At 44.8% G+C, this 91,291-nt stretch carries 92 protein-coding genes and 1 other annotated feature (1 of these 93 running past the window's edge); of the genes, 3 read left to right on the forward strand and 89 right to left on the reverse strand.

All coding sequences use genetic code 11. The annotated features are described in order from the left end of the window. From CVD23_RS02385 to CVD23_RS02620, 48 genes are all read right to left on the reverse strand, one after another. A protein-coding gene (locus CVD23_RS02385) for a flagellar hook protein FlgE (protein WP_101665076.1) crosses the window boundary here: on the reverse strand, positions 1 to 298 show its 5' end (the start). The gene continues 884 nt to the left of window position 1, outside the view; only the first 298 of its 1,182 coding nucleotides appear in the window; its start codon is at positions 296 to 298; its stop codon lies off the left edge, out of view. A 75-nt stretch (positions 299 to 373) separates the two neighbouring features. Continuing rightward, on the reverse strand, positions 374 to 760 hold the full coding sequence (locus CVD23_RS02390; RefSeq protein WP_101665077.1) for a TIGR02530 family flagellar biosynthesis protein: 387 nt from the start codon (positions 758 to 760) through the stop codon (positions 374 to 376). A gap of 12 nt (positions 761 to 772) precedes the next feature. Beyond that, positions 773 to 1,414: a flagellar hook assembly protein FlgD gene (gene flgD, locus CVD23_RS02395; protein ID WP_101576624.1), complete on the reverse strand. Its 642-nt coding sequence runs from the start codon at positions 1,412 to 1,414 to the stop codon at positions 773 to 775. A gap of 10 nt (positions 1,415 to 1,424) precedes the next feature. Next, on the reverse strand, positions 1,425 to 2,789 hold the full coding sequence (locus CVD23_RS02400) for a flagellar hook-length control protein FliK (RefSeq protein ID WP_101665078.1): 1,365 nt from the start codon (positions 2,787 to 2,789) through the stop codon (positions 1,425 to 1,427). Positions 2,790 to 2,808: 19 nt separating this feature from the next. Beyond that, positions 2,809 to 3,414, reverse strand: a complete 606-nt coding sequence (locus tag CVD23_RS02405) for a MotE family protein (protein WP_101665079.1) — start codon at positions 3,412 to 3,414, stop codon at positions 2,809 to 2,811. An 8-nt stretch (positions 3,415 to 3,422) separates the two neighbouring features. Then, complete coding sequence (fliJ, locus tag CVD23_RS02410) at positions 3,423 to 3,866, reverse strand: flagellar export protein FliJ (RefSeq protein ID WP_101576621.1); 444 nt, start codon at positions 3,864 to 3,866, stop codon at positions 3,423 to 3,425. A 4-nt stretch (positions 3,867 to 3,870) separates the two neighbouring features. After that, positions 3,871 to 5,190, reverse strand: coding sequence for a flagellar protein export ATPase FliI (gene fliI / locus CVD23_RS02415; protein ID WP_101665080.1), 1,320 nt, complete (start codon positions 5,188 to 5,190; stop codon positions 3,871 to 3,873). After that, complete coding sequence (gene fliH / locus CVD23_RS02420) at positions 5,190 to 5,957, reverse strand: flagellar assembly protein FliH (RefSeq protein WP_257987885.1); 768 nt, start codon at positions 5,955 to 5,957, stop codon at positions 5,190 to 5,192. The genes fliI and fliH overlap by 1 nt, the downstream gene beginning before the upstream one ends. Next, the gene (gene fliG / locus CVD23_RS02425) at positions 5,941 to 6,957 is read right to left on the reverse strand and encodes a flagellar motor switch protein FliG (RefSeq protein WP_101576618.1); all 1,017 of its coding nucleotides are present in this window, start codon (positions 6,955 to 6,957) and stop codon (positions 5,941 to 5,943) included. The genes fliH and fliG overlap by 17 nt, the downstream gene beginning before the upstream one ends. Positions 6,958 to 6,968: 11 nt before the next feature. Further along, positions 6,969 to 8,561 (reverse strand): flagellar basal-body MS-ring/collar protein FliF, encoded by a 1,593-nt coding sequence (gene fliF, locus CVD23_RS02430; protein WP_101665082.1) that lies wholly within the window; start codon positions 8,559 to 8,561, stop codon positions 6,969 to 6,971. Between the two features lie 78 nt (positions 8,562 to 8,639). After that, positions 8,640 to 8,945, reverse strand: coding sequence for a flagellar hook-basal body complex protein FliE (gene fliE / locus CVD23_RS02435; RefSeq protein ID WP_101576616.1), 306 nt, complete (start codon positions 8,943 to 8,945; stop codon positions 8,640 to 8,642). Positions 8,946 to 8,957: 12 nt separating this feature from the next. Then, a complete protein-coding gene (flgC, locus tag CVD23_RS02440) occupies positions 8,958 to 9,416 on the reverse strand; it encodes a flagellar basal body rod protein FlgC (protein WP_101576615.1) in 459 nt (152 codons plus the stop codon). A 2-nt stretch (positions 9,417 to 9,418) separates the two neighbouring features. Further along, complete coding sequence (gene flgB / locus CVD23_RS02445; RefSeq protein ID WP_101576614.1) at positions 9,419 to 9,814, reverse strand: flagellar basal body rod protein FlgB; 396 nt, start codon at positions 9,812 to 9,814, stop codon at positions 9,419 to 9,421. A gap of 446 nt (positions 9,815 to 10,260) precedes the next feature. Further along, the gene (gene codY, locus CVD23_RS02450; RefSeq protein ID WP_101576613.1) at positions 10,261 to 11,040 is read right to left on the reverse strand and encodes a GTP-sensing pleiotropic transcriptional regulator CodY; all 780 of its coding nucleotides are present in this window, start codon (positions 11,038 to 11,040) and stop codon (positions 10,261 to 10,263) included. 133 nt (positions 11,041 to 11,173) lie between these two features. Then, on the reverse strand, positions 11,174 to 12,580 hold the full coding sequence (hslU, locus tag CVD23_RS02455; protein ID WP_101665083.1) for an HslU--HslV peptidase ATPase subunit: 1,407 nt from the start codon (positions 12,578 to 12,580) through the stop codon (positions 11,174 to 11,176). Positions 12,581 to 12,599: 19 nt separating this feature from the next. Next, a complete protein-coding gene (gene hslV, locus CVD23_RS02460) occupies positions 12,600 to 13,142 on the reverse strand; it encodes an ATP-dependent protease subunit HslV (protein WP_101576611.1) in 543 nt (180 codons plus the stop codon). Between the two features lie 23 nt (positions 13,143 to 13,165). Further along, a complete protein-coding gene (xerC, locus tag CVD23_RS02465; protein WP_101665084.1) occupies positions 13,166 to 14,068 on the reverse strand; it encodes a tyrosine recombinase XerC in 903 nt (300 codons plus the stop codon). A 62-nt stretch (positions 14,069 to 14,130) separates the two neighbouring features. After that, positions 14,131 to 15,435: an FADH(2)-oxidizing methylenetetrahydrofolate--tRNA-(uracil(54)-C(5))-methyltransferase TrmFO gene (gene trmFO, locus CVD23_RS02470; RefSeq protein ID WP_101665085.1), complete on the reverse strand. Its 1,305-nt coding sequence runs from the start codon at positions 15,433 to 15,435 to the stop codon at positions 14,131 to 14,133. 235 nt (positions 15,436 to 15,670) lie between these two features. Then, the gene (topA, locus tag CVD23_RS02475) at positions 15,671 to 17,746 is read right to left on the reverse strand and encodes a type I DNA topoisomerase (RefSeq protein ID WP_101665086.1); all 2,076 of its coding nucleotides are present in this window, start codon (positions 17,744 to 17,746) and stop codon (positions 15,671 to 15,673) included. Positions 17,747 to 18,026: 280 nt separating this feature from the next. Next, complete coding sequence (gene dprA / locus CVD23_RS02480) at positions 18,027 to 18,899, reverse strand: DNA-processing protein DprA (protein ID WP_101665087.1); 873 nt, start codon at positions 18,897 to 18,899, stop codon at positions 18,027 to 18,029. A gap of 141 nt (positions 18,900 to 19,040) precedes the next feature. Further along, positions 19,041 to 19,943 (reverse strand): succinate--CoA ligase subunit alpha, encoded by a 903-nt coding sequence (gene sucD / locus CVD23_RS02485; protein WP_101665088.1) that lies wholly within the window; start codon positions 19,941 to 19,943, stop codon positions 19,041 to 19,043. Positions 19,944 to 19,965: 22 nt separating this feature from the next. After that, positions 19,966 to 21,123, reverse strand: a complete 1,158-nt coding sequence (sucC, locus tag CVD23_RS02490; protein ID WP_101665089.1) for an ADP-forming succinate--CoA ligase subunit beta — start codon at positions 21,121 to 21,123, stop codon at positions 19,966 to 19,968. A 266-nt stretch (positions 21,124 to 21,389) separates the two neighbouring features. Next, entirely contained in the window at positions 21,390 to 21,671 is a 282-nt protein-coding gene (locus CVD23_RS02495; RefSeq protein WP_101576604.1) for an EscU/YscU/HrcU family type III secretion system export apparatus switch protein, read from the reverse strand. Next, the gene (locus CVD23_RS02500; protein ID WP_101665090.1) at positions 21,668 to 23,584 is read right to left on the reverse strand and encodes a hypothetical protein; all 1,917 of its coding nucleotides are present in this window, start codon (positions 23,582 to 23,584) and stop codon (positions 21,668 to 21,670) included. The genes CVD23_RS02495 and CVD23_RS02500 overlap by 4 nt, the downstream gene beginning before the upstream one ends. An 18-nt stretch (positions 23,585 to 23,602) precedes the next feature. Then, positions 23,603 to 24,370, reverse strand: coding sequence for a ribonuclease HII (locus CVD23_RS02505; protein ID WP_101665091.1), 768 nt, complete (start codon positions 24,368 to 24,370; stop codon positions 23,603 to 23,605). 133 nt (positions 24,371 to 24,503) lie between these two features. Further along, positions 24,504 to 25,397, reverse strand: coding sequence for a ribosome biogenesis GTPase YlqF (gene ylqF / locus CVD23_RS02510; protein WP_101665092.1), 894 nt, complete (start codon positions 25,395 to 25,397; stop codon positions 24,504 to 24,506). A gap of 20 nt (positions 25,398 to 25,417) precedes the next feature. Then, positions 25,418 to 25,969, reverse strand: coding sequence for a signal peptidase I (gene lepB, locus CVD23_RS02515; RefSeq protein WP_101576600.1), 552 nt, complete (start codon positions 25,967 to 25,969; stop codon positions 25,418 to 25,420). 169 nt (positions 25,970 to 26,138) lie between these two features. Continuing rightward, entirely contained in the window at positions 26,139 to 26,483 is a 345-nt protein-coding gene (gene rplS, locus CVD23_RS02520) for a 50S ribosomal protein L19 (RefSeq protein WP_101576599.1), read from the reverse strand. Between the two features lie 138 nt (positions 26,484 to 26,621). Further along, the gene (trmD, locus tag CVD23_RS02525) at positions 26,622 to 27,362 is read right to left on the reverse strand and encodes a tRNA (guanosine(37)-N1)-methyltransferase TrmD (RefSeq protein ID WP_180955497.1); all 741 of its coding nucleotides are present in this window, start codon (positions 27,360 to 27,362) and stop codon (positions 26,622 to 26,624) included. Then, positions 27,362 to 27,880, reverse strand: a complete 519-nt coding sequence (gene rimM, locus CVD23_RS02530) for a ribosome maturation factor RimM (protein ID WP_101576597.1) — start codon at positions 27,878 to 27,880, stop codon at positions 27,362 to 27,364. The genes trmD and rimM overlap by 1 nt, the downstream gene beginning before the upstream one ends. 5 nt (positions 27,881 to 27,885) lie before the next feature. Beyond that, positions 27,886 to 28,278, reverse strand: coding sequence for a YlqD family protein (locus CVD23_RS02535; RefSeq protein ID WP_101576596.1), 393 nt, complete (start codon positions 28,276 to 28,278; stop codon positions 27,886 to 27,888). Between the two features lie 280 nt (positions 28,279 to 28,558). Continuing rightward, positions 28,559 to 28,789 (reverse strand): KH domain-containing protein, encoded by a 231-nt coding sequence (locus tag CVD23_RS02540; RefSeq protein WP_101665093.1) that lies wholly within the window; start codon positions 28,787 to 28,789, stop codon positions 28,559 to 28,561. Between the two features lie 11 nt (positions 28,790 to 28,800). Continuing rightward, positions 28,801 to 29,073 carry a 30S ribosomal protein S16 gene (gene rpsP / locus CVD23_RS02545; protein WP_101665094.1) on the reverse strand — a complete coding sequence of 91 codons (273 nt, stop codon included), beginning with the start codon at positions 29,071 to 29,073 and terminating at the stop codon, positions 28,801 to 28,803. Positions 29,074 to 29,172: 99 nt separating this feature from the next. After that, positions 29,173 to 30,525 carry a signal recognition particle protein gene (gene ffh, locus CVD23_RS02550; RefSeq protein WP_101665095.1) on the reverse strand — a complete coding sequence of 451 codons (1,353 nt, stop codon included), beginning with the start codon at positions 30,523 to 30,525 and terminating at the stop codon, positions 29,173 to 29,175. Between the two features lie 13 nt (positions 30,526 to 30,538). Beyond that, entirely contained in the window at positions 30,539 to 30,868 is a 330-nt protein-coding gene (locus tag CVD23_RS02555) for a putative DNA-binding protein (protein ID WP_101665096.1), read from the reverse strand. 153 nt (positions 30,869 to 31,021) lie between these two features. Then, entirely contained in the window at positions 31,022 to 32,008 is a 987-nt protein-coding gene (gene ftsY, locus CVD23_RS02560) for a signal recognition particle-docking protein FtsY (protein WP_101576591.1), read from the reverse strand. 18 nt (positions 32,009 to 32,026) lie between these two features. Then, positions 32,027 to 35,587, reverse strand: coding sequence for a chromosome segregation protein SMC (gene smc, locus CVD23_RS02565; RefSeq protein ID WP_101665097.1), 3,561 nt, complete (start codon positions 35,585 to 35,587; stop codon positions 32,027 to 32,029). Positions 35,588 to 35,607: 20 nt separating this feature from the next. Then, a complete protein-coding gene (gene rnc, locus CVD23_RS02570) occupies positions 35,608 to 36,375 on the reverse strand; it encodes a ribonuclease III (RefSeq protein WP_101576589.1) in 768 nt (255 codons plus the stop codon). 159 nt (positions 36,376 to 36,534) lie between these two features. Further along, positions 36,535 to 36,768, reverse strand: coding sequence for an acyl carrier protein (acpP, locus tag CVD23_RS02575; protein WP_101576588.1), 234 nt, complete (start codon positions 36,766 to 36,768; stop codon positions 36,535 to 36,537). A gap of 91 nt (positions 36,769 to 36,859) precedes the next feature. Further along, positions 36,860 to 37,603, reverse strand: coding sequence for a 3-oxoacyl-[acyl-carrier-protein] reductase (fabG, locus tag CVD23_RS02580; RefSeq protein WP_101576587.1), 744 nt, complete (start codon positions 37,601 to 37,603; stop codon positions 36,860 to 36,862). Then, positions 37,600 to 38,547, reverse strand: a complete 948-nt coding sequence (fabD, locus tag CVD23_RS02585) for an ACP S-malonyltransferase (protein WP_101665098.1) — start codon at positions 38,545 to 38,547, stop codon at positions 37,600 to 37,602. The genes fabG and fabD overlap by 4 nt, the downstream gene beginning before the upstream one ends. Before the next feature lie 31 nt (positions 38,548 to 38,578). After that, a complete protein-coding gene (plsX, locus tag CVD23_RS02590; RefSeq protein WP_101665099.1) occupies positions 38,579 to 39,592 on the reverse strand; it encodes a phosphate acyltransferase PlsX in 1,014 nt (337 codons plus the stop codon). A 17-nt stretch (positions 39,593 to 39,609) separates the two neighbouring features. Continuing rightward, positions 39,610 to 40,173, reverse strand: a complete 564-nt coding sequence (gene fapR / locus CVD23_RS02595; protein ID WP_101576584.1) for a transcription factor FapR — start codon at positions 40,171 to 40,173, stop codon at positions 39,610 to 39,612. Between the two features lie 133 nt (positions 40,174 to 40,306). Next, entirely contained in the window at positions 40,307 to 42,355 is a 2,049-nt protein-coding gene (gene recG / locus CVD23_RS02600) for an ATP-dependent DNA helicase RecG (RefSeq protein WP_101665100.1), read from the reverse strand. After that, positions 42,352 to 43,236 carry an L-serine ammonia-lyase, iron-sulfur-dependent, subunit alpha gene (sdaAA, locus tag CVD23_RS02605; RefSeq protein WP_101576582.1) on the reverse strand — a complete coding sequence of 295 codons (885 nt, stop codon included), beginning with the start codon at positions 43,234 to 43,236 and terminating at the stop codon, positions 42,352 to 42,354. Before sdaAA ends, recG begins: the two co-directional genes overlap by 4 nt. A 52-nt stretch (positions 43,237 to 43,288) precedes the next feature. Continuing rightward, positions 43,289 to 43,951 (reverse strand): L-serine ammonia-lyase, iron-sulfur-dependent subunit beta, encoded by a 663-nt coding sequence (sdaAB, locus tag CVD23_RS02610; RefSeq protein ID WP_101665101.1) that lies wholly within the window; start codon positions 43,949 to 43,951, stop codon positions 43,289 to 43,291. A 197-nt stretch (positions 43,952 to 44,148) separates the two neighbouring features. Further along, positions 44,149 to 45,828: a DAK2 domain-containing protein gene (locus tag CVD23_RS02615; RefSeq protein ID WP_101665102.1), complete on the reverse strand. Its 1,680-nt coding sequence runs from the start codon at positions 45,826 to 45,828 to the stop codon at positions 44,149 to 44,151. 109 nt (positions 45,829 to 45,937) lie between these two features. Next, entirely contained in the window at positions 45,938 to 46,300 is a 363-nt protein-coding gene (locus tag CVD23_RS02620; RefSeq protein ID WP_101576579.1) for an Asp23/Gls24 family envelope stress response protein, read from the reverse strand. Between the two features lie 268 nt (positions 46,301 to 46,568). Here CVD23_RS02620 and rpmB point away from each other — a divergent pair, with 268 nt between their 5' ends. Further along, complete coding sequence (rpmB, locus tag CVD23_RS02625; protein WP_101576578.1) at positions 46,569 to 46,757, forward strand: 50S ribosomal protein L28; 189 nt, start codon at positions 46,569 to 46,571, stop codon at positions 46,755 to 46,757. Between the two features lie 192 nt (positions 46,758 to 46,949). On the opposite strand, the gene spoVM is transcribed toward rpmB, so the two are convergent. The 17 genes from spoVM to CVD23_RS02710 all read right to left on the reverse strand — a co-directional run bounded on the left by spoVM (position 46,950) and on the right by CVD23_RS02710 (position 64,818). Continuing rightward, positions 46,950 to 47,030 carry a stage V sporulation protein SpoVM gene (gene spoVM / locus CVD23_RS02630; RefSeq protein WP_101576577.1) on the reverse strand — a complete coding sequence of 27 codons (81 nt, stop codon included), beginning with the start codon at positions 47,028 to 47,030 and terminating at the stop codon, positions 46,950 to 46,952. A gap of 107 nt (positions 47,031 to 47,137) precedes the next feature. Beyond that, positions 47,138 to 47,785, reverse strand: a complete 648-nt coding sequence (locus tag CVD23_RS02635; RefSeq protein WP_101576576.1) for a thiamine diphosphokinase — start codon at positions 47,783 to 47,785, stop codon at positions 47,138 to 47,140. Between the two features lie 86 nt (positions 47,786 to 47,871). Continuing rightward, complete coding sequence (rpe, locus tag CVD23_RS02640) at positions 47,872 to 48,516, reverse strand: ribulose-phosphate 3-epimerase (protein WP_101665130.1); 645 nt, start codon at positions 48,514 to 48,516, stop codon at positions 47,872 to 47,874. 2 nt (positions 48,517 to 48,518) lie between these two features. Then, positions 48,519 to 49,400, reverse strand: a complete 882-nt coding sequence (rsgA, locus tag CVD23_RS02645; protein ID WP_101576574.1) for a ribosome small subunit-dependent GTPase A — start codon at positions 49,398 to 49,400, stop codon at positions 48,519 to 48,521. Positions 49,401 to 49,418: 18 nt separating this feature from the next. Then, on the reverse strand, positions 49,419 to 51,389 hold the full coding sequence (gene pknB, locus CVD23_RS02650; protein ID WP_101665103.1) for a Stk1 family PASTA domain-containing Ser/Thr kinase: 1,971 nt from the start codon (positions 51,387 to 51,389) through the stop codon (positions 49,419 to 49,421). Position 51,390: 1 nt separating this feature from the next. Beyond that, on the reverse strand, positions 51,391 to 52,143 hold the full coding sequence (locus CVD23_RS02655) for a Stp1/IreP family PP2C-type Ser/Thr phosphatase (protein ID WP_101576572.1): 753 nt from the start codon (positions 52,141 to 52,143) through the stop codon (positions 51,391 to 51,393). A 4-nt stretch (positions 52,144 to 52,147) separates the two neighbouring features. Then, on the reverse strand, positions 52,148 to 53,236 hold the full coding sequence (gene rlmN, locus CVD23_RS02660) for a 23S rRNA (adenine(2503)-C(2))-methyltransferase RlmN (RefSeq protein WP_101665104.1): 1,089 nt from the start codon (positions 53,234 to 53,236) through the stop codon (positions 52,148 to 52,150). A 1-nt stretch (position 53,237) separates the two neighbouring features. Continuing rightward, positions 53,238 to 54,587: a 16S rRNA (cytosine(967)-C(5))-methyltransferase RsmB gene (gene rsmB / locus CVD23_RS02665; protein ID WP_101665105.1), complete on the reverse strand. Its 1,350-nt coding sequence runs from the start codon at positions 54,585 to 54,587 to the stop codon at positions 53,238 to 53,240. Between the two features lies 1 nt (position 54,588). After that, entirely contained in the window at positions 54,589 to 55,533 is a 945-nt protein-coding gene (gene fmt, locus CVD23_RS02670; RefSeq protein WP_101665106.1) for a methionyl-tRNA formyltransferase, read from the reverse strand. Then, entirely contained in the window at positions 55,530 to 56,015 is a 486-nt protein-coding gene (gene def, locus CVD23_RS02675) for a peptide deformylase (RefSeq protein WP_101576568.1), read from the reverse strand. The genes fmt and def overlap by 4 nt, the downstream gene beginning before the upstream one ends. Positions 56,016 to 56,205: 190 nt before the next feature. After that, a complete protein-coding gene (gene priA / locus CVD23_RS02680) occupies positions 56,206 to 58,620 on the reverse strand; it encodes a primosomal protein N' (RefSeq protein WP_101665107.1) in 2,415 nt (804 codons plus the stop codon). Next, positions 58,617 to 59,828: a bifunctional phosphopantothenoylcysteine decarboxylase/phosphopantothenate--cysteine ligase CoaBC gene (gene coaBC / locus CVD23_RS02685; protein WP_101665108.1), complete on the reverse strand. Its 1,212-nt coding sequence runs from the start codon at positions 59,826 to 59,828 to the stop codon at positions 58,617 to 58,619. The genes priA and coaBC overlap by 4 nt, the downstream gene beginning before the upstream one ends. A 175-nt stretch (positions 59,829 to 60,003) precedes the next feature. After that, positions 60,004 to 60,225: a DNA-directed RNA polymerase subunit omega gene (rpoZ, locus tag CVD23_RS02690; RefSeq protein ID WP_101576565.1), complete on the reverse strand. Its 222-nt coding sequence runs from the start codon at positions 60,223 to 60,225 to the stop codon at positions 60,004 to 60,006. A gap of 1 nt (position 60,226) precedes the next feature. Continuing rightward, positions 60,227 to 60,841, reverse strand: a complete 615-nt coding sequence (gene gmk / locus CVD23_RS02695) for a guanylate kinase (protein ID WP_101576564.1) — start codon at positions 60,839 to 60,841, stop codon at positions 60,227 to 60,229. A 10-nt stretch (positions 60,842 to 60,851) separates the two neighbouring features. Continuing rightward, positions 60,852 to 61,115 (reverse strand): extracellular matrix/biofilm regulator RemA, encoded by a 264-nt coding sequence (gene remA, locus CVD23_RS02700; RefSeq protein WP_101576563.1) that lies wholly within the window; start codon positions 61,113 to 61,115, stop codon positions 60,852 to 60,854. 61 nt (positions 61,116 to 61,176) lie between these two features. Continuing rightward, the gene (locus CVD23_RS02705) at positions 61,177 to 62,052 is read right to left on the reverse strand and encodes a YicC/YloC family endoribonuclease (protein WP_101665109.1); all 876 of its coding nucleotides are present in this window, start codon (positions 62,050 to 62,052) and stop codon (positions 61,177 to 61,179) included. Between the two features lie 87 nt (positions 62,053 to 62,139). After that, entirely contained in the window at positions 62,140 to 64,818 is a 2,679-nt protein-coding gene (locus CVD23_RS02710; protein WP_101665110.1) for a cation-translocating P-type ATPase, read from the reverse strand. 326 nt (positions 64,819 to 65,144) lie between these two features. On the opposite strand from CVD23_RS02710, the gene CVD23_RS02715 reads away from it, so the two are divergent. Together CVD23_RS02715 and CVD23_RS02720 are read left to right on the forward strand one after the other, a co-directional pair. Continuing rightward, positions 65,145 to 66,854, forward strand: coding sequence for an Rqc2 family fibronectin-binding protein (locus CVD23_RS02715; RefSeq protein WP_101665111.1), 1,710 nt, complete (start codon positions 65,145 to 65,147; stop codon positions 66,852 to 66,854). Positions 66,855 to 66,919: 65 nt separating this feature from the next. After that, positions 66,920 to 67,120, forward strand: coding sequence for a hypothetical protein (locus CVD23_RS02720; protein ID WP_101665112.1), 201 nt, complete (start codon positions 66,920 to 66,922; stop codon positions 67,118 to 67,120). A 54-nt stretch (positions 67,121 to 67,174) separates the two neighbouring features. Here CVD23_RS02720 and pyrE read toward each other — a convergent pair whose 3' ends face one another. The 24 genes from pyrE to spoIIGA form a co-directional block, all read right to left on the reverse strand. Beyond that, complete coding sequence (gene pyrE, locus CVD23_RS02725) at positions 67,175 to 67,807, reverse strand: orotate phosphoribosyltransferase (RefSeq protein WP_101665113.1); 633 nt, start codon at positions 67,805 to 67,807, stop codon at positions 67,175 to 67,177. Beyond that, positions 67,804 to 68,520, reverse strand: coding sequence for an orotidine-5'-phosphate decarboxylase (gene pyrF / locus CVD23_RS02730; RefSeq protein WP_101665114.1), 717 nt, complete (start codon positions 68,518 to 68,520; stop codon positions 67,804 to 67,806). The genes pyrE and pyrF overlap by 4 nt, the downstream gene beginning before the upstream one ends. Continuing rightward, the gene (locus CVD23_RS02735; RefSeq protein ID WP_101665115.1) at positions 68,492 to 69,433 is read right to left on the reverse strand and encodes a dihydroorotate dehydrogenase; all 942 of its coding nucleotides are present in this window, start codon (positions 69,431 to 69,433) and stop codon (positions 68,492 to 68,494) included. Before CVD23_RS02735 ends, pyrF begins: the two co-directional genes overlap by 29 nt. Next, a complete protein-coding gene (locus CVD23_RS02740) occupies positions 69,430 to 70,206 on the reverse strand; it encodes a dihydroorotate dehydrogenase electron transfer subunit (protein WP_308314912.1) in 777 nt (258 codons plus the stop codon). The genes CVD23_RS02735 and CVD23_RS02740 overlap by 4 nt, the downstream gene beginning before the upstream one ends. Then, on the reverse strand, positions 70,206 to 73,418 hold the full coding sequence (gene carB / locus CVD23_RS02745; protein WP_101665117.1) for a carbamoyl-phosphate synthase large subunit: 3,213 nt from the start codon (positions 73,416 to 73,418) through the stop codon (positions 70,206 to 70,208). Before carB ends, CVD23_RS02740 begins: the two co-directional genes overlap by 1 nt. Further along, positions 73,397 to 74,503: a carbamoyl phosphate synthase small subunit gene (locus tag CVD23_RS02750; RefSeq protein ID WP_101665118.1), complete on the reverse strand. Its 1,107-nt coding sequence runs from the start codon at positions 74,501 to 74,503 to the stop codon at positions 73,397 to 73,399. Before CVD23_RS02750 ends, carB begins: the two co-directional genes overlap by 22 nt. Then, positions 74,500 to 75,786, reverse strand: coding sequence for a dihydroorotase (locus CVD23_RS02755; protein WP_101665119.1), 1,287 nt, complete (start codon positions 75,784 to 75,786; stop codon positions 74,500 to 74,502). Before CVD23_RS02755 ends, CVD23_RS02750 begins: the two co-directional genes overlap by 4 nt. Further along, the gene (locus tag CVD23_RS02760; RefSeq protein WP_101665120.1) at positions 75,749 to 76,687 is read right to left on the reverse strand and encodes an aspartate carbamoyltransferase catalytic subunit; all 939 of its coding nucleotides are present in this window, start codon (positions 76,685 to 76,687) and stop codon (positions 75,749 to 75,751) included. The genes CVD23_RS02755 and CVD23_RS02760 overlap by 38 nt, the downstream gene beginning before the upstream one ends. Positions 76,688 to 76,854: 167 nt before the next feature. Next, the gene (locus tag CVD23_RS02765; protein ID WP_101665121.1) at positions 76,855 to 78,168 is read right to left on the reverse strand and encodes a solute carrier family 23 protein; all 1,314 of its coding nucleotides are present in this window, start codon (positions 78,166 to 78,168) and stop codon (positions 76,855 to 76,857) included. Positions 78,169 to 78,304: 136 nt separating this feature from the next. After that, positions 78,305 to 78,847: a bifunctional pyr operon transcriptional regulator/uracil phosphoribosyltransferase PyrR gene (gene pyrR, locus CVD23_RS02770; protein WP_101576549.1), complete on the reverse strand. Its 543-nt coding sequence runs from the start codon at positions 78,845 to 78,847 to the stop codon at positions 78,305 to 78,307. Between the two features lie 201 nt (positions 78,848 to 79,048). Beyond that, the gene (locus CVD23_RS02775; protein ID WP_101576548.1) at positions 79,049 to 79,960 is read right to left on the reverse strand and encodes an RluA family pseudouridine synthase; all 912 of its coding nucleotides are present in this window, start codon (positions 79,958 to 79,960) and stop codon (positions 79,049 to 79,051) included. Next, positions 79,932 to 80,441: a signal peptidase II gene (gene lspA / locus CVD23_RS02780; protein ID WP_101665122.1), complete on the reverse strand. Its 510-nt coding sequence runs from the start codon at positions 80,439 to 80,441 to the stop codon at positions 79,932 to 79,934. Before lspA ends, CVD23_RS02775 begins: the two co-directional genes overlap by 29 nt. Positions 80,442 to 80,597: 156 nt before the next feature. Next, a complete protein-coding gene (locus CVD23_RS02785) occupies positions 80,598 to 80,876 on the reverse strand; it encodes a hypothetical protein (protein ID WP_101576546.1) in 279 nt (92 codons plus the stop codon). Positions 80,877 to 81,077: 201 nt separating this feature from the next. Further along, a complete protein-coding gene (gene ileS, locus CVD23_RS02790; RefSeq protein WP_101665123.1) occupies positions 81,078 to 83,849 on the reverse strand; it encodes an isoleucine--tRNA ligase in 2,772 nt (923 codons plus the stop codon). A gap of 84 nt (positions 83,850 to 83,933) precedes the next feature. Further along, positions 83,934 to 84,161 (reverse strand) — a binding site (T-box leader). Between the two features lie 50 nt (positions 84,162 to 84,211). After that, positions 84,212 to 84,727 (reverse strand): DivIVA domain-containing protein, encoded by a 516-nt coding sequence (locus tag CVD23_RS02795; RefSeq protein ID WP_101576544.1) that lies wholly within the window; start codon positions 84,725 to 84,727, stop codon positions 84,212 to 84,214. A gap of 83 nt (positions 84,728 to 84,810) precedes the next feature. Beyond that, positions 84,811 to 85,584, reverse strand: coding sequence for a YlmH family RNA-binding protein (locus CVD23_RS02800; RefSeq protein WP_101665124.1), 774 nt, complete (start codon positions 85,582 to 85,584; stop codon positions 84,811 to 84,813). Between the two features lie 58 nt (positions 85,585 to 85,642). Beyond that, complete coding sequence (locus CVD23_RS02805; RefSeq protein ID WP_101576542.1) at positions 85,643 to 85,906, reverse strand: YggT family protein; 264 nt, start codon at positions 85,904 to 85,906, stop codon at positions 85,643 to 85,645. A 6-nt stretch (positions 85,907 to 85,912) separates the two neighbouring features. Continuing rightward, positions 85,913 to 86,359, reverse strand: coding sequence for a cell division protein SepF (locus tag CVD23_RS02810; RefSeq protein ID WP_101665125.1), 447 nt, complete (start codon positions 86,357 to 86,359; stop codon positions 85,913 to 85,915). After that, positions 86,356 to 87,060 carry a YggS family pyridoxal phosphate-dependent enzyme gene (locus tag CVD23_RS02815; RefSeq protein ID WP_101665126.1) on the reverse strand — a complete coding sequence of 235 codons (705 nt, stop codon included), beginning with the start codon at positions 87,058 to 87,060 and terminating at the stop codon, positions 86,356 to 86,358. Before CVD23_RS02815 ends, CVD23_RS02810 begins: the two co-directional genes overlap by 4 nt. Beyond that, positions 87,061 to 87,888: a peptidoglycan editing factor PgeF gene (pgeF, locus tag CVD23_RS02820; protein ID WP_101665127.1), complete on the reverse strand. Its 828-nt coding sequence runs from the start codon at positions 87,886 to 87,888 to the stop codon at positions 87,061 to 87,063. It lies immediately after the preceding gene. A 68-nt stretch (positions 87,889 to 87,956) separates the two neighbouring features. Beyond that, positions 87,957 to 88,226 carry a YlmC/YmxH family sporulation protein gene (locus CVD23_RS02825; RefSeq protein ID WP_101576538.1) on the reverse strand — a complete coding sequence of 90 codons (270 nt, stop codon included), beginning with the start codon at positions 88,224 to 88,226 and terminating at the stop codon, positions 87,957 to 87,959. 117 nt (positions 88,227 to 88,343) lie between these two features. Further along, entirely contained in the window at positions 88,344 to 89,123 is a 780-nt protein-coding gene (gene sigG, locus CVD23_RS02830) for an RNA polymerase sporulation sigma factor SigG (protein ID WP_101576537.1), read from the reverse strand. Between the two features lie 159 nt (positions 89,124 to 89,282). Further along, positions 89,283 to 90,002, reverse strand: coding sequence for an RNA polymerase sporulation sigma factor SigE (sigE, locus tag CVD23_RS02835; RefSeq protein WP_101576536.1), 720 nt, complete (start codon positions 90,000 to 90,002; stop codon positions 89,283 to 89,285). Between the two features lie 45 nt (positions 90,003 to 90,047). Continuing rightward, complete coding sequence (spoIIGA, locus tag CVD23_RS02840) at positions 90,048 to 90,986, reverse strand: sigma-E processing peptidase SpoIIGA (protein ID WP_101665128.1); 939 nt, start codon at positions 90,984 to 90,986, stop codon at positions 90,048 to 90,050. Positions 90,987 to 91,291: the final 305 nt, after the last annotated feature.

Here is a 91,291-nt window from a genome sequence, read left to right on the forward strand (position 1 = left end):
CGTCTCCATCAATTCCGAGGTCAAGCGAGCGCCCGGTAGTTTGGAGGCTTGATCCTGTATGGACCGTATCAATTGTTGCCAGCGTTGAGCCCAAGCCTACTTGTACTGGATTTGTTCCGCCGCGGTTTGCCTGGGCGGCACTTGCACCGGCAATGGTCTGATTCATCGTATCTTTAAAGGTAACACGGCCTTTTTTGTAGCCGAATGTATTTACGTTGGCAATATTGTTGCCGATCACATCAAGCTTTGTCTGAAAATTTTTCATTCCGCTAATTCCTGAGTACATTGAACGTAACATGTGTAAAACTCCTCTCTAATATAAGCTGCTTCTGTCAGTCCACAGCTTTTGGCTTCCTTATCCAGGTCCAGCCGTTTAGTTTTCTAAAACAATTGTTCCGTCTATATTGGTGAAAATTTGCGTGGAAGCTTCATCACGATCCATAGCCGTAATCACCGTATTGTTCCTGGCACTTACAATTAAAGCGGCATCCTTTAGCAGCACGAGGGATTCTTTTACACCCATTCGTTTTGCTTCCTGCACTTTCTTCTCGATCTGGCTCCAGCGCTGATCATCGATGCGAATATTTCTTTGCTGCAGGCGCTCGCTTGCATGTCTGCTGACAGCCAGCTTTTCTGAACCAATCGCAGTTTGCAAGTGCAGCGAAAAAGAATTTTGCCCAACAGGCTTTGCTTTATTGTTACGATATTGGTGGTTCGTTACGGCTGGTGATTGAATCGGACGATACACTGGCTTGTCCATCCAACCACTTCCTTACTCTATTTTTGTAATCTGGGAAGAGACGATTTTCGTTCCGGCTTCATCATTAAGCTGGAATAATATTTTACCGTCTTTAAACGACACCGATTTAACGATTGCTGCCAATTCTTCCTTTTTGTCATTAACATAGCTGACTGTTTTGCCGATCAGCATGCTGGCTTGCAGCAAGCTGCTTTCTTTAGATACTTCGTTAATTTGTGAAATATTGCCTGGTTCGAGAATTGTTCCGTCTTCAAGAATGAAATTCGCTTTATTGTCTTTGAATTGCAGGGAAGCAACTCGCCCGCTTCCTTCCTGAATGACCGGGTCAGCGTTTGGATCTTCCGATTCAATCACTTTATGCCATGTTACTTCTTTGCCGACAAACTGGCTGAAAGCAACGAGCTGGTTTTGTTCTTGTGCTTCCACAAAACGATTAATCGAAGTCCCCATATTTGTAATCTGCTCAAGTGTGCTGAATGTAGCCATTTGCGCCACAAAGTCTTTATCTTGCATCGGGTTCATCGGATCCTGGTTTTGCAGCTGTGTCATTAAAATTTTAAGAAAGTCATCCTTTCCTAAAATATCGGAACCGGTTTTGCTCTTACTATCTTGATAGTTTCGTAATAGTAGCGATGAATCAATCGTATTTGTCATTAGTGATCACCTAAACTTCCGTATTCAATAAGACTTCTTCAAAACTAAGGCTTAATTCAGGATGATTTTGATTTTGATCTTCCTGATTACGCTGCTGATCATGCTGTTTGGAATGTCCATGCTGCTGATTATCCCTGCCTGAAAAGCGCTCCTGCTGGGACTGCTGCTGAGTAATTTCCACTCGTTCGACTTGAATATTTTGGGCGCTCAAGGCTTGCTTGAGTCCTTGCAACTGTGTTTCAAGCGCATCCTTTGCCACTGCGGTAGACGTGAGGATTTTAGCAACTATCGACTGCTCTTTCTGAATCAATTCAATCCGCAGTGCACCGAGATGTTCAGGGTATAACTTAATGAATAGCTTTTGTGTGCCCGCGCCTTTAGTAAACTGGCTTTTAGCAAGAAGCGATTCAAATTGCTGCAGCAGCTGCTCAGCAGAAACCGGACGGCCGTTTTGGCTCAGCGTCATCGCGAGTTGCTCGGGCCTCGAAATCTGTTGAAATATAAACGGTGATGCCTGGACGCTTTCCTGTTTTACTGGGGCTGCTGCCTGGACAGCATCCTGCTTGGTTGCAGCCGTTCCTTTTTGATCAACAGCTGACTCTGTTAAAGAAATATTTTTTTCACTTTTCTGGTTTAGCTCTGCCGCAAGCTGGGTAAAGAAGCTTTTAAGCATTTCTGTTCTATTATCCTGTTGCTTGGCATTCTTTATTAAAGCTGTCACATTTACAGAAGATTGTGCTGCATTTGTCCGCAATAACTGGTCCAGCTTCGCGGTGATTTCTTTTAAAAGCCTGTCTTCTGTCTGGCTTTGAGCAGAGGAATCCTGCTTGGATAACAGATCAAATAGTTTCACCGCTTTAGCGAGCAGGACAAAATCGTTATTGACGTTAGCAGGCAATTCATCGTTTTTTGATGACAACATAGCAAGCATTGCCGAAGCGATGGCGCTGATCTCGCTGCTTTCTTGCTTGTCCCCGACGGCCGGTTCGGATTGTTCAGTTTGTCCAGTCAACGTATTTAAGCTGCTTGCTTTTACAAGAAAATCGTGAACAAGCGATTGCCACTTCTCATCAGTAAGCCCGAGAAACTGTTTGACGATATCCAAAATATCTGAACCGGAAAAAAGTTTATCCAGCATCAGCAATCCGTCTTGCAATTCTGCCAAATCAGTCGTCTTTAGGAATTCCGCGAGCTCCGATAATTCTTCGTTTTTAAATCCTGAAAGCTCCGGCTTTGCTGATTCTGCTTTAATCGCCAGCTGACTGCTGAGCAATCCGGGAAAAATGCCAGCCGGTTCTGTATTACCCTGCTGCAGTTGGTTGACGGTCCCGGAAGAAGCAATCGTATTGATCATTCCAAGTGCGCTTAACTCCATTTTTTTCACCTCCTTCCAATTATTCGTTCTCCCCGGCCGACTCGTTTGTCAAAAGTCCGGTGAATTTCGCAGCATCCTCGGGAGACATATTCTCCATCATGGCAGCTAACGTTTCTGCTTTGATATTGGTTAATATCTTCAACGCTTCCGCATCGCTCATTTTCGATATAATCGGGGCCGCCTTCTTTGCGGACATCGTCTCATACGTACGGACAATATCTTTAAAGGCACGCTTATTTTCCTCCTGAATCGCGGTCAATTCATCAATTTGTAGCTCAAGCTGTCCCTTTTCAAGTTGAAGCCTTTCGATCTCCTGATCCTTGTTTCCCATTTTCGTTTCAATCTGATCCAGCTCTGCTTCCTTGTCTTTGACTTCAGCCTCCAGATCGATCATTTCTTTTTCAATCTCTTCTGTCGAAGGCTCCTTTTTACTTTCCACCCATCCGGAAACAACGGGGATTTTTTCAGCGATTTCTTTTGATTTTTCAAAGACGTTAACGCCCGAAAATGTCATCACGATGAGAGCAACTGCGACAGCAAAGATTAACGGAATTAAGAAAGCCATTAAGAACCATTGAAAACGGTTATATTTCTTTTCTTCTTTTTGTTCCACTGCTTTGTCCATCATTCCACCTAACTTCCCCGGTTCATAAATTGCTGAATCGAGATATCGTCCATCTGTTTTCCCTCGGTGTATTTAATTTCTTCTCTAAAATGGTGAAAATCTTTTTCTTTTATTTTTTCATATTTCTTAACTTCGATATTTTTTTCCATCAGCTTTTCTTGAAAAAATGACATTTGTTTTCTTGTGTTTATCACCATTTTTTGATAATAGTCGATCGTTTTATCTAAATTCCCAAGAAAAAGCTGGTGATGCCTGATTTCCTGAACGGGAAGCCCGGCAACTAGCCTGGATGATTGATAGGCTTCCATATCTTCCTTCTTTTTTAAAAGGTCATACAGCTTTTCGGCCGCTGCTTCAAACTTTTTGACTGCCTCGTGATAGATCGAAAGCGCCTCATCCTTTTCCCGTTCCTTTAAGTTTAGGATCTTATCAAATTTGAACTGATAATGCATCTGGCTACTCCCCTTCATCCATTAATCGGAATAAGGCCTGGACACTTTCCTCCATCGACACTTTTTCATGTGTTCCTTGCTTTAAAAACGACAGGATTTTTGGGTAAAGCTGGATCGCTGTGTCAATTTCCTTTGAGGAACCCTTTTTATAAGCTCCGATATTAATTAAATCCTCTGAATTTATATAAGTGCTCAAGGCTTCCCTGAGACTTTCTGCCGCTTTGACATGCGGTTCCGGGACGATATAATTCATAATCCGGCTGATGCTTTTTAATACATCCACTGCCGGAAACTGCCCTTTATTGGCGAGGTTCCTGTCCAGCACAAAATGTCCGTCAAGAATTCCCCTGACGCTATCGGCAATCGGCTCATTCATGTCATCGCCATCAACGAGCACCGTGTAAAACGATGTGATTGAACCATGCTGATTCGTACCGGTCCGTTCAAGCAGCTTTGGCAACACGGCGAAGACGGATGGCGTATAACCCTTTGTTGTTGGCGGTTCACCAACTGCGAGCCCAATCTCGCGCTGCGCCATAGCCACCCTTGTGACAGAATCCATCATCAGCATCACCTTTAAACCTTTATCCCGGAAGTATTCAGCGATAGCGGTTGCGGTGAACGCACCCTTTATCCGCATAAGAGCCGGTTGATCGGAAGTAGCAACGACGACAATTGACTTTTTCAGCCCTTCAGGTCCAAGATCACGCTCAATGAATTCTCTAACTTCGCGGCCTCGTTCCCCGATCAGGCCGATCACGTTTAAATCCGCGGTTGTATTCCTGGCGATCATGCCAAGAAGGGTGCTTTTCCCAACTCCGCTTCCGGCGAAGATGCCAATACGCTGGCCTGTCCCGACTGTCAGCAGGCTGTCGATCATTCTAACGCCAACATCAATTGCTTCATTGATAGGCGGCCTGCTCATTGGATTGGGCGGTGCCTGTTCAGTCGGTACAGCCGTCAGTCCCTTTGTAAGCGCTGATCCATCCAACGGCATTCCGAGCGAATCGATTACACTTCCGACAAGGCTGGCACCGACTTTTATTTCGAGCGGTTTCAGCGTTGCTTCGACAAGGCTCCCGGGTGATATGTCCTGGACCGTTGTATACGGCATCAATATGACATTTTCTTCTCTAAAGCCGACAACTTCCGCCTGAATGACTTTTTTCCTGTTGTTGCCGACATGTATATAGCAAAGATCACCAATTGAGCTTTGGGGCCCCTGGGATTCGATCATTAACCCAACTACCCGCTTTACCCTTCCATATCGCTTAAATGAATCGAGTTCGCCAATATGGTCGATTAAGTCGGCAGCCTTCTTCATCATTCACCCTCCAACAGCTCGACAAGCTTTTGTTTTATTTCAAGAAGCTGACTGTCAACACTGGCGTCTATGCGGCCATTCGCTGACTCGATCAAACAGCTTTCCTCGCTCAAGTCATCGTCAGGAAAAATATAAAAATTGGTTTCCTTAGGGAAAAGCGCCAGCAATTCGTCTTTATGCGACAACAAGTTTTGATAATGGAGCGGGTTGACATGAAGCTCTACATCACGGGCATCCCTTGCCTGTTTAACCGCTTGTTTGACGATCCCGATAAACTCCTCTTCATGATCGCTAATTGTTTTGCCGAGAATTTTTTCAGCTACTTTAATACCGAGTTCCAGAATCGTTCGTTCGGATGATTCGACCCTTTGCTGATAATCGGCTTTCGATACTTCGACAAGTTCTGCAGCAAAATGAATCGATTCGCGATATTCTGCAAATCCTTTTTCCCTGCCCTCACGGAGACCTTGTTCGTAGCCTTGCTGGACAGCCTGCTCAGTAATAAGCTGCTTCTCCTCCTGCCAATCGTTTTTTTGCTTGTCCATTTCTTCCTGAATGAATCTGGCCTCGGCACGGGCGGCAGCAAGCAATTTCTGAGCCTGTTCCGCAGCATCGGCAAGCAACGCTCGTTTTTCTGCTTCGATTGCAGTATCAGGTGCAAGGATTATTCCCTGCTCACTTCTGTTAAGCGTGCGAATTGAAATTACTTTTTTCTCGTTCAATTCCGCAGTTCGATGGGATTTAATAAGCCTAGACAATAATATCATCTCCCCCGCCGCGAGCGACGACGATTTCTCCGCTTTCTTCTAATCGGCGGATATTGGCAACAATTCTTGATTGTGCTTCCTCAACATCCCGGAGGCGGACAGGACCCATAAATTCCATCTCGTCTTTAAAGGATTCAACCATTCGTGTCGACATATTTTTAAAGACGATTTCTTTCACTTCATCACTGGATACCTTTAACGCAAGCATGAGATCCTCGTTTTCACAATCGCGGATAACTCTTTGAATTGCACGGTTGTCCAGTGTAACAATATCTTCAAAGACAAACATTCTTTTCTTAATCTCTTCTGCAAGTTCTGGATCCTGGATTTCGAGCGCATCGAGAATCGTTCGTTCGGTTGCTCTGTCAACACCGTTAAGAACTTCAACAACCGCTTCAATCCCGCCTGTCTGCGTATAATCCTGCGTCACTGTTGCCGACAGCTTCCTTTCGAGAATCTGTTCCACTTCATTGATGATCTCCGGTGACGTGCTGTCCATAACGGCAATCCTTCTTGCTACATCCGCTTGCATTTCCTGCGGCAGTTCGGAAAGAATTTGTCCTGCCTGCGGAGCATCCAAATAGGAAAGGATGAGTGAAATCGTTTGGGGATGCTCGTTTTGAATAAAATTTAAGATTTGGCCAGGATCTGCTTTTCTCGCAAAATCAAAAGGCCTTACTTGTAAAGAGGATGTCAGCCGGTTAATGATAACCGCTGCTTGCTCAGATCCAAGCGCTTTTTCGAGAACCGTCTTGGCGTAACCTATTCCACCCTGGGAAATATAATCCTGGGCAAGCGCAATATTGTGAAATTCTTCTAAAATTTCTTCTTTTGCACGGGATTCCACTTTACGGACACTCGAGATTTCCAGTGTGAGTTTTTCAATCTCCTCTTCACTTAAATGCTTATATACAGAGGCTGAAACATCAGGACCGAGGGAAATGAGGAGAATGGCTGCCTTTTGCTTCCCGGTTAGTTCTTTTTGTTCTTTTTTCGCCATTGGTGTCCCCCCTAATCTTCAGCAATCCATGACCGTAAAAGCTTTGCGAAATCTTCCGGTTTTTCTTTTGCCATTTTTTCGAGCTGTTTTCTCTTCAAGCTGCTTTCCGTTTCCTGTTCTTCGTTTACATCCGGCACATTAGGAGCAATGATTTCTTCGATGACGAGTTCTTCTTCCTCTTCACGCTTTCTTTTTGAACGAATAAACAAGAAGACTAAGACCGCGATAATTACCAGCAATACACCGCCTACAACAAAAATCCACCAAGGAAGTCCTGGTTGTGCGTCGCCTTCGAAATCTATTTTTCCGTTAAACGGCTGAACCGAGACCATTACCTTCTGATTTATTAACTCGTCTGTTAATTCAGGCTGTGCGGCATCTTTATTAATCGTGGTCCGGACGATCGTCCCTAAGATTTGGGTAATATCGTCAACCCTGTCCTGTGGAAGTGAATTCGGATCATCCGCAACCGGCGGTTCAACCATTACTTGAATGCCCAGGTCTCTCACTTTATATGGAGATTCGACAATTTCCTTGCGAATTCTGTTTACTTCGTTATTGATCGTTTCCTCGACCCGCTCATAATCTCCATTCGCACCTTGCCCCGCCAGGTATTGGGTTCCACCCACATCTGCCGGGTCTTCTCCCTGGAGAACTCCGCCTGCCTGGTCACCGTTTCCGGTAAAAGTTTCGGTCAATCGCTGGGCACTGATCGCGATTCCTTCCATATTTTCCTCATCAACAGGAGCTACGAGGTTTTCTTCGCGATTTTCCTGGGTGAAGTCTATATCAGCAGTAACAGAAACAACTACTTTATCTTGTCCCATCAGCGTTCCAAGCATATTTTGCACCTGGCGCTGAACGTCCCTTTCGATCTGTTTTTTAATCTCATGCTGGGATGCAAAAGATGCCCCTGAAGAATTTTTTTCATTATTTAAATCAAAATACTCAAAAAACTGATTCATAATGACGATATTATCAGTGGGAAGATTTGGAACGCTTTTTGCAACTAAATGATAAAGAGATTCGATTTGAGCTTCTTCAAACTGATAGCCCGGTTTAGTGTTTAACACGATAGAAGCTGAAGCAGCGTCGGCCTGGTCAGAAACAAATATTCCTTTTTCGGGGAGATTGATCATAACCTTAGCATCTTTAACACCGTCAATCCCCTTCATCAGATCGGCTAATTCTGTCTGCATTGCGTCAAGCTTTAATACATCAAATTCATTTTCAGTCATGCCGATCCCGGCGTTCTGGCTGAAAAATGAATAATCAATGTTACCTGATTTTGGTATCCCTTCTGCCGCAAGTTCGACTTTAAGCGTATCCACCGATTCTTCGGGCACACGGATAGTCGTTCCTCCGTCGGAAATTTCCGACTGAATTCCCCTGGCATCCAGGCTTTCTTTAATCGCGCCTGTCTCGGAAGGGGAAAGGTTGCTGTAAAGCGGAACAAGAGTAGTCCTTGTTGCAAGGACAGATACGGCTATCGCTAAAATCACAATAAATAGAAGCGAGCCAAAAAATAAGTATCTTTGTTTCTTTGTTCTGCTGCTCCAGTAATCTTTTATTTTATTTATTCTTTGCTGAAACGATTCGTTCATCTTTGTTCCCCCGGTTATTCTGTCTAGGCGTAGGCAGCTAATAACCGCTACTTTAAAAGTTCCTAGCTTGTATGACTATTAAACTTGCATTCTCATTATTTCCTGGTATGCTTCAATCGCTTTGTTTCTTATTTCCATGGTCAACTGCAAAGAAACACTGGCTTTTTGTGATTCAATCATCACTTGATGCAAGTCAACGTTCTCACCTTTTGCCAGTTTTTCGGTCAATATATCTGACTTTTGTTGCGCTTCATTTACTTTTTCAATCGACTCCTTTAAAATCGCCGAAAAATTTTGCTGCGCTTCATACGGGGTATATGTACGGTTTACTGTCTCCTGCGGCTTTAAAATATGGGCTGCAGAAGGAAAAGAAACACTCTCCATTTAGTTCTCTCCTTATTTCCCGATTTCGAGGGCTTTCATCATCATTCCTTTTGAAGCATTAAAGACCGTTACATTTGCTTCGTAAGATCTGGTTGCACCAATTAAATCAACCATTTCGCGAAGCGGATCAACATTCGGCATTGCTACATAGCCTTCTTCGTTTGCATCCGGATGCTCAGGATCAAAAACCATTTTAAAAGGAGTTTCATCTTCAACAATTCGCGAGACGTTGACGCCATTTCCAACCGATTTCTGGTCAGCTTTACTCATTGCCATGTTTAAAAAGGAAGAAAATCCGCCTTGCTTTGGCTCCATGACAACCATTTTCCGCTGATATGGCTGCCATTCTCCATTCACCACCGCGGCCCTCGTTGAATCAACATTTGCCATGTTGGATGAAATGACATCCATTCTTAAGCGTTGGGCAGTAAGCGCTGAAGAAGTTGTATTCATACTATGGAACATCGACATGCTTATTTGCCCCCTCTTATCACGTTTTGCAGCGTTGAAAACTTCCCGTTAATTCGTTCAGTCACCGCATTATAATAAATTTGATTAGTCGCCAGATCGGACATTTCCTTGTCCAGGTCCACGCTGTTTCCGTTATGGTTATATTGGACGTTTTGCCTTGTCGAAACAGCTGCATTCGTTTGCGGTCGTTGTTTAAAGTCATAGTGCCGTCCATCGCTTCTGTATGCATGGATCGATTGGTCGACAGCCTGCTGAAGGGTTGCTTTGAAACTGGCATCTTTCGCTTTGTAATTTGGCGTATCTACGTTGGCAATATTTTGCGAAATAACCTTTTGTTTTAAAGATGAGTAATTCAAAGCACTTTCCAGTGTCGAAATTGTATTGGAAAATAAACTCATTTCGTGCACCTCTACTAGCGAATTTTTGCTGATTATGGCGAATTATGTATAATCATATTTTTAATTGTAAAGAAACTGAAATAATATGTCTATGTTAAAAAGGTTAATTTTTATCGGACTAAATACCCATTTTCGACATTTTCTTAAAATCGCTTGAAATCACAGAAAAAAATAATGACTTAATTTTATTGTTTTCATATTGGTAAATGTTAAAAAAACAACGAAACTATGTTTATTTTATTATAATTTTCCAATTTAGTTATAGGTATTTTAACCTATTTAATAGTGGTAATTGTTGGTGTGATTTTTCCTGTTTGTCACTATTTGCAAAATAGAAATGCAACAAATGTAACACTTGCGCAATAATATTGTCGACAAGCGCGGTTGCATGAAAAAAAGCCGGCCCACGGAATAGGTCTTCCGCGGGCCGGCTTTTTTAGCTATTATTAATTTGATTTCAATTTTTCCAACTCAAGCAAGAATTTGTTGTTCAATACTTTAATATAGGTTCCTTTCATACCGAGTGAACGGGATTCAATCACTCCGGCACTTTCAAGCTTGCGGAGCGCGTTAACGATCACTGAGCGGGTAATCCCGACACGGTCGGCAATTTTCGAAGCGACAAGCAATCCTTCGCTGCCATTTAATTCTTCAAAAATATGCTCAATTGCTTCGAGTTCACTGTAGGATAGAGAGCTGATTGCCATTTGGACAACTGCTTTGCTGCGCGCTTCTTCCTCAATTTCTTCCGCTTTTTCACGAAGGATTTCCATCCCAACAACTGTTGCGCCATATTCCGCTAAAATGAGATCATCATCATGGAATTGTTCCTGCAATCTTGCCAAAATTAATGTTCCAAGACGCTCTCCGCCACCAATGATCGGAACAATTGTTGTTAAACCGGTTCTGAACAAGTCACGGTTTTCGACTGGAAATGCCGTATATTGACTTTCGACATCCAGATTTGAAGAGGTTTCTTGTACGTTGAATAAGTTGTTTGTGTACTCTTCCGGGAACTGGCGGTCTTCAAGCATTTTTTTCATGCGCTCATTTTCAATTTGCTGGTTAATCGCAAAACCGAGCAGCTTGCCTCGGCGGCTGACCACGAAAATATTGGCTTCGATGACTTCGCTTAACGTTTCCGACATTTCTTTAAAATTTACCGGTTTTCCTGCTGCTCTTTGTAGCATTGCATTAATCTTTCTTGTTTTTGTTAATAAGTCCATTGTTTCTTCCTCCTATTGCTTCCAACAATCATTATTTATTTTTTTAGAATCGACTGCGCGGCTGACCTCTTTTTTGAAAGCCATTTGCTTGATATGTCTCCTACCCTATCTTAAATCAATTAAACGATAGTTGCTACAGGATAAACTGGCTTAAATCCTTATCCCGTGAGATAGGCCCGAGCTTCTCCTCGACATACTGGGGAGTGATTGTCACCTTTTCCATCGTGATGTCGGGCGCCTCAAATGAAAGATCCTCAAGCAATTTTTCCAATATCGTATGCAATCTTCTTGCACCAATATTATCGGTATTTTGATTTACTTCAAAAGCAACCTCCGCAATCCTACGAATAGCATCGTCAGAAAATTCTATTTGTATACCCTCTGTTGCTAATAGCGCTTCATATTGTTTGATAAGTGCATTGTCCGGTTCGACGAGAATCTTATAAAAATCGTCTACATTCAGCTTTGTAAGCTCGACGCGAATCGGAAAACGTCCTTGAAGTTCGGGAATAAGGTCTGATGGTTTAGCGGTATGAAACGCCCCTGCTGCGATAAAGAGTACATGATCTGTTTTGACAGAGCCATATTTAGTCATGACAGTCGATCCTTCAACGATCGGTAAAATATCCCGTTGAACCCCTTCCCTTGATACATCGGCAGACGATCCCCCGGTGTTTTTGCTTGCAATCTTATCGATTTCGTCAATGAAGATGATACCGCCTTGTTCAGCCTTAAAAATCGCATCTGACGTAACTTCGTCCATATCAATCAGCTTCTGGGCCTCTTCATTGGTTAACACCTTGCGCGCTTCCCGAACAGTCAGCTTTCTCTTTTTGCGGCGCTTTGGCATTAAGCTGCTGAGGGCGTCCTGCATATTCATGCCCATTTGTTCCATACCCGAGCCCTGCAGCATATCAAACATTGATGGTTGCTGTTCATCGACCTCTACTGTGATCATTTCATTTTCAAGCTCTCCCAAAGCCAGCTTATCACGGATAATTTTTCTGCGCTCGTGCACATTCTGGTCTTCGGATGACTGGCTTTCTTGCTCAGCCTGCTCATTCCCGCCACCGAACAGCATTTCCAGCGGATTTTTATAGCTAGTTGCTTTTTTTGCAGATGGAACAAGGAGTTCGATCAAACGCCGGTTAGCATTTTCTTCAGCGCGTTCTTTCACACTGAGCATTTTTTCTTCTTTTACTAAACGGACAGATGTCTCCATCAAGTCCCTTACCATGGATTCAACATCTCGCCCAACATAGCCGACTTCAGTAAATTTCGTTGCTTCGACTTTAATAAACGGAGCGCCGACAAGCTTCGCGATCCGGCGGGCAATTTCTGTCTTTCCGACCCCGGTCGGACCGATCATCAAAATATTTTTCGGAATAATTTCATCGCGCAGCTTATCATCGAGCAAACTGCGGCGATAGCGATTCCTTAGCGCAACAGCTACCGCTTTTTTCGCATCTTTTTGGCCAATGATATATTGATTCAGCCTATCGACAATTTGCCGGGGTGTTAAATTCGTGGATTTTGACATGGTAAAGCTCTCCCTCCCTTTATAGCTCTTCTACGATGATATTATGGTTCGTATAAACACAAATTTCCGCGGCTATTTCCAGAGATGACCTGGCTATCTCCCGGGCAGAAAGGTGATCACCCGCATATTTCTTCAAGGATCTTCCCGCTGCCAGGGCATAATTTCCGCCCGAACCGATCGCAAGGATTCCGTCATCCGGCTCTATCACTTCACCCGTTCCGGAAATGAGGAGAAGATCGCTTTCATTCATGACGATCAGCATCGCCTCCAACCTTCTTAGCACCTTATCGCTTCGCCATTGCTTCGCAAGCTCGACTGCTGCACGCTGCAGATTTCCGTTAAATTCCTCAAGCTTTCCTTCGAACATTTCAAACAATGTAAAAGCATCTGCGACCGAGCCGGCGAAACCGGCTATCACCTTACCATTGAACAGCTTTCGGACTTTTTTGGCTGTGTGTTTCATCACTACAGCGTTTCCAAATGTAACTTGTCCGTCACCCGCCATTGCACATTTCCCTTGATGTTGAACGGCAAAAATCGTTGTTGCGTGAAATTGTGACATGATATAATCCTCCCCTTTGGAGTCTATGCCCTTGGATGATGGGACATATACGTTTTTCGCAAGTATTCATTTGTTACATGAGTATATACCTGGGTCGATGATAAGAAAGCGTGCCCAAGCAGTTCCTGCACTGTCCGCATATCAGCACCATTGCTTAATAAATGCGTAGCAAAGCTGTGGCGGAGCATATGGGGATGAATCTTTCCCGTCAAAGCCGATTTTTCAATCAAAGTATTCAGAATCTCGCGGACTCCCCTGGCAGTCAGCGGGCCTCCGCGAAAGTTAACAAACAAATTGTCATGGGGAGCCCGCCCGGACTGAAGCTTGTGCCTGCCGTCCTGTATGTAAATCGACAGGGCATCGTGTGCAAAACTTCCAAATGGAACATATCTTTCTTTATGTCCCTTTCCGTGCACCAGTACCGTTGACACCGCCATGTCGACGTCTTTCAATTTGATTTGGCAGCATTCGCTGACGCGAATCCCGGTCCCGTATAACAGTTCAAGCAGCGCTTTATTCCGCTGGCCAAGGGAGCTTGAATCGTCACAGGCCTTGAAAAGTTCAGCCATTTCTTCTTCATAAAAAAAATCGGGAAGCCGTTTCTCTGCTTTGGGAATCGATACAAGCGAGAAAGGATTCTCTTTAACAAGCTTTTCCCTTAATAAAAATTTATAAAAGCTTCTTAGACTCGAAATCTTTCTGGCAACAGACTTTCTCGCCAACTTTCTTTCATACAGTTTGGTTAAATAAATCCTGACATCAACATATGTAACCTGTTCAAGCGCCGGGATGGCTTGTTCAGACATGAACAAAGAAAAATCTGCAATATCCAGTTTATAATGCTCAACTGTATATTGTGAGTAATTTTTCTCGACTTGTAAATATTCAATAAATAACTTTAATAAAACGTTCACATTCTTTTGCAAAAAGGCTCACCTCACAAGGGCTACTAAATCGTATCACAAATGAATAGCTCATGCAATATAATTTACAAATTTTTCACAAAGTTCTGAATTGTTCTTAATGCTCTGTCGGCATACTGCTCATTGCGCTCTTTTTTTGCTTTTATCTTCGCTGCCAGTTCCGGGAACAAGCCGAAGTTGGCATTCATGGGCTGAAAATTATCCGGATTGGCGGTCGTAATGTACCGCGCCATGCTTCCGATTGCCGTTTCATGTGGGAGTTCAACCGGGTCTTTTCCGTTCACATATCTTGCCGCATTTATTCCCGCAACCAGCCCGCTTGCCGCCGATTCTACATAGCCTTCTACCCCGGTCATTTGGCCGGCGAAAAATAAATCTGCACGGTTTTTAAACTGGTACGTTGCATTTAATACTTTCGGGGAGTTAATAAATGTGTTTCTATGCATTACCCCGTAGCGGACAATTTCCGCATTTTCAAGCCCTGGAATTAAACGGATTACCTCTTTTTGCGGCCCCCATTTTAAATGGGTTTGGAAACCGACAATGTTATAAAGTGTCCCTGCTCCGTCATCCTGCCTTAATTGGACAACGGCAAATGGCCGCTTCCCTGTTTTAGGATCTTCGAGGCCAACCGGCTTCATTGGGCCGAATAGCATCGTCTTTTTCCCCCTCGAAGCCATGACCTCAATCGGCATGCACCCTTCAAAGAAGATTTCTTTTTCGAATTCCCGTAACGGCACCGTTTCCGCTCCGATCAGCCCTTCATAAAAACGGTCGAATTCCTCTTCATTCATCGGGCAATTTAAGTAAGCCGCTTCGCCTTTGTCATAGCGTGATTTCAAGTAAACTTTATCCATATCAATACTGTCTTTTTCGATGATTGGCGCTGCCGCATCATAGAAATATAAATCATCTTCCCCTGTTAAGCTCCTCAGCTGTTCAGATAGAGCCTTGCTTGTCAGCGGTCCAGTTGCAATGATGGTCGGGCCTTCGGGGATTTCAGTTACTTCCTCATTCATGACGATTACATTTTCATGTTTCTTTACTCGTTCGGTTACTTTAGCAGCAAACTCATGGCGGTCAACGGCAAGCGCACCTCCAGCTGGAACCGCACATTCATCCGCCGAGCTGATGATAACGGAATCGAGCATTCTCATTTCTTCTTTTAATACCCCGACCGCGTTAGTTAATGTATTAGCCCTTAATGAATTGCTGCAAACCAATTCAGCAAATTTATCTGTATGATGGGCCGGAGTCTGCTTCACGGGCCTCATTTCATAAAGGCGCACCTTTATTCCACGCTTGGCAAGCTGCCAGGCCGCCTCACTCCCTGCCAGGCCCGCACCGATCACATTTACTGCTTTAGTCATGTTTTCTAAACCTCCAAATTCACTTATGCGCGATTTATCGTACCATATGGACAGAAACTTTCCTAATATAAGGCGATACCATCAAGATTCATCATGTTCACTGACACGATCAGCCACATTCAGTATCGATTATACTATACGTTTTTGGAAACTGATAAGTTTCATGATTCCAACTGAGATCGCAAAGCCTGAATTTTACAAGCACAACAGAAAAGAGTGGACACTGCGCCCACCCTTACTGTTGCTGTTCTTCTTTATAATCACATTCAATACATTGCACCTGAACGCCTTTTTTCAGCTTCTTTTCAACAAGCAAATGGTCGCATTTTGGACAGTTGCGCGGCAGTGGCTTATCCCATGAAATAAAGTCGCATTCCGGAAAGCGGTCACAGCCATAAAAAATTCTCCGCTTTTTGCTTTTTCTTTCTATTATATTACCTTCTTTACACTTCGGACACTTTACACCGATATCTTTGACAATCGGCTTTGTATTGCGGCAATCAGGGAAATTGCTGCACGCCATAAATTTGCCATAGCGGCCCATCTTGAAAACCATTGGACTGCCGCAGTTTTCACAATCCTCTCCGGCAGGCTCATCTTTTATTTCGATTTTTTCCATTTCCTGCTCAGCTTTTTCAAGATGTTTGGCAAAATCGGAATAGAAATCGTCAATAATATCAACCCATTTTATTTTTCCGTCTTCGACATCATCAAGATCTTGCTCCATTTTCGCAGTAAATTCAACGTCGAGAATTTCCGGGAAAAACTCGAGAATCAATTCAAGCACGATTTCACCAAGCTCGGTCGGGATAAAGCGTTTATTGTCGAGAGCGACATATCCCCTTTTTTGGATTGTGTCCAGGGTTGGAGCATAGGTGGACGGGCGGCCGATTCCCAATTCTTCAAGGGTTCTCACAAGCCTTGCTTCCGTATAGCGCGGCGGCGGCTGGGTGAAATGCTGTTTCGAATCAAGATCCTTTTTCAACACTTCATCGCCTTCTCGTAAGTCCGGAAGCATATTATCCCGCTCTTCCGTTTGATCATCGGATCCTTCTACATATACTTTCATGAATCCGGCGAATTTTACTTTAGACCCGGTTGCCCGAAACGTTACATCACCATTTTTCAAATCTACACTCATCGTATCCATAACAGCCGGTGCCATCTGGCTTGCGACAAAGCGGTCCCAGATCAGTTTGTACAGGCGAAGCTGGTCACGCGATAAATATTCTTTTAATTCACCAGGTCCACGCAGTGTGCTTGTCGGGCGGACCGCCTCGTGCGCATCCTGTGCATTTGTCTGTTTTTTTTCTTTTCGTTTTTCTGTGGCAAGATATTCCTTGCCGAAAGCGTGTTCAATATATTGGGCTGCCTCAGCTTGCGCAAGCTCTGAAACACGTGTCGAGTCGGTTCTCATATAGGTGATTAATCCGACCGTGCCTTCTTTTCCGAGGTCAATCCCTTCATAAAGCTGCTGGGCGAGCATCATCGTCTTCTTTGCCCTGAAATTCAGTTTCCTGGCAGCTTCCTGCTGCAGAGATGAAGTAGTGAATGGAAGTGCCGGGTTGCGCCTCCGCTCTTTTTTCACGACAGAAACGACTTTGAACTTGTTTCCCTTCATCTTGCTTAAAACATTCTTTACATCCGCTTCGGATGTTAATTCGAGCTTTTTGCCATCTACCCCGTAAAAGGATGCTTCAAACATATCCTTGCCTTTTAAAAACTCGCCGCCAATTGTCCAATATTCTTCAGGGACAAAGTCTTTGATTTCCTTCTCGCGATCAATAATCAGCCTGACTGCAACGGATTGAACCCGGCCGGCACTAAGCCCTTTTTTCACTTTTTTCCATAGTAAAGGGCTGATGTTGTAACCGACCAGCCGGTCTAAAATTCGGCGCGCCTGCTGGGCGTCAACAAGGTCCATGTTAATCGGCCTCGGGTGTTTAAAGGATTCCTTAATGGCATCCTTTGTGATTTCATTGAAGACAACCCGGCAATCCGATGCGACATCGACATCAAGGCTGTGCGCCAAATGCCAGGCAATGGCCTCCCCCTCGCGATCAGGGTCAGCCGCTAAATATATTTTCTTCGCTTTTTTAGCAGCGCTTTTTAATTCTTTCAAAACCGGTCCTTTTCCACGGATCGTAATGTACTTTGGCTCAAATTGGTTCTCTATATTTACACCCATTTGACTCTTGGGCAAATCGCGCACATGCCCCATGGATGCTCTAACTTTATATTTTTTCCCTAAATATTTTTCTATCGTTTTAGCCTTGGCTGGCGATTCAACGATTACTAAAAACTCTGACATCCACTAGTCCTCCTTGAGAGGGGATTGATAAATTATCTATATTATTGTGTAAAATGGTCTTGTTGTCAAAACAGTTTTGTTCTTAGACAACTAATTTTAGATGAAAAAGTTAAAAAATCGCTCAACAACTATTTTACAAACACCTGTTGCAAAATGTATAACAGATTTGAAATAATTTCAAGCTTTTTGAAGAATTATTTTCAAAGCCGAGAAAATTTATTAAAAAAATGAACGGTTTTTACAGCATATAACGGCATCGCTAAAATAATTCGTAAACTTGTCATGACTTGAACTCTTCGAGTATATCATCCGCTGTTTTCACAAGCTTGGCTCCCTGCTGGATTAAGTCATTTGTCCCCGCAGAATTAGGACTGAGAATGCTTCCGGGAACCGCAAAAACTTCCCTTCCCTCATTCACTGCAAAGTTTGCTGTAATCAGCGAACCGCTCTTTCTTTTCGCTTCAACAATTAAAGTGCCATGTGAAAGACCGCTAATGATCCGGTTTCGATGAGGAAAATGCCAGCGTGCAGGCTTTGTATTAGGAGGATGCTCGGAGACAATAAGCTGGGATTTCATCATTTCCAAAGCAAGAGGCTGGTTTTCTTTCGGATATATATGATACACGCCCCCGCCAATCACTCCAATCGTACTTCCTCCGTTTTTCATTGCTGCCGAATGAGCTAAAGTATCCACTCCTTTAGCAAGTCCGCTCACAATCGTGATGCCCTTGTTAATTAACGGTGGAAATAAGCTGTGAATCGCCTTTCTTCCATACTCTGTGATTTCCCGTGAACCAACTACGGCCAATAATTTTTTTGCATTTAGGAGCGCAGGATTGCCTTTAATATATAAAATCCAGGGCGGTTGGTAAATTTCTTTTAAAAGCAGGGGATATTCTGTATCAAATAAGGTAATCGCATGGATATTGTTTTCACGATAGCGGTGAATTTGTTCAAGGATGGCATTGGAATGGAGGTCGGTTAACGCTTGGTTGAAATCGGGGGTGGGAAGATGTAGATATTTGTTGCTGTGCCATGCTAAATCATAAATAGATTTCAAATCGGGATCTGTTTTCAGTAAGCGGTAAATGTGCGTCCAGCTGATGCCGCGGCAATGGTGCAAATGGATAAGCTTTAATTTAAAATCATCCATTAATAAACCTCCTAAAGTTGTCATAAATATGAGAAATAGTCCCTCTAAAAGAGGGACTTGAAAGATGAATAAAACTAAATTGCGCGGGCTGTTAGTACGCCGTTGCAACCAGAATGCATGCAACTACAGGCAGGCGAAGACCTAATGGGTTTTACATTGGTCATAAAGGCCTTTTTCCTGAAGAACCTTGATCAAAGTTTCACCCATCACTGACGGAGTTTCTGCCACCTGGATTCCACATTCGTTCATGACGCGGATTTTCTCATCAGCAGTACCTTTTCCGCCGGAAATAATCGCACCTGCATGGCCCATCCGTTTGCCCGGCGGTGCTGTGCGGCCGCCAATAAAGCCGACGACAGGCTTTGTCATATTGGCTTTCACCCATTGTGCCGCTTCTTCTTCGGCTGTTCCGCCGATTTCACCGATCATAATAACTGCATATGTTTCCGGGTCTTCATTGAAAGCTTTTAACACATCAATAAAGTTCGTGCCATTGACAGGGTCTCCGCCAATCCCCACAGCAGTCGATTGTCCAATACCTGCCTGGGACAGCTGGTGAACAGCTTCATACGTTAACGTTCCTGAACGGGAAACAACGCCGACATGCCCTTTTGTATGAATATAGCCGGGCATGATCCCGATTTTACACTCATCTGGAGTAATAACTCCGGGACAGTTCGGTCCGACAAGTCGAGTTTTTCTGCCTTCCATATACCTTTTTACTTTAACCATATCAAGGACAGGAATATGCTCGGTAATACAAATAACTAAATCAAGCTCTGCATCAACCGCTTCTAAAATGGCATCAGCTGCAAACGGTGCTGGTACATAAATAACGGAAGCATTTGCACCTGTTGCCTTAACGGCCTGATCAACCGTATTGTATACCGGCACACCCTCGACTTCGCTGCCTCCCTTCCCGGGAGTAACACCGCCAACGATATTTGTCCCATATTCCAGCATTTGTTTTGTATGAAAAAGGGCTGTTGAACCAGTGATTCCCTGCACAATGACTTTAGTATCTTTATTTATAAATACGCTCAACTTTCATTCTCCTTTCTTCCCGTTATACTAATGAAACGATTTTTTGTGCGCCATCAGCCATCGATTCAGCTGCAATGATATTCAAGCCGGATTCATTCAGAATCTGCTTTCCTAAATCAACATTTGTTCCTTCCAACCGAACAACCAGAGGAACTTCTAAACCTACTTGCTTTGCAGCTTCAACTACACCTGACGCAATAATGTCACATTTCATGATTCCGCCGAAGATATTGACGAAAATACCTTTTACGTTTGGATCAGAAAGGATAATTTTGAAAGCTTCCGTTACCTTTTCGGCAGTCGCGCCACCCCCGACATCAAGGAAGTTGGCCGGGTCTCCGCCATAATGCTTGACAATATCCATCGTTGCCATTGCCAGCCCTGCCCCGTTAACCATGCAGCCGATATTTCCATCAAGGGAAATATAGCTAAGATCGTATTTGGAGGCTTCGATTTCTTTTGGATCTTCTTCTTCAAGATCGCGGTATTCCAAAATATCTTTTTGACGGTATAAAGCATTTGCATCAAAGTTTAATTTTGCATCGAGCGCCATAACTTTTCCGTCACCTGTTACAACAAGCGGGTTTATTTCAGCAATGGAGCAATCCTTTTCGACAAAAGCTTGGTAGAGCCCCATCATAAATTTAACGGCCTGGCCAACAAGCTCGTTAGGAATGTTAATATTAAAGGCAATGCGACGCGCCTGGAATGCGGTTAAGCCGACAACAGGGTCGATTTCCTCCTTGAAAATTTTCTCGGGAGTTCTCTCCGCTACTTCTTCGATTTCAGTGCCGCCCTCTTCAGATGCCATTAACACGACTCTCGAAGTAGCACGGTCCAATACTAGACCAATATAGTACTCTTTCTTAATATCACAGCCTTCTTCTATCAGCAAACGCTTAACTTCTTTGCCCTCGGGACCTGTTTGGTGTGTCACCAGTGTTTTCCCTAAAATTTCGTTCGCGTATGTACGGACTTCCTCCAGGTTCTTCGCTACTTTAACGCCGCCGGCTTTTCCGCGTCCACCGGCATGGATTTGCGCTTTAACAACACAAACAGCAGTGCCAAGTTCTTCTGCCGCTTTTACGGCTTCTTCTACTGTAAAAGCAACCTTTCCATTCGGAACCGATACCCCGTATTTTCTGAGGACTTCCTTACCCTGGTACTCATGTATATTCATTTCCATCCTCCTTTGATCTGGCAGCTGCGCTGGTCAAGACGCTCTGCTTCAAATTTACAAAAATTAGACTGCGCTTTCATTTTATTAAATGACACATACCTTGTCTAGCATTATGGCAAAAATATTATATGTCTTTTTAAAATTCGGAAAATACGAACCTTTATCAGAAAGCAATCTACTATTCTGGCAAAAAGAAATTTTTCTAATATAATCTTGAGGTTTAAGTGCGTTCGACAAAAAAATCGAACCATTTTTGGTTCGATTTTTTATTTTCCGGCTGCGCGGTCTGTCCGGTAAATGAAGGCAAATACTTCGGCGACAGCACCGTAAAGCTGTTCGGGGATTCGCTCATTTATATCAAGTTCGCTTAAAAGCTCGACAAGGCTTGGGTCTTCCTGGACCGGCACATTATTTTCCTTTGCTTTTTCAAGAATATTTTCAGCAATCTTGCCTTTTCCTTTTGCCAATACCTTTGGAGCGTCGTGCTTGCTTTGATCGTAACCAAGCGCAATCGCAGCCGTTCTGACATATTTCCCGTTATTTTTCATATTCTCACATCGACCCCTTTATATTGCTGCGGATCATAAACAGGACCGACTTTTTTTGAAAATAACGACCCGTCTGTTTTGGCCGGCTGTTCGAATTGAATCGAAGACAGCTGGTAGTCAAGCTCCTGAAGCTTTGTCTTCAATGGCTGGATAAACGGCTGCGCCAGCTCCCTTAGGCCGGATGTGCTGTTTATAATTGAAATATTTAAGACCCTGTTTTGGACCTGCATATCAACGATCGTTTCGTCCAAGTGCTCTAACTGCAAGTAAAATAACACCCTGCAAAAATTCGGGTCAATCGTCCCGTCTTCGTTATTTCTTCCACTCCATTGCATCGTTAAGTCCGTCGTTCTGTCCCAAAAAGAAATCGGCACCTGAACGACAAATTGCTGGAGGGGGCCGGCTTCCTGTGCCAGCACCTGCAAGCCGGTGATCCGGTTTAATACTTGTTCAGCAGCCTCCTTAGCAGCCGTGGGTGACTGTTCATTTAAAAATTGTAAAAGCAGCGGCTTTAAAGATTCTATTTTTTCGCGGCTTAGCTGATTCGGATTTTTCAGCCATTCTGTCAGCTCATATTCGTGGCCAAAGCCAATTGTCCGAATTAGATCCTTCAGCTGGCGGACAATATTGTCCCCCTCTTCCCAATTTGGCAATTTGTGTCCAATCGTGGTTGTTATTTGCTCGATTAAGTTCTTTTCTTGTATTGAAAAAGGTAATGGCTGCTCATTTATATCAGTGCTGAGCAGCGCGCTAAGCTGTTCGCGACCTGTTTGGATTTTGTTCACTTCGGAGAAAACGGCTAAAATATCTGCTGCTTTAACAGCGTCTCGCTGTTCAGCAGTTTGGATAAAGGTATCGAGAATATTCCTGATTAAACCGGCATGATTTTTCATGGTTTGCTGGCCCTGGGAAAGGTGCTCGCTTACAAGATTCTGCAGCCTGACTGACTGGGGACTCGTATCTAGCGGCTTCTTCTCGCCGGCAGCCAGTTTTTCAAGCTGCGCAACAACTTCGTGGACCGCTTGTGAATGATTAGCCTCCAGATTTCGATAAAGATCACTAAGCAATGCTATCGTTCTTTGCAGGAATCGACTTTGCCCAGCCAGAATAGGCTTTTTTGAAAAATCAGCAAGCCCTGTTTCGATTACTTCCTGCTCGGTTGCTGGGGCCGGAAAGATACCAACCGCCTGCAAAATTTTGAAGGCTGGTGAACTATCACTTTTCGCATGAAGCCACTCTTTGCCAACCAACTCGAGTCCGGCTGCTGCCGTTTTTTCTTTTAGGTTCGAAACGAGTTGAGTAAGGATGGACTTCAACTGTTGGCTGACTTGAGTAGGCTGTGTATTTTCCAATTCGTCTGCCAGCTTGTGCAAGATTGAATGAAGCGATTCATTTTTTTGAATGGAGGTTAGGGCGGTAAAAACTCCTTTTACGAAAGGCAGCTCCTTCACGACCATTTGTTTGAGCGTTTCAAGCCCGTCATCAAAACTTTTCGAGTCTTTTATCCATAGGGCTGCGCTGTTTAGGACTTCTTTTGTGATTGGCAGCTGCTCCTTCAAAAAGAAGCGGACGATCTCGATGTTTTCTTTTGTTGCCGGAAGTGACAAACTGTTTAAGATTCCTTCCAGCGTTGCTGGAGACCGTCCCCCCGAATCTAATCCAGGCAGCAAAACCTTTAAATGTACTTTCCCTTCACCGGGCTGGACCTGAAACCAATAGCGATCATTGGCAGATAGCGGGGCTTCAAGCTGGGCAATCACTTTTTGTGTACCGATCAGGACTTCGGCTGTCTGGTTCGGAAAAAGTTTTATCAACTTCCCCTGGACGATTTGTCCGGGCTTAAAGCTTGTCGATTTATGTGCGGATAGTGTTTCCTGCCTCAACAACGACTGAATCAAATTTGCCGGTTCCATGCCGCCACCCCTTTCTTCTTATTTCCAGTCCCTTACGGGTGCAAAGCTTTTTCGATGATATGGAGAAATTCCGTATGTTTGGATCGCTTCGAGATGTTCCTTTGTACCGTATCCCATATTTTTTGAAAAATGGTAGTGGGGATATTGTATGCTCGCCTCTTTCATAAGCCTGTCTCTATACACTTTCGCGACAATCGAGGCTGCTGCGATTGTCATACTGCTGCCATCGCCTTTAATAATTGCCTCATATGGATACGGAGTTTCGAGTTTTACCGCATCAATCAACAAATAATCCGGCTTCGGATTTAATTGAGCGACTGCGGACAGCATCGCCTTTTTCGTCGCTTCGTATATGTTAATCCGATCTATTTCCTCCGCTTCAATTCTTCCTATCCCGATATTCACTGCATACGAGCGGATATATTCATCATATTCCTCTCTTTTTTGCTCCGTCAGCTTTTTCGAATCATCGATACCGGGCAAATAAAAATCGTCCGGCAATATGACGGCTGCTGCCACCACAGGGCCGGCAAGCGGACCTCTGCCAACCTCGTCAATCCCGGCAATCAATTGAAAACCTTCGCTATGTATTCTTTTTTCATGTTGACTCATTAAGGCGAATTTTTTCTGGGCGAGTTTTTTTTGTTCTTCAAGCCGGAGCCATTTTGCTAATAACACTTGAACACCAGCCCGATCATCCTCTTTCAGATGATTGATGAAAGTTCTTGGCGGTCTCTTCAGGTGAAATAGCTTCTTCTCGATCTCAGCTATTGTAAGGTTCTTCATAAACGACTCCTTCAATCGTGTTACTTTATGTATCGGATTTATCAAGACTTTATTTATAGTAAGTGAAATCCGCTTTGTAGCGCAAAGCCATTATATGGAATCTTTTACATCTTCATTAAACAAAGGCCCCTTTTCAGAGGCCTTTGTCGTGTCGATTATCATCTTTTTTCTCAAGCAATTGTTCAGGCCTTTCAAATGTCAGCGGACCGAGTCGTTCTGTCCTGATTTCCCTGATTACGAGCTCGCAAACCTTGTCATAGTCCACTTCGCCGCCACCCGTCAAACAGCCTCTGAACCTGCCGATTTCATGGAGCAGCTCGACGACATCCTCAGGGATTGTTTCAAGCTGAAACCGATCCTTTAACCGGTATGGATAGGATTTTTCTAAAAAGCGCAAAGCATAAATCGCGATATCGTGCATATTGAGGATTGTATCCTTAATCGCACCGGTTACTGCGAGCTTCAGACCTACTTCCTGATCCTCAAATTTGGGCCAGAGAATCCCGGGAGTATCGAGAAGCTCCAGCTCTTTACCGACCTTAATCCATTGCTGCGCTTTTGTTACGCCCGGTGTATTGCCGGTTCTGGCGATATTTTTCTTGGCAAGCCGATTAATAAGCGTCGATTTCCCGGCATTGGGAATCCCGACAATCATTGCCCGAATTGCTCTTGGCTTTTTAACGCCTTTCGCTCTCATCCGCTCAAACTTTTCATTGAGCGCCTCTTTCGAAGCAGACACAATCTCTTTCATGCCTGTCCCCGCCTGGGAGTTAATCGCAAGCGCCGTGACTCCCTGGTCTCCGAAAAATTGAATCCATTCCCTTGTAACAGAAGGATCAGCCATATCCGCTTTATTCAAAAGAACAAGCCTTGGCTTATGCTGAATGATTTCATCAATCATTGGATTTCGGGAGGAATACGGGATACGTGCATCCACCAGTTCATACACAATGTCAATCAGCTTAAGCTTTTCTGTGACTTCCCTGCGAGCCTTGGCCATATGGCCTGGAAACCATTGGATCGTCAAAGCAGCCACCCCCCTACAGTCTATTTCACAATACGCACGTCTTCTATCGGCCAATAGACGATGTCTGTGTTACCGAGTACTTTTTCCATTGGCACTGTTCCGATATGGCGGCTGTCTTTGCTAAATCGGCGATTGTCGCCCATCACAAATAAATGCCCTTCGGGAACCGTTTCCTGGCCGATTTTTTCTTCGAGTGTAAATGGATCCGTCAACGGGCCGTCAATGACCTGCTGCTTATAAGTATCCAAATAAGGCTCTTCATACGGTTCACCATTTATATAGAGAGTATCCTCCCTATATTCTACCCGATCACCGGGCAGCCCTATCACTCTTTTTATGTAATCTTTATTTTCCGGAGCATGAAAAACAATAATATCAAACCGTTCAGGCTCTCCCCACTGATAGCTGAATTTGTTGACAATCATCCTGTCCTGATCATGAAGTGTCGGCATCATCGACAAACCGTCAACTACAATCGGAGCAAACAAGAAATACCGGATTACGGCAGCAAGTGCAACTGCAATAAGCAGAGCCTTTGTCCATTCCCAAAATTCGTTTTTTTGCTTTGTCATTAGTTCTCCACCATTCCTGCACCTTAAAATATAACTACATAGCTTTATTTTACAAAAGATTCCTCAAATAAACACGAATCAATCTTTTTTTATAATGATTTATCATTGATATGGAGCTAAAAGCCTATGAAAAAGGAGCTTGATCGACCAAGCTCCTTTCATCATACTATTATCGGATTTCTTTAATACGAGCTTTTTTACCACGCAGGTTGCGCAAGTAGTAAAGTTTTGCACGGCGTACTTTACCGCGGCGAATAACTTCAAGCTTCGCAATTTTTGGTGTGTGAACAGGGAATGTACGCTCGACACCTACACCGTAAGAAACTTTACGTACTGTAAATGTTTCGCTGATTCCGCCACCACGACGCTTAATCACTACACCTTCGAAAAGCTGGACACGTTCGCGAGTTCCCTCGATAACTTTTACGTGCACGCGCACAGTATCACCGGGACGGAACGCTGGCAGATCAGAACGAAGCTGAGCTTTTGTGATTTCTTCGATTAATTGTTGCATCGTTTTCAACTCCTCCCACAGATGCTCTTGCACGACTTTCTATGCCTGCAGCGGAACACCGTTATCCAGACCGTGGACATATTTTCATGCCCAAGTCACAAAAAATATCATAACACAAATCGAGTGCTATCGCAATAGCTATTCCCGCTCTTTTACAATTTCAGCAAGCATCTTTTTCTGCTCATCAGATAGCTCGATTTTGTCCAACAAGTCTGATCGGCGTAAATAAGTTCTCCGCAGTGATTCCTTCGTTCTCCACTCATCGATTCGCTTATGGTCCCCGGAGAGCAGAACATCTGGAACCTTTAAGCCGCGAAATTCAGCTGGTCTCGTATAGTGCGGATGTTCCAGGAAACCCGTGCTGAATGAATCGTGGAGATGAGATTCTTCGCTGCCGAGGACATCGGGCAAGAGACGGACAACACTGTCAATTATAACCATCGCACCAAGTTCACCGCCTGTCAGCACATAGTCCCCAATCGAAATCTCATCGGTGACCAAATGTTCGCGAATCCTTTCATCGTAGCCTTCATAGTGGCCGCAAATAAAAATGAGATGTTCTTCCTTTGAAAGCTCCTCTGCTTTCCGCTGCGAAAAGCGTTCCCCCTGGGGGCAAAGCAGAATGATTCTCGGCTTGGATGCCCCAGCCTGTTCCGTTAACGCTGTAATGGCATCGAAAATCGGCTGAGGCTTTAAAACCATTCCCGCTCCGCCCCCGTACGGATAATCATCAACGGTCTTATGCTTGTTGTCAGCATATTCCCGGAAATTCACAACTTTGTAGGAGACTGCGTTTTTTTCTTCGGCCTTTTTCAAGATCGAATGTCCTAAAACACCGCTGAACATTTCAGGAAACAAGGATAAAACGTCGATTTTCATCATGGCAGCAATCCGTCCATAGGCTCGATTAAAATCGTTTTTTCCTTTATATCTACTTTTTTGACGATTTGATCAATATATGGAATGAGGATATCCTTTTCACTTTCCCCTTTGACAACCCAAACATCATTGGCTCCGGGAGTTAAAATTTCCTTGATGATGCCGATTTTTTCACCAGCCATGGTAAATACTTCACAGCCGATTATTTCGTGGAAGAAAAATTCTCCTTCGTCAAGAGCGCCGAGCTGGCTTTCGGAAATTTTTAAAAGGCCACCCTTCATTTTTTCTACTTCACTTATATTTTCATAACCATCAAAGGTTAATAAATCAAAGTTTTTATGGGTACGGTGGCTGCCCACCGTTAATTCAAGCGGTTCTTTGTTATCTTCCAAAAACAAGTAAAGCCGATTTCCCGGTTTGTAACGCTTTTCCGGAAAATCTGTTCTTGAGATTACACGAACTTCGCCTTTAATCCCGTGTGTGTTCACAATTTTTCCGACGTTAAACCACTTCTCCATCGCCATCACCTTTCGCGTATTTCTGCAACAATTCCGTCCTTAACGACAACCGTCTTGCCATGAAGGATATTATCCCAGCTGTCTCCTTCATGAATCTCAACAATTGCCTGTAATTCCTTTTCTTTTAGTTCACTGCCTAACGGTAGCATATGTAATTGCTCCATTTGGAAATCAAGGAGCTTTATTTTTTCCTGGCGAAGCTGAACTTCCCTCTCGAAATGCTTTTTGAGACTGTCGGTTTGAAATTTTTTGGAGCGTTCCACCTTTTTTAATTCAAAGCGCAACTGGTCACACTCCTTTTGGAGCTGCTTTTTATTTTCCTGGTATTTCTCAAAAAGAACATTTTTGCTTTTATCAGTTAAAACTTGCTTGACCACAACAGTTTGGAGTATTTTCATGCAGTGAACCTCCGATCACTTTTTGTCCATCTACGGCTATCTTGATCCTGAAACTAAACGGCATACTCCTGTTTATTTAGGCAACTTCATTCGTTTTTCCGTTTAGCTTATTACATTGTGAAATTTAATCAAGTATAAAAAAAGAAGGGTTTCCCCTCCTTCTCTCTGATGGCCAGCTCGGCTATGGATATGCCTCCTCGAGGTAAACGGATCTTTGTTTTCGCATCGCTTGACAGTTGATCAGATTTATGAGGAGAAAATCGCACCCGAGCCGGCTGGTTTATTCACTGATTTCTAAGAAAACTTTCTTCTGTTGTGTTGATCCTGCTGCATATACAACGGTTCGAATTGCCTTAGCAACGCGCCCCTGCTTTCCAATTACTTTACCCATGTCACTCTTGTTGACAGAAAGCTGGTAGGTCACGCGTTGACCTTCTTCATGAATATTCACTTGAACATCTTCCGGAAAATCAACTAGGGGCTTAACAATCGCTTCGATTAATTCTTTCATCGCATCCGCTATTACTTGCTATGTTTCGCATTATGGAATTTTTCCATGATGCCTTGCTTAGAGAAAAGGTTGCGAACAGTGTCAGATGGCTTTGCACCTGTTTGCATCCACTTAAGCGCCAATTCTTCGTTGATTTCAACTTGAGCTGGTTCTGAAACCGGGTTGTAAGTCCCGACTGTTTCGATGAAACGGCCGTCACGTGGAGAACGAGAATCAGCTACAACAATACGATAGAAAGGAGATTTTTTAGCTCCCATACGTTTTAAACGAATTTTTACTGCCATTTTAAATAAGCACCTCCGAATAGTTTTACACAAGATAGAATAATAACAAATAGTATATTGGTTGTAAAGTGTTTTTTCTTGTCAGGCTCATAAAAAGTACTAAAAAGGCTTAAACGGAAGCTTAAAACCGCCTTTTTTCTTGCCTTTTTGCTGCATGCCTGTCATTTGCTTCATCATTTTCTTCATTTCTTCGAATTGCTTGAGCAGACGGTTGACTTCTTGAATCGATGTCCCGCTTCCTTTTGCAATTCGCTTTCGCCGTCCGGCGTTGATCACATCAGGATGGATTTTTTCAGCCTTTGTCATCGACTGAATAATCGCTTCAACATGGGTGATCTGCTTTTCATCAATTTGCAGATTGTTTAAGCCTTTAATCTTGTTTGCTCCAGGCATCATTTTCAACAGTTCATCAAGCGGTCCCATATTGCGGACCTGACCAAGCTGTTCAAGGAAGTCATCGAGAGTAAAAGAGGCGGTGCGCATTTTTTCTTGAAGTTCTTTCGCCTTTTCTTCATCGACATTTGCCTGGGCCTTCTCGATTAAGGTGAGCATGTCTCCCATTCCGAGAATCCTTGATGCCATTCGTTCTGGATGGAACGTCTCAAGCGCATCAAGCTTTTCACCAAGACCGACGAATTTAATCGGTGTATCGGTTACGGACCGGATCGACAGTGCTGCTCCACCGCGGGTATCGCCATCGAGCTTGGTCAGAACAACTCCGGTTAATCCGAGCTGCTCGTTAAAGCTCTGTGCGACATTGACAGCATCCTGCCCCGTCATTGCATCGACAACAAGAAAAATTTCATCCGGATTTGAAAGCTCTTTGATTTGCTTCAGCTCGTCCATTAGCGTTTCATCGACATGCAGACGGCCTGCTGTATCAATCAAAACATAATCATGATGCTGTTCTTTTGCTTCAGCAATCGCCTGTCTGGCAATTTCGACAGGACTGACCTCGTCACCAAGCGAAAAGACCGGCATATTCAATTGCTTCCCGAGCGTTTCCAGCTGTTTAATGGCCGCCGGACGATACACATCAGCCGCGACGAGCAAAGGCTTTCTGTTGTACTTTTTCCGAAGCAGATTTGCTAATTTGCCTGAAGTCGTCGTTTTCCCGGCACCTTGCAGGCCAACCATCATAATCACAGTCGGCGGGCGGTTGGATGCGGCGATTTTGCTTTCTTCGCCGCCCATTAAGGCAGTCAGCTCTTCTTTGACAATTTTGATAACCTGCTGGCCGGGAGTCAGGCTTTTCAGCACTTCCTGGCCGACCGCACGCTCACTGACTTTTTTGATAAATTCTTTGACTACCTTAAAGTTAACGTCCGCTTCCAGCAAGGCAAGGCGCACGTCACGCATCATTTCCTTAACATCCGCTTCGGAAACTTTTCCTTTGCTGCGGATTTTTTGCATCGTACTCTGCAGTCGGTCGGCCAATCCTTCAAATGCCATTGTTTGCCGCCTCCTAATCTAATTTCTCAAGCTCTGCAACCGCTTGTAAAAGGCGATCCTCCGGGTCACCCGAAGTGATCATTTCTTTTATGTTTGAAATGAGCTTGCTTCGCTCTTGAAATTTTTGAAATAATAACAGCTTTTCCTCATATTCTTCAAGCATTGCTTCTGTGCGTTTGATGTTGTCGTACACGGCCTGGCGGCTGACATCATACTCTTCGGCAATCTCTCCGAGGGAATAGTCTTCGAGATAATAAAGGGACATATAGCTGCTCTGCTTCGGGGTTAACAACGACTGGTAAAAATCGTACAAATAGTTCATACGCGTTGTTTTGTCCAGCATCACTCATCCCCCCTTGTTAAGTGAAAAGCCTTTACATAGATATTTTACACAGTTATGCCTTCTATGTCAAGAAAATATCTTTACAGATCACCCGGTCAGTATTTGTCAGTCTCGATAAAAAAACCGGATGAAACAGGTCCATCCGGGTTGTGCTTACTCTTCTTCATCAACGAGATCGGCAAAAAGTCCATACACGTATTTCTCGGCATCGAATTCCTGAAGGTCATCCATTTTCTCGCCAAGCCCGACAAATTTAACCGGGATCTGCAATTCATTTCGGATTGCCAGCACAATTCCGCCTTTCGCTGTTCCATCCAGTTTTGTCAGGACAATCCCGCTAACATTTGTCGCTTCTTTAAACGTTTTCGCCTGGACTAACGCGTTTTGCCCGGTTGTCGCATCGAGAACAAGGAGAACCTCGTGGGGAGCTCCGGGAATTTCCCTTTCAATGACACGCTTTACTTTTTCAAGCTCGTTCATTAGATTCACTTTATTCTGGAGGCGGCCGGCGGTATCGCAAAGAAGAATATCGGCTTTGCGTGCTCTGGCAGACTGGATAGCATCATACATGACCGCGGCGGGGTCGGAGCCGGGCGCTTGCTTAATAACATCGGCTCCAACCCGCTCTCCCCACACTTCCAGCTGTTCGATTGCCCCGGCCCGGAATGTATCCCCGGCGGCGAGGACGACATTTTTTCCTTCACCTTTGAATTTATGGGCCAATTTGCCGATTGTTGTCGTTTTCCCGACACCATTAACACCGACAAATAAAATGACAGTCAGTTGATCCTGCTGAAGGTTTACATGCGAGGAGCCAGCATCACCGCCATCATAAATTTCAACGAGCTTTTCAGAAATGACGGCTTGAACGTCACGGGGGTCGTGGATATTGCGGCGCTTCACTTCCATTTTCAGTTCATCTACCAGCTCCATCACCGTTTCAAAACCAACATCGGCCTGGATCAATATTTCCTCCAGCTCTTCAAAAAAATCCTCATCGACTTTACGGTAGCGGGCGACAAGATCATTCACTTTCCCGCTGAAATTATCACGTGTTTTACTGAGCCCGTCCTTGAATTTTCCCGTTACGCTGTCCGTTTGTTTCGTGATCGATTCCTTTAGTTTTTTAAAGAAGCTCATCATCCTACTCCTTTACGATTATATTATTTCTTTAGATTCCTCAAGGCGTACGGAAACAAGCTTTGATACTCCTGATTCCTGCATTGTTACGCCATAAAGGACATCGGCCTCTTCCATCGTACCCTTTCTATGGGTAATGACGATAAATTGGGTTCCCGAGCTGTATCGTTTTAAATACTGGCTGAATCTGAAGACGTTGGCCTCATCAAGCGCTGCTTCAACCTCATCTAAAATACAGAAAGGAACAGGACGGACCTTTAAAATCGAAAACAGAAGGGCAATCGCAGTCAAAGCCCGTTCCCCGCCGGATAAAAGGCCGAGATTTTGCAGTTTTTTCCCGGGAGGCTGAGCAACGATGTCAACGCCTGTGTTCAGCAAATCGTCTGGATCTGTCAGGCGAAGATCGGCTCGTCCACCGCCGAATAAGGCCTGGAACACACCCTCAAAATGAGAACGGATTCCGTAGAAAGTCTGCTCAAACCGTTTCTTCATTTCATCGTCCATCTCGTCAATTACCTGAAACAGTGTATCCTTTGCTTCTTGAAGATCATTCTTTTGTTCGAGCAGGAACTCATAACGATCCGAAACCCGTTCATACTCCTCGATCGCACCCAGATTCACTGTGCCGAGTTCTTCGATGGCAAGCTTGATCAGCTTTACTTTTTTCCGGGCTTCATCAGGAGGAATTGAAAGCGAGAACTGTTCTTTTGCTCCTTCGAACGATAGCAAATACTCTTCACGAAGAACCCTCAGCCTGTTTTCAAGCTCGACATCAAGGCGAGTTAGTTTTACTTCCTCATCTTTAAGAACGGTGATGAGCCCTTTATGCTGGCGTTTTAACTCCTTCACTTCCCGCTCTGCATCATCGAGAATGTGATGCATTTTTAACCGTTCATCCCTTCTCGATGAAATCAGTTTGATCGTTTCATTTTTATCATTCAGCTTTCGTTTGGCTGCATCTTCCAGTTGCTGCTCTCCGGAATAATTATCGGTCATCTCCGAGGAAAGCAATTGTAAATCCTCCTGATGGGCCGTTCGCCGCTGTTCATGCTCATTCAGTTCTCCCGTCATTCGTTCAAGCTGCTCAAGCCGTGAGTGCAGCTGCTCCTTCTTCGCAGCAAGCGCGACCTTCAGTTCACTTATTTCTCCAGAAAGCGTCTCCTTTGAGGTCATCGCACTCGTTTTCTGCTCTGTCAGCTGGGCAATTTCTGTATCGAGAGCTGAAATCCGCTCCCCTGAAGAATCAAGCAAGGCATAAAGCTCATCTTTCCTGGCGGTAAGCCTGGCTTGCTCATCGGCAAACTGGAGCATATCCATATCGTAAAGGGCCAACCGTTCGTTAACATTTTTTTCTTCCAGTTCCACTTCGCGGAGATTCCCCTTTAATGACTGTTCTTTCATCCGCAGTTCTTCTCCGGTTTTTCGCGACTGTTCGAGACTGGCTTCCTTCTCCTGTATAGTTGCCTTGATTTTTTTTACTTTATCTTCAAGCTCGGCTGTTTTACTCTCCATGTCAGCCAGCTTTTCTTTAAGGTTTTCGAGTTCGCCTTTTCGGCTCAACAGCGAAGACGTTTTTTGCTTCACAGCGCCACCGGTCATCGAGCCTCCCGGATTGACTATATCCCCTTCAAGCGTCACCAGCCTGCAGCGGTATTGCAGCAGTCTGGCCATTTCGTTTGCCCCTGTTAGATCTCTGGAAACAACCGTATTGCCAAGCAAATTTGCAACAGCGGCCGCGAATTTCCCATCAAAGCCGACAAGGCTCTCGGCGGTGCCGATAAAGGATGAGTGCTGCCGTACGGCCTGCAGCTGTGCCGGCGCCAATGATTTCCCTTTCATTACACTTAGCGGAAGAAAGGTTGCCCGCCCAAATGCATTCTGCTTTAAATACTGGATTGCGGTTCTTGCGTTCTGTTCGTTATCAACAACAATATGCTGCATCGCGCCGCCAAGAGCAGTTTCAACTGCTACCTGGAATTCCTGCGGAACCTGGATAAGCTCGGCAACCGCCCCTTCGATACCTTGCAGCTTTGAATTGCGGGCTTTTAATACTTCTTTGACTCCCTGGAAAAAGCCTGAATAGTCATCTTCCATTTCCTCAAGCATTTCTTTTCGCGATTTCGCCTGCTGTAAAAATTGGTATGCTTGATAGAGCGTTTTTTCTTGTTTCTGATAATTTGCTTTTAAGGTTTCCAGATTTCTCTGATCTTCCATAAACGTATGGACTTGTTTTTCAAGCTGGGATTTTGTTGAAAGCAGCTTGGCTTTAATCCCGGCCTTTTTTTCTTCAATCGCCTGACGGTCCGCCAAAAACTTTCCATTCTCCCCATCAAGCTTTGAGTTTCTCGCCTGGTGTTGCTCAAGCTGCTGGTCAATATAGCTGATTTCATTTTTCGCGCTTGCCTGTTCATTGAGCCTCTCAATGTAATCACTTTTCAACGATTCTATCTTTTCTTCAATATTTTCGCTGAACAAGCTGATATGCTGCTGTTTTTCACTGAGCCGTTCCTCAAGGTGGGCCGCTTCGCTCTCAAGTTTCAAAGCTTCGCTTTCATGGACGGCTTTTTCCTCTTTGAGAACGGCTATTTTTTTTGACAAGTCCGCAAGGTTTTGTTGAATCTGCTCTTTATTTTGCGAGGCATTTTTCTTTCTTTCCTTTAAAACCTCTTTACGGCCCTCCAATTTCTCAAGCTCTTCACTTGCATGCAGAAGCACATTTTGCAAATCATTGATTGATTCATCAAGCGCTGCAATCCGATCGCGCGATTCTTCGATTTTGGCTTCTTTCAATTGCAGCTCTGCAGATAATTTTCCTTCATCATTTTGATGTTGTTCGAGCTGTTTCGAGAGCTGGTCCCATTTCTGGTGAAGATCCTCTATTTCATGCACAGTCAGAGCAACTTCGATTTTTTCAAGCTCTTCTTTTTGCTCCAGATAATCTTTCGCAATTGAAGCCTGTATTTTAAGTGGTTCCACCTGGCCTTCAAGCTCATGCAAAATATCGTTGACACGATTCAGGTTTTCCCGTGTCTCAAACAGCTTGGCCTCCGCTTTTTTCTTTCTTGATTTATATTTTAGAACGCCGGCGGCTTCTTCAAAGATCGTTCTTCGCTCCTCCGCCTTGCTGTTCAAAATTTCCTCTACTTTTCCCTGGCTGATGATTGAGAACGCTTCACGTCCAAGTCCGGAATCCATAAAAAGATCGACGATATCCTTTAACCGGCATTGCTGCTTATTAATCAGAAATTCACTTTCTCCTGAACGGAACACGCGTCTTGTCACGCTTACCTCATTATAATCAATCGGTAAAGCTTGATCCTCATTATCGAGTGTTAACGTGACTTCGGCAAAATTGAGCGCCTTTCTTGAATCGCTTCCGGCAAAGATAATATCCTCCATTTTTGTGCCGCGAAGGGACTTTGCTGACTGTTCACCGAGCACCCAGCGAATGGAATCCGTAATATTGCTTTTGCCGCTGCCGTTCGGGCCGACAACAGCGGTTACACCCGGAACAAAATCAACGCCAATCCGTTCAGCGAACGATTTAAAACCAACAACATCGAGTCGCTTTAAATACACTTTATGTCCCCCTCATCATGCTAGTCTTTATCCATTTCATGTGCGTCCTGAAGATGGGTTTTTAATTTTTCAAGAGCCATTTGCGCAGCGTGCTGCTCGGCTTCCTTTTTGGAACGGCCGTTTCCAGTACCCAGTTCTGTGCCGTTCAGGGACACTCTCGAAACAAATTCCCGATTATGAGCAGGCCCTTTTTCCAGCATAATTTTATATTCTACCGTACCAGCGCCATCCCGCTGGACCAGTTCCTGTAACTGGCTTTTATAATCCATCACATGAGAAAAAGCACCTGCACTGATTTTCGGAAAAATGACTTGTTCCAAAAATCCGGTAACCGTTTCAATGTCCTGATCCAAATACAATGCCCCTATAAACGCTTCAAAAACATCGGCAAGCAGTGCCGGCCTAGCTCTTCCGCCCGTCATCTCCTCACCCTTGCCGAGTAAGATAAGTTCCCCAAAGGAAAGCTCATTGGCAAACGAGACGAGTGACGGTTCACAGACTACAGCTGCACGAAGCTTTGTTAATTCGCCTTCACTCATCATCGGGTATTTTTTAAAGAGGTATTTGGATACAGTCAACTCGAGTACCGCATCGCCTAAAAACTCCAGCCTTTCATTGTCTTCATAAGGCCGCCTGCGATGCTCATTCACATATGATGAATGGGTAAATGCCTGTTTTAGCAGCTTTTCATCTTTAAATTGAATGCCAATTTTGTTCTGAAAATCTTTAAATTGTTTTTCCTTTGCGCGAAGTGCTTTTTTTTCTTTGTCTCTTCCGTTATTGCGCATAAAAATTCCACCTTGCTCGTAATTTACATCATTTCAAGTTTACAAAAAAAACGCAGAAAAGGGAATTCGCTCCCGAAAATTTTAATTTCCGTACTGGACTGGCTTGTTCCTATTGAAGAAAGCTCCGTAAAAACGGAGCTTTCAATTTAGACGTAGCGGTTACTGACTGTTTTTTATGTAATTAACAGCGTCGCCGACTGTTGCAATTTTTTCAGCATCATCGTCAGAAATTTCCATATCAAACTCGTCTTCCAGTTCCATCACAAGTTCAACAACATCAAGGGAATCAGCGCCTAAATCATCCTTGAAGGAAGCTTCGAGAGTAATTTGGTTTTCATCTACTCCCAAACGGTCAACGATGATCTTGGTTACACGTTCTAGTACATCTGCCATGCTTATTCACCTCCCCTCGGGGACATTATAGTGTATTTTGAAAAGTTAATAAAGGCTTGTCATTGATTTTTAATAGAACGCGGACTTGCCGTTACATGACCATTCCACCGTCAACATGAAGTGTTTGCCCTGTCATGTACCCACAGTCATCGGAAGCGAGGAATGCGGCAACACGGGCGATATCACCCGGTTCTCCCAGACGCGCAAGCGGAATTTGTTTTAACATTTCTGCTTTTACCTCCTCTGAGAGCTTGTCTGTCATATCGGTCGAGATAAAACCGGGTGCTACGGCGTTGACGAGGATTCCTCGTGAAGCGAGCTCCTTGGCCGTCGTTTTGGTAAGGCCGATTACCCCGGCTTTCGCCGCAACATAGTTGGCCTGTCCGGCATTTCCGCTTACACCGACAATCGAGGAGATGTTAATAATCCGGCCGCTGCGCTGCTTCATCATCTGCCGCGTCACCGCTTTTGTGCAAAGGAACACGCCTTTTAAATTCGTATTAATAACGTCATCCCATTCTTCTTCCTTCATTCTCATTAAAAGATTGTCTCTGGTAATGCCGGCGTTATTGACGAGAATATCGAGTTTCCCAAACTTTTCAAACGTTTCCTTGACCATAGCCGCCACTGAATCGGAATTGGCAACATCGGCCTGGACAGCAAATGCTTCCCGGCCAAGAGCACGAATTTCATCAACAACCTCGTTTGCTCTTGCCTCACTTCCGGAATAGTTGACAGCAACCGAAGCTCCCTGCCTCGCTAATTCCAAAGCAATTTCCCGGCCAATTCCTCTTGATGCGCCGGTGACGAGCGCTGCTTTTCCTTCCAGTTTCATCGCTTTTCCCCCTCTAAGGCTTCCGCTGCCGCTTTACACGAATCTTCGTCAGCTACAGAAAATATTTGTGCACTTCGATCGATCTTTTTTACGAGGCCTGATAACACCCGGCCAGGACCGACTTCAATGAAGGTATCAACGCCGAGCTCAACCATTTTTTTAATTGAATCTTCCCATAGTACCGGTGCATATAGCTGTTCGACAAGTTTATCCTTGATTTCCTCAGCTGATACGATCGGTTCAGCCGTTACATTGGCGATAACCGGTATATTAGGATTATTTACAATCATTCCATCGAGCACGGCTTTTAGCTGCTCGGCCGCAGGTTTCATTAAAACTGAATGGAAAGGACCGCTCACTTCGAGCTGAATCGCCCGTTTTGCGCCAGCCTCCCGCGCTGCCTCCGACGCCAGCTCAACACCTGTCTTCGAACCGGAAATGACAATCTGTCCCGGGCAATTTAAGTTGGCAAGCTGAACCGGATGTCCAGTAGCGGTAATTCGATCTGTTATAGCAGCCAATACTTCCCTCTCAAGGCCGAGAATCGCTGCCATTGATCCTTCTCCATTTGGAACGGCTGCTTCCATAAATTCGCCTCGTTTTCGGACAGCGTAGACCGCCTCTTCAAAACGGAACGCTCCTGCTGCCACAAGTGCCGTGTATTCACCAAGGCTATGACCGGCGACAAAATCTGCGGCAATGCCGAACTGCTTGAAATACTCGAGCGCTGCGATACTTGCTGTTAACAGGGCTGGTTGCGCATTATACGTTAACGTCAGCTCTTCCTGGGGGCCTTCAAATATTAACTTTGATAGTTTAGAATTTAAGGCCTTATCTGCCTGATCAAAAACACTTTGGACAGCTGCACTCCCATCCGCTAGCGATTTACCCATGCCTACAGTTTGAGAACCCTGACCGGGAAACAAGAAAGCAATTTTTCCCACTTTACAATCTCCTTTCTAATTCATATTCATATTAGTGATCATTTTTTGATGATCCAGATGAAACTGATTCTCCGATCGTTTTCTTAATTGTTCCGGAAACATCTTTTTCAATCATTTCGCGGGCCTGGCGGATCGCATGAAAAACAGCGTTCTCATCTGAAGAACCATGCGCTTTTATAACAGGTGCCTTTAAGCCGAACAAACCTGCTCCGCCATACTCGGAATAGTCCATTTTATTCTTTAATTGTACAAGGTCCGGCTTAAGGACTGCGGCCGCCAATTTGCTTTTTAAGCTGCCTGTCAATGCGGTTTTCAGCATTTTAAAGACAGACGAGGCAGTTCCTTCAATCGTTTTTAAAACCATATTTCCTGTGAAGCCGTCTGTAACTACGACATCGGCGGCACCGTCCAGCAAATCGCGTGCTTCTACGTTCCCGACAAAATTCAAATTTGCCGCGCTGATCAGCTCGAAAGCCTTTTTAGCCAGCTCATTTCCTTTCTTTTCTTCCGTTCCAATATTAAGAAGGCCAATTCTCGGGTTTTTAACTCCTCTAACCTTTTCCCAATAGACTGAACCAATGATTGCATATTGCAGCAAGTGTTCCGGCTTCGCATCAACATTGGCACCGACATCGAGCAGTAGAAAGCCTTCACCGCCGATCGTCGGAAGCGTAGGGGACAGTGCCGGCCGTTCAATGCCGTCGATGCGGCCAACGACAAACAAGCCGGCTGCCATCAGTGCTCCGGTGTTTCCGGCTGAAATACAGCCGTCAGCAGCACCGTCAGCAACCTGCTGTGCAGCGAGAACCATCGACGCATTTTTTTTGCGTCGTACAGCTTTAACCGGTTCATCTGTTCCGAGAATAACTTCTTCTGTGTGAATAATCTGAATTCGTTCGTTGTTTGTCAAATAATGATTGATTTGCTTTTCATCACCGACAAGCGTTATATGTATATCCTGGTAAGCTTCAATGGCCTTCATTGCACCGAGGACGATTTCCTTTGGCGCATGGTCGCCACCCATTGCATCTATCGCTATTTTCATTGTGCTCATTCCTTGTGTTATTTTTTTGAACGGTACATTTCAAACTCACCTTGAAAGACGAGCTCGCTATTAACGTAACTGTTCACTTCAACGAGCGTTCTTGCATTTTCAGGATCAATATTCGTGACCCGCGCTTTCGCGATCACGCGTTCTTTCACTTTTACGGGCCTCGTAAACTGGATAGCTGCTTTCGCTGTCAGCGCCAGTTCATCATTGATGACAGCGACCGCCAGCGAGTTGGCCTGGGCGAATAGATGATGTCCTCTGGCAATTTGATTTCGCACAAAAACATGTTCTGCTTTCACATCAAAGATCGAAATCGCACTGCTGTCCAATTCTATATCAATGATTTCCCCAATTACTTCTTCAATCGGCAATGCTCTTACTTCATCCTCAAATGTTTTTTCGGCAACGCTTTTAATCCGCTCCCTTAATTCCGGTATCGACAACTCCAACCGGTCGAGACGGATCGTTTGGACACTTACAGAAAAATCCTCTGCGAGATCTTCATCAGTAATAAACGGATTTTCTTTGATCGTTTCCACCAGCAGCTGCTGCCGTTCTCGTTTGCTTCTTTTCATTTTTTTACACCGTCCGAGATATTAAGACTAGGTACTAATAGTAGTATATAATCAAAAAAAGCAGATTGCAAGAATCTTAATAACCGATTCTTGATCTGCTTTAAGCCGATACCATGTAACGCTGCGAGTCGCATCAATCAAGCTTTTCACCGGAAAGAGCGCCGGATCTTTCCAAAAATTCGCGCAGGAAGCGATATTCATCTGAATTCCAAAACACGTCCGCTTGAATCATCACAGCTGCATCGCTGCGCGCTGTTTCAAGCGCCCGGTAATCGTGGACCATATCGGCTACTTTGAACTCGGGAAGTCCGCTTTGTTTTTTGCCGAAAAAATCACCCGGGCCACGCAGTTCGAGATCTTTTTCACTTAGCACAAAGCCATCGTTTGTTTCAGCCATGATCCGCATTCTTTCCTTGCCTATTTCAGTTTTTGGATTTGCAAGCAGGATGCAGTATGACTGTTCAGATCCCCTGCCGACGCGGCCGCGCAGCTGGTGAAGCTGGGACAGCCCAAACCGTTCAGCGTCATAGATGACCATCACAGTCGCATTCGGCACATTGACCCCGACTTCGACGACCGTTGTTGAGACAAGCACTTGAATTTCGTTCGTGCTGAACGCTTTCATCACTGCTTCTTTCTCATCAAAGCTTAAGCGGCCGTGCATCAGGCCGACTTTATAACGATTCTGGAAATAGTGGGTAAGGGTGCTGTGTACATCAATGGCGTTTTGGACGTCGAGCTTATCCGATTCCTCGATTAACGGACATATCACATAAGCTTGTCTTCCTTGAACAAGCTCCTTTTCCATAAAACCGAGAATCCTGTCAAGCATCTCGTGCTTCGCCCAATACGTTTCAATCTCTTTTCTGCCAGCCGGCATTTCATCGATGACGGAAACGTCCATTTCTCCGAAGGCTGTAATCGCAAGTGTCCTGGGAATCGGGGTCGCTGTCATAAATAAAACATCGGGACTTTGCCCTTTTTCACGAAGAATTCGTCTCTGCTCAACTCCAAAGCGATGCTGCTCGTCAGTGATAACGAAGCCGAGCTTCAAGAATTGTACTTCTTCCTGGATAAGGGCATGCGTACCGATCAGCACGTCCACTTCACCAGATTGCAAATCTTCAAGAATTGCTTTTCTCCGTTTGCCTTTTACCGAGCTTGTCAGCAATTCACAGCGAACGCCAAACGGGCTCAACAGGGCATTTAGTGATTCAGCATGCTGTTCAGCCAGTATTTCAGTTGGCACCATTAAAGCGCCCTGGAATCCAGCAGTAACAGTCGCGTAAAGCCCGATTGCCGCAACAACGGTTTTCCCCGAGCCAACATCCCCCTGCAAAAGCCGGTTCATTCGATAAGACGATTTCATATCGGCGAGTATTTCATTGATGACACGCTTCTGAGCATCTGTAAGCGGAAAAGGAAGCGCTAATATAAATGCCTTTACCTTTTTTAAATTGTATTTCTGGCTGAAACCGGCCGAATTCTCACGTTCAAATTTGCGAAGTGCCTGTATTCTAATTTGAAAAAATAAAAATTCTTCATAAACAAATCTCCGCCTTGCCTGTTTTACATCCTCGCCTGACATAGGGAAATGCATCAATCTGAGGGCATCACGGCGGTTTAAGAGTTTATATTTTTTTATGATTGAAGCAGGCATTGTTTCTTCAATTTCATGGCTATATTGAGTAAACGCGAGGTTAATATACTTTCGAATCCCCTTGACGGTTATTTTTCCTCTCACCGCATAAACAGGTTCAAATTCCTTCGTTTTTGAATATTCGCCTGACTGCATTTCGTTGCCTGTGATCGTTTGCCTGTGCTGGTCCCATTTTCCGGTTACCGTTATTGTTTCGTTTATTGCCAGTTTGTTTTTTAAATAGGGCTGGTTAAAAAACACGACTTGAATTAAATAGCGGCCAACGAGCAGGCGAACCGTCAGGCGTGACTTTTTTCTTGCATAATAGATTAAGGAAGGCTCACTGTGGACCTTCCCCTCAACCGTAACTCTCTCATCGTGTTTCACTTCTGCCAGATCCTTAAGCCGGTAATCTTCAAACCGGTACGGAAAATGCTCCAATAAGTCCCCGACAGTGAACAGACTCATTTCTGCGAGTGCTTCTGCGGTTTCAGCGCCAATACCTTTGATTATCGTAACAGGTTGATTCAGCGATCCATTCACTTTGACTTGAGCGGAATTCCGAAGATCTTCGCTTCAAGCTCACGGCCTGTCGGAGTTGCCGCCAACCCTCCCTGTGCAGTTTCTCGTAAAGCGACGGGCATTGTTTGGCCGATTTTGTACATGGCATCAATTACTTCGTCACAAGGAATACGACTTGTAATTCCGGCCAGTGCCATATCCGCCGCCACCATCGCATTGGCTGCCCCCATGGCATTTCTTTTCACGCACGGTACCTCAACAAGACCGGCGACAGGATCACATACTAAACCAAGCATGTTTTTCAAGGTGATCGCCATTGCTTGAGCCGATTGCTCGGGGGTGCCTCCAGCCATTTCGACAATTGCAGCCGCCGCCATGCCTGACGCTGAACCGACTTCAGCCTGGCAGCCGCCTGCAGCTCCTGAAATACTTGCATTGTTGGCGACAACAAACCCGAAAGCACCTGCTGTAAACAGAAATGACACCATTTGCTCCCGCGTTGGATTAAGCTTATTTTTAACCGCGAACAGGGTTCCCGGAACCACTCCCGCAGATCCTGCTGTCGGGGTGGCACAGATCGTCCCCATCGCTGCATTCACTTCATTGGTGGCCACCGCTTTGCTGACGGCATCCAAAATCGTTTCTCCCGAGAGAAAATTGCCTTTTTCGATATATTTCTGCAAAAGGACAGCATCTCCGCCAGTTAAACCTGAATGGGAATGAACACCGTTTAATCCTCTTTCAACGGCCTCCTCCATCACGGTGAGATTTTTATCCATTAAATTGATGACTTGATCCCTCGTCCGGCCAGTCACTTCCATTTCCTGCTCAATCATAATCTCGGATATTTTTTTATTTTGGCTGTCGGCCAATTCAATTAATTCCGCTACATTCCTGAACAACGTGTAGCCCCCTTTCCTGCGTATATGAAAGCGTTATCATATAAATCTCGTGTTATTCTATTATTTTCGTAACCTTTATAATATCCGGCAGCTTTTCAAGCTCCTGAACGATAGACTCGTCAATATTTTGGTCGACTTCAATCGTCATTAAAGCAAGCTTGCCTTTTTCCTTCCGTGACACTTCCATATGCCCAATATTCAGTTTATACTTTGCGAGCGTATTCGAAACGTTCGCAATCGCCCCAAACCTGTCATTGTGGACGACGAGAATTGCCGGATGATGGCCGGAAAGCTTCAGTTCAAATCCATTCAATTCAATGATTTCAATCTTCCCTCCGCCAATTGAGATGCCGACCAGTTCCAGTTCACCTTCTTCGTCCCCAATTGAAATTCTGGCTGTATTCGGATGGTCTGTGACCGCATCCTCTTCAACAAACTCTACCTTTATACCGCTTTTTTTGGCAATCTTAATCGAGTCAATAATCCGTTCATCAAACGTATCGAAGTCAAGTATACCTCCGACGATCGCCACATCGGTTCCATGACCTTTATATGTTTTAGCAAAGGAGCCATATAAAGAAATATTCGCCCATTTCGGTTCGCGGCCAAACAAGCTTCTGGCTACTTTGCCAATTCTGGCAGCACCGGCTGTATGGGAGCTCGACGGGCCAATCATAATTGGACCAATAATATCAAAAACACTTCTATATTTCATGACAGCTTTCCTCCCCCGAATAAAGTTTTTTTTGCCTTTTGGCTCCTGTTCGGAGCGGAGCAACTATATGATACTTTTAGTTCCATAGTTCGTTATACAACAAGAAATAGAAGGGGGGACCCTTCTATTTCTGCTATGAAATGATGCAATTCGCTGTCAGCGCGCACTACGTCCGCGTCTCCACAGAAATAGCAGCTTTACTCGATGGCAAAGATAAACGCGTACAGCGGCTGTTCGCCGCTATGCACTTCAACTTCTATATCATCGTATGTTTCCTCAATAAAAGAGACAAGTGTTTTGACATCATCTTCTGATGCATCTTCCCCTTTTAAAATCGTAAGGATCTCCGTATCTTCATTGATTAGGTTCGTCAACAGTTCTTTTGCTGACTTGATTTTATCCTGATCCTTGACAACGATTTTCCCTTCGGCAATTCCCATGAAATCGCCTTTCGCAATCGTTAGTCCGTCGATGGACGTATCGCGGACAGCATAAGTAATTTGCCCGGTTTTAACAGCTCCGAGAGCCTCTGACATTGCTTGCTGATTTTCAGACAAGTCCGCACCCGGGTTGAAAGCAAGCAGTGCCGACATTCCCTGAGGTACCGTTTTTGAAGCGATCACGATCACTTCTTCATCAGATACATCTGCAGCCTGCTCGGCAGCCATGATGATATTTTTATTATTTGGAAGGATAATAACTTTTTTCGCGTTTACTTCCTTGACTGCTTTTACAATATCCTCTGTGCTTGGGTTCATTGTTTGGCCGCCTTCAATAACGGCATGGGCGCCAATGCTTCGGAACAATTCGGCGATCCCCTTACCCATTGAAACGGTAACAATTCCGTACTCCCGTTTTTCTTTTGGCGTTGATGCCTGTTCAGAAGCAAGCGGCTTCAGGTTTGTTTCGAGCAGATTGGAATGCTGTTGCCGCATGTTTTCTACTTTCATGTTTATTAAGCTGCCATATTTCTGCCCGTAGCTCAAAACATCTCCCGGCCGTTCGGAGTGTATATGCACTTTGACAAGCTCCTCGTCGGCAATCACAAGCAGTGAGTCTCCGTACTGGCTCAAGTCCTGGCGGAAAGTATCCTCGGAAAATGGTGATTTTTTAAGCTTCCCCGCTTCAAATTTAACCATAAATTCCGTACAATAGCCAAATTTAATATCTTCAGTATTAATATGGCTGTGAACGTTTTTATGATGCTCAGCGCTAACAAGGTCACCCATGTTCGGAAGGGATGGGGAATCTGAAAGTTTTTCACCTTTAAGCTCGGCAAGAAAGCCTTCGTATACGAGAACAAGCCCCTGTCCGCCGCTATCGACGACGCCGACTTCTTTCAAAACAGGCAAAAGGTCCGGTGTCCGCTTAAGGGAAGCCTTCGCTTCTTTCAGCACTGCTTCCATGACTGCAACCAAGTCAGTTTCTTTTTTGGCGGCTTGTACCGCTTTCCTGGCCGAGTCTTTCGCCACGGTTAAAATGGTTCCTTCAACAGGCTTCATCACTGCTTTATAGGCCGTTTCAACGCCGGATTCCAACGCAAAGGCAAATTCCGCTGTCGTAACAGATGGTTTTTGCTCAATATGCTTCGAAAATCCGCGGAACAACTGTGACAGAATAACTCCTGAATTACCCCGCGCTCCCATCAACAGACCCTTTGATAAAGCTATCCCCACTTTACCGATATGCTGCTGCACGTTATTTTTAACTTCCTTTGCTCCAGAAGTCATCGATAGGTTCATGTTCGTCCCTGTATCACCATCCGGAACTGGAAAAACGTTCAACGCATCGACCATTTTCGCATTAGCAGACAAATGGTTGGCTCCCTGGATCACCATTTCCGCGAAGCGTATTCCGTCTAAAACTTTAATTGCCACAAATCTTTCCTCCTCACTAAGTGTTCGTAAGTGAACCGTTGTACGAACTTGTTCACAAGTGAATGTTTTGACGAACAAAGTATACGTAAAACAGAACCCTCTTACGAACTTAAGGGTTCGTTACACGAACGCCCTGAACGTAAATATTTACCGAGTCAACGGCAAGCCCAACAGTTTTATCAAGCGTATATTGAACCTTTGATTGAACGTTGTGAGCAACCTCGGAAATTTTCGTTCCATAACTTACTATAATATACATGTCAATATGTACTTCATCGTTTTCCTGGCGGACGACTACACCGCGGGTGAAATTTTCTTTTCGCAAAATTTCTGTCAGGCCATCTTTAATTTGGCTTTTAGACGCCATCCCGACAATCCCGTAGCAGTCAACAGCTGCTCCACCGGAAATAGTAGCAATGACTTCATTTGAAATGTCAATTTGCCCGTACTGTGTTTTAAGTTCGATGGACATGAAACGTTCCCCCTTTGGAAATTGCTCCTTGGCTAAAGACATTTTACTATAACAGCTACAAATTTGAAAGCTATTCTTCGCTAGTCTTATTATTGAGCATGCGCCACAGTCCTATGTCAAGCAAATTTTCTTGAAAGCTCTGATCGCAGCTATTGCATTAAAGGCGGTTGTATGATAAATTATTAAGGTATCTTTTGATGTAAGAACTAATGTTAATCGTAAAGCGAAGAAAAAATAGTTTCTGTTTTGGTAGTTAGGAGGGAAATATATGCCACGCAAATGTGTGATCACTGGTAAATCAACTCGTTCAGGGAATGCTCGTTCCCATGCGATGAACGCTAACAAACGTACTTGGGGTGCCAACCTTCAAAAAGTTCGCATTCTTGTAGACGGAAAACCTAAACGTGTTTGGGTTTCTGCGAGAGCGCTCAAATCCGGTAAAGTAGAACGCGTATAATAAGACACCCCATGAGGGTGTCTTTTCTTTTTCCAGATGAAAAATTGAGATGCGTTTGCGATAGTTATGAGAAAATTGGATATTCCACGCAAAATAAGAGCACCCATTTGCGCGGGTGCTCAGGCGGCTTTTTTCAGAAAGGTTGTCTGTCCGGGAAGGCATGTGTTATGCATCCAGCTATATATTATTCTATCAGCCTTTTTTAAAGGCCCCTAACATCGCACGGACAAGACCACCCAACACCTTTGGCAGTTTAATCGTATAAAATCTCATCATGTCCCTCCTCACCATCTCACGCGTGTATCTCTCGTTTTATTCGTTCCTTTCATCATATTCAAAAAGAACGATTTTGTACTTTCTTAATTAATTTGCTCAAGGCTTTAATCACAACTTCTTATCACCATTATTATGCCTTCATGAAAGGAAAAAGTACCACGATCATCAATAAGTTCATTACTAATACATAGTGTTGAGCCGAGTGGAATATGACAGTTTGTTAACGGATATTTGAATCCTGTAAGGGTAAGGCCTTCGACGGACAGCGTTATCGGTACGAATGATACATACTTTCTGTCCGGCGTTTTTTTTATTTCGTATGTCCCTTCACTTTTTATGTAAATGTTGTTCTGGCAATCGATCAATTCGAGATCGATATTCTTTTTGTTCAGAATCGGCTTAAGCAGGAGCTGGATATTCGCAAATAAATGGTCAAGCCGGCCGCCTGTCGCTCCAAATATATTTATTTTTTGCGGATTTTGCCTTATTGCCCATTCTACTGCCAGTTCCATATCTGTCTCGTTTTTCTCGGGCTTAAACTTCTGCAGTTCATCGACATGCTGTTCGATAAAAAGCATTTCCTCTCCATTAACAGAATCAAAGTCACCAACAGCAATCTCCGGCTCAATCCCTTTTGAAAGGAGCGTATATACTCCCCTGTCTACGCCGAGCCACTTGACATTTTCTTTCATATATTCCGTTAAATCCGGCAAAAGCTCTTCAGGTCCACCCGCTAAAATATTAATAATCATTCAATCACCTGTTTTCGTATGCTTTTATTCTAAAAAAATAGCTAAAAAAGCCAGCCTTTTTTCAGCTGACTTCTTTACCGATTTTGTTACCTTCTTAACATAGAGATTGCTTTTCCCCTGTCCGGCGCGTTATAAATAGCAGAACCTGCGACAAGGACCGTTGCGCCTGCCTCAATACATTGTTTCGCCGTTTCTTCATTGATACCGCCGTCAACTTCGATTTCAATTGCAAGACCCATTGTTTCGATCATTTCCTTCAGTTTTTTGATTTTCGGCAACACAGCCGGAATAAATTTTTGCCCGCCAAAGCCAGGATTTACCGACATTAATAACACGATATCAACATCGGCAAGAATCTCTTGAATTGATTCAACAGCTGTGGCCGGATTTAAGACAACCCCGGCCTTCACACCAAAGGATTTAATATAATGGATCGTCCGGTGAAGATGGCGGCAAGCCTCGACATGAACGGTTAAATAATCGGCGCCCGCTGTCGCAAATGCTTCAATAAAATGATCAGGATTTTCAATCATTAAATGAACGTCAAGCGGGAGCTTTGTGACCGGGCGAATCGCATCAACAATCAACGGCCCGATCGTAATGTTTGGCACAAAATGGCCATCCATGACATCGACATGAATATAGTCCGCTCCACCAAGTTCTACATCCTTTATTTCTTCCCCAAGCTTTGAAAAATCAGCTGACAAAATAGAGGGTGCAATTTTGACCATCATTAATACCTCGGCTTTCTATCTTTGATTTCCTGCAGAAAATCCTGATAATGCTGATAGCGATAAGCGGGGATTTCCCCGTTTTCAACCGCTGCTTTAACAGCGCATTTTGGTTCTTTCGAATGAAGGCAGCCTCTGAATTTGCATTCTTCACTCTTTATATTGATTTCAGGAAAGCAATAATTGAGATCTTCAGCATCAATATCGGTAAATTCCAGTGAGCTGAAGCCGGGAGTATCTGCAACAAGTCCGTCCGCAACATCAATCAGCTCGACATGGCGGGTTGTATGCTTTCCACGGCCGAGATGCGCAGAAATATCACTTGTTTTCAAGTGAAGATCGGGACGAAGCGCATTAAGCAAAGAAGATTTGCCAACGCCGGATTGGCCTGCAAACACAGAAATAATTCGCTGCAAATGAGGTAATAGTTCGTGAATTCCATCCTCAGTCTCCGTTGAAGTCAGCAACACATCATAGCCTGCATCTCGGTAATGATCGGCATAGCGATTGATTTCAGCGCGATCCGCTTCAGTCGTTAAATCCATTTTTGTAATACATATAAGCGGCTTGATATGGTTAAACTCAACAAGGACAAGAAAACGGTCGAGCAGGGCGGTGCTGAAATCAGGCTCGACTGCTGAAAAGACGAGAATCGCTTGGTCAACATTCGCAATCGGTGGGCGGACAAGTTCATTTTTCCGCTCGCCGATTTCCAAAATATAACCGTCTGTTTCGTTTTCAATTTGAAAAACAACATTATCCCCGACAAGAGGCGTAACCTTGTTTTTGCGGAATACACCTCTGCCCCTGCATTGGAAGATTTGATCATCGCTCAAAACATAATAAAAACCGCTCAGCGCTTTTATAATTTTGCCTTCAGGCATAGCAGCACTCCTTGTTTTTTAATCTTCCGGATACTCAATCACATCTTCCTTATATACCCTGCCATCGCGGATAATTTTATATCCTGCTGTGTCGCCGCGTTTAATCAAGAATTCAAGGACTATATCTCTATTCTCGGTAATAGTAAGGTCTTCATACGGGACGGTCATGCTATTGTTCATATCTTCAATATAAATTAGCACTTGCTGGGGTTGGCCTGCAACCTCAGGCTCATACAGCACCGTAACCGTCTCTCTAACTGGTTTTGCTGGAATTTCTTGTTTGCCTAAAGAGAGAACAACCGTTAATTTATCGCCCTTGTTGAGTTTGCTCCCTGGCTGCGGGGATTGCGAAATCACTTGGCCGTTTGGAACGGTATCATCGTATTGCTCCTCTGACATATCAAGCATTAGACCGGCTGAATCAGCATAGTTTTTCACGTTCGCGCTCGTATAACCCCTTAAATTGGCAAGGGTAATCGCCTCGGGCCCTTTGCTGACTGTAAATTCGAGTTCGGTTTCCTCAGGCGTGACGGCTTCTCTCGGATCGATATTCTGTTCAAGAATCGTCCCTGGCTCGCTGTCATCATGAATTTCTTTTTTGCTGATATCCTTAAAATTTTTATCTTCAAGAAGCCGGACAACGTCATCGTATTGGCGGCCGCTGTAGTCGGAAAGCTCAAATTTCTCTTTCCCGATGCTCACAAACATATCAATGTTGCTTCCTACTTTGACCTGCCTGCCCTGGCGGGGATTTGTACGGACCACAAGGCCCTCTTCAATCTCATCATCAGTTACTTCTTTCGTTTCATCAATGACAAGGCCGGCAGCGGTAAGCTCATCAGTTGCCTCTTCAACATCCATTCCGCTAACATCGGGAATTTTGATTTCTTTAGGTGCAAGCAGATCCGGGAAAACCGTTACCGCCAAAATACCCAGTATAACAAGGAAGGCAAATACAGAAACTAGAATGATCGGCCATTTTTTCTTTTTCTTATTTTTGTTATCCTTGTTCTTTCCCAAACCGTTCTGTTCGGTATCTGGAGCGGCGCTATTTCCTCTCACAAGCGTTTCATCCAAATTACGGTTATGCTGATCATTTGTGATGATTGGAATCGCCTTTGTTGTTTCATCGTCCTGCGGAACGATAAATTTTTGTTCATTGAGCCGTTCCGGGAGAAGGGCGGTCCGCAAGTCCTCTTCCATGTCTTCCACACTGTTATAACGGTGAAACGGGTCTTTTGCGGTTGCTTTTAAAACAATATTTTCAACACTTTGCGGAATCCCCGGATTCCACCTTTTTAAAGATGGCGTTTCGGATTGCAAGTGCTTTAAGGCTATCGAAACAGCCGATTCACCTGAAAACGGGAGCCTCCCGGTCAGAAGCTCAAACATGACAATGCCTAGAGAATAAATATCAGATTTTTTGTTGGCCATACCGCCTCTCGCCTGCTCGGGCGACAAATAATGGACAGATCCAAGCACTGAATTGGTTTGCGTAATACTCGTCGCACTTAGCGCCATCGCAATCCCAAAATCGGTGATTTTCACATTGCCGTTCCGGTCAATTAAAATATTATGCGGCTTGATGTCCCTGTGGACGATATGGTTCTGGTGCGCGTGCGATATCGCGCTCGTCAGCTGCTGTAAAATTTCAAGCGCTTCATCAATCGGGATCGGCGAGTTTTGCTGTATGTATTGTTTTAATGTTTGTCCATTCACGTATTCCATTACAATATAATAAAGATCATCTTCTTCTCCCACATCGTAGATGCTGACGATGTTTGGATGTACAAGGCTTGTCGCAGATTGTGCCTCACGGTGGAACCGGCGAATAAATTCCTCATCATTTGCGAAATCAAGCCGAAGCATTTTTACGGCTACATCCCGATCAAGAATCATGTCGTGGGCCAGGTAAACATTTGCCATTCCGCCCCCGCCAATCATGTCGAGAATCTTATAGCGGCCGCTTATTCTTTTTCCGATTATCATTCTATTCACCACTCTCGATGCTGTCTAAAAATTCGACAATAACAAGGGTGATATTGTCCTCACCACCGTTATCATTCGCAAGTTTGATGAATGCGGCTGCTTTTTCTTCAAGACTTTCGTCACGACCGAGGATTTCCTCAAGCTCGGCGCAGCTTAATTTATTTGATAAACCGTCAGAGCACAAAAGCAAACGGTCACCTTCTTCAAAGATGATCGTCTTAATGTCCATGTCAACCGTTTTTTCGGTACCGAGTGCCCTGAGCAGGACATTTTTCCGTGGATGGTGTTCAGCATCTTCTTTTGTAATTTGTCCGGACCTGACCAGCTCATTGACGAGCGAGTGGTCCTCGGTAATTTGGCTAAAGCCGCTCTCATTTAAAATATAGCAGCGGCTGTCACCGATGTTTGCGATTGTTGAAAACCGGTCTGTACTGATTGCCGCCACAATCGTTGTGCCCATGCCTTCGCACTCAATGTTTTGGACAGCATGATCAAACAGCTGTGAGTTTACCTTTGAAACATGCTGCCTGAACCATTGTTCGGCCTCTTCTGCCGTTTCGATTTCTTTTGTTTCTTCCCAATAAGCTTTCATGCTTGCCAGTGCCATTTTGCTCGCAACATCACCGGCACGGTGGCCGCCCATGCCATCTGCGACAATGGCAAGGCGCTGTCCGCTCCGATTTTCAAACACTCCGCCATTATCTTCGTTGTGCTGGCGGATTTTTCCCCGGTCTGTCATAAACACAGCCTTCATACCGTCACCTCGTCTCTTCCTTGCGCTCCTTTGCACGAAGTTGTCCGCATGCTGCATCGATATCATGACCGTGCTCGCGGCGGATCGTCACATTAACCCCGTGCTTCTTTAATGTTTTTTCAAACAAAAAAATTTGATCGCGTGGCGTTCTCACATAATCCCGCTCCGGAACATAATTGACCGGAATTAAATTGACATGGCATTTAACGCCTTTAATCAGTTCAGCTAGTTCCTCAGCATGCTCAACCTGATCATTCACACCGCCAAACAATCCATACTCAAAGCTGATGCGCCGACCTGTTTTTTCAATATAATAGTCGACGGCTTTCATGAGATCCGGAAGCTTATAGGCGCGGTTAATTGGCATTAAGCGGCTTCTGATCTCGTTATTTGGGGCGTGGAGAGAGATCGCGAAGTTTATTTGCATATTTTCATCGGCAAATTGATAAATCTTCGGAATAATCCCGCTCGTCGACACTGTGATATGGCGTGCTCCGATATTAAGAGCTTGATCATGGTTAATGATTTTTAGAAACGAGAGCATACTGTCGTAATTATCGAATGGTTCACCAATTCCCATGATGACGACTGAGCTAATCCGCTCATTTGTTTCATCAAGTGCCTGTTGTACTTTTACGACCTGGGCGACAATTTCTCCTGCTTCTAAATTTCTTTTTAAGCCCCCAAGTGTTGATGCACAAAAAGTACAGCCGATCCGGCAGCCTACCTGTGTCGTGACACATACTGAATTTCCGTAGTCATGCCGCATTAATACTGTCTCAATAGAGGTACCATCAAGCATTTCAAACAGGAATTTGATCGTTCCATCCTTAGAGGTTTGCTGAATGATTGTCTTAAGCGTTGTTATCGTAAAATTTTCAATCAGCTTCGTTCGCAATCCTTTTGAGAGATTCGTCATGTCTTCAAATTCTGCAACTCTTTTGTGGTATAGCCATTCAAAAATCTGCGCGGCTCGAAATGTTTTTTCATTATTACTCTTAAGCCATTCCTCCAACTCGTGCAGCTCGAGAGAATATATGCTTGGCTTTTTTAGTTCTTGTGATGGTTCTTTTGTTGTTTTTAACTGTTCCAAGTTAGTGCACCTTCTTTCTTAAGCAAGCAATGTAGAATCCATCTGATCCAATATCCTGGGGCAGAATTTGCAGCATATGCCCGTCGACCAATGGTTTTATTGCTTCCGGCATCCGGTCTCTTAATGAATCATCCCCTTCAAAATCAGGATTCTTCAGTAAAAATTCATTGACTGCCAGTTCGTTCTCCTCTTGATCTACTGTACATGTACTGTAGACAATTAAGCCATCGTTTTTAATTAATGGAGCAACTGCCGCCAACAGTTCGAGCTGGATTTCCTTTAAGCGCTGGATATCTTCCGGTTGCTTCGTATATTTCATATCAGGCTTTCTTCTCATAACTCCAAATCCAGAGCATGGGGCGTCAAGCAAGATCCGGTCAAACGATTCTGCGTGAAAGCGATCCTGGACGTGACGGCTGTCCATTGTGGCTGTTTCGATATTATCTAGGCCGAGCCGTCGCGCTGAGGCGTTGATTAGCTTTACCTTATGCTCATGGAGATCAAGTGAAATCACTTTTCCGCTGCCAGTAAGTTTCTCGGCAATATGGGTCGATTTTCCTCCAGGTGCTGCGCAAGCATCGAGAATCATTTCATCTTTTTGGACATTTAGTGCATATGCAGCAAGCATCGAGCTTTCATCCTGGATCGTCAACAGCCCGTCCTTAAAAGCAGTCGACGCTGCTAAATTTCCTTTTAAGCATTTGACAGCTTCCGGAATAATTGGGCTCGGCTCAACATTAAAGCCTTGCGCACGCAAAATATCGAGACACTCTTCCCGAGTCGTTTTCGTTAAGTTAACTCTAGCTGTCTGTAGGGGCGCAGTCAAATTAATTTCGCACATTTTTTTTGCTTTTTCAAATCCTAATTGGTTAACCCATCTATGAACGAGCCAGGCTGGGTGGCTTGTTTCAATCGAAAGCCGTTCAATGGGGTCGGTTATTTTATCAAGACTGGGCAGCCCTTGCCGCTGAACGTTTCGCAATACTCCGTTTACCATGCCCGAGATCCCTTTGTGACCTCTTTTTTTCGCAATTTCTACCGCCTCAAAGATCGCTGCCCGATCAGGAATTTTATCCAAAAAAACCATCTGATATAAGGTGATTCTCAACAAATATAGCACCCAGCGCTCAAGCTTGCGGTTATCTTTGATAAACGGCTCGAGAAAATAATCAAGAGTCATCCTGCGCTGCAGTGTTCCATACGTCAGTTCGGTCAAGAGCCCGACATCTTTCTGATTAAGCTCGTTTTTCTCAATCACTTTATTGAGGAGCAAATTGCTGTAAGATTGATTCTTATCAATTGCTTCTAAAAGTTCAACGGCTGTTTCTCTTACATTTTTAGTCGTTTTCATTTTACTCCCCTAATGTCATTCCCACCGTTAAGCCCAAACCGGATCCGCGCATAAATTGTTCCGCAGTCATCCGTTTTTTTCCCGCCGGCTGAAGTTCAGAAATCTTGATCGCTGTCTGGTTGCCTGTAGCTACAATAAAACCATCCGCATCTATGGCGATGATCGTGCCCGGAGCCGCGTCAGCGCTTGAGTTGATTTTTTCGGCCTTCCATACCTTCAAAACGGCTCCGTTCATAGTAGTGTAGGCTACAGGCCATGGATTTAAACCGCGAATATGGTCATATATTTGTTCACCTGTTTTCGACCAATCAATTCTTTCTTGTTCCCTTTTAATATTGTAGGCAAATGTCGCTTCTTCTTCGTTTTGAGCAATAGATTGCAGTGTTCCATCAAGCAGTTTCGGCAGCGTTTCTGATAGCAGCTTCGCACCTGCTGCACTTAATTTATCATGAAGCGTTCCAACTGTATCATCCTCTGTTATCGGCACTTCTGCCTGCGTTAAAATATCACCGGCATCGAGTTTTTCAACCATGTACATGATCGTAATACCGGTTTTTTGTTTCCCCTGAATGATCGCATAATGAATCGGCGCCCCGCCGCGAAGTTCGGGCAGCAATGATGCATGAACATTGATGCATCCATAACGGGGAGCTTCAAGCAGTCTCTTCGGCAGGATTTGTCCGAACGCAGCTGTCACGATCAGATCAGGCTTTAGTGCCAAAATCTTCTCAAGCTCTTCAGGCTGGCGGATTTTCTCGGGCTGATAGACCGGGATCCCTTGTTTGACAGCCTCCACTTTGACAGGCGGGGGAGTCATCACTCTTTTTCTGCCGACTGGCCTGTCCGGCTGGGTAACAACGGCAATCACTTCATAGCCGTCCGCGATAATTTGTCTTAAAACCGGAACCGAAAAATCGGGAGTTCCCATAAATACGATTTTTGTCACTCATCCCCAACCCCTTCCAACTCATCCTCGCTCAAAACTTTTGTTATTTTGGATGTAAATAAAATTCCGTGCAAATGGTCAATTTCATGGAGAAGGGCCCGGGCCAGAAAATCATCAGCCTCGATCGTGTACTGTTTGCCCTTCCGATCAAATGCTTTTACTTTTACAAAAAAAGGCCTGGCTACTTCGCCAAACAGACCAGGGAAACTCAGGCATCCTTCCGGACCGATCTGCTCTCCTGCCACTTTGACAATTTCCGGATTAATCAGTTCGATCGTTCCCTCTTCATCATCAAGGTCGACAATTGCAATTTGCTTGTTTAAGCCTACTTGTGGCGCGGCCAGTCCAACACCGTCAAATTCAATCATCGTCTCATACATATCATCAAGAAACCTGGCCAGTTTTTTATCAAAAACCGTTACCGGTTCACAAGGCTGCTCTAAAATCTCTGCTGGATATGTTACAATTTTGCGTACTCCCAATGCTGTTCCTCCAATATTTGTTCTGAAAAACAGGCACCGCGTTGTTAAGGTCAAAGAAAACTTCACGGCGCTTCTTTGTCGTCTTTTTTAGAAATGATAAATCGATCGGACAAGCGGTGTGTGCTTGTTTTCGTAAGGCGCCTGCACTCTTATTCTTTGCGATTGTTGAATATTATATATAACACCCGAGTTACATTAAAATGTACGGGTTGACATCAACCGAAATTTGCAGCCCGCTCGCAGCGGACTCCTGCTGGTAGCAGTCCAGGACTGTTTTTAACGCCGGTGCCAGATCTGGTTCCCGCTTGTATTTTATCAAACATTGGTAACGATATCTATCATTGATACGAGGGATCGTTGATGCGACAGGTCCAAGGACAATCGCCTCCTCAGATAAGCGTGACCGCACATAGTTTGTTATTTTCTCTGTTACGGATATGACTTTCATTAATTCCTCGTGGCTGACCGTGATCAGCGACAGAAAGTAAAAGGGCGGGTATTTGTGCATTTTGCGGACGAGCATTTCCCGCTTATAGAATTGGTCAAAATCCTGCTCCCCGGAAAGCTCGACACTGTAATGCTCCGGTGTGTACGTCTGGATGACGACTTCACCTTTTAGCTTGTGCCGTCCTGCCCGGCCGCTTACCTGAGTCAATAACTGAAACGTTTTTTCTGAAGAGCGGAAATCAGGTAAATGAAGCATTGTATCAGCAGAAAGAACGCCAACGAGTGTAATGTTCGGAAAATCAAGCCCTTTTGCAATCATTTGCGTGCCGAGCAGAATATCGGCTTTTCTCTCTGAAAAATCGTTTAACAGCCGCTCATGGGCTCCTTTGCGGCTTGTCGTATCCACATCCATGCGAATAACTCTCGCCTCAGGCAGGATTTTTCCAAGCTCATCCTCAACCTTTTGTGTCCCTGTGCCGAAAAAACGGATATGATCACTGCTGCATTCGGGGCAGATAGATGGCATCCTGTCTTCATGGCCGCAATAATGGCATTTCATCGATTGGTTATATCGATGATACGTAAGTGAAATATCACAGTGCGGGCAATTGAGGACATAACCGCAATCTCTGCACATTACAAACGAAGAATGTCCACGTTTATTCAAAAACAGCACCGTCTGCTCTTTTTTTTCGAGGCGCTCCTGCAGCTTTTCAAACAGCAGTTTCGAAAACATCGAACGATTTCCGTCGCGGAGCTCCTCCCTCATATCGATGATGTCTACCTTAGGAAGGTCCTGGTTGTTCATGCGTTTTGGCAAGGTAAGAAGCTGGTAAACTCCTTTTTGTGCACGTGCAAATGTTTCAAGTGAAGGCGTCGCACTTCCGAGTACAATCGGGCAGTTGTGAAGCAGCCCGCGTTGGATGGCAACGTCTCTTGCATGATAACGCGGGTTTTCTTCCTGCTTATAGCTTGTTTCATGCTCTTCATCAATAATAATAATTCCGAGATTTTCAAATGGGGCAAAAACGGCTGATCTCGCCCCGATTGCTACCTTAACTTCCTTTCTCTGGATCCGGCGCCATTCGTCATATTTTTCACCTGCCGATAAGCCGCTGTGGAGCACCGCGACTTCATTGCCAAACCGACCCTTAAAGCGGTTAACCATCTGCGGTGTTAATGATATTTCGGGAACGAGGACGATCGCTTCTTTCCCTTTGCCCACTACCTCCTGAATCGACTGCAAGTAAATTTCCGTTTTTCCGCTTCCCGTCACACCATATAAGAGAAACACATTATGCTTGTCCTCTTTGATCGATGAAAGGATCGGATCTATGGCGTTTGCCTGGTCATCTGTCAGCGCTAGCGGCCTGGTTTGTGCGAAAACACGCTCCTCAAAAGGATCGCGATATACTTCTTTGTCAATTTCACCAAGAAGCCCTTTTTCAATTAGCACTTTGACTGTTCCCGATGTTGTAGCTGTTTTGGCTAACAGTTCGCGCTGTTCAATGCTTTCAGGATTTTCAATAAAGTAGTTGAGCACGTCCCGCTGCTTGGCAGCACGTGCAGGTATTGATTCGAGCTCATTTGCCAACTGTTCCTTGCTCAAGATTGGATAAACATGCTTTAATCGTTTTGCATTAAGCCTGTCCTTAACTCGATAGGCAACTTCAACCGTTCCCTTCGCGGCCTCCCGCTGGAGGGCTGTGACAAGGCCCCGTTCAACTGCCTCATTCCATACGATTTCCGGATTTTTTTGAAAAACGCTTTGCAATTCCGCTGGAAGCTCTTCCGGCCGGTGATTTCCTGCTAGTTTAACCCATTTTTCGTATTTCGCCTTTAAGGCTGCAGGAAGCATTGCCTGAAAAGCAGAAATGCGGAAACAAAGTGTATGTTCGGTAAGCCAATTACCAAGCGATAGCAATTCATTTGTTAACACAGGCACTAAATCCATTGGTTCGATAATCTCTTTTAATTTGGCAAAAGAAGATTCGGCTTTCACCTCTGTAACGAACCCTTGGATTTTCCTTGGCCCGAATGGGACCACCACTCTCATTCCAGGCAAAATCGCATTTTCCCACCGGTTCGGAATCAGGTAATCGAATGTTTTATCTGTTTGTTTGGCAGGCACATCAACAATGACACTGGCCACCTTCATCGGCTGTCACCCTCAAGCATGTTCGATACTTCTTCTAAAATGTGCCGGGCTACCTCTTTTTTTGCCAGGATCGGCAAGTTTTGCGTGCTGCCATCGCGCTTAAAAATCGTTACAATATTTGTATCCGTATTAAATCCGGCACCTTCACTTGTCACATTGTTCGCGACAATCATATCGGCATTCTTTTTAATCAGTTTAGTTCGCGCATATTCCTCAATATGATCGGTCTCTGCGGCGAATCCGACAAGGATTTTCCTGCCCTTCTGCCGGCCAAGTTCAAACAGAATATCCTTTGTCCGTTCCAATTCAAGGATTTCATCGCCAGCTTGCTTTTTCATTTTATTATCCATGTATGTTTTAGGGCGGTAGTCTGCAACGGCAGCCGCTTTAATAACAACATCTGCAACTGGGAAACTTTCCATAACTGCGTCATGCATTTCCTGCGCACTTTCGACTTTGACGGCCTCGACCCCATGTGGAACGGGAATATCGACGGGGCCGCTAACAAGAATGACGTTCGCCCCGGCCTGCACGGCTTCCTCGGCAAGCGCATAGCCCATTTTGCCGGAGGAATGGTTCGTTATATACCTGACCGGATCAATTTTTTCCCTCGTTGGCCCGGCTGTAATTAAAACCGTTTTTCCTGTCAACGCGGAAGGTTTCTGTGGTTGGAAAAATTGATCGATAATCTCGACGATTTTTTCAGGTTCCTCGAGGCGGCCTTTTCCTACATAACCGCAGGCAAGGAATCCTTCACCCGGTTCGATGAACAGATAACCGTAGTCTGCCAGTTTGTTAAGATTGGCTTTGACGGCCGGGTGGTCGTACATATGGACATTCATCGCCGGGGCAATCATCACAGGTGAAGTTGCCGCCAGCAGCGTGGTTGTCACCATATTATCAGCAATCCCGCCCGCCAGTTTGCCAATTACATTTGCAGTCGCCGGGGCGACGAGCACAAGATCCGCCCAGTCGGCAAGATCGATATGGGCAATCACCTGCGGATTTTTTTCATCAAATGTATCGGTAAATACATCATTGCGTGACATTGCCTGAAATGTTAGCGCAGTGACAAATTTTGCCGCAGACTCGCTTAATATTACTTTAACATCCGCGCCGGCCTGGGATAGCTTACTCGTTAAAGCAACCGCCTTATAGACAGCGATTCCCCCGGTTACGCACAGTAAAATTTTCTTTCCATTCAGCATGAAAGGATCCCCACCCTTTTTATTTATATAAGCCCATTCGGCCAGACTCTCTACAATCATCTATTTCCATTATGCAAGAAACACGCCATTATTTCATCTTTTTATGATCAAATGATAAATGGGGGCTGCTGTTAAAAAAAATAACAACCATCGAGTGGTTGTTATTTTTTAAACATTATTGCTTCCGATCTTCCTTCACGGATTTGTTAGCGGAAAAATGCAGCTTTTCTTTATGAATTTCTTCAAGTGCTTTACCGACATTTTTATGGGAAACATATTTGTCCAGTCGCGGTTTGCCATTTTGCTGCAGATTGCGGGCCCTTTTTGCGGCAACTGAAACCAATGAATATTTTGAATCAATCTTTGTCATTAATGAATCGATAGATGGGTATAACATATTATTCAACCTCCAGCATTTTTTTATATCGGCTTTCGACGCGCTCCCTGCGGCAGTGCTCCGCAATCACAATCGCGTTAATTTTTTCGCAGGCGCGCTCGACCTGGTCATTTTCTACGACATAATCGTACAAGTTCATCATTTCAATCTCTTCTTTTGCTGCCTGCAAACGGTTTTGAATCACGTCGTCTGTTTCGGTTCCTCTTGTAACAATTCGGTTTTTCAGCTCTGTTAAGCTTGGCGGCATTAAAAAGATGAACAGTCCGTCCGGAAATTTCTCTCTGACCTGGCGGGCTCCCTGTACTTCAATTTCCAGAAACACGTCCTTGCCCCGTTCCAGTGTCTCTTTCACATAGTCAACCGGTGTACCGTAATAATTTCCGACAAACTCGGCATACTCAAGGAGCTTGCCTTGTTCAATCATCTCTTCAAACTCTTCCCGCTTTCGAAAAAAGTAATCGATTCCGTCAACTTCGCCCTCGCGCGGCGCTCTCGTCGTCATCGAGATTGAATATTGAAACGCAGTGTTTGGCTGTGAAAAAATTTCTTTCCTGACTGTTCCTTTCCCAACACCGGACGGGCCGGAAAGAACAATTAACAATCCTTTTTCGTGCATTTAGAGCATCCTACCCTTCATCAAGAATTTCGTCCCGGTCATTTAAGCGGTGTGCAACAGTTTCAGGCTGGACAGCAGACAAGATCACATGGTCGCTATCCATTACGATCACAGCTCGGGTACGCCTTCCATATGTAGCGTCTATTAAAGATCCACGGTCACGTGCATCCTGAATAATCCTTTTTATAGGTGCCGATTCCGGACTGACTATTGAAATAATCCGGTTAGCAGAAACAATGTTTCCAAATCCAATATTGATCAGTTTGATGGACATTCTAGTCCTCCAATCATCAGTAAATTATTTTGGCCGATACCATCATTTTCTAAACAAGCTGCTATTCTATATTTTGAATCTGCTCCTTCATCTTTTCAAGCAGGCTTTTCATCTCGACCACTTCTTTTGCAATTGCGGCGTCATTTGCTTTCGAGCCAATCGTGTTTACCTCCCGGTTCATTTCCTGAACGAGAAAGTCTAATTTCCGGCCAATCGGTTCCTCGAGCAGCAGAGTTTCTGCAAATTGTTTTATGTGGCTTTTTAGCCTGGCTAATTCTTCATTAATATCGGCTTTATCGGCAAAAAGAGCAACCTCCGCTAAAAGTCTCGACTCGTCAAATTGGCCGCTCTCGAATTCTTCGATTCTTTTTTCAAGCCGGGCCCGATACTGGCTTACGACAGCCGGGGCAAGCCCAGCAAGCCGTCCGGTACGTTCGGTTAATTTCATTAAGTGTACCGATACGTCTCGCTCGAGGGCAGCGCCTTCCGCTTCACGCATTTTTCTCAGCTGTGCTGCCGCCTCATCTGCCGCTTGCAGGACAAGGCTTTCCAATTCCCCATTGCTTGATTCTTGCTCCTCCAATGTAAGAACGCCTTCCCGGCTGATCATATCGGCTATCAAAATTTTCCCATCTAAACCGAATTGTTCTTTAATTTTCGTTATGTATTGATAATATTGGTCCAATAGTTTCCAGTCAATATGAAGTTTTCTGCTGACAATGCCTTCGCCTTCTATCGTAACAAAAACTTCAGCCCTGCCTCTGAAAATTTTCTCGCCGAGTTTTTTCTTGATCTTATCTTCTAATTTTAAAAGCTCGCGGGGCATCCGGATGCTGTATTCAATAAAACGATGATTAACTGTCTTTACCTCAACAGTCACGGCAACGAGGGAAGATTCTGTCTTGCTCCTCCCATAACCAGTCATGCTAACGACCATTTTACACACATCCAATCTGCATAAGACCTATCACACAAAGAAAAGGTAATAGAGTCTTCTCTATTACCTTTTGGATTATACCATATATTATCTCGTTTTACTTACCAAAAACGTTCCGGCCAGCAAAAAAGTTGGAATGGCAGATAAGCCGGCAATTAAGATCCAATCGATCGCGATAATCGGCACAGTATGGAAGATGGGCTGGAGCGGCGGATAGTAGATAACAATAAACATTAAAATCAACGAAGAAATTACGGCCCACACCAAGTATTTATTGCCAAATGGATTTCTGGCGAACACCGATTTTTCGCTGCGGCAGTCAAAGACGTGAATCAACTGGGCCATCACAAGTGTAGCGAATGCGACCGTCTGTGCATAGGCAAGATCGTCAGGCTGCTGGCCGTAAGCGATCATAAAAGCGGCCAATGTCGCCGCACCGATTAAAAATCCTCTAGAAATAACCTTCCAGCCCAGCCCTCGTGAAAACACGCCTTCCTTCGGGCTGCGCGGGTGTCGCTTCATAACATCATCTTCCGGCTGGTCGAGGCCGAGCGCCATTGCCGGAAGACCATCCGTAACTAAATTGACCCAGAGGATTTGGATTGGAACGAGCGGAAGCGGCAAAGCGAGCAGCATCGCAAAGAGCATCACCAATATTTCGCCGACGTTCGAAGCAAGCAAATATCTGATAAACTTGCGGATGTTTTCATATATATTTCTTCCTTCTTTAATCGCTGCCTTGATCGTCGCAAAATTATCATCAAGGAGGACAAGTGCCGATGCTTCCTTCGCAACGTCCGTTCCAGTGATCCCCATCGCAATTCCAATATCAGCGGCTTTGATCGCAGGTGCATCGTTGACACCATCACCGGTCATAGCGACGATATGGCCCCTATTTTGCAAAGCTTTGACGATTTTCAGCTTGTGCTCAGGAGACACGCGGGCAAACACTGAAACATCATCGACGACTTCCTCAAGCTGGCCGACAGACATTTCCGATACCGCCTTGCCATCAAGAACTTTACTGTTTTTTGAGAGAATTCCGAGATGGCCGGCAATTGCTTTTGCTGTGATCACATGGTCACCAGTAATCATCACAGTTTTGATTCCTGCTTGTTTGCATTCCTTGACAGCTGTTTTAACCTCTGGTCGCGGCGGATCAATCATCCCCTGCAGCCCAATAAAGGTCAACCCTTTCTCCGCTTCTGCTTCATGCAAAATCATCGTGTTTGCCTGAACAGGTTTATATGCGATCGCAATTGTTCGCAGCGCCTGTGAGGCAAGATCATGAATGGCTGTCTGGATCGTGCCTTGCAGCTCTTTTGTTAAGTATTGCTGCCTTTCCTCCCAAAGCAACGCCTCACTGACACCGAGCAGCACATCAGGCGCTCCCTTCGTTACAACAAATGTCCGCCCGTGATGATCTTTAACGATTATACTCATCATTTTCCGGCTTGAATCAAACGGGAATTCCTTGACGATTTCAAATTGGCCAGGCAAGGCTGCTCTGCTGTAGCCGGCCTTCATCGCGGCAATCAGTAAAGCGCCTTCTGTCGGGTCCCCGTCGACCAGAAAATCGTTATTTTTCTGAAAAACTTCCGCATGGTTGCAAAGCATTCCGAACATTAATAACTGCTGAAGCGCCTTGTCCTTTTTTGGGTCGATCAGATCATTCCGTAAATAAAAATTCCCATGTGGTTCGTATCCGACACCGTCAACCGTCCACGTTTTCCCCCCGCTCCACAGATGGGTGACAGTCATTTTGTTTTGCGTCATCGTCCCTGTTTTATCGGAACAAATAACGGAGGCACAACCGAGCGTTTCAACAGCTGGGAGCTTGCGGACGATTGCATTTTTCCTGATCATTCTTTGCACGCCGAGGGACAGGGCGACTGTTACAATCGCTGGCAACCCTTCTGGAATGGCAGCTACGGCAAGCGATACGCCGGCAAGAAACATCGTGTAAAGATCATGCCCCTGGAGAACACCAACACCGACGACAAGAACTGTCAACAATAAAGCCACAACGATCAAAATTTTTCCAAGCTGCTCGAGCCGCCGCTGCAATGGTGTCTCCATTGTTTCGGCTTTTTGGAGAAGATCAGCAATTTGTCCCATCGCCGTTTTCATTCCGATCGCAACGACAACGCCGACTCCGCTGCCTCTTGTAACCATCGTCCCCATAAAAGCCATGTTTTCCAGGTCACCTATCCCGAGGTCGGCAGCCTGGAGTGCGTCTGTCGCTTTTTGCACCGGCATCGATTCACCTGTTAAAGCAGACTCTTCAATTTCAAGGCTGTGGGATTCGATCAATCTGACATCTGCGCCAATCCTGTCACCGCTTGAGAATTTAATCACGTCGCCCACAAGCACTTCCTTGGACGGAATCTTGTCCCAGTGCCCGTCCCGTAAGACCTGTACCTGGGGGGCAGACAGCTCTTTTAACGCATCCAATGATTTTTCTGCCTTACGTTCCTGAAAAAAACCAAGAAATCCATTGATGATAACAATCGCAATGATCGCGATGGAATCAATATATTCACCCAGCAGCCCCGAAATTAATGTGGCAGCCAATAAAACAAGCACCATAAAGTCCTTGAATTGGCTAAAAAATAAGAGTAAAGCAGACTGCTTTTCTCCTTCTTCCAATTCGTTATAGCCGAACTGTTTTCTGCGTTTCTTGACCTCTTCTTCGGTTAAGCCTTTTGAAAAATCCGTATTCAAGGCTTTTTCAACTTCATCTTCATTCATATTGTGGAACTTCATCCGGCCATCACACTTCCCCCTTTTGAATTAAACAAGAGTTGTCCTCACCCTAAAGAAAGCTTATTCAGACCTGTCCAAAAAAATGCTATGATATTATAAGAAAAGCGGAAGCGCCTTGCTCAGCCCCGAAAAGCGCTGGAGGGCCTGACAGTGAAGTCGTTCTTTGACTTCATTGGCAGGACCGAAGCGACTCGAGGGGCTAGGCGCTGGAGCTGGACAAAGAAAAGCGGAAGCGCCGTGTTTATCTTAAAACCCAGATGCAGTTGAATATTTGCTTTAATTTGAATAAAAATCACAACTTTACTTATAGAAGAGGGATGGACATTATGTCATTTGACGGATTATTTACGAGAGCGATGAAGAACGAACTGGTTTCTTCTTTGAAAGGTGGACGAATTAATAAAATTCATCAGCCTTTTAAGAATGAAATTGTTTTGCTGATCAGGGCAAACGGGCAAAACCACAAGATTCTTTTATCGGTTCACCCCAGCTATGCGAGGGTACAGGCAACAAATGAAGATTATGAAAATCCAAGTGAGCCGCCAATGTTTTGCATGCTGCTAAGAAAGCATTTAGAAGGTTTCATTCTTGAAGATATCGAACAGGTTGGTCTTGATCGAATCATTGTGTTTGACGTTAAAGGCCGGAACGAGATCGGCGATATCACTTATAAACGTTTAATCGTTGAAATCATGGGCCGGCACAGCAATATCATTTTAATAGACAAAACGAGAAATGTGATTCTGGACAGTATTAAGCATGTTTCCTTTGCAGTGAACAGCCACCGGGCAATTCTTCCCGGACAGGAGTACGTTAATCCACCCGAGCAAAATAAATACAACCCTTTTGAAGCCGATGAACAGGAAGTATTGCGAAGAATTGATTTTAATGCGGGAAAATTGGACCGGCAATTGGTCGAACACTTTGCAGGAGTCTCCCCTTTGTTTGCAAAAGAAGTTGTTTATCGGGCGGGCGTTGCCAATCGGGTCACTTTGCCAAAAATGTTTGTAGAAATGATCGAGAGGATTAAGAAAGGTGACTATAATCCTGCCATCACCTATGGAGCTGAAAAGGAATCGTTTTATCTCTTTCCGCTTGACCATACGAATGGAAAAGCGAAAACCTTTCCAACCTTGAGTGAAATGCTGGACCGCTTTTATTTTGGTAAAGCGGAGCGTGATCGAGTTAAACAGCAAGGCAACGATCTCGAGCGCTTTATCATAAATGAAAAGGAAAAAAACGAAAAGAAAATTGTTAAGCTTGAAGCGACCCTACAAGAAGCGAAAAACGCGGACCAATACCAGCTTTACGGAGAATTGTTAACAGCCAATCTGTTTGCTGTAGAAAAGGGCATGAAGGACATTACCGTGGTCAATTATTACAGTGAAGAAGGTGCTGAGCTCACGATTCCGCTTGATCCGCGCAAGAGCCCGTCCGAAAATGCGCAAAAATATTTTTCACGATATCAAAAGGCGAAGCACGCGATCATTGTTGTCGAAGAGCAGATTGAAAAAGCAACAGAAGAAGCAGCATATTTTGATGCACTCCTCCAGCAGATTCAGGCAGCATCGACAAAGGATCTAGAGGAAATACGCGAGGAGCTGGTCGAAGGTGGATATTTAAGGGAACGGCAAAAGAAAAAGAATAAAAAGGCGCAAAATATCAAGCCGGTTTTGGATCGTTATGTAGCTTCGGATGGTACTGAAATTTTAGTAGGCAAAAATAATAAACAGAACGAATATTTAACTAACAAGCTGGCCGGCCGAGATGAAATTTGGCTTCATACGAAAGATATTCCCGGCTCACACGTTGTGATCCGCAGCAAGGAACCAGGTGAAGCGACGATTCTTGAAGCAGCCCGGCTTGCTGCCTACTTCAGTAAAGCAAGAAACTCAAGCTCTGTGCCCGTCGACTTTACGCAAATCCGCCACGTGAAAAAGCCAAACGGCTCGAAGCCCGGTTATGTGATTTATGACAATCAGCAAACCGTCTATGTCACTCCTGATGAAGATAGTATCCTTGCATTGAAAAAGTAACATGTCTATTCGCACATAATTTCCTAATCGGTTCTGCACTCTATCTTTTAGGAGGTGAGCTTCAGATGGAACCGAATAAAAAAGGAAACAGCAGCATGCCGGATTTCAAGGAATTGGATGACCGGGTGATTGGAGAGCCGACAGATGGGCCTACTTTAGTGATAAGAACGAATCTTGACACTAAAGACGTGACAGAAGAAAACCCATATTTCGAAAACAAAAAAGGCCAGGACGAACAGGAATTTCGGGCTTATTTTGAAGAATAAAATAAAAAAAGAGGAAGGTTGTGATCATAACGATCGCTCTTTCCTCTTTTTTCCTCAATAGAGTTCCCTTCCCCAGTTGGAAGGATCATTTCTCCATTCAGCCAGTTTCTCCCGGTCTTTCACACTGATAAAACCTTTTTCTGTGGCAATGTCTGCCAAAGTGGAAAAATCGGTTAACGAATAGGCGGTAATTTTTGCCTCATCAAGCAGTTGTGCACCTTTTTCAAGCTGGTATGAAAAGATCGATACCACCCCTAATACGTGACAGCCCGCTTCGCGCAGCGCCTCTGCAGCAGTAATGACACTTCCGCCAGTTGAAATTAAATCCTCAACAACGACGACTTTCTGCCCTGTTTCTGCTTTTCCTTCAATTTGATTTCCTTTTCCGTGTCCTTTCGCCTTGGAGCGAACATAGCACATCGGCAAATTCATTAAATCGCTGACCCATGCTGCATGTGGGATTCCTGCTGTTGCTGTTCCAGCTATTAGTTCCACATCGGGAAACTTGTCATCAACAATCTCCTTCAGGCCAGCGGCAATTTCCGAGCGCAGTTTCGGAAAAGAAAGGGTGAGGCGATTATCACAATAGATCGGCGCCTTGATTCCCGATGACCATGTAAATGGGTTATTGGGCTGTAAAGAGACGGCCCCAATCTCCAATAAACCGGCTGCTATTTTTTTCTTCATTGCCTTGTTTCCTCCCATTCCTTTTTCACTTCGAAATAGCGTTGCAGCGGATCTGCCGCTTTTGTAATTGAGCGACCAACGACAATCGCAGAAACGCCTGCCTGTCTCGCAAACCCTGGGGTAGCGAACCGCTTTTGGTCCTGAATGTCGTCCGTTTCAAGGCGGATTCCTGGTGTAACTGTGTAGAAATCGCTGCCAAGCCGATCATGGATCATTTTCGCTTCATGTGGCGAACAAACAACACCGTTTAGTCCGGCATCTTTTGTCAGTACCGCGTAATGGATAACAGACTCTCTAAGCGAAACCGCAATGAGCTGCTCACTTTTCATTTGTTGCTCGGATGTACTCGTTAACTGAGTAACCGCGATACAATACGGCCTGCTGATCCCGGGCCCAGTGCCGGAATCGAGTCCTTCAAGAGCTGCCGTCATCATCGCTTTGCCTCCGGCAGCATGAACGTTAACAAGGTCAGCACCAAGCCTGGCGATTCCTTTCATCGCCTTTTTTACAGTATTCGGAATATCATGAAGCTTTAAATCAAGGAACACCTGATGGCCCCGTTCTTTTAAATCATCGACAATGACCGGGCCTTCCTGATAGAAAAGCTCCATTCCCACCTTTAAAAAGAGCTTTTCTTCGGAGAATTGATTTATAAAGTGAAAAACTTCGCGTTTATCAGCGAAATCAAGCGCGATGATAAGCGGATTGTTCATGTTTGCTCCAGCTCCTCCCAGTGCATTCAGAAATGTGATCATAGCCAAGCTGCTCAACAAGCTCAGGCAAGTCTGCGATAATTTTTAGGCATACAAATGGGTCGATAAAATTGGCGGTCCCGACCGCCACTGCACTCGCTCCAGCCAAAAAAAATTCGATTACATCCTCCGCTGTCGCGATGCCGCCCATGCCAATGATCGGCAACGAAACCTTTTGGCTGACTTCATAAATCATCCGCAGCGCGACCGGTTTGATCGCTGGTCCTGACACGCCGCCCGTCTTGTTAGCCAAGATCGGTGTGCCTGACTTCAAGTCAATTCTCATCCCGAGCAAAGTGTTGATCATCGTCAAGCCGTCTGCCCCGCCGTCCGCGACTGCATGTGCCATCTCAACAATATTGGTTACATTGGGTGAAAGCTTTACATATACGGGAACTTCGGAAACTTCCTTTACTTTCTTCGTCAAGCTTTTCGCGACTTCCGGTATCGTCCCAAAAGCAATCCCGCCTGTTTTTACATTGGGGCAAGAAATATTTAATTCCAGGGCATGGACATTTGACACTTTCGAAATTTCTTTGGCAACTGCAATATAATCCTCCTCGGTTGACCCGGCCACATTGGCAATAATCGGTGTCGAAAACTGTTCAAGCCATTTCAACTCTTCCGAGATCACTTTTTCAAGGCCCGGATTTTGCAAGCCGATTGCATTGAGCATGCCAGATGGCGTTTCTGCCACTCTCGGCGTCGGATTACCAAAGCGCGCCTCAGCGGTTGTCGCCTTGATCATGATCGCACCAAGCTCGTTTAAATCATAGAATTGACTGTATTCGCGTCCAAATCCGAAGCAGCCTGAGGCAGGCATAACCGGGTTTTTCAACTCAAGTCCGGGCAGCTTTATTTGCAATCTGCTCATAGTACCACCTCTCCCGCCCGAAAAACAGGGCCGTCACTGCACACCTTTTTATGGGAATAACCATTCGGATCATCACCTGTGTGGCAAACGCAGGCAAAACAGGCGCCGATCCCGCAGCCCATTCTTTCCTCAAGCGATAAATATACTTTTTTATCTCGATAAGCCGATTCAAGCGCTTTTAGCATCGGAGTCGGGCCACAGCTGAACAGTACATCAAAATCAATGCCCTGGTTGTTAATGACTTCGGTGACAAAACCTTTATACCCGTAAGAACCATCTGCTGTTGCGATCAAAGCAGGACCCGAACTGGCGAACTCCGCTTCGTAAAAAACGGCTTCTGCTGTCTGAAATCCCAATACATGGATAACGTTAACCCGATTTGTGACGAGCTGCCGTGAAAGCTCATATAACGGTGGCACCCCGATTCCGCCGCCAACAAGCAAGGCTGTCTCCCCTGCTTTCGCTTCATTGACAGGAAAACCGTTTCCAAGCGGTCCGAGAACATCGACCGTATCGCCCGGTTGTTTCCCGGAAAGTACAATCGTTCCCCGGCCTTCTTTTCTATAAACGATTGTAAATTGACCGGCGTCCCTGTTAATATTTGCGATGCTGATCGGCCTTCTTAACAGCGGATTAACTCCGTCCGAAACCTTCAGGTGGACAAATTGTCCCGGGTGGTCCATCTCGGAAACGAGCTCGGCTTGTAAAGTCAGTTCGTAAATTGAAGCAGCAATTTCGTGGTGCGCAACAATTTTACAATGTTCATTTTTGATCACGAGTACACCACCTCCTGAATCGTTTCCGGTTGATCCATCGCATCTGCCGAGAAAATCATTGATTCGATCACTTTTAAAATCGCAGCGGCCGTATCCAGCGACGTTAAGCAAGGTATGCCATTTTCGACCGACTCGCGACGAATTCTGAAGCCGTCCCGTTCCGGCTGCTTTCCTTTTGTAAGCGTATTGATGACAAACTGCGCCTGCCCGTTACGAATCACGTCAAGAAGGTCAGGCCCTGCTGCGCCAATTTTATCAACTACTTTAACCGGTATCCCTGCTCGTTCCAGAAATTGAGCGGTACCGCTGGTCGCGATCAGCCGGAAGCCGACATTGGTAAACCTTCTCGCAATCTGTAAAGCTTCTTCCTTATCTTTATCAGCAACGGTCAGCAATACGGTGCCAAAGTTTTGGATTTTCATCCCGGAGGCTACCAATCCTTTATACAAAGCTTTTTCCAGTGTCCAGTCTTTACCCATTACTTCACCTGTAGACTTCATTTCCGGCCCGAGGGTAATATCGACTCTTCGCAATTTAGCAAAAGAGAACACGGGAACTTTCACATACACACCATGCTTTTCAGGGACAAGTCCCGATTTGAAGCCCTGATTTGCGAGCGATTGCCCGAGAATGACCTTCGTCGCAATATTCGCCATTGGGACCTGGGTAATCTTGCTTAAAAAAGGGACAGTCCGGCTCGAACGGGGATTTACTTCGATTACATAAACTTGTTCATTTGCAACAACATACTGAATGTTTAGAAGGCCGATAATTCCGAGCCCTTTCGCCAGCTTTTCAGTATATTGGATCAGATTTGCTTTTACTGCTTCAGAAATGTTTTGCGGCGGATACACGGCAATCGAGTCGCCGGAGTGGACGCCGGCCCTTTCTATATGTTCCATAATCCCCGGTATCACAACTGTTTCCCCATCAGAAATCGCATCGACTTCAATTTCCTTACCTGTTAAATAGCGGTCAACCAGGACGGGATGTTCCGGGTTTACTTTAACAGCATTTTTCATATAATGGAGCAGTTCTTCCTCCTGATAAACGATTTCCATCGCTCGTCCACCCAGAACATAGGAAGGCCTGACGAGGACCGGATAACCGATCTTGGCGGCGATCTTGACCGCCTCTTCGACAGACAATGCCGTTTTCCCTTGCGGTTGCGGAATTTTCAATTCAGAAAGCGCCTGTTCAAACTTATCCCTGTTTTCAGCGCGATCAAGGCTTTCCAATGAAGTACCGAGTATTTTGACGCCTCTTTCCACCAATGCCGAAGCGAGGTTAATGGCGGTTTGGCCGCCAAATTGGACGACTACACCTTCGGGCTTTTCAAGGTCGATGATATGCATAACATCTTCAATCGTCAGCGGTTCAAAATACAGCTTATCCGAGATGCTAAAATCGGTGGATACCGTTTCCGGGTTGCTATTGATAATAATGGCTTCATAGCCGGCTTCCTTGATCGCCCACACAGAGTGGACCGTCGCATAATCAAATTCAATGCCCTGGCCAATCCGGATCGGCCCTGAACCGAGGACAATGACACTTTTCTTATCGGTGACGATCGATTCATTTTCGTCTTCATAAGTTCCGTAATAATAAGGAGTTTCCGATTCAAACTCCGCAGCACAAGTATCAACCATCTTGTAGACTGGAATGATCTTATGGTCAGCTCTCCAGCTGTAGACGTCTTTTTCATGGCTATTCCAAAAGCAAGCGATTGTTTTATCGGAAAAGCCCATTCTTTTGGCTTTTAAACCAATTTCAGCATCAAACGGTTTTTCAATCAACACATTTTCTAAAAGGACAATCTTCTCCATTTTATTAAGGAAGAATAAGTCAATCCGGCTCCACTCATGCAGCTTTTCAATCGAGACACCCCTGCGGATTGCTTCACCGATATAAAATAGTCTTTCATCGCCCGCTTTGCGAATTCGTTTTTCGAGGATTGTATCATCGATTGCATCCGCATTGTTGAGCATCAGGTGGTAGACGTTCGCTTCAAGCGACCGGACGGCTTTAAGCAGCGATTCTTCGAACGTGCGGCCAATTGCCATCACTTCACCTGTTGCCTTCATCTGTGTTCCAAGCGAGCGATTCGCCGATTCGAATTTATCAAAAGGCCATCTCGGAATTTTTGTCACGATATAATCCAATGCAGGCTCAAAGCATGCATATGTTTTGCCTGTAACGGGATTCATCATTTCATCCAAGGTTAATCCAATTGCAATTTTCGCGGCAAGCTTGGCAATCGGGTATCCTGTCGCCTTCGAGGCAAGGGCCGAAGAACGGCTTACGCGCGGGTTTACTTCGATAATGTAATATTGAAAGCTGTACGGGTCGAGGGCAAGCTGAACGTTACAGCCGCCTTCTATTCCAAGTGCACGAATAATTTTAAGAGACGCATTGCGGAGCAGCTGATACTCCCGGTCGGTTAACGTCTGGCTTGGCGCGACGACAATCGAGTCGCCGGTATGGATGCCAACCGGATCGATATTCTCCATATTGCAGACGACGATGGCGTTATCATTCGAATCACGCATCACTTCATATTCGATTTCTTTAAAGCCGGCAATACTTTTTTCCAATAAGCATTGTGTGACCGGGCTGTACTTTAAGCCGCTTGTAACGACTTCAATCAGCTCTTCCTCATCCCGGCAAATTCCGCCGCCCGTTCCGCCCAGTGTAAAAGCAGGGCGGACAATGACCGGATAACCTACTCTGTCAACAAAGCGGAACGCTTCGTCAAAATTGTGGATAATATCACTGTCAGGTACCGGTTCCCCGAGCTCATTCATCAAGCTTCTGAACAAGTCGCGATCTTCCGCCTGTTCAATTGCCGACAACTTTGTGCCGAGAATTTCGACACCGCACTCCTCCAGCACACCTGATTTAGCCAGCTCGACGGCCAAATTCAAGCCCGTCTGGCCGCCAAGCGTCGGAACGAGCGCATCCGGCCGCTCCTTGCGGATAATCCGGCTCACGAACTCAAGCGTCAGCGGTTCGATATAGACGGAATCGGCGATCTCCGTATCCGTCATGATCGTGGCCGGATTGGAGTTAACAAGGATCACTTTATAGCCTTCTTCTTTAAGGGCGATGCATGCCTGTGTTCCCGCATAATCAAATTCTGCCGCCTGGCCGATCACAATCGGACCTGATCCGATCACTAAAATACTGTTTATATCTGTACGCTTTGGCATTTGTGAGCTCCTTCCCGATTTTCAGATTCAATCATTGCTAGGAAACGTTCAAATAAATGGTTGGCATCTTCCGGCCCTGGCGAAGCCTCCGGGTGATATTGAACAGTGAAGGCAGGATAAACCTTATGTTTTAGCCCTTCAATCGTTCCATCGTTTAAAGCGAGATGGGTAATTTCGAGCTCCGTTTGCTCAATCGATTCCGCTTCCACTGTGTAACCGTGATTTTGCGAGGTTAAAGCTACTTTCCCGGTTGTTAAATCTTTGACCGGATGGTTGGAGCCGCGATGACCAAATTTTAGTTTCACCGTATCGGCCCCGCAGGCAAGGGCGAACAGCTGGTGGCCGAGACAAATGCCAAACAGCGGCACCCTGCCCAAAATTCCTTTAATCATTTCAGTTGCCGCCGCCACATCCTTTGGGTCTCCAGGTCCATTGGACAGCATAACGCCATCGGGACTTAAGTTGATGATTTCTTCAGCACTTGTATTGTAAGGGACAACAATGACATCGCAATCCCGCTTATTCAATTCCCTTAAAATCCCATGCTTCATTCCAAAATCGACCAAGACGACCCGCCTGCCTCGTCCCGGGCTTGGATAGGCGGTTTTCGTTGAGACTTGCTTCACCTGGTCGATGGGCAAATGCGTTGTGCGCAGCCTCTCGGCAACTGTCCCGGGATGTTCACCGATGCTGCAAATAGCCCCTTTTAGTGTACCGTGCTGGCGGATAATTCTTGTCAGCTTCCGTGTATCAATCCCGGCAATTCCCGGAATGTTTTTGATTTTAAAATATTCATCAAGTGTCTTTTCACTTCTCCAGTTTGACGGGAAATCAGCAGCTTCTTTGACGATAAAGCCGTGGATCGCAGGGGTGATTGATTCAAAATCATCCCTATTTATTCCATAATTGCCAACCAATGGATATGTGAGCGTAACTAGTTGCCCGCAGTAAGATGGGTCCGAGAGGACTTCCTGATAACCGGTCATGCCAGTATTAAAAACAACTTCACCAATTGTGTCGACATCGCTTCCGAATCCCTCGCCGATAAATACTGTTCCGTCTTCAAGAATCAGCTGTTTTTTCATGCTGTCACACTCCCTTTGCTCCATGCTTTGCGTCCATTTACGATCGTCATTACCGGCCAGCCTTTGCATTCCCAGCCTGTGAATGGCGTATTTTTTCCTTTTGATAAAAACCGTTCGGGATCAATCGCTTCTGTTTGCTCTAAATCAATCAGGACGATGTCAGCTGCTGCTCCCACTTCAATTTTCCCGGAAGCAAGTCCGAACGCTGCTGCCGGTTTGATCGTCAAAAAGTCGATCAACTGCTTCAGGGTGATAAGTCCTTTTTCGACTAAATATGTGTTTAATAGCGGAAAAGCGGTTTCCAACCCGACAATTCCAAACGGTGCAAGCTGCATGCCCTCCGCTTTTTCTTCTGCCATATGCGGCGCATGGTCGGTCGCGATGAAATCAATGGTTCCATCAAGCAGCCCTGCAATCAGGGCTTCCCTGTCCGCTTTGCCGCGCAATGGGGGGTTCATTTTATAATTCGGATCAAGCCCGGGTATATCCTCGTCGCATAACAATAAGTGATGCGGGGTCACTTCCGCCGTCACTTTAATTCCGGCCCGTTTTGCATCCCTGACAACCCGCACCGACTCTTTCGTGCTGATGTGGCAAACATGATAGTGGCAGCCGGCCGCTTCCGCCAATAGAACATCACGGGCAATATGGACAGATTCACAAACCGACGGAATACCACTCAGCCGCTGTCTTTTTGAAAAATTCCCTTCGTGAACAGATCCTTTATTAATCAGTGTATTTTCCTCACAATGGGCAACAATTGCCATGTTTACTTGCGCTGCATTTTTCATGGCGGCCAGCATCATGCCGGCTGATTGAACACCAACTCCGTCATCTGTAAACGCAAAGGCGCCTGCTTCTTTCAACACCTTAAAATCGGTCAGTTCCTCACCAAGCTCCCTGATTGTGATCGAAGCATATGGAAGGACGCGGACAGCCGCTTTTTCAGCAATCCGCTTCTTCAGCCACTCCAGTTGTTGTTGCGAATCCGGGACAGGTCTTGTATTTGGCATCGCCGCAACCGTTGTAAAACCGCCTTTTGCCGCGGCCTTTGTTCCGGTTTCAATCGTTTCTTTCTTTTCCCCGCCCGGTTCTCGTAAATGGATATGAAGGTCAATAAAGCCCGGAGCGATCATTTTTCCTTCGGCATCAATCACTTCTGCTTCTTCAACAGTGATATGCTCGCCAATTTCAGTAATTTTTCCGGCTTTAATATAAATGTCGGCTTTGCGAAATTCCCCGTTATCAGAAAGCAAATTGCCGTTTTTGATAATCATTGACATTTGGTATCCCTCCCATTAATGATTCGATTGATCTCTTCAAAACGGCCATGCGTACAAATACGCCATTCTCCATTTGTTTAAAAATTCTCGAGCGTTCGCATTCTACTAAGCTATCAGCAATCTCAACGTTTCGGTTTACCGGAGCGGGGTGCATGATGATGCTGCCGCGCTTCATCCTTCTTTCCCTTGCTTCTGTTAATCCATATGCAGAATGGTAGCTTTCCGGTGATTGAACTCCTTTTTCGGCATGGCGCTCGTGCTGTATGCGCAGCAGCATCACAACATCAGCTGTTTCAATCGCTGAGTCGATATTCTCGTAGCGGCCCGCTTCAAGCAGGCTGTTATCGAACCACTCTTCGGGCCCGGAAAAAACAACTTCTGCACCAAGTCTTGAAAGGACATTTGCATTTGAGCGGGCGACCCGGCTATGACGCAGGTCGCCGATAATGGCCACCTTCAACCCGATAAAGTGAACAAACTCTTGCTGGATCGTCAGCAGGTCAAGCAGTGATTGGGTTGGGTGGTGGCCGCAGCCGTCTCCGCCATTAATAATCGCCAAGCCTGTTCGGCTGCAAAGCTGGTCAAAATACCGTTCCTGTTGATGGCGGATCACCACGGTATTTACACCAATCGCTTCAAGGGTGCGAACAGTATCATATAAGGTTTCCCCCTTCGAAACACTGGAAGCACCTACTTCGAAAGGAATGACTTCCAAGCCAAGCTTCCGTTCTGCCACTTCGAAGCTTGATTTTGTCCGTGTACTTGCTTCGAAAAAAAGATTTGCAACAAAAGTCTGCTTGCCTGGCTTCCAGACCATCCCCGCGGAAAACCGCTGTGCTTCAGAAAGAATCTCGTTGATTTCACTTAGTTCAAGTTCAGTCGTAGTGAGCAAATGTTTCATCACGAAGCTCCCCTTTTTCTTAAAATTATTCTTCAAAAAAACACCCTGACTTTATAAGCCAGGGTGTAAGAAACGTTGTGAATGAACCGGTCATATACAGGGATTTTTCCCATAGGCCGGTCATCTAACACCCTTGCAAGCCTCTCGGACTTTTTTAAAAGGTGATACTATGCAGTTTCGTGTTCTTCATCTTCATCAAATCCAAACAGGTCATCCTTCACTTGCTCACGGCCTGGCAGGACGATATTGAGCACTAGACCGGCAATGGCGGCCAGCGCCATGCCCTGAATCTGGAATTGGTCTGAAATGCGGATGAAAGCGCCGCCGATTCCGATCACCAGGATGACAGAGGCGATTACAAGGTTGCGCTTGTCTCCAAAATCAACCTTGTTGTCGACAAGCATCCGCAAACCGGAAGAAGCGATGATTCCGAACAGGAGAATCGAAACTCCGCCCATAACCGGGGTCGGGATCGTGCTGATTAAAGCTGTTACTTTACCGATAAATCCAAATACAGTCGCAATTATGGCAGCTCCCGCGATTACATATACGCTGTAGACTCTCGTGATCGCAAGCACGCCAATATTCTCCCCATAAGTTGTTTTCGGAGGACCGCCAATTAAAGCGGAGATCATCGTTGCCATCCCGTCACCCAAAATAGAACGGTGCAGGCCGGGATCTTTTATATAATCCTTACCCACCACTTTACTTAAAACAAGCTGATGGCCAATATGCTCGGACAGCGTCACAACTGCAACCGGCACCATCAAGAGGACAAGCTCCCATGAGACTGTGACCTGATAATCAGCAAATGGAATTAAGAATTCCGGATTTTCCAGCCAACTTGCTTGTTTAACCGCTGTAAAATTCACGATTCCGATCAGCAGTGAATAGGTGTATCCAATAACAATCCCTGCCAATATCGGCACAAGGCTCAGCATTCCTTTTAAATATATCGAAAAAATAATCGTTGCAGCCAGTGTCACCAATGCTGCTGAGAAGTGGAGCAGGCTGTATTCTGCGTCAGGACTATTCGGGTTATTCATCGCCATACTAACGGCTGTTCCGGCAAGCCCAAGACCGATTACGATGATAACCGGCCCGGTTACGATTGGCGGAAGTAAATTCATGATCCATCTGTAGCCGGCTTTTTTAATAACAAGAGCAACGACTCCATACACGAGTCCGGCAATAAAGCTTCCGATCATCGCTGCGCCCGGGCCGCCGCCCGCTTTAGCTGCAATGACAGGAGCTATGAAGGCAAAAGATGAACCCAGATAGGCGGGAACCTTCCACTGTGTAATCATCAAAAAGGCAAGTGTGCCGATTCCGCTTGAGATAAGGGCGATCGCCGGGCTTAGCCCGACTAAATATGGAACTAAAATCGTCGCGCCAAACATGGCGAATAAATGCTGTAAGCTTAAGGTCAGCCATTGTCCCGGCGTGGGAACATCTTTAATACCTAACATCGGTCTGGTCATATTTATGTCTCCTTTTACTTTGTAATGAAAAACCCTCTTTATGTCCGGGGCACAAAGAGGGTACGAAAACGCCTAAGCAAGCTCCTTAGCCGATTCCCCCTTTGTCAGCCTCTCGGGACTGCCGTTAAAAGGGTATTTATTTTTCAAAAATGCTGACTTGATCTTCCTGATCAACTTCCTTTAATTCAACAACAATTTTTTCGGAGCTCGCCGTCGGGATATTTTTTCCAACATAGTCGGCCCGAATCGGGAGTTCCCTGTGCCCTCTGTCAACGAGGACTGCTAGCTGGACAGCAGCCGGCCGCCCGATATCGATTAGCGCATCCATGGCTGCTCTGACTGTTCTTCCCGTATAAAGAACGTCATCAACGAGAATTACTTTTTTATTTGTAATATCAACGGGAATATGGGAGCCTTTGACCAGTGGTTCCAGATCGGCCGTTTTCTTTGTCAGATCATCTCTGTATAAAGTAATATCAAGCTCGCCAACGGCTATTGCCATTCCTTCAATTTGTTCAATTCTCTCAGCAAGCCTTTTTGCAATATATATGCCCCTTGTTTTAATTCCGATTAAAATGCAGTCGGAAATCCCTTTATTCTTTTCGATAATTTCATGGGCTATCCTTGTCAGCGCCCTGCGAATTGCTTGTTCATCAAGGACGATTGCTTTTTGCGGCATCGTATCACGCCTTCCGTGAAATTTACATAGTCGACAACATAAGAAAACCCTCTTACCTGAAAGGCAAGAGGGTACACGAATTTGATTCATCACAAAAGTGCATGGGCAGCACCTTTGCATATCCGTTCCTTCTCAGCCTCTCTGGACTGTTTTTAAAGGACTATTCAACTAAAGCAATCTTAAAATACATGTAGGTTTTTGTCAACCGTTATTTCGAAGTTTATCCAATAGCTGCTGAAAATCTGGCGGAAGTGGGGCTTCAAACTCCAAGTATTCCCCTGTTCTTGGATGTGAGAAGCCTAACACTCCAGCATGTAGAGCCTGCCCGCCAATATCGAGTGTTTTTCTTGGACCGTATTTAGGATCGCCTGCCAACGGAAAGCCGATATATTTCATGTGGACACGAATCTGATGTGTCCGTCCTGTCTCCAGTTGGCATTCCACATAGGAGAAGTCAGTGAACCGTTCCAACACCTGAAAATGGGTGACAGCATGCTTCCCGTTATCGACAACTGTCATGCTCTGCCTGTCTTTCGGATCCCGTGCTATCGGGGCATCAATCGTACCATGATCATGGGAAATGATTCCGTGGACAATCGCTTTATATTTGCGGGTTACTGTTTTGTTGACAAGCTGGTTTACCAGGCTTTCGTGTGCCAAATCATTTTTAGCGACCATTAACAATCCCGATGTGTCTTTGTCAATGCGATGGACAATCCCGGGGCGGAGCACGCCGTTGATTCCCGACAAATCCCGGCAATGTGCCATCAATCCATTCACAAGTGTGCCGTTCATATGTCCCGGGGCTGGATGGACGACCATTCCTTTCGGTTTATAGACGACGAGCACATCCCGGTCCTCATAAAATATGCCCAGGTCCATTTCTTCAGGAATGACGTCCAGCTCTTCCGGTTCAGGAATGGTCACCTCAATTTCGTCATTTATGTTGCATTTGTAGTTCGTTTTTATTTTTTGGCCGTTCACTAAAACGTGGCCTTCTTTAATCCACTGTTGAACTTGCGTCCGCGACCATTCCTCGTTTAATGAAGAAAGAACCTTGTCGATCCTGTCATGTGCCTGTTCTTCAAGAATGGTGTGTTCCATTTTCTCCATTAGCTTTCTCCTTCTTTATGTTTCGTTCTTCCAGCAGCATCTGCAGCATTAACAAACCGACTCCGATTACAAGCGAAGAATCAGCAATGTTAAAGATCGGAAAATCATACCCAAATATATATGTATCAACGAAATCGACGACTTCTTTCCGCCAGACTCGGTCAATAAAATTCCCGATTGCGCCGCCGAGCATTAATCCAAGTGAAACACCAAGCAGCCGCTTACCTTTGGCAGCTTTCTGGATATAATAAACGATACCAACGATGACGATAATTGTAATAATATAAAAGAAGCCCATTTGACCCTCGAGAATCCCCCAAGCAGCACCCCTATTACGATGGGAAGTAATATACAAGAAGTTTTCAATAATTTCAATACTTTCGCCAAGCTCCATTGTTTTGACGACGAGCCATTTTGTCCACTGATCAACAACGATCACAAATATAGCGATTAAATAATAAAACACAAAGGCAACCTCCAAGCATTTACTCACTATCAGGCTTCATCTTTTCCCGTCCTCGAAGGGATTGAACGGTGCGCAGATTTGAGCGTTTTACCGGGCGCTGGACCTAGCCAAGCCCGCTTTTACATCACCTTTGCATTTTAGCATAATTTTCTTAAAAACAACAATTATTCATCAATGGAGAGATTTACGGTAATATTGGTCAAGCTTGCTAATATCATCGATCGATTTAAGCGTTGGAATCATCGCTAAAAGGCCGGCCGGAAGCAGCTCCCCCGAGACTTCGCATTTGCCATAATCTCCTGCCTGCAACTTTTTTAATGCCGAATCTACATCATGCAATTCCGCCTGGATATAATAATAAACTGAACTTTGACCGCCATTGAGTTTGTGTTGTAATTCCTGTCTTGTTTTACGGAGTTCGGAAATGAGGTCTTGCGTGACTGCATCCATACCATTGCCTCCGTTCATCCTTTTGTTAACTTAGTTTTTCCGTTCTTATCTTTTAAAACCATGCAAACATTTTACAGACAGTACAACAAATAGGAGGGCGATGGCGGAAGATCTTTTCTCATCAGATTTCGATCATAAATCCGGAGCTTTGAATCAAAAAAAACCTCCCGAGCATCAGCCCGAAAGGTTTTTAGATCTATATTAGCTTAAATGATTGTAATGTTCTTCGACAACCGCAGCACAGCGCGGGCAGAGTGTAGGATGCTCTGGAACCTGGCCAACCTCCGGTGTAACAACCCAGCATCGTTCGCAAGTCTCGCCTTCAGCTTTGGAGACAACGATTGCTGCATTTTCAAGCTTTAACGCATGTTCTGGTGCCTCTTCGTACGAGCCTGCTACTTCAAAGCTGGAAACGATGAATAGCTGCTCAAGGTTTTCGTCGATCGAATCGAGGAGCGCCTCTGTCCTATTACGAACAAACAAGGTTACCTTCGCTGTTAACGATTTACCAATTACCTTCTCATTGCGCGCTTCTTCCAGAGCCTTCAACACATCGTTTCGAAGCTTCATGAAAGCTGTCCACTTTTCTTCAAGCTCTTTTGCGTTTGGCAATTCTCGATATTGAGGCATATCTGTAAGCTGGACGCTTTTTTCGTCAACCGCCGGTATATGAGCCCAGACTTCATCGGCAGTATGAGAAAGAATCGGAGCAACAAGCTTCACTAATGCAGTTAAGCTTTCATATAAAACGGTTTGAATAGCACGGCGTTCAGCATTGTCCTTCGCTTCAATATAGAGAACATCTTTTGCAAAATCAAGGTAAAACGCGCTTAGGTCGAGCGTACAAAAATTATTTACGGCGTGATAGATTCCGGCAAATTCAAAATTTTCATATGCATCATGAACATTTTTAATCAGTTTGTTCAGTTTTACCAACATAAACTGGTCCACTTCGCGCAAATTCTCGAACGGAACAGCATCTGCAGCAGGATTGAAATCAGCAAGATTTCCCAATAAGAAACGGAAAGTGTTGCGTATTTTCCGGTAAACTTCAGCAACCTGCTTCAAAATCGGATCGGAGACACGGACATCTGATTGATAATCAACCGATGCGACCCAGAGACGGAGAATGTCAGCGCCAAGCTGGTTCATCACCTTTGCAGGGACGATTACATTCCCAAGCGATTTGCTCATTTTCTTACCTTCACCATCAAGAGTGAAGCCGTGGCTTAAAACTCCTTTATACGGAGCTTTTCCGGTCACTGCAACAGCTGTGGACAGAGAAGAATTGAACCAGCCGCGGTATTGGTCAGAGCCTTCCAAATACAGATCGGCAGGCCGTTGTAAGTCTTCACGCTCCTCTAAAACTGCTTGATGAGAAGAACCGGAATCAAACCAGACGTCCATAATATCGGTTTCTTTTGTAAAAATGCCGTTCGGGCTGCCTGGATGGCTGAACCCTTCAGGTAAAAGCTCATTCGCTTCTTTCTCAAACCAAATATTTGAACCGTGTTTGCGGAAAAGGGCGGACACATGGTCAATTGTTTCATCCGTAATAACCGGATCACCATTTTCGGCATAGAATACCGGAATTGGAACACCCCAGACACGCTGGCGGGAAATACACCAATCGCCCCGATCGCGGACCATATTATGAAGACGGGTTTCTCCCCATGCCGGTACCCATTTTGTTTCTTCCACAGCATCTAAAAGGTCTTCACGGAAATCTTTAATCGATGCAAACCATTGCGCGGTTGCTCTAAAGATAACCGGCTTTTTCGTTCTCCAATCATGCGGATAGGAGTGGTTAATAAACGAAAGCTTAACAAGCGCTCCGGCTTCTTCAAGCTTTTCTGTAATCGGCTTATTGGCTGTGTCGTAAAATAAGCCTTCAAATCCAGGTGCCTCGTCAGTCATAACACCTTTATCATCGACTGGATTTAAGACGCCAAGACCGTACTTCTGACCGACGTAAAAGTCGTCTTCACCATGTCCGGGAGCAGTGTGCACACAACCTGTTCCAGCATCCGTTGTAACATGCTCACCCAGCATAACAAGGGAATCGCGGTCATAGATAGGATGCTTGGCAAGAACGTATTCAAGCTCGCTGCCTGTTACTTTTTTAACAACCTCAGCAGTCTCCCAACCAACCTCATTTGTCACGGATTCAAGCAGTGCTTCGGCAACGACATATTTTTTCCCATTAGCCTTAACGACCACATAAGTGAGATCCGGATGAACAGAAATTCCAAGGTTTGCAGGAATCGTCCATGGCGTTGTTGTCCAAATCAGGATTTCTGTGTCAGTATCCAATACACCCTTGCCATCCTTTACTTTAAAGCCGACAAAAATCGATGGTGAGCGTTTATCCTGATACTCAATTTCTGCTTCGGCAAGAGCGGATTCGCTTGACGGAGACCAGTAAACAGGCTTTAAGCCTTTGTAAATATAGCCCTTTTTCGCCATTTCGCCAAAAACTCTAATTTGCTGTGCCTCATACTCGGGCTCCAAGGTAATATACGGATTTTCCCAGTCTCCGCGTACGCCAAGGCGTTTGAACTGGGTACGCTGGCTGTCAATTTGCTGATAAGCATATTCCGCACAAAGCTTGCGAAATTCTGCTACCGTCATTTCCTTCCGTTTAACTCCTTTGTTTGTCAATGCCTGCTCAATCGGCAAACCATGTGTATCCCAGCCCGGAACATATGGGGCATTGTAGCCGCTCATCGATTTATAGCGGACGATAAAATCTTTTAATACTTTATTTAGGGCATGGCCCATATGAATATCACCGTTTGCATACGGAGGGCCATCATGCAGAACAAACATTGGACGGCCTTTAGTGCGCTCCTGGACCTGTTTATATATATCCACTTCCTGCCAGTGTTCCTGGATTTCCGGTTCGCGGTTGGGCAAATTTCCGCGCATTGGAAATTCGGTTTTTGGCATCAATAATGTATCTTTGTATTCCATTTCAATCTCCTCCGTTCACATCGCTAACTCTTATCATGATTTCCAAATTCAAAAAAACCAAACAAAAAAAACCTTCTCATCCCGGAAAGGGACGAGAAGGTTTTTTCCCGCGGTACCACCCTTATAGACAGCATAAATATCTGTCCACTTCAGCATTCGTAACGTGAATGATACGTCAAAGCTTAATTACATCGTGTTCAGCCTTGAACTCGAGGGTGATTTTCCAACTTTCGCTCTTACCAGGCTTCCACTGTCCCTGGTTCGCTATAAATAAAGCCTTGAAAATTGTACTGTCCCTGTCAACGTAGTCATTGTCTATTCAAGTATTATCCTAATATTATATGTGAAAAGTCATCTATTCGTCAAGCAAGTGAATCTTCTTCTTCAGAAGCTTTTAGCTCAGCCGCATCCAGTTCGTATTGGAGCAAATGGTCCCAGTCATCATTGTTAAGCAGGTCAAGCTGCGCTTCAACCAACATTTTAAAGCGGGTTCTAAACACCTTTGACTGCTTCTTTAAATCTTCAATTTCCAGCGCAATTTTTCTTGCTTTTGATAATGATTCATTGACGATCCGGTCCGCGTTCTTCTCCGCTTCTTTAATGATAAGCTTCGCTTCCTTATGGGCATTGCGCTTTACTTCTTCGGCTGCTTCCTGGGCGATCACGATCGACTTATTTAGCGTTTCCTCTATATTGCTAAAATGGCCAAGCCGCTCTTTCTGGTCATTAAGCCGTTCTTCCAACTCTTTCTTTTCACGTAAAATCAACTCATAATCCTTGATTACTTGATCAAGAAACTCATTCACTTCATCTTCATCGTATCCCCGAAACCCTTTGCTGAATTCCTTGTTATGGATATCTAATGGTGTTAACGGCATTACGCCACCTCCCGGTTAACAATCATGTTCTGTATGTACTAATATTCGACAAGATATTATAAAATCCTTTTTAAACGCGTGAATTATTTTTGCCTTCCTGCAGTGATCTTCCATTTATCCTTTTTCGTTTTCCCTTCAATCGAAATAAGCTTGCAACGCCGATAACCCTTTATCGAAATAATGTCTCCCGCACCGCACTCAAACGATGTACTTTCAATCGTGCTCCAATTAACCTTGACAATGCCCTGTTGAATCAACAGCTGTGCTTTTTGGCGGGAAAGATTATATAAACCGGCAACAACTGTGTCCAATCGAAGTGACGAAATGGTTGCGGATAATTCTGACCATGCTTCCGCAACGGACAATGCATGCTCGAGCGGAATCTCTTCGATCCTGACCGCAGCCTTCCCGACCGACTGCAGCTGATTTCTCACATAATCTGCTATCTCTTTTGCCGCGAAAAACTGCACTCGGTCCTGATCAACTAAAATATCGCCGAATTTCCCCCGTTTCAAGCCGAGCGACATCAGGCTTCCTAAAACTTGGCGGTGCTCAATTGTAACAAATTTTGCCGGATAGGCGATCTCAAAAAGGCTAATTTGAAAATCTTCCTGTTCAACTGACATATACTCAGGATAAAAAATCGCTCGCTGTCTCTCCGTTGTTTCTGAACCGCCAAACAACCCGAATTGCAACTCTGCATGCCGACCAAGAATTGTCGTGACAATTTGCTGTTCGCGCGGATCCAGAAAATCGGTCAGTTTTGCTGAGTAAGTACTTTCAACATAGTCTTTCCATTGATGAACAAGATCAATAAAATCCCGCTCTTCCGGACGGAAATGCTGGTAAATCGACATAAATCAAAACTCCTCTAATACGGTTACAAAGGGCCAGTTCCAACTTTTTCAGCAGAAATTAAGCTATCCAATGAAATATTTGGTTAAGCCCGCCCGTCGCCAGGCGCAAGACAAGGATCGCCACAATCGGGGAGATATCAATCATTCCCAGTGGCGGAATAAAGCGCCGGAATGGCTCCAAATACGGCTCGCATATTCTTGCCAGAAATTGCCCGATTGCCGATTCACGCGCATTTGGAAACCAGGACATTAGTATGTAAACTATTAATGCCCATGAATAAATTTGAATCAGAGATTGTAGAAACAATAAAACTGTATTCATTAAATTTTACCACCTCGAGTCTTGAAGATCATGCTCTTGCATGAATTCAGAAATATTACCGGACACTTCAACATTGTCCGGTGTGCATAGAAAAATATTCATGCCGATACGCTGGATGTCTCCGCCAATAGCATAAACGGTGCCGCTTAAGAAATCAACAATTCGCTTTGCCTGGTCATGATCAATCCTTTGCAGATTGACGACAACGGCCCGCCTGTTCTTTAAATGATCGGCAATATCCTGTGCCTCCGCATAAACGCGTGGCTCAACTAATATCACTTTGGACGATTTTTGTACGCTTTGCAAGCTGACGACATTTTGTTTTTGCGAATGCTGGGACTGCTGCCTTTGCTGTTTAACAGGCTCCAGCTCTTCTTCAGCAAGATCTTCCTCTTTGTAGTCATAATCATCTTCAAGAAAGAAAAATGTTTTTATTTTGGATTTTATGCTCATCTTCTCTGCACCTCCTGCACTTGTTCGTCTTCTTCACCAACTAAGGCAGACCCGATTCGAACCATCGTTGCCCCTTCTTCTACAGCGATTGTATAGTCATTTGACATTCCCATTGACAGCTCCCTGCACGGGGCATGGGGCATTTCTAAACGCTGAATCGTTATTTGCAGCTCTTTTAAGCGCCGAAAACAATTTCGAATAACGGTTTCATCCTCCGTGTTTGGAGCCATTGTCATCAGGCCGGTAACCTCAATATGCGAAAATTGTGCCAGTTCCTTGATAAAGTCGATTGCATGTTCAGCCGCGATTCCATGCTTGGACTGTTCCCCGGAAACGTTCACTTGGACAAAGCAAAAAATTGTTTTTTCAGCTCTTTTATTGATTTCCTGCGCAAGAGAGAGCCTGTCCAATGAATGGATGTAAGCCACTTTATCGATGATATTTTTAACCTTTCTCGATTGCAGTGTGCCGATAAAATGCCAATCTGGTTTATCTTTCAGCACTTCCCATTTGGCAAGCAGCCCTTCTTCACGATTTTCACCGAGATTGTTGATACCTGCCGCAACTGCCTCGGCGGCCCTTTCAGTTGAAACATATTTAGTCACTGCAATAATTTTGATGTCTTCCGGGCTGCGGTTTACTTTCTGGCATGCCTGCAAAATGTGTCCGTTTATTTTGTCAAGCTTTGCTGAAACTCTCATTTATTTCTGTAAAGCCTCCTTCCAGCCGATAAAGCTCATCATTCGCCCTGTTTTTCCCCGGTCTCTGCGGTGGGAAAAGAACTGGCTGTGATGACAGCTGGTACAAAAACTGGTCATCCTGATTTGTTCCTCGCTTAATCCGCAGTTTAACAAAATTAGCTTATTCAGCTCGCGAAGATTTAGCGAATATTGGCCCTCTTTTATTGTATTATATGTTTTTTTCCCGACATCATCTAGTCTGTTTTGCACCATTTTAATAACGGGCTCATCTACGATATAACAATTTTCGCAAATTGACGGTCCAATCACCACCGAAACGTTATCGCGCGTGATACCTTCTTTTTCAAAAACGCGGATCATTTCCTCAGCGATGCCGTTTACGGTTCCTTTCCAGCCGGCGTGGGCAATACCGACAGCCCGGCCATCAGCTGAGATAAAATAAAGGGGAACACAATCTGCAAAACATAGTGTAAGCAAAATCCCTTCATCTGTTGTGAAAAAGCCGTCCGTTTGTTTAAAGGCGTTATCATACGAATTTGACCCTTTGCCCCTGTCATCCTTAGACACTTTTTTTATGTGAACCTCGTGGGTTTGCTCTGCACCGACCCAATAATCCAACGGAAAATCGATCAATTCAGACAGTGTTTCACGGCTCTGGCAGACCGCATCATGATGGTCATTGACATGGAATCCGAAATTCAATCCAAACTGAGACTGATTATGTCCGCTTGTATTTTTTGTCGTAAATCCTGCGGTTAGCCCGGGAAACTTTTCATCCCAGTCTTTGATCAAAAAATATTCTTGCTCAACAAGTGTGAATGGCTCCATGACAAAACCTCTTCTGTTTTTCTATAGTTTACCATAGAAGGAAAAGCGGGCACAGCAAAAAAAGCAGTTTACTCGTCTTCCTCTCTAAATTTTATCTCACTTGTATCCTTATAGCGAACGAGAATTACATCCTCGCCAATTTTCAGCATGTTTTTCCACGCTATGACAATATCCTCATCGCGCCCAAACAAGCCCAGAACTTTTCCTGCTCCGCTCACGATTACTGCTTCAATTTTGCCCGTTTCCAAATTAATTTCAATGTCGCCGATATTTCCAAGCCTTTTTCCATCTGTTATGTTGACCACATCTTTTATTTGAAATTCTGAGATTTTTATCATCTTTTCTCACTCTCCCACGATACTTTCTGTAATCAATATATGAGCTGGCCCGACTTTTTAGAAGATCAGGGGACGGCAACGGCGGAAAGAATGAGAAAAGCCGCCCGCAGGCAGCTTTTAATGTTGAATATTTTTATTCATTTGTTTGATAGCCGCTTTTTCGAGCCTCGACACTTGCGCCTGTGATATTCCGATCTCATCGGCCACTTCCATTTGCGTTTTCCCTTGAAAAAAGCGTTTTCTCAAAATGAGTTTTTCCCGGTCATTCAAGCGTCTCATGCCCTCTTTTAAGGCGATTTCCTCTATCCAGTGTGAATCCTTATTTCGCTCATCACTCAACTGGTCCATCACAAAAATCGGATCGCCGCCGTCATTGTAAATTGGCTCAAATAAAGAAACAGGATCCTGGATTGCATCAAGCGCAAAAACAATTTCTTCATGGGGAACTTCCAATACCCTGGCGATTTCCTCAGCAGTTGGTTCCCGTGATGTTTCACCCATCAACCTCTCTCTAACCTGGAGAGCTTTATAGGCGATATCCCTTAACGAGCGGGAAACGCGAATCGGGTTATTATCCCGCAAATAGCGGCGGATTTCACCGATGATCATTGGTACTGCGTAGGTGGAAAACTTAACGTTTTGACTAAGATCAAAATTATCAATTGATTTCATAAGACCGATACAGCCGACCTGGAACAGGTCATCAACAAATTCGCCCCGGTTGTTAAATCTTTGAATCACACTGAGGACGAGGCGCAGATTTCCGTTGACGAGTTTTTCCCGTGCGGATATATCCCCTGTATGCATTTGCTTGAAGAGCTCTCTCATTTCTTCGTTTTTCAATACTGGAAGCTTTGAAGTATCTACCCCGCAAATCTCAACTTTATTTCGAGTCAATTCTTTTTTCCCTCCTTGCAGGAGCTGCTGTTCAAAAATCAGTATCTCCCCGGTAAGGAAAAATATGCACTTGTCCAGTTGCAAGGATTTGCGGGCTACGCAGGAAAAACGTTAAGATCTCAAGATTCACATCAGTTTTCTATCAAAAAAAATTTATCTTTAAACCATTTTATTAAATTCTTTACGCAATCTTTTGATAATTCTTTTTTCCAGTCGCGAAATATATGATTGAGAAATCCCTAACATGTCGGCGACATCCTTTTGCGTCTTTTCTTCACCGCTTCCCAGTCCAAATCGCAACTCCATAATTTGCTTTTCTCTGTCGCTAAGCTGATGCAAAGCTTTAATCAACAGTTTTCGGTCCACGTTTGCTTCTAGGTCCTTCGTAATGATATCCTCGTCTGTCCCAAGAACATCTGACAGTAATAATTCATTGCCATCCCAGTCGATATTTAAAGGTTCATCGAACGATACCTCCGAACGGATTTTGTTATTTCTCCTTAAGTACATAAGAATTTCGTTTTCAATGCATCGCGAAGCGTATGTAGCTAACTTAATTTTCTTTTCGGGATTAAAAGTATTGACAGCTTTGATCAGCCCGATCGTGCCGATGCTGATTAAATCTTCAATATTGATACCAGTGTTTTCAAATTTCCTGGCAATATAGACGACAAGACGGAGATTGCGCTCGATTAAAATGGACCGTGCAGCTTTGTCTCCTTTCGGAAGTTTTTTTAACAGCAGTTCCTCTTCTTCTTTGTTTAAAGGAGGTGGCAACGCTTCACTTCCGCCTATATAGTATATTTCATCCGTTTTAATACCAAGTTTAATTAATAACTTATACCAATAGTAGGATAAGCGCAGTCGCAGATTTTTCATGAGTTGTCCTCCTTCTAAAATATCTTTTCTCCGAGTATAGTATTATTAGCTTACCTTTATAGACGGCCTATCCTTTTTGACGCCTGTTAACAGCTTGGGGTGGACGATACATTGAAAAGCATCATCAGCAGATAGTTGCTGGGTTGTAAATGAAATAAGACCTTTCTCTGTTTCCCAGCAGTCTTTATCTTTTTCAATTCTGATCACGTCAGGCTTTAAAGCCAATATGAGTTGATGGTCCCTGCCAACCACGCGACATGGAATAATCCTCATCCGATTCTCCAATTCAGGGGAAATCATTTCGTTTCCTAAAATGATATCTTCATGGTTTGTGGCCAGCTTGATTAATTCTTCAGGTAATTCATGCAGTAAATCCTTGATCGAAATCAACATCACCGGCCATTTTGAAAGTGGGTCATAAAGCTGATTCCCGCTGTCGATCAAACCTTTAACAGAAATCTCGACCTCGCCCAGTGCTATCGATACATTGACAAGCTGATCATACTGTATTTTCACAACCTCGATTGCTTCAATGCTGCGTCTGGAAAAATGCCAGACGATTGGAAAGCCGATCAACACAAACAACCAGCTTATTGGATCACCAAAACCTTTGCTGTGTGCCAGAAGCACCTTTGCTGTCAGTCCAAAATCAAATTGAATAAAATAATGGGCACCAATTAATGAGCCTCCAATTAAAAATGTCACTGCATAAAGGGTTACAAGGCCAGAAAAAAAATAGCGAAGCCTTTTGTAGCCAAAAGCCGCTAATACCATCATGACAGAAAAAAGCAACTTGGTTATCGGGTGACCGGAAACCGCACTGAAAGGCGTCATTGCCAGCAAAATAATCAGCGAGCCAATGAGCCCGGCCAGGAAAACCCTCCAAAAACGGATGCTTCTTTTTAAAATAATTGCAGTTAAACAAATGAGCAAACTATCAAACAAAAAGTTCAAAGCCCAAATCACATCTAAATAAACCGTCATTTCCCTCTCTCCTTAAAAGCAAGAACCGAAAGACGATTCCCTTTGAATGAGTAAAGAACGAGGCTGGCTGCTTACCATTATTGTAAAACCCAATTTTTGCTTTTATAAATTCCGTTACGAAAAAGTATAGCGTACTTACTCTTAGGAAGTGTGTCACTTTCTGTAATGAAATGAGAAGAAATTTCCCCTATTCAATTCGGATTTTGTCAACTTTCTTCTTTATTTGCGGGTACTTTCCAGGCACAAAATAGAGTAGGCGCATGAACAATTTCATGCGCCTCTCACAGATCCGTACGTGCGGGTCA

This window comes from Bacillus sp. V33-4 (genome assembly GCF_002860225.1).
In the GTDB taxonomy this organism is placed as follows: Bacteria; Bacillota; Bacilli; order Bacillales; family Cytobacillaceae; genus Bacillus_BJ; species Bacillus_BJ canaveralius.

Excerpts from the sequence above, each read along its gene's own strand:
- CVD23_RS02810 (WP_101665125.1), bottom strand. The coding sequence starts at position 86,359 with ATGAGCATAAAATCCAAAATAAAAACATTTTTCTTTCTTGAAGATGAT.
- CVD23_RS02825 (WP_101576538.1), bottom strand. The coding sequence starts at position 88,226 with ATGATAAAAATCTCAGAATTTCAAATAAAAGATGTGGTCAACATAACA.
- sucC (WP_101665089.1), bottom strand. The coding sequence starts at position 21,123 with ATGAATATACATGAGTACCAGGGTAAGGAAGTCCTCAGAAAATACGGG.
- CVD23_RS02535 (WP_101576596.1), bottom strand. The coding sequence starts at position 28,278 with ATGAAAATACTCCAAACTGTTGTGGTCAAGCAAGTTTTAACTGATAAA.
- rpmB (WP_101576578.1), top strand. The coding sequence starts at position 46,569 with ATGCCACGCAAATGTGTGATCACTGGTAAATCAACTCGTTCAGGGAAT.
- flgB (WP_101576614.1), bottom strand. The coding sequence starts at position 9,814 with ATGAGTTTATTTTCCAATACAATTTCGACACTGGAAAGTGCTTTGAAT.
- rpsP (WP_101665094.1), bottom strand. The coding sequence starts at position 29,073 with ATGGCAGTAAAAATTCGTTTAAAACGTATGGGAGCTAAAAAATCTCCT.
- CVD23_RS02795 (WP_101576544.1), bottom strand. The coding sequence starts at position 84,727 with ATGCCGTTAACACCATTAGATATCCATAACAAGGAATTCAGCAAAGGG.
- CVD23_RS02390 (WP_101665077.1), bottom strand. The coding sequence starts at position 760 with ATGGACAAGCCAGTGTATCGTCCGATTCAATCACCAGCCGTAACGAAC.
- CVD23_RS02505 (WP_101665091.1), bottom strand. The coding sequence starts at position 24,370 with ATGAAGAACCTTACAATAGCTGAGATCGAGAAGAAGCTATTTCACCTG.
- codY (WP_101576613.1), bottom strand. The coding sequence starts at position 11,040 with ATGGACTTATTAACAAAAACAAGAAAGATTAATGCAATGCTACAAAGA.
- fliE (WP_101576616.1), bottom strand. The coding sequence starts at position 8,945 with ATGGAGAGTGTTTCTTTTCCTTCTGCAGCCCATATTTTAAAGCCGCAG.
- fliH (WP_257987885.1), bottom strand. The coding sequence starts at position 5,957 with ATGATATTATTGTCTAGGCTTATTAAATCCCATCGAACTGCGGAATTG.
- priA (WP_101665107.1), bottom strand. The coding sequence starts at position 58,620 with ATGAAGGTGGCCAGTGTCATTGTTGATGTGCCTGCCAAACAAACAGAT.
- pgeF (WP_101665127.1), bottom strand. The coding sequence starts at position 87,888 with ATGGAGCCATTCACACTTGTTGAGCAAGAATATTTTTTGATCAAAGAC.
- CVD23_RS02785 (WP_101576546.1), bottom strand. The coding sequence starts at position 80,876 with ATGGATGCAGTCACGCAAGACCTCATTTCCGAACTCCGTAAAACAAGA.
- fliJ (WP_101576621.1), bottom strand. The coding sequence starts at position 3,866 with ATGCATTATCAGTTCAAATTTGATAAGATCCTAAACTTAAAGGAACGG.
- fliF (WP_101665082.1), bottom strand. The coding sequence starts at position 8,561 with ATGAACGAATCGTTTCAGCAAAGAATAAATAAAATAAAAGATTACTGG.
- hslU (WP_101665083.1), bottom strand. The coding sequence starts at position 12,580 with ATGTCAAAATCCACGAATTTAACACCCCGGCAAATTGTCGATAGGCTG.
- CVD23_RS02815 (WP_101665126.1), bottom strand. The coding sequence starts at position 87,060 with ATGAGAGTTTCAGCAAAGCTTGACAAAATAAACGGACACATTTTGCAG.
- CVD23_RS02755 (WP_101665119.1), bottom strand. The coding sequence starts at position 75,786 with ATGTCAATGATTATCAAAAACGGCAATTTGCTTTCTGATAACGGGGAA.
- trmFO (WP_101665085.1), bottom strand. The coding sequence starts at position 15,435 with ATGACTAAAGCAGTAAATGTGATCGGTGCGGGCCTGGCAGGGAGTGAG.
- CVD23_RS02405 (WP_101665079.1), bottom strand. The coding sequence starts at position 3,414 with ATGGACAAAGCAGTGGAACAAAAAGAAGAAAAGAAATATAACCGTTTT.
- hslV (WP_101576611.1), bottom strand. The coding sequence starts at position 13,142 with ATGTCACAATTTCACGCAACAACGATTTTTGCCGTTCAACATCAAGGG.
- spoIIGA (WP_101665128.1), bottom strand. The coding sequence starts at position 90,986 with ATGACGGTTTATTTAGATGTGATTTGGGCTTTGAACTTTTTGTTTGAT.
- CVD23_RS02800 (WP_101665124.1), bottom strand. The coding sequence starts at position 85,584 with ATGTCGATTTACCAGCATTTCCGTCCGGAAGAGCGGGATTTTATTGAT.
- CVD23_RS02500 (WP_101665090.1), bottom strand. The coding sequence starts at position 23,584 with ATGGAACCGGCAAATTTGATTCAGTCGTTGTTGAGGCAGGAAACACTA.
- CVD23_RS02635 (WP_101576576.1), bottom strand. The coding sequence starts at position 47,785 with ATGATTATTAATATTTTAGCGGGTGGACCTGAAGAGCTTTTGCCGGAT.
- CVD23_RS02715 (WP_101665111.1), top strand. The coding sequence starts at position 65,145 with ATGTCATTTGACGGATTATTTACGAGAGCGATGAAGAACGAACTGGTT.
- sdaAB (WP_101665101.1), bottom strand. The coding sequence starts at position 43,951 with ATGAAATATAGAAGTGTTTTTGATATTATTGGTCCAATTATGATTGGC.
- CVD23_RS02760 (WP_101665120.1), bottom strand. The coding sequence starts at position 76,687 with ATGAAACATTTGCTCACTACGACTGAACTTGAACTAAGTGAAATCAAC.
- CVD23_RS02805 (WP_101576542.1), bottom strand. The coding sequence starts at position 85,906 with ATGAATACAGTTTTATTGTTTCTACAATCTCTGATTCAAATTTATTCA.
- pyrR (WP_101576549.1), bottom strand. The coding sequence starts at position 78,847 with ATGCCGCAAAAAGCAATCGTCCTTGATGAACAAGCAATTCGCAGGGCG.
- coaBC (WP_101665108.1), bottom strand. The coding sequence starts at position 59,828 with ATGCTGAATGGAAAGAAAATTTTACTGTGCGTAACCGGGGGAATCGCT.
- CVD23_RS02620 (WP_101576579.1), bottom strand. The coding sequence starts at position 46,300 with ATGTCCATCGAACTTAAAACACAGTACGGGCAAATTGACATTTCAAAT.
- fliG (WP_101576618.1), bottom strand. The coding sequence starts at position 6,957 with ATGGCGAAAAAAGAACAAAAAGAACTAACCGGGAAGCAAAAGGCAGCC.
- sigE (WP_101576536.1), bottom strand. The coding sequence starts at position 90,002 with ATGAAAAATCTGCGACTGCGCTTATCCTACTATTGGTATAAGTTATTA.
- pyrE (WP_101665113.1), bottom strand. The coding sequence starts at position 67,807 with ATGAAGAAAAAAATAGCAGCCGGTTTATTGGAGATTGGGGCCGTCTCT.
- CVD23_RS02765 (WP_101665121.1), bottom strand. The coding sequence starts at position 78,168 with ATGACCAGACCGATGTTAGGTATTAAAGATGTTCCCACGCCGGGACAA.
- ileS (WP_101665123.1), bottom strand. The coding sequence starts at position 83,849 with ATGGAATACAAAGATACATTATTGATGCCAAAAACCGAATTTCCAATG.
- trmD (WP_180955497.1), bottom strand. The coding sequence starts at position 27,362 with ATGAAAATCGACGTTTTATCCTTGTTTCCTGAAATGTTCAGCGGTGTT.
- pyrF (WP_101665114.1), bottom strand. The coding sequence starts at position 68,520 with ATGAACAATCCGCTTATCATCGCGCTTGATTTCGCTGATAAACGCGAA.
- carB (WP_101665117.1), bottom strand. The coding sequence starts at position 73,418 with ATGCCAAAGCGTACAGATATAAACAGTATTTTAGTGATCGGATCAGGT.
- CVD23_RS02495 (WP_101576604.1), bottom strand. The coding sequence starts at position 21,671 with ATGAAAAATAACGGGAAATATGTCAGAACGGCTGCGATTGCGCTTGGT.
- ffh (WP_101665095.1), bottom strand. The coding sequence starts at position 30,525 with ATGGCATTTGAAGGATTGGCCGACCGACTGCAGAGTACGATGCAAAAA.
- lepB (WP_101576600.1), bottom strand. The coding sequence starts at position 25,969 with ATGACAAAGCAAAAAAACGAATTTTGGGAATGGACAAAGGCTCTGCTT.
- rplS (WP_101576599.1), bottom strand. The coding sequence starts at position 26,483 with ATGCAACAATTAATCGAAGAAATCACAAAAGCTCAGCTTCGTTCTGAT.
- flgD (WP_101576624.1), bottom strand. The coding sequence starts at position 1,414 with ATGACAAATACGATTGATTCATCGCTACTATTACGAAACTATCAAGAT.
- CVD23_RS02555 (WP_101665096.1), bottom strand. The coding sequence starts at position 30,868 with ATGCTGGACAAAACAACGCGTATGAACTATTTGTACGATTTTTACCAG.
- rimM (WP_101576597.1), bottom strand. The coding sequence starts at position 27,880 with ATGGAGAAGTGGTTTAACGTCGGAAAAATTGTGAACACACACGGGATT.
- ftsY (WP_101576591.1), bottom strand. The coding sequence starts at position 32,008 with ATGAGCTTCTTTAAAAAACTAAAGGAATCGATCACGAAACAAACGGAC.
- CVD23_RS02655 (WP_101576572.1), bottom strand. The coding sequence starts at position 52,143 with ATGAAGGCTGTGTTTATGACAGACCGGGGAAAAATCCGCCAGCACAAC.
- fabG (WP_101576587.1), bottom strand. The coding sequence starts at position 37,603 with ATGAAACTGGAAGGAAAAGCAGCGCTCGTCACCGGCGCATCAAGAGGA.
- rpe (WP_101665130.1), bottom strand. The coding sequence starts at position 48,516 with ATGGTCAAAATTGCACCCTCTATTTTGTCAGCTGATTTTTCAAAGCTT.
- CVD23_RS02705 (WP_101665109.1), bottom strand. The coding sequence starts at position 62,052 with ATGGTCGTTAGCATGACTGGTTATGGGAGGAGCAAGACAGAATCTTCC.
- rsgA (WP_101576574.1), bottom strand. The coding sequence starts at position 49,400 with ATGCCTGAAGGCAAAATTATAAAAGCGCTGAGCGGTTTTTATTATGTT.
- fliI (WP_101665080.1), bottom strand. The coding sequence starts at position 5,190 with ATGAAGAAGGCTGCCGACTTAATCGACCATATTGGCGAACTCGATTCA.
- topA (WP_101665086.1), bottom strand. The coding sequence starts at position 17,746 with ATGTCAGAGTTTTTAGTAATCGTTGAATCGCCAGCCAAGGCTAAAACG.
- acpP (WP_101576588.1), bottom strand. The coding sequence starts at position 36,768 with ATGGCAGATGTACTAGAACGTGTAACCAAGATCATCGTTGACCGTTTG.
- CVD23_RS02400 (WP_101665078.1), bottom strand. The coding sequence starts at position 2,789 with ATGGAGTTAAGCGCACTTGGAATGATCAATACGATTGCTTCTTCCGGG.
- CVD23_RS02735 (WP_101665115.1), bottom strand. The coding sequence starts at position 69,433 with ATGAGCAGATTGCAAATAAAGCTGCCCGGACTTGAGTTGAAAAACCCG.
- CVD23_RS02750 (WP_101665118.1), bottom strand. The coding sequence starts at position 74,503 with ATGAAAAAACAGCTGATTCTTGAAGACGGAACAGTATTTATCGGCGAG.
- fapR (WP_101576584.1), bottom strand. The coding sequence starts at position 40,173 with ATGAAAAGAAGCAAACGAGAACGGCAGCAGCTGCTGGTGGAAACGATC.
- rnc (WP_101576589.1), bottom strand. The coding sequence starts at position 36,375 with ATGCGCAATAACGGAAGAGACAAAGAAAAAAAAGCACTTCGCGCAAAG.
- rsmB (WP_101665105.1), bottom strand. The coding sequence starts at position 54,587 with ATGAAAACGACTAAAAATGTAAGAGAAACAGCCGTTGAACTTTTAGAA.
- pknB (WP_101665103.1), bottom strand. The coding sequence starts at position 51,389 with ATGATAATCGGAAAAAGAATAAGCGGCCGCTATAAGATTCTCGACATG.
- CVD23_RS02720 (WP_101665112.1), top strand. The coding sequence starts at position 66,920 with ATGGAACCGAATAAAAAAGGAAACAGCAGCATGCCGGATTTCAAGGAA.
- spoVM (WP_101576577.1), bottom strand. The coding sequence starts at position 47,030 with ATGAGATTTTATACGATTAAACTGCCAAAGGTGTTGGGTGGTCTTGTC.
- flgC (WP_101576615.1), bottom strand. The coding sequence starts at position 9,416 with ATGTCGATGTTCCATAGTATGAATACAACTTCTTCAGCGCTTACTGCC.
- dprA (WP_101665087.1), bottom strand. The coding sequence starts at position 18,899 with ATGGATGATTTTAAATTAAAGCTTATCCATTTGCACCATTGCCGCGGC.
- CVD23_RS02540 (WP_101665093.1), bottom strand. The coding sequence starts at position 28,789 with ATGAAAGAATTAATCGAAGCGATTGTTAAGCCCCTAGTTGATTTTCCG.
- CVD23_RS02710 (WP_101665110.1), bottom strand. The coding sequence starts at position 64,818 with ATGAAGTTCCACAATATGAATGAAGATGAAGTTGAAAAAGCCTTGAAT.
- CVD23_RS02775 (WP_101576548.1), bottom strand. The coding sequence starts at position 79,960 with ATGGAGAAAATGGAACACACCATTCTTGAAGAACAGGCACATGACAGG.
- gmk (WP_101576564.1), bottom strand. The coding sequence starts at position 60,841 with ATGCACGAAAAAGGATTGTTAATTGTTCTTTCCGGCCCGTCCGGTGTT.
- rpoZ (WP_101576565.1), bottom strand. The coding sequence starts at position 60,225 with ATGTTATACCCATCTATCGATTCATTAATGACAAAGATTGATTCAAAA.
- remA (WP_101576563.1), bottom strand. The coding sequence starts at position 61,115 with ATGTCCATCAAACTGATCAATATTGGATTTGGAAACATTGTTTCTGCT.
- plsX (WP_101665099.1), bottom strand. The coding sequence starts at position 39,592 with ATGAAAATAGCGATAGATGCAATGGGTGGCGACCATGCGCCAAAGGAA.